Here is a 97,428-nt window from a genome sequence, read left to right on the forward strand (position 1 = left end):
CAGGGCGGCGCCCGCGGTCATGACCAGCACGATCACCACGAGGGTGAAGATGCTCTGGTCCTGGATGATGTTCAGGGTGCAGCCCTGCAGCAGGTTGCCGCTGGCGGCCATCGCGACGATGGAGGTGCCCTGCAGGACAGCCAGCGCGATCGCGAGATAACGCGTGTACTGCGTCATCTTGGCCTGACCGGACTGGCCTTCCTTCTGCAGCTGTTCGAAGCGCGGAATGACCACGACCAGCAGCTGCACGATGATGCTCGCGGTGATGTAGGGCATGACGCCGACCGCCAGCACCGACAGCTGCAGCAGCGCGCCGCCGGAGAACAGGTTGATCAGCGAGTAGACCTGCGCGGAATCACCACCGGCGACCTGCTCGATGCACTTCTGCACGTTCGGGTAGTTCACCCCGGGGGACGGCAGTGCAGCACCGGCCCGATACAGGATGACGACACCCAGCGTGAAGAGGATCTTGCGTCGCAGATCGGCCGTCCGCAGGGACGAGATAAAAGCCGAAAGCACTCTTCCTCCTGCGCAGCCGAGCTCGGGCCGCGGCGTGCTGATGGGGCTGGTCAGGTCCAGCGTCTGGTTAATTCCGTGCACGACCGGCAACAGGTACCCGACCTGCTGAGCCGCGCCGTCAAATCAGTCTCCGAGAATAACAGTTGCCGTCCCCGCGACCCGCATCTGCTCGGTGCCGAACCCTTCCTACCCAGCCCGGATCAGTCGATACGCGCCGTGACCCGGCGTTTCTGCCGAGTTCAGGAACGGCGCGTACAGTCGCCGACAGGTTGTTACATGAGCTAACTACCGACCCGCTCACCGGGTGACTCACGACAGGAACGACGCGATGGCACGTACTGACAACGACAGCTGGGACCTGGCCTCGAGTGTGGGAGCGACCGCGACGATGGTCGCCGCCGCGCGCGCCCTGGCCACCAACTCCGAAGACCCGATCATCGACGACCCGTTCGCCGCTCCCCTGGTCCGCGCGGTCGGGGTCGACTTCTTCACCAAACTGGTCGACGGGACCGCCGACTTCAACGCGCTCGACGAGACCGGCGCCGGAATGGCCCGGTTCGCGAACAGCATGGCCGCGCGTACCCGGTTCTTCGACGATTTCTTCTATGACGCCTGCCGTGCCGGTATCCGCCAGGCCGTCATCTTCGCCTCCGGGCTGGACTCCCGGGCGTACCGGCTCGCGTGGCCGGCCGGCACCGTGGTGTACGAGCTCGACCAACCCGAGGTCCTCGCATTCAAGGCTCAGGCGTTGACGGATCTGGACGCCGCACCGACCACCGACCGGCGCGTAGTCGCGATCGACCTGCGCGACGATTGGCCGGCCGCCCTGCAGGACGCCGGTTTCGCCACCACCCAGCCGACGGCCTGGATCGCCGAGGGGTTGTTCGGCTACCTGCCGCCGGAGGCGCAGGACCGCTTGCTGGACCAGGTGTCCGAGCTCAGCGCACCGGGCAGCCGGATGGGTGCCGAGGGCGTGCCCGCCCTACACGAGCGCGACCACGAAGCGGCACGCGAGCGGATGAAGGCGATGTCCGACCACTGGCAGGCGCAGGGGTTCGACCTCGACTTCACCGATCTGGTCTACCTGGGCGACCGGGCCGACGTGACCACTTATCTGCAGAGTCACGGCTGGCAGAGCACCGCCGTCACGTCCAACGAGCTGCTGGTCCGGAATGGACTGCCGCCGATCGAAGTTGACCCGAACAGCGACCAGGGCACCTTCGCCGAGGTCAACTACGTCACCGCGCTGCGCTGATCCCACTCCCCCGCACCGACAGGACTGAACCGATGACCCGCACCGACAGCGACACCTGGGATCTGGCCTCGAGCGTGGGCGCCACCGCGACCATGGTGGCCACCGCCCGCGCCCTGGCCACCAAGGAACCCGAACCCCTCATTCACGACCCGTATGCCGATCCGCTGGTGCGGGCCGTCGGTGTCGACTTCTTCATCAAGCTGCTGGACGGGCAGGTCGACCTCACGGGCGACGTCGGGACGGCCGCCGCCATGATGACGACGCTGATGGCGGTGCGGACCAAGTTCTTCGACGACTTCTTCGTCTCCGCCACCGGCGGTGGCGATTCGGCCGGGGCGACGGAGTCCGTTGAAATCCGGCAGGCCGTCATCCTGGCCGCCGGCCTCGACTCCCGCGCCTACCGATTGGACTGGCCCGCCGGCACCGTCGTCTACGAGATCGACCAGCCCGAGGTGATCGCCGCCAAGACCGGCGCCATGGCGCAGATCGGGGCCACACCGACGTGCGAGCGCCGCACCGTCGCGATCGATCTGCGTGAGGACTGGCCGGCCGCCCTGCGCGCCGCCGGTTTCGATCCCTCGGCGCCGACCGCCTGGATCGCCGAAGGGCTGCTGATCTACCTGCCACCGGAAGCGCAGGACAAGCTGTTCGACAGCATCACCGCCCTGTCGGCACCCGGCAGCCGGCTGGCCACAGAGTTCCACACCGACCACGGTGCCGGCATGCGCCAGCGTGGTGCGGCCATGAGCGAGCGGTGGCGCGGCGCCGGGCTGGACCTCAACCTGACCGACCTCTGGTACCAGGGCGACCGCACCTCGGTGGTCGAGCACCTGGACGCCAGCGGCTGGAATACCACCGCCCGTCCGCGCCTTGAAGTGTTCGCCGAGTACGGCCGCCCCCTCGCCGAGACCGAAGACACTGCGGCGCTGCGTAATTCACTGTCCGTGACGGCCATCAAGAACTAGGACTAGGAGCTGGACCCATATGACACGAACTGACGGAGATTCCTGGGACCTGGCCTCCAGCGTCGGGGCCACCGCCACCATGGTCGCCGGACAGCGCGCCCTCGCCCACCGGGAGCAGCTCATCGACGACCCGTACGCCGAGCCGCTGGTGCGGGCCGTCGGGCTGGACTTCTTCATCAAGGCGCTCGACGGCGACATCGATCTGAGCGACGTCAACCCGGCTTTCACCCCGCGGCGCGCGGCCGAGGGCATGACGGTACGTACCCGCTGGTTCGACCAGCTGTTCCTCGATGCGGCAGCTGCCGGCGTGCGACAGGCCGTGATCCTGGCCGCCGGTCTGGATGCGCGCGCCTACCGGCTGCCCTGGCCCGAGGGCACCGTCGTCTTCGAGGTGGACCAGCCCGAGGTCATCGAGTTCAAGTCGACGACGCTCGCCGGCCTCGGCGCAGAGCCGACGGCCGAGCGTCGCACCGTCGCCGTCGACCTGCGCGATGATTGGATGCAGGCCCTGCGGGACAACGGCTTTGATCCCGCGGCACCCACCGCGTGGATCGCCGAAGGGCTGCTGATCTACCTACCACCGGAGGCCCAGGATCGGCTGTTCGACAACATCACCGCGCTGTCCGCCCCCGGCAGCTTCGTGGCCGCCGAGCAGGTGGGCGATCTGAGCACCGCGTTCGACGACGAGCGCATCCAGCAGATGCGCGACCGGATGAAGGCGCTCGGTTCGAACATCGAGATGGCCGACCTGATCTACCAGGGTGACCGCAACCACGTCACCGACTACCTGACCGGTCTCGGCTGGGACGTCACCGCCCGGTCGGTGAAAGAAGCCCACGGCGACAACGGCTTCCAGTACCCGGACGACGAACTGTCTCGGGCCTGGACCCAGTTGAAGTACGTCCGCGCCGAGCTCGGCCAGAAGCGATAACCGCGATGGCACGCGAACACGGGGACAGCTGGGATCTGGCATCGAGCGTCGGCGCGACGGCCACGCTGGTGGCGACGGGGCGAGCGATCGCCAGCACCCACGACCACGGACTGATCGACGATCCGTTCGCGGCGCCGCTGGTGCGGGCCGTCGGGATCGAAGCCTTCACCAAGATGGTCGACGGTGAGCTGGACCTGGCCGCCCTCGAAGCCTTCGCCCCGGACGTGGCGGCGCGCGCCCGGGCCAATATCGATGAAATGGCCGTGCGCACCCGGTTTTTCGATGACTACTTCGCGGCGGCGACCGATGGCGGCATCCGCCAGGCCGTCATCCTGGCCTCCGGGCTGGACTCGCGCGGGTACCGGCTGCCGTGGCCCGACGGCACGGTGGCGTACGAGATCGACCAGCCCGAGGTCATCGAGTTCAAGACCCAGGCCCTGGCCGGCCTCGGCGCCACCCCGACTGCCGAACGCCGGACCGTGCCGATCGATCTGCGTGAGGACTGGCCAACAGCCTTGCGGGCGGCCGGTTTCGATCCCAGCCGGCCGACGGCGTGGTTGGCCGAGGGTCTGCTGATCTACCTGCCGCCCGAGGCGCAGGACACGCTGTTCGACAACATCCATGAACTCAGTGCGCCGGGTAGCGCCGTGGCCACCGAATTCGTGCCCGGGCTCAAGGATTTCGACCCGGACCGGGCTCGCGAAGCCGCGGCCGGGTTCCAACAGCTCGGTTTGAACATGGATATGCCGTCGCTGGTCTACCACGGCGAAAGGCATTCCGCCGCAGAGTATCTGGCCGCAAAGGGCTGGCAGACGACCGGCATCGGCCGGAAGGATCTGTACGCCCGGTACGGGCTGACGGCTGCGGACCTCGGCGACGACGACCCGATGCGCGAAATCATCTACATCAGCGGCAGTTTGGGCTGACGAACTATGGGCTCACAAGTGCGTGTTGGTAATCCAACTGCGGCGGCGCCGCGGGCGTACCGGGCGTCTCGGTGCCACTGATCGGGCAGCGCGCGGTTTCAGGCACCTTGATCAGAGCGAGCGCGCCGATGATGCACGCCACCATCATGTAATAGGCAGGCACCAGGCGGTCGCCGGTTACCCCGACCAGCCAGTCGTTCACCACGGGGGCGGTGCCACCGAACAGCGAAGTCGACAGGTTGTAAGCGATCGCGAAGCCCGCATAGCGGACCTGCGTGGGGAACATCGCCGGGAACGTCGCCGAGATCGTCGACAGCTGTGGGACGTACAGCAGGCCCAACACGGCAAATCCGATGACCGCACCCCATGTGCCGGTCGCCATCAGCAAGAACATCGGCACCGCGCCGAGAAACAGGCCTCCCAGCGAAAACCACCACATCGGTTTGCGGCCCAGGCGATCAGACAGACTGCCCGACAGCGGAAGAAATACCATCATCGACACCATGCCGATGATGGGAACGATCAGCGCCTGCCGGCTCGACAGACCGATGGTGCGCTGCAAGTAGGTCGGCATATAGCTCAGCAGCGTGTAGTTGACGACATTGAGCGCAACGACCAGGCCACCCAGCTGCAGAACCGGGACCCAGTGCCGGCCGACGAGATCCTTGAACCGGGCGAACGCACTCTCGTCGGTTCCCCCGGACCGCTCGAGGTCACGGAACACCGGGGTGTCCTCGAGCTTGGACCTCAGGTAGACACCGACCAGGCCCAACGGTGCCGCCACCAGGAACGGCAATCGCCAGCCCCACGAACTCATCTCGCCGTCAGTGAGCGCAACCGAGAAACCGAGCATCAACAATGCGCCGAGCGAAAACCCGGCCAGCGTACCGAATTCCAGAAAGCTACCCAGGAATCCACGCCGACGGGACGGCGCATACTCCGCCATGAACGTTGCGGCGCCGCCATATTCACCGCCAGTCGAGAAACCCTGGATCATCCGGAGTGCCACCATGATGGCGGGTGCCCACAGGCCGATCGCGGCGTAGGAGGGCACCAGACCGACACAGAATGTCGCGCCGGCCATCAGCACGATGGTCACCGCCAGCACATGTTTGCGTCCGACCCGGTCGCCCAACGGTCCCCAAACGAGTCCGCCGAGCGGGCGGACGAGGAATGACACCGCAAAAGTGGCGAGCGCCAACAACGTTGCCTCTGCAGTGTCACCGGGAAAGATGGCGTCGGATATGTAGCCCACACCGTAGGCGTAGATTCCGTAGTCGAACCATTCGGTGGCGTTGCCGATCGCCGATGCGGCGATCGCCCGCTTCAACGCCCCGGAGTCGGGCGGCTCCCCTGCGGGCTCGCCAGCGGTCGGCGGTTTGCCGCCGAATTCTCGTGTCGGGTGCTCTCGCGCGGGCACAGTTCCTCCAAGTGTCCGACGACACCCGTTCCTCCGTGCGCGCTATGGCTGATCTGCCGGATGTACATCCGCAGGACCAGGCCGTCGTCTCGTCAGCAATTCATCAGTTGCCAGGACCCGACGTTACCGTGCCTGTCCGCCGATGCGCTGCGCATCGCCGCAATGTGTTGCGGTCAGAATCGGCAATCCCCCAGCCACAGCGCGCTGACCCCGGTCATCGACCGCTCGGCCTGGCCGAGCGCACCGACCAGCGACCGGCCGAGCAGTGCCGCCACCGCTTCCGGCAACGACGCCGCGGCCGGCTGCGAGGAAGGCTTGGGCCGCATGCGGTCCAGCAGTGACGAGCCCGGGTAATCGACAGTTCGGACAGGAGCTTCAACATCGATACCGGCCAGCACCTTGGCTCGGCGCACGGCGGTCCGCAGCCCACCGAGTTCGTCGACCAGGCCGTGCTCCTTCGCGTCGGCACCGGTCCAGATGCGGCCGCGCGCCACCTGCTCGACGGCCTCGACCGGCAGGCTGCGGCCCTCGGCGACGCGTGCCACGAAGTCGGTGTAGAAGAGGTCCGCCTCGGCCACCACGTGCGCATGCTGGGCCTCGGTGAAGGGCTGATTAGCCGACCAGGCATCGGCATTCTCGTTGGTACGCACGGCATCCGACCCGACACCGAGCCGTTCCTTGAGCCCCTTGGTGACGAGCTTTCCGGTGACCACACCGATCGATCCGGTAATGGTGCCGGCGTTGGCGACGATGTGGTCGGCCGCCATCGACACGTAGTAACCGCCCGACGCGGCGACCGCACCCATCGACGCGACGACCGGCTTACCCGCCTCGCGCAGCCGCGCCACCTCGCGCCAGATGGTCTCCGAACCCGTGACCGCGCCACCCGGACTGTCCACACGCAGCACGACGGCTGCGACGTCGTCGTCCGCGGCGGCTTCCCGCAGGGCGGCGGCGATCGTGTCGCCGCCGACGCTCGACGGTCCGGGAGGGAAGGCGCTCGGGCCGCCCCGGCCACTGACGATGGGGCCCGCCATGGTGACCACGGCAATGGTCGGCTTGTGTTTGCGGCCCGGCAGCGGCGGCACCTCGGGCAGCGTGTGGCCGGCGGTGGCCTTGGCGTACCGGGACAGGAACAACCGCGGTGGCGCGTCCTCGCCGTCGGCTTCCGCTGCGCCACCGGTCAATTCGCCGACCCGGGCATAGGCCTCGTCACGGAACCCGATGCGGTCCACCAGTTTGGCGGCCAGTGCGTCGTCGCGCAGCAGCGGCGCCCGGTCGACCAGGGTGTCGAGCTCGTCGGCGTCGACGCCGCGGGATTCCGCGATGGCGGCCAGCACCTGGGCGTGCAGGCTCTCGATGAGGCGGCCGTCGGCCTCGCGGTGCGGCTCGGTGTAGCGGTCCTGCGTGAACATGTTGGCCGCCGACTTGTACTCACCGCGCGCCACGAACTGCGCCTCGATACCGGCCTTGTCGAACGCGTCGCGCAGGAACAGCGCATTGGTCGCGAAACCCACCAACCCGACGGTGCCCGACGGCTGCATCCACACTTCCCGGAACGCCGAGGCCAGGTAGTAGGACATGGTGCCGGGGTAGGTCTCGGCCCATGCGATCGACGGTTTGACGGCGCTGAACGCGGCGATGGCGTCACGCAGCTCCTGCACGGGACCGGCTGCAGCAGCGGGCAATTGAACCCGGGCGATCAGTCCGGCCACCCGCTTGTCGTCGGCTGCGCGGTGGATGGCGGCCACGGCGTCGCGCAGCACGAGCGGCCGCGCGTTGCCCATGACGAAGGCGATCGGGTCGAAGCCGGCGGTCTCCGGCGGCACGGCCTGCAGGTCGAGTTCCAGTACGCAGCCGTTGGGCACGCCGTGGTGACGCGCCGTGTCGACTTTGCGGACAAGGGCACGCAACTCGTCGGGGCCGGGGAGACCGGGCAGGCTTGGCCGGAAAGCAAACATGTTCCGAGCCTACCGATTCGCCGTCGCATGCCGAGCAGACGCAAAACTGTCCATTTCGTGCCCTGTTTCGACAGTTTTGCGTCTCCTCGCGGGTGATGATCGACGCCATGGTGCTCAAGGTCTCTGTCTCCCCTGATCTGGTCCACGGCGATGCCGACGACGGCTACGGCAAGGTCGCCGACGCGTTCCGGGCCAACTTCGCGGCCGGGGGCGAGGTCGGCGCGGCGCTGTGCGTCTACCGTGACGGCCGCAAGGTCGTCGACATGTGGGGCGGCTACCGCGACGGGATCAGCCGGGCGCCGTGGCAGGCCGACACCATGGTCAACATGTTCTCGTCAACGAAAGGTGTTGCAGCCCTAGCCGTTGCGCACGCGGTGTCGAAAGGGCTCTTCGATTACGACGAGCGGGTCAGCACGTACTGGCCCGAGTTCGCCGCGCAGGACAAGGGCGACGTCACCGTGCGTCAGCTGCTGGCGCACCAGGCGGGCCTGTGCGTCCTGACGCCCAACCCGCTGCTGTCCGACATCGCCGACCCGGTGCGACTCTCCGCCATCCTCGCCGCGCAGAAACCCGCATGGACGCCCGGCACCCGGCACGGGTATCACGCCATCACCATCGGCTGGTACGAGTCCGAGCTGATCCGTCGCACCGATGGCCGTACGCTCGGCCGCTATCTCGCCGAGGAGATCACCGGGCCGTCGGGCCTCGACCTGTACATCGGTCTGCCGGACTCGGTCGATCGGAACCGGCTCGCCACGTTGCACCATTGGCAGCGTTACGAGTCCTTGCGGCACCTCGACGTCATGCCGGCCGGGTTCCTGATCGGCAGCCTCAACCCGCGCGGGTTGCTGGCCAGGACCGCCGCCATCCCCGCCGACATCGACCCCTACGCCGGCGACTACAACACCGACAAGGTGCGCCGCGTCGAGATCCCGTCCGCCAACGGCACCGGCACGGCGCGCGCACTGGCCGGCCTCTACGGCGCCGCGGCGACCGGCGGGAGCGAAATAGGTTTCACCCCAGAGATTTTCGATGCATTGATCGCCCCGCCGCGCAATCCGTCGGGCGGCACGCGGGACATGGTGCTGCGGCTGGACGGCGCATACTCCCTCGGCTTCTGCAAGGAGTTCCCGCGGATGGTGTTCGGCTCGTCGGGAAAGGCGTTCGGCACGCCCGGCTTCGGTGGCTCGTTCGGCTTCGCCGACCCCGACACCGGCGTGGGCTTCGGCTACGTGATGAACCGACTGGGCTTCCATCTGGTCAGCGATCCCCGCGAGCTGGCCATCCGGCAGGCACTCTTCCACGACGTCCTCGGCGCCCGGTTGCAGAGCTAGCTGCAGGACCAGGCCACCGAAACTGAGCTTGTGTGCCAATTCCCCGACGAACTTGGCACACAAGCTCATTCTCGGCGGACACAAAAGGGAGCCCCGGCCGAAGGCCGAGACTCCCTTTTTGCGAAACAGTTACAGCTCGGTGGCGCTACCACCGGCAGCGGTGATCGCCTCGCGGGCGCTACCGCTGAACTTGTTGGCGGTGACGTCGACCTTGACGGCCAGCTTGCCGTCGCCGAGCACCTTGACCAGGGTGTTCTTGCGAACCAGGCCCGCGGCCACCAGCTCGTCCACACCGACGGTGCCGCCCTGCGGGAACGCCTTGGCGAGGTCGCCGACGTTCACCACCGCGTACTCCGTGCGGAAGCGGTTGCGGAAGCCCTTGAGCTTCGGCAGACGCATGTGGATCGGCATCTGGCCACCCTCGAACGTCACGGGGACGTTCTTGCGGGCCTTGGTGCCCTTGGTACCACGACCAGCGGTCTTACCCTTGGAGCCCTCACCACGACCGACGCGGGTCTTGGCCTTCTTGGACCCCGCGGCCGGCTTGAGGTCGTGCAGCTTGATGACGCTCATTTACGCCTCCTCAACCGTGACGAGGTGGTTGACCACCGCGAGCAGACCACGGGTCTGCGCGTTGTCCTCGCGAACGACGGACTGGCGGATCTTGCGCAGTCCCAGCGTCCGCAGGCTCTCGCGCTGCTTCCACCGGGCACCCACGGTGCCACGCACCTGGGTGATCTTCAGTTCAGCCATGATTATGCCGATCCTTCACGCGCTGCCGAGGCGGCGAGCGCTTCTGCCTCACGCCGGGCCCGCAGCATGCCGGCCGGCGCAACATCTTCGATGGGCAGGCCACGACGGGCCGCCACTTCCTCCGGACGCTGCAGCTGCTTCAGCGCGGCAACGGTGGCGTGCACCACGTTGATCGCGTTGTCGCTGCCCAGCGACTTGGCCAGGATGTCGTGCACGCCGGCGCATTCCAGCACCGCGCGAGCCGCACCACCGGCAATGACACCGGTACCCGGGCTGGCCGGACGCAGCATCACGACACCGGCAGCAGCCTCACCCTGAACCGGGTGCACGATCGTGCCACCGATCAGTGGGACGCGGAAGAAGCCCTTGCGAGCCTCCTCGACACCCTTGGCGATGGCGGCCGGAACTTCCTTGGCCTTGCCGTAGCCGACGCCCACCATGCCGTGGCCGTCACCGACGATCACCAGCGCGGTGAAGCTGAAGCGCCGACCACCCTTGACCACCTTCGAAACGCGGTTGATGGTGACAACGCGCTCGATGTAGTTGCTCTTCTCACCGCGGTCGTCGCCGCGACCACGGCCACCGCGGTCATCGCGGCGACCACGGCCGTCGCGGTCACCACGACCGCCACGGTTGTCCTGCGCCGAAGCGGCGCCAGCCTGCTCGGCCATCATGCAGTCCTTCCGGTCATCTTCAAGTAAGTCATTAGAACGTCAACCCGCCTTCACGAGCGGCGTCCGCGAGAGCGGCGATCCGGCCGCCGTAGCTGTAGCCACCGCGGTCGAAAACGACCTCGGAGATGCCGGCAGCCTTGGCGCGCTCGGCGATCAGCTGACCCACCCGGGTGCTGACGGCCTTCTTGTCACCGTCGACGGCACGCACGTCGGCCTCGATGGACGACGCGGCGGCCAGCGTGGTGCCGGTCAGATCGTCGATCACCTGGACGTGGATGTGCCGCGAGGAGCGGTTGACCATCAGGCGCGGACGCTCGGCGGTGCCGGCGACCTTCTTGCGCAGACGGGCGTGACGACGCAGACGCGCCACCCGACGGGTCTCAGAGATGTTCTGGCCCAACGGCTTACGCTTGTCAGTCTCAGTGTTGGCCATTGCTACTTACCTGTCTTTCCGACCTTGCGGCGGATCTGCTCACCCTCGTAGCGAATGCCCTTGCCCTTGTACGGGTCGGGGCGACGCAGGCGGCGGATGACTGCCGAGATCTGGCCGACTTTCTGCTTGTCGATGCCGGACACCGAGAACTTCGTCGGGGTCTCGACTGCGAACGTGATGCCCTCGGGGGCTTCGATCAGCACCGGGTGGCTGTAGCCGAGCGCGAACTCCAGGTTCGAGCCCTTGGCCTGCACGCGGTAACCGACGCCGAAGATTTCCATCTTGGTGGTGTAGCCCTGCGTCACACCGGTCACCAGGTTGGCGATCAGGGTGCGGGACAGTCCGTGCAGCGAGCGGTTACGACGCTCGTCGTTCGGACGGGTGACCACGACGGCACCTTCGTCGTTGCGCGACACCTCGATGGGCTCGGCGACATCGAGAGTCAGGGTGCCCTTGGGGCCCTTGACCGCGACGTTCTGGCCGTCGATGGTCACATCGACACCGGCCGGAATGACAACCGGCTGCTTTCCAATACGCGACATGTTTTCTGCCCCCTACCAGACGTAAGCGAGGACTTCGCCGCCCACGCCCTGTCGAGCTGCCTGGCGGTCGGTGAGCAGGCCGGAGGACGTGGAGATGATCGCCACGCCCAGGCCACCCAGAACCCGCGGCAGGTTGGTGGATTTCGCGTACACCCGCAGACCGGGCTTCGACACCCGGCGGAGGCCGGCGATGCTGCGCTCGCGGCTCGGGCCGTACTTGAGGGAAACAACGAGGCTCTTGCCCACACGGGCGTCCTCGGTGCGGTAGTCGGTGATGTAACCCTCCTTCTTGAGGATCTCGGCGATGTTCGCCTTGATCTTCGAGTGGGGCAGGGTCACCTCGTCGTGGTACGCCGAGTTGGCGTTGCGCAGACGTGTCAAGAAGTCTGCGATCGGATCCGTCATTGTCATGACAGCGTTGATCAACCTTTCTCGCTGCGGTTCCCATGCATCACGCCCGTGTCGGTCCCACCTTGCGGTGGCTCGGCACGTCACATCGTGGGCCTGCTACGAAGTGTTTTCCCTTATCTGACCGAGGTCGGTCAGGGGTCGTGCATCAGTAGTGCAATCCGGCTTCGGAAGGCACATGCCGATCGGCCATTGGACGAAAACGCCCATGGCAGCCTGCCCAGTGTAGACAATGCGCAGCTCAGGGCCAAATCCGTGCGAGGGAGGGGCTTCCAGTGGCGAATATGCGACCCGACCGGTGGATTGCCGCGCAGATTCTGGCGAATTCGCCGCTCATTGCGGCATTTTCGGCGGCGCCTCGCCCGCATGCACATCGCAGATCCGCGTGGCGAGTACCTGAGTTCAATCGTGCGGCAATGTGCCGGCGATTATTGCACTCAGGGACGTCCGACGGCTCGGAACCATCCCTGGCTTCAATCACCATGGCTGCCAGTGCCTCGTGATTGAAGCTACGCATCTTCCCGGGCCGGGCCGCTGCCTGCCCGGGCGCGCCATGCCCGTCGCAGATCCGACGCATGACGCTAGGTGGGTGCCCATGCGACGGACAGACGCAAAAGCCGCCCCGGTCACGAGGACCGGGGCGGCTTTCTACAGCGTCATGAGACGGGCAGAGTCACCAGCTGGACTTCTGCACGCCGGGCAGCTCGCCGGCGTGGGCCATCTCCCGCAGGCAGATTCGGCACAGGCCGAACTTGCGGAACACCGAGTGCGGGCGACCGCACTTGTTGCAGCGGGTGTAGCCACGCACTGCGAACTTCGGCTTCTTGTTGGCCTTGTTGACCAGAGCCTTCTTTGCCATTGTCAGTTCTCCTTGAACGGGAAGCCCAGGGCCCGCAGCAACGCACGGCCTTCGTCGTCAGTGGTGGCCGAGGTGACGACCGTGATGTCCATGCCGCGGGGGCGGTCGATCGAGTCGACGTCGATCTCGTGGAACATCGACTGCTCGTTGAGGCCGAAGGTGTAGTTGCCGCTGCCGTCGAACTGCTTGGCCGACAGACCGCGGAAGTCGCGGATACGGGGCAGAGCGATGGAGATCAGGCGGTCCAGGAACTCCCACATGCGGTCGCCACGCAGGGTGACGCGGCAGCCGATCGGCATGCCCTCACGCAGCTTGAACTGCGCGATGGACTTGCGGGCCTTGCGGATTTCCGGCTTCTGGCCGGTGATCAGCGTCAGGTCGTTGACCGCGCCGTTGATCAGCTTGGCGTCGCGGGCGGCGTCACCGACACCCATGTTGACGACAACCTTGACCACGCCGGGGATCTGCATGACGTTGGCGTAGTTGAATTCATTGTTGAGCGCGTCGCGGATCTCTTCGCGGTAACGCGTCTTCAGCCGGGGCTGAGTGTTTTCCACAGTGGTCATCTCAGATGTCCTTGCCATTGCGCTTGGAGATACGGACCTTCTTGCCGCTCTCCTCATCGACGCGGTAGCCGATGCGGGTCGCGTTGCCGTCGGAGTCGACCACCATCACGTTCGAAACGTGGATCGGCGCCTCCTGGGTGACGATGCCACCCGACGATGCACCGCGCTCGTTCTGCGACTGCGCGGTGTGCTTCTTGATCCGGTTGACGCCCTCAACGAGCACCTTGTTGCGGGTCGGGTAGGCCTCGATGACCTTGCCCTTGGCACCCTTGTCCTTGCCGGCGATGACCAGCACGGTGTCGCCCTTGTGCACCTTCATCACAAAACCTCCGGGGCCAGCGAGACGATCTTCATGAACTTCTTCTCGCGCAGTTCGCGACCGACCGGCCCGAAGATGCGGGTACCGCGGGGGTCATTGTCGTTCTTGATGATGACGGCGGCGTTCTCGTCGAACTTGATGTAGCTGCCGTCCGGCCGGCGGCGCTCCTTGACGGTGCGCACGACGACGGCCTTGACCACGTCACCACGCTTGACGTTGCCGCCCGGGATGGCGTCCTTGACGGTCGCCACGATGATGTCGCCGATGCCGGCGTAGCGCCGCGACGAGCCACCGAGCACGCGGATGCAAAGGATTTCCTTTGCGCCCGTGTTGTCGGCGACCTTGAGTCGCGATTCCTGCTGAATCACTCGATCTCCTGACCTGGGTTTTGTATGCACGCCAGATACCGACCTGGACGTGCGCGGTCTTGTTGTCCAAAGGCACGCGAGGTCACGTGATGACCGGGGTCTGCCCTGGGCAACCCTTACATAGTAGGCGAGCAGCCATAACGCTCCAAATCGCTGCTCAACCAGCCTCGAAAACAACGAAATGGTCGCTGCCGTTCGTCGGCAGCGACCATCGCGTCGTTCTGGAACAGCGGACGATCAGCCCCCGATGCCCCAGCCCAGGACCCGCGACGTCAGCAGCACTAGTGCCAATGACACGGTCGCCACCACGACGAGGCCGATCACCGCGACGACGAGCGGGCGCCAGCCGGTGCGCGCGATCTGCCGGAAGTCGGTGGACAGCCCCACCCCGGCGAAGGTCAGTAGGAAGGCCCACTTGGACACCGCGGCCAGGTTCGCGATCTGCCCCTTGCTCAACAGCCCCGCGGTGACGACGGCCGAGACCGCGAGGAAGCCGAGCACGAACTTCGGGAACTTCTGCCAGACGAACGCCGCCTTGGCGCGCACGCCGGAGGCGACGGCGTCGGCCTCTCCCCTGGCGGCCCAGTAGATGGCGAAGCCGAGGACGACGAAGCCGATCAGCGCGTTGCGCACCGACTTCACCAGCACGGCGGTCTTGCCGGCCTCGTCGGAGAACAGGTAGCCGGTGGCTGTGGTCTCGGCGGTGTTGTCCACCGCGAGGCCGGCCCACAATCCGAATTCGTGGTCGGTCAGCCCGATGGCGTGACCCAGTGGGGGCAGAATGAACAGCGCGACGGCGCCGAGCGCCAGGATGGAGGCGATCGCGTAGCTGACGTCGGAGTTGCGAGCGCGGATGGCGCCCTTGGCCGCGATGATCGCCGACACGCCGCAGATCGACGTCCCGATGGCCAGCAGTGAGCCGAGCTTGCCGGACAGGCCGAACCACCGGGCCGCGGCGAGAATGATCGCGCCCGCGACGGTCATGTCGATCAGGATCTGCACCAGGCTGGCGGCGCCGAGCTTGAGGACGTCGCCGAGGACGAACCGCGCCCCCAACAGGACGATGCCGACCTTGAGCCAGAATTCGTACGTGGCCACACCGGGACGGAAGATCCGGTGCAGGCCAACGGTGTTGGTGATGATCAACCCGAAAACGATGGCCCACAGCACGTATTCGATGTCGGGCACGTGCCAGTGCTGATGCTTGGCCAGCGCCAGCCAGCCGATCTGGGCATATTTTCCGGCCAGGCCCACCGCGATCAGCAGCAGCAGACCGGGCACGTAGTCGAGGAACCTGCGGGCGCCCGTGGCTTCGGTGTGATCGCCCGATTCGACGTGGTCGGCGGTGTCAGCCGCATCGACGGTCATCGCGTCACCAACCGATCTTCGGCAGCACGCCGGCCACGGCCAGTGCCGTCACGGCCAGCCCCAAAATCGTTGCCCACCAATCAGTCCCGACGCGGCTTATCCAGCCTTGCGTCGCGTCGCTCTCAGTCATCACGCCTCTCCCGTCACCGATGTTGGGCTCATGGTGGCGGGTGCCGCGCCGCGTGCACAGGGATCTGCTCGCGCTGAATCTGAACGGACCGGCGGGTCAGCCGAGAAGCGCGTGCGCCAGCCGCGTCAGCGCGCCGCTGATCTGCGGACCCTGCCGGTCGGCACCGCCTATGCGGTGTTCACCGGCTTCGGCGCCGTCGGGGCCATCGCCATCGGGGTTCTGGTCCACAAGGATCCACTGAATATCGGCCGGTCGGTGGCCTTGTCGATGATCGTCGGCGGAATCGTGTTGGCGCGCTTGACCAATCCTGAGTAGTGAGCGGCAGCCCCGCTCAGCCCATCCGGATACCGAAATCCCCCAGCAGCACCGGCTTTGCCGCATCGAGTCCCTTCGAACCGGCGGGCCCCTGCAACTGCAGCGCGATGAGGTAGTCCCCGTTGTTGGTCCACACATGCACGATGCGGTCGACGTAATCGCTGCCGGAGCCGGGCTTGTCGGCGAGCACACCCATCAGCTTCTGCCCGCTGTAACCGCACAATTCGTCGGGCAGGATGCTGACGCTGTTGAATTCGTGGCCCGCGGTGCGCGCGTCGGCGTATCCCTGGAACGCCGCGGCGGCATCCTGCGGCGTTGGAGTGATCTTCACGGTGCCGGTCAGGCCGTCGGGACCGGCCAGGTTCAGCGCGACATCCCCGGACGGCGGCGCCCCCGGACTGAATCCATCAGGGACCGCGACGACGACGGTCGGCGAGCCGGGCGCTCCCGTGGTCGCGGTCATCGTCTGCGCGGGCGGGCTCGGCGGGTCGCAGACCTGCTCCCCTGCCGTGACGGGGCGTTTGGTGGTTTCGACCACTCCGTACGTCGGCAGGTCGGGCATCTTCGACCCGGATGCCGCCGTGGTCGACGACGACGGGGCAGACGTACTGGTCGTGATCGTGGTGCCGTCGGATTTGGTTGTAGTGGCAGGCTTCTCGTCGGTCTTACCGCCGCAGGCTCCCAACAGCACCGCCGCCGACATCGCGGCGACGCACCGGATGATCGGTCCGCTCATCTCAGTCCCCTAGTCCTTGCAGAACGCCTTGGCCAGTTCCTGTTCGACGTCAAGATACGGCGTACCCGAGATGTCGACGACGACTTTGGCGATGGTGCCACCGACAAAGGGAAACGGGGCCCGGAAGCGGTTCGACACCGGCTGGCCCGCGTTGCGCCCGACGGCGACGCCACCCCCGGCGAGACCGAAGGTGCCCGGGTGGGCGCGGATATCCGGGCGGGTTGCCACCACCGCGTCGTCGATGCGCAGTTCGACGGTGCCGAGCGGCGTGTGACTGCCTTCCACGGTGCCGGTGCGGTCGTAGTGGACGCCGAACACGTGCCGCCCCAAGGGCAACGGATCGAGCGCGGACACCACCTGCTCGTCTTCGCCCATGAAGTTGTAGACGTACTGCAGCCGGCCGTCCTGGACGAACAGCACATGTCCGCCATGGCCGGCGCCCTGCTTGAAAAGCACCCCTTCGGCGGCCGCCGATTCGACGTCGACCTCCGCCAGCACCGAGAACGACTGTCCCCGTAGTTCGACGCCGGCGCCGATACCCACCTCGGCGGTGCCCGGGTAGTAGGTGAACGTCTGACGGTCGCGCATCAGGTAGGGGCGGTCGCGCAGCAGCGTCTCGAACACGTTGAGGTCCGCCAGCGGCAGGCCGTTGTACTTGGCCGCCTCGGCGAACCAGAGTTCCTGCATTTCAGCAAGTTTCGCGGGATTCTGTGTGGCGAGGTCATGGCATTGACTGCGGTCTGATGCGATGTGGAAGAGCTCCCAGCGGTCCTTGTCGAAGTGCGACCACCCCGACGGCGTGGCGGCGTGCACCGTGTTGGCGAACCAGCCGTCGTGCCAGATGCCCCGCGTGCCCAGCATCGCGTAGAACTGCGTCGTCTTGCCGGTGCCGGCCGCCGAATCTTCGAGGGCCGCTTTGAAACTCACGCCTTCGAGCGGCCGCTGCGGCACGCCGCGCACCTCGGTCGGTGGTTCGATGTCCAGCAGGTCGTAGACCGTCGGGGTGATGTCGGCGACGTTGACGTAGTTGTCGCGCACTTCGCCGTGTGCGGCGATTCCGTTGGGCCAGCTGATGATCGCGGTGTCGGCGATACCGCCTTCATGGGAGGCATAGCGCTTGAACAGTTTGTAGGGCGTGTTGAAGGCCATCGCCCAGCCGATCGGATAGTGGTTGTAGGTGTCCGGCGAACCCAGGGTGTCGAAGTACCGCATGCTCTCTTCGACGGTGTCGATGTAGCCGTTGAAGAATTTGTTCTCGTTGACCGAGCCGTTGGGGCCGCCTTCGCCGCTGGCCCCGTTGTCGGAGATGACGACGATGAGGGTGTTGTCCAGCTGCCCCGACTCCTCCAGGTAGTCGAGAATCCGCCCGATCTGCGCGTCGGTGTACGACAGGAAGCCGGCGAACACCTCGGCCATGCGGGCGAACAGCCGCTTCTCGTCGTCGCTCAGTCCGTCCCAGGGCCGCACCGTGTCCTGCAGCGGCCACGGCTCACCGTTCGGACCCTTGACGTCCAGATAGGAATTCATGGGCGAGAGCTCGGTGTCGGGCGGCACGATGCCCAGGCGCTTCTGGTTCTCGAGCACCAGGTCGCGGTAGGCCTCGTAGCCCATGTCGAATTTGCCGGCGTATTTGTCGGCCCAATCCTTGAAGACGTGGTGCGGCGCGTGACCCGCCCCCGGACAGACGTACGAGAACCAGGGCTTGTCCGGAGCGATGACCTTGGCGTCCCGGATGAACTCGATGGTCTTGTCCGCCAGGTCTTTTGACAGGTGATAGCCCTCTTCGGGAGTGGCCGGTGGCGCGACGGGATGGTTGTCGTAGACCAGCTCCGGGTACCACTGGTCGGTCTCGCCGCCCATGAATCCGTAGAAGCGTTCGAAGCCGCGCGACAGCGGCCAGTGCCGTTTGGTGGACGCGAGGTTCGACTCCTCCAGCGGCGTCAGGTGCCATTTGCCGACGCAGTAGGTGTTCCAGCCCCGCTCGGCCAACACCTCGGACAGCAGTGCGGTCTCAAAAGGGATGCGGCCGTGGCAGTTCGGGAAGCCGTCGGTGAATTCCTCGATGGTGGCCATGCCCACCGAGGTCGCGTTGCGTCCGGTGAGCAGCGAGGCCCGCGTCGGCGAACACAGGGCGGTGGTGTGGAACTGCGACAGCCGCACCCCCTTGTCGGCGATGCGGCGCATGGCCGGCATGTCGACGAGGCCGCCGAAGCAGTCCCAGGTCGCGATGCCGGTGTCGTCCCACACCAGATACAGCACATTGGGTGCGCCCGCCGGTGCGACCGGCGCCGCGTAGGGAGTCCAGTCGGGCTCCGAGTCGCGGATGTCGAGTTTGATCTTGCCCTGGAATTCAGTTGCCATGACGCCTCGTCCCGGTCAGTGCTCGCCGAATCCGGCGATCCGCCCGGAGATTACACCCGGGAGCTGGGCTGCGCCCGCGATATTGACGTTCACGACGAGCTACCGCCGGCTACGCCTATGGCAGCACCACCCGGCCGACCATGTCGCCCGGCAACGCATCCGTAGCGCGGCCCAACGGCTCAACCGTCACACCCAGCGCCGTGGCCCGCCCGATGTCCGGCACCATCACAGTGCGCAGGTCACGCGTGGCCGGCGCGGCGGCAATCGGGACCCCGTCCTTCATCAGCCACACCTGATAGGCCATGCCCTGTGGCGGCGCGGCAGCCCCGTCGAACATCACCATGCCGTCGCCGCGCTCCCGGGAGTACACGACGGTCGCCGTCCCGCCGGAGCGCAGGGCCGTGGACACGCTGCGGACGTCGGGCGCCGTCATCACCCGTTCGGCGACCGGCGGTGCGGGCGGCGGGCGCAGCATCCAACCCGCCGCGAACGCGCTGCCGCCGACGGCGAGCACCGCCGCTGCGACCAGAACCGCATTACGCCACCGACGTTCGCGAGCCTGACTCCGGTTGCCTTGCAGCACAGCAACTCTCAGCGCCGCTGGCGGCGGCACGGCCGTGGCGTCCGACAGGGTCACCAGCGTCTCGCGAGCCTCGGCCACCTGACTGCGGAACGCCTCCGCCACGGCGCCGGGCGCCGTGGTCAGCCGCCGCTCGATCTCGGCACGTTCCGAGTCGGAGACGGCATCGAGCGCATACGGCACGGCCAACTCCAGCAGATCGAATTCGGACGGATCGGTCATGGTGTCCCCAGACAATCACGGAGCTTGCGCAGCCCTTCGCGCATCCGCGATTTCACGGTGCCGAGACTCGTGGCCAGTCGCTCGGAGACCTGCGCGTAGGTCAGGCCGTCGTAATAGGCCAATTCGATTGCCGCACGCTGCGAATCTGTGAGAGCGTCGAGGCAGCCGACCACGCGCCGACTGTCGTCACCCCGCACCGCCGCCTCCGCCACCACATCGGACGGCCGATCGAGATGCGTTGTGCCGTAGTCCCATTCACGACGACGGCTCGCCGCTTCCGCGCGTACCCGATCGACCGCCCGGCGGTGCGCCAGCGTCAGCACCCAGGCAACCGCCGAACCCTCGACGGAGTCGTAACCGGCAGCCGCACGCCACACCTGTGCGTACACCTCCTGCGTCGTCTCCTCGCTGTAGCCCGGATCCCGCAGCACCCGCAGGATCAGGCCGAACACCCGGGCACATGTCGCGTCATAGAACGACGCGAAAGCGTCGGCATCCCCTTCGGCGACACGCTCCAGCAAGGCACCGAGATCGGGGGCGTGCTCAGACGATACGGCCATCGTCGAGCAGCCTAGCCTCACCCGTCAGTGCTTCGCCTGCGCCAGCAGCTCACGGATCATGCCCTCGGTGACGTCGTAGTCACCCTCACCGAACTTGAGGTGGCGGACGACGCCGGCGGCGTCGATCAGGTAGCTCGCCGGCCAGTACTGGTTCTGGTAGTTGTTCCAGGTGTCGTACGAGTTGTCCAGGGCAACCGGATACTTGATGTGCAGATCTGCCGCACCCTTGATGACGCCGTCGCGGTCGTGTTCGAACTGGTATTCCGGCGTGTGCACGCCGATCACGGTGAAGCCCTGGTCCTTGTAGCGGTCGTACCAACCGGTGATGTGCTCGATGGCACGCTGGCAGTTGATGCAGGTGTAGGTCCAGAAGTCGACGAGAACCACCTTGCCACGCAAGGCTTTCAGGTCCAGCGGGGCGTCACCCGGGGTGTTGAACCAGCTGTCGATGCCGACGATGTCCGGCGCGGTACCGCAATCCTGCAGGACGCTCGCGCCCTCCGCACAGCTCGACAGGCCGACGCCGGCCGGCGCGATGCGGGCCTGCAGTGTCGCGGTGTAGTCGGGAATCTTCCGTTGCACCGTGGCGGGCACATTCAGCGCCAGCGCCACCGCGGCGACCAGCATGACCACTCCAGCCGCAGCCCGGATCTGTCGCTGCCGCTGCTGAAATGCCTTGACCCGCTCGGCAACTCGCTGGCCACCCACCGCGAACAGCAGCAACGGCAGTGCGGTGCCGACTGCGAACGACGCGGTCAGTGCCACGGTATCGAGCCCGATCCGGCCGGTCGCGCCGGCCACCACGATCGCCGCCAGCACGGGTCCCGCGCATGGCGCGTAGAGCACACCCAACGCCAGGCCGAGCCCGAAACCCTTGCGGTTGCCGGCGATGTCACGTTGCGGCAGGCGTGCGAACGGCGCTTCCAGCAGGCGTTCGACGCGCGGGAAGATCAGGCCGACACCGATGGCCGTGAGCGCCACCAGACCGACCCAGCGGATGATTTCGGCCGGCACGTGCAATTGCTGCAGCACGACGGTACCGAGCAGGGTCACCACGCTGAAGCTCAGGACCAGCCCGGCGACCACCCGGTAGGGCGCGCGGCTGGTGCCGGAAAACAGGACCACGGGCAGGACCGGCAGGATGCACGGCGAGATACCGGTGATCAGCCCGCCGAGGAATCCGATGAGGACGAGTGTGTACATGCCCCGTATTCGGAGCCGACGCCGATCCGGATTGGATCGCGACGCACAAATTTCCCGCCGAACAGGCGCCGAACACAAAACTGCCCCTCTTCCGGAGAAGAGGGGCAGTTCCGATGTCTGTCGAAAGCCTTACTTGGCCTTCTCGAGCACCTCGACCAGACGCCAGCGCTTGGTGGCCGACAGCGGACGGGTCTCCATCAGCGAGACGCGGTCGCCGATACCGGCGTCGCCGTTCTCGTCGTGCGCCTTGACCTTGGTGGTGGTCCGGATGATCTTCCCGTAGAGCGGGTGGCTCTTACGGGACTCCAGCTCGACCACGATGGTCTTTTCCATCTTGTCCGACACCACGTAGCCGATGGCGGTCTTGCGGCTACCGCGCTCGGTCTCGGTGGCCGGCGTGTGCTTGGGGCCTTTAGTTTCTGCCATGACTAATCCTTACCAACCGGCCCGGACGCCAGGCCCAACTCGCGTTCACGCAGGACCGTGTAGACCCGCGCGATCTCCTGCCGCACGGTGCGCAGCCGGCGGTTGTTCGACAGCTGACCGGTGGCCATCTGGAAGCGAAGGTTGAACAGCTCTTCCTTCGACTCGCGCAGACGCGTGGTCAGCTCTTCCTCGGTGAGCTCACGCAGTTCACCAGGCGTAACTCCAACTGCCATCAGAACTGCTCCTCTCGAGTCACGATGCGTGCCTTGATCGGCAGCTTGTGGATGGCGCGGGTGAGCGCCTCCCGGGCGATCTTCTCGTCGGGGTAGCTGAGCTCGAAGAGCACGCGACCCGGCTTGACGTTGGCGACCCACCACTCCGGCGAACCCTTACCGGAACCCATGCGGGTTTCGGCAGGCTTCTTGGTCAGCGGGCGGTCCGGGAAGATGTTGATCCAGACCTTGCCGCCACGCTTGATGTGCCGGTTGATGGCGATACGAGCGGACTCGATCTGCCGGTTGGTGATGTAGGCGTGGCCCAGGGCCTGGATGCCGTAGTCACCGAAGCTGACCGAGGTGCCGCCGCTGGCGATACCGCGCTGCTCAGGGTGGTGCTGCTTGCGGTGCTTGACCTTGCGGGGAATCAGCATGCTTAGCTCTCCGTTGCTTCCGTCGGCGCATCGCCGGCGGGGGTCTCAACGGCAACATCCACTGCGCGGCCGGCCTCGGTGCTGGTCGCCGTGGTGCCCGACGAACCGCTGCGACGCGGACGGGTACCGGACGGACGATCCCGACGGGGACGGTCGGCGGCGGGAGCGGCAGCGGCGAGCTCACGCTTGCCACCGACGATATCGCCCTTGTAGATCCACACCTTCACGCCGATACGGCCGAATGTGGTCTTGGCCTCGTACAGGCCGTAATCGATGTCGGCGCGCAGCGTGTGAAGCGGCACGCGACCTTCGCGGTAGAACTCCGAGCGGCTCATCTCAGCACCGCCGAGGCGGCCCGAGCACTGCACCCGGATGCCCTTGACGTTGGGCTGACGCATGGCCGACTGGATGGCCTTGCGCATGGCACGACGGAACGCGACACGGTTGCTCAGCTGCTCGGCGACGCCCTGCGCCACCAGCTGCGCGACGCCCTCGGGGCTCTTGACCTCGAGGATGTTCAGCTGAACCTGCTTGCCGGTCAGCTTCTCCAGGTCGGCGCGGATGCGGTCGGCCTCGGTGCCACGGCGACCGATGACGATGCCCGGACGTGCGGTGTGGATGTCCACCCGGACGCGGTCACGCGTGCGCTCGATCTGCACGTCGGCGATGCCGGCGCGCTCCAGGCCGGTGGCCAGCAGCTTGCGGATGGCGACGTCTTCCTTGACGTAGTCCGCGTACTGCTTGTCGGCGTACCAACGGGACTTCCATTCGGTGGTGATACCGAGGCGGAAGCCGTGCGGGTTGATTTTCTGGCCCACTACTCCGAGCCTCCCTTCGTCTCGGTCTTGGCAGCCGCGGCCTTACTGCCCTGCGCACGACGAGCGCGGGCGGCACCGGCCGTTGCGCCCTTCGAGGCCTTGTCCTTGGCAGGACGGCTCTCGACGACCACGGTGATGTGGCTGGTGCGCTTGCGGATCCGGTACGCACGCCCCTGGGCGCGCGGCCGGATGCGCTTGGCGGTCGGGCCCTCGTCGGCGAAGACCGTGGCGACCACGAGGGTCGTCGGGTCCAGGCCCTCGTTGTTCTGCGCGTTGGCGGCAGCGCTGGCGATCACCTTGGCGACCGGCTCGCTGGCAGCCTGCGGTGCCCACCGCAGGATGTCGAGCGCCTCTTCGACGCTCTTGCCACGGACCAGGTCGATGACCCGGCGGGCCTTGCTCGCCGACACACGCACGAAGCGCGCCTTGGCGCTCGCGGACGGGTATTCAGTAACGGTAGTCATTAGCGGCGCTTGCTCTTCCGGTCGTCCTTGATGTGACCCTTGAAGGTCCGCGTCGGGGCGAACTCGCCGAGCTTGTGCCCGACCATCGCCTCACTGACGAACACCGGCACGTGCTTGCGACCGTCGTGGACGGCGAAGGTGTGACCGATGAAGTCGGGGATGATGGTCGACCGACGGGACCAGGTCTTGATGACCTGCTTGGTGTTCTTCTCGTTCTGCGCGTCGACCTTCTTCAACAGATGGTCGTCGACGAACGGACCCTTCTTGAGGCTACGAGGCATCGTCTATTCCTTTCCGGCCTAGCGCTTCTTGCCGGTGCGCCGGCGGCGGACGATGAGCTTGTCGCTCGGCTTGTTGGGCTTGCGGGTGCGGCCCTCGGGCTTGCCCCACGGGCTCACCGGGTGACGACCACCGGAGGTCTTACCCTCACCACCACCGTGCGGGTGGTCAACCGGGTTCATCACGACACCACGGACGGTCGGGCGCTTGCCCTTCCACCGCATACGGCCGGCCTTACCCCAGTTGATGTTCGCCTGCTCGGCGTTGCCGACCTCGCCGACGGTGGCGCGGCAGCGCACGTCGACGCGACGGATTTCACCCGACGGCATACGCAGCGTGGCGTACGCGCCTTCCTTACCGAGCAGCTGGATGCTGACACCGGCCGAGCGGGCCAGCTTGGCACCGCCGCCCGGACGCAGCTCCACGGCGTGGATGACGGTACCGGCCGGGATGTTGCGCATCGGCAGGTTGTTGCCCGGCTTGATGTCGGCGTTGGGGCCCGACTCGACAACGTCGCCCTGCTTGAGGTCCTTGGGGGCGATGATGTAGCGCTTCTCGCCGTCCACGAAGTGGAGCAGCGCGATGTTGGCGGTACGGTTCGGGTCGTACTCGATGTGCGCGACCTTGGCGTTGACGCCGTCCTTGTCATGGCGACGGAAGTCGATGACGCGGTAGGCACGCTTGTGACCGCCACCCTTGTGACGAGTCGTGATGCGGCCGTGCGCGTTACGACCACCAGTGCCGTGCAGCGGACGGATCAGCGACTTCTCCGGAGTCGAACGAGTGATCTCGGCGAAGTCGGAGACGCTCGAACCGCGACGACCCGGGGTCGTCGGCTTGTACTTGCGAATTCCCATTATCAGTTAATCCCTTAACTCCCGGCCGATCAGGCCGGAGCTCCGAACAGTTCGATCGGCTTGCTGCCGGCGGACAGGGTCACGATCGCGCGCTTGGTGCTCTTGCGCTGGCCGTAACCGGTGCGGGTGCGCTTGCGCTTGCCCTTCCGGTTCGCGGTGTTCACCGAGTCGACCTTCACGTCGAAGATCTTCTCGATAGCGATCTTGATCTGCGTCTTGTTGGACTCCGGCGCCACGATGAACGTGTACGTGTTGTCCTCGATGAGTCCGTAGGACTTCTCCGAGATGACCGGGGCCAGGATGATGTCGCGAGGATCAGTCACGGTAGCCATCAGGCCGACACCTCCTCTTTCGTGTTGGCGGTGATGTAGGCGTTGAGCGCCTCCACCGAGAACACCAGGTCGTCGGCGTTGAGCACGTCGTAGGTGTTCAGCTGATCCGGCGAGATCACGTGCACGCCAGGCAGGTTGCGGACGCTCTTGGCGCCGACCACATCGCTGCGGCCGATCACGACGAGCACCTTCTTGTTGTCGGTCAGCGACGACAGGAACGACTTGGCGCTCTTGGTCGACGGGTTCTGACCAGCCACCAGTTCGGTGATCGCGTGGATGCGCTCGTTGCGAGCCCGGTCCGACAGCGCGCTGCGCAGGGCGGCAGCGATCATCTTCTTCGGGGTCCGCTGGCTGTAGTCACGCGGCTGCGGGCCGTGGACGACGCCACCACCGGTGAACTGCGGGGCGCGGGTCGAACCCTGACGGGCGCGGCCGGTGCCCTTCTGGCGGTACGGCTTCTTGCCACCACCGGACACCATGGCCCGGGTCTTGGTGGCGTGCGTGCCCTGGCGGGCGGCGGCCAGCTGGGCCGTCACCACCTGGTGCATCAGCGCGATGTTGGGCTCCACGTCAAAGAGGGCAGCCGGAAGTTCTACCGAACCATCCTTCTTGCCGTCCGGGGTCTTGACGTCAATCTTGAGAGTCATTACTTCTCGCCTCGCTTAACTGCGGTGCGGACAACCACCAGTCCACCGTTGCGGCCCGGGATGGCGCCCTTGATGAGCAGCACACCGTTCTCGGCGTCGACCTTGTGAACCTTCAGGTTCTGGGTGGTGACGCGGTCGCTACCCATCCGGCCGGACATGCGGGTGCCCTTGAAGACACGGCCCGGGGTGGCGCAGCCACCGATCGAACCGGGACGACGGTGCACAGCCTGGGCACCGTGCGCGGCGCCCTGGCCCTTGAAGCCGTGACGCTTCATGGTGCCGGCGAAGCCCTTGCCCTTGCTGGTGCCGGTCACGTCGACGTATGCGCCGTCGGCGAAGATCTCGGCGGTCAGCTCCTGGCCGACCTCGTACTCAGCAGCGGCGGACTCGTCGTCGAGACGAAGCTCGGCCAGGTGCCGGCGCGGGTTGATGCCTGCAGCGGCGAACTGACCGGTGACCGGCTTGTTCACCTTGCGAGGGCTGATCTCGCCGTAGGCGAGCTGCACGGCGCTGTAGCCGTCGCGCTCGGTGGTACGGATGCGGGTCACCACGTTGGGGCCGGCCTTCACGACCGTGACCGGGACGACTTTGTTGTTCTCGTCGAACACCTGCGTCATGCCCAGCTTGGTGCCCAAAATGCCTTTGCGTGCCATTTTTCTGGGTCTCCTACTGGATGTTGACGTCGACGCTCGCCGGCAGATCGATGCGCATCAAGGCGTCAACGGTCTTCGGCGTGGGGTCGAGGATGTCGATAAGGCGCTTGTGGGTACGCATTTCGAAATGCTCCCGCGAGTCCTTGTACTTATGGGGAGACCGGATGACGCAGTACACGTTCTTCTCGGTCGGCAGCGGCACCGGGCCGACCACGCTTGCCCCCGTACGGGTGACCGTCTCAACGATCTTGCGCGCCGAGGCGTCAATCGCCTCGTGGTCGTAGGCCTTGAGCCTGATGCGGATCTTCTGTCCCGCCACGCTTCTCCTACCTAACTTTCACGGGCCCGTGCTCGGGCCTGGTCTTCAATACGCACGCATCGGGATACCCGATCGCGCGCGCTGGCTATGCCGCCGCTCTTTACGTTTCTGTGGTTCACCGACCCCCGCGCTCGGGCGTGTCGCCTTTGCGCACAGTCGTCCGCGTTGGAAATTCCATCGTGGGCGATGCTGGGACCGGATGCGCCCGAGATGGGCGCCGGTCGTATGCCCGCAGCGGGCGAACCCGGCGCAAGGCAACCCGAACAGTATGCCCCAGATCCGGGCTCGCTCCAAATCCGCTGCGGAGCCGTCCGGCGCGCCCGGGTTCTGCCGCCGGTCCTGCAGTGATTCTGCGGTGCGGGCGTGGTTGTTCGAGTAGATGCCGCCCAGTTCACAGAGTCAACGGATGCCGGGCCGCTCCTCCACTTGACCCTGTATTCACGGCGCAGAAGTGCGAGAACTGAGCACCCTAGGCACAGGGTCAACGCACGCCTGGGCGCTTCTCGCATTGACTCTGTACTCCTGGCGCAAAAGTGCGAGTGACGACCACCCAGGCCACAGAGCCAAACCGCGACGGCGGGTTGAGCCTGCGCGCACGGCGAGAAAGTGCGAGTACATAGCGCCCAGGCCGCAGAATCGGCGTCGGCACTGAACTTACTTTTGAGTAAGGTAGAGACATGTCGACACTGAGCCCCACGTACCGCGCCTGGAAGCAACGCGCCGGACGGCCCGGGGGCAGTCTGATGTTCTCCGCGGCCGCGATGGTGCGGGTGCCGTACTTCGCGTCGGTCCTACCCCGGGTGGTGACGATGGAGCCGGGCTACGCCGAGGTGGCGGTGCCGAAGTGGTTCTTCGTCTACAACCACCTGCACACCGTGCACGCCATCGCGTCGTGCAACGCCGCGGAGGCCGCCATGGGTATGGCGATGGAAGCGACGGTGCCGACCAGCCACCGCTGGATTCCCAAGGCCATGAACGTGCAGTACCTGGCCAAGGCCACCACATCACTGCGGGCGCACGCCCGGGTCGACGTCCCCGATTTCGAGACCCTGACCAGAGGCACCGACGTCGTCGTCTCGGTCTCGGTGGTCGACACCTCGGGCGAGGAGGTCGTGCACGCCGACATCACGACGTGGGTGACGCCGGCCTAGCCCGACGACGATCAAGCGGCGAGGCACGAGCCGCGATGAGGAGTCGGGCAGATCGGACCTCAGTCGAGGTACGTGCCGTGACCTTCGCGCACCAGGTCACCGTCGAAGATCAGCACCTCGTTGACCAGCTGCCCACGGTGGTTGCGGTAGTTGATGACGAGGGCCTGCGTCCCTATATAGGTGGCGACGATCTCGAAGTGCAGCTCGGGCACCGCGGCCAGCGCAGTGGTCCAGTACCGCCGCAGCGCGTCCTTGCCCCGCACCACTCCCCCGGACTCGGGCACGACACGGGCGGCGACCGGTGAGGTGAAGACGACGTCGTCGTGAAAATGCGCCAGGACGGCCTCGACATCGTGGGCGTTCCAGGCCTGGCACCAGTCCCGGGCGAATCCGTCGGCATCGCGAATCGTCATGCCGCCCCATCGAAGTCGACGCGAAGCCGAGTCGGCAAGTGATTATCCGCAGTCGAGAATCAGTGCGGCAGGCCCGCCCAGAAGGCGCACTGGTGCACCTGATCGAAATCGGTGACGACGCGGCTGCCATCAGGGCGCAGCGACATCCGGCTGTCATGCTCGTGGCCGGCCAGCTGCGGCCATTCCGGCGCACCCTCGGCGCTGGGCCGGCCATCGCGGACGAAGGAACTCCAGTAGTCGATCATCTGGTCCGACAGGGCGACTTGCGGCGGTGTCGGCGGCGGCGCTCCACCCATGTTGAAGATGTAGCGCAGGTCGAGCGAGTGGCTGGCGCCGACAGGGAAAGGCAAGTGGCGCAAAGGATCCGGCGTCGGTGGCGCCGGGTCGGCGAACTCGTAGCCATAGACCGGCGCGTCGGCGACCAACGCGTCGCCGATACGGTCGGCCACACAGGAGAAGGCCCCGTCGGTGACGGCCGTCGAATAGGCGACGGCGGCGCTGCCGTTGTAGCGGTTGAGGGGGTAATGCTCGGCTACCGCGGCGGCGTCGGCGCCGAAGGTGGACTGCAGCAGGTGCGGGTAGGCGTCGGCATGGAACCGCTTGCCGGCGCGCAGATACTGCAGCGCCACGAAGAGGGTGAATTCGTCGCGGGTGGTACCGATCATCACCGGCACCCGCGCGGCGTCGCCGGTACTGATGGCCCGCATCGGGTCGACCGGCAGCAGCGACGTTCCGGTAACCGGCCCGCTGAGCATGTTCTCGCCGATGCCGTAGTACCACACCGGTTTTCGCAGTTTGTCGACCGGCAGACGGCGCAGACAGTCCGCGGCGCCGGCCGGATCACCACACCCCGCGGCTTGCGCATAGGCGAGGCTCGCCCGCGAGGCTTCCGGTAGTGCACCCTGCGCCTGGCACGGCCCGCTGGCGATGATGGCGCCGCGGAAGAGACCGGCCGAGTCGGGAGCGACGAGGTGATCGCACACCGACATCCCGCCGGCGGATTCGCCGGCGATGGTCACCTTGCCAGGGTCGCCGCCGAACGCGGCGATGTTGTCGCGCACCCAGCGCAGCGCCGCCTGCTGGTCGGCCAGCCCGTAGTTGCCGACATCGGCGCCGTCACCGAGCGCGGGATGCGCCAGGAACCCCAGCGCGCCGAGTCGGTAGTTGACGGTCACCACCACGATGTCGCCGCGCGTGGTCAGCCGCGTCGAGTTGTAGATACTGCTGGAACCGTTGATGAACCCGCCGCCATGCAGCCACACCAGCACCGGTCGATGTTCGCCGGAGGCCCGCACCGGCGGCGTCCAGACATTGACGGTCAGGCAGTCCTCGCTGGTGTTGCGGCCCATCTCCAGATCGCCCTTGGGGTCCTGGATGCAGCGAGCCCCGGGTTTTGCGCCGTCCCGCGCGCCGTCCCACGCCGGCGCGGGAGCCGGCAGGCTGAAGCGCAGTGGCCCCAATGGCGGTGCGGCATAAGGGATTCCACCGAAGAAGCGCAGATCTGGATTCACCGTCCCGCGGACCGTCCCTGCAGTGGTGTGCACCAGTGCCGGGTCCGACGTCGCGGCGTCCGGGGCAACGGCGGTGGCGCCGTCGCTGTGGGAATCCAGACCGCATCCGGCTACCAACAGCACCGTCGCGGCCACTGCGGCGGCACGCTGCAGCAGTCGGCGGGGACGGGCGGATGACACGAGCACCCAGCGTACCGATCGCCCGCCGAATGCAGTTCGCAAATAGATCCCGCAACCCCCTCCCCATCGGCCATCGAACGACCTAGACTCCACTTGACAGCTGTCAAGTTTGCGCCTGCGTGAGGAGTTCAATGACTGCACCCGCCACCGATGAGGCCGCCAAGGTACTCGCCGATCCTGCCGCCTACGCCGACGACGACCGCCTGCACTCGGCGCTGACGCACCTACGGGCCACCAATCCTGTTGCCTGGGTGGACAATCCACCGTATCGGCCGTTCTGGGCCATCACCAAGCACGCCGACATCATGGCGATCGAGCGCGACAACAACCTCTTCATCAGCGAGCCCCGTCCGCTGCTCATGAAGGCCGACGCCGAAGATCTGCTCAAGGCGCAGGCCGACGCCGGCATGGGGCTGCGAACGCTGATTCACATGGACGACCCGCACCACCGCAAGATCCGCGCCATCGGCGCCGACTGGTTCCGCCCGAAGGCGATGCGCGATCTCAAGGTGCGGGTGGACGAGCTCGCGAAGCGCTACGTCGACCGGCTGCGCGATATCGGACCCGAGTGCGATTTCGTCGAGGAGATCGCGATCCAGTTCCCGCTCTACGTGATCATGTCGCTGCTCGGCCTCCCCGAGGAGGACTACGACCGCATGCACACCCTCACCCAGGAGATGTTCGGCGGTGACGACGACGAGTACAGCCGCGGCCAGACCCCCGAGGAACTGTTCAGCGTGCTGCTCGACTTCTTCGGGTACTTCGCGTCCCTCACCGCGTCGCGGCGGGCCAACCCCACCGAGGACCTGGCGTCGGCGATCGCCAACGGCCGCATCGACGGCGAACCACTCAGCGACATGGATACCGCGTCGTACTACGTGATCGTGGCCAGCGCGGGCCACGACACCACCAAGGACGCCATCTCCGGCGGCCTGCATGCGTTGATCCAGAATCCCGGCGAGCTGGCCCGCCTGAAGGCGAACCCAGACCTGATGCCCACCGCCGTCGAGGAGATGATCCGGTGGAGCACGCCGGTGAAAGAGTTCATGCGCACCGCCACCGCTGACACCGTCGTCCGCGGCGTGCCGATCGCCGAAGGCGAATCCGTCTATCTCGCTTACGTTTCCGGTAATCGCGACGAAGAAGTGTTCACCGATCCGTTCCGGTTCGACGTCGGCCGTGAGCCGAACAAGCACCTGGCGTTCGGGTACGGCGTGCACTTCTGCCTGGGTGCCGCGCTGGCCCGTATGGAGATGAACAGCCTGTTCACCGAACTGCTGACCCGGCTGGATTCGATCGAATTGGCCGGCACCCCCGAGCTGTCCGCGACGACGTTCGTCGGCGGCTTCAAGCACCTGCCGATCCGGTATTCGCTGCGCTGACGCGATGCGTCGCGAGGAATCCGTCGACGGCGGCGACGGCGATCTCGCGGTAATCGAAGTCGGGCAGGGTGCTGAGCTTGCCGAGCACGATGGGGCCCAATAACAACACCGCCGCACGGAGCCGGTCGACGTCACCCAACTCGGCGACGGCCTCGGGACTGGACAGCACCGCCTCGAACGGGACGGCGTACTGCTCGGCCACCCGGTCCCGAAGGTTGCGGACCTCGGCGCTCTCGGTCCCCGCCGCACCCCAGGGCAGGTGTTCGAGGTTGCCGCCGAGCGCCAGCCATGACATGGCCGCCAGGCTGACGGGCGCCTCGGCGATCAGTTCTGCCTGCGCGCGCACGAGTGCGATCAACCGCTCACGCAGGTCGCCGTCGGCGAGCGGTACCGGGGCCGGTGGAATGAGCGCGTGAAATGCCGCTGCCAGCAAGTCATTTCCGCTGGCATAGTGCCGATAGAGCGTCGCCCTGGCCACATTGGACGCCCGGATCACCGCGTCGACGGTCACGGCACTGGGTCCGCCGGAGCGCAGCAGGGCGGTCGCCGCCTCGAGAAGCCGCGCCCGCGAACGGGCCGGCCGGGGGTCACCATGTTCGCTGGACAACTCAATTCACCTTCCGGCCGACAAACAAGACTGTTAGTCTCGTTTGAAGATCATCGGTCTTGAAACTACCGGAAGGTGGCCGTATGGCCGACAAGGCGAGCGCGGTGAGCCCCCGGGCCGATACCACCCCGCCTACGGCCGTACCACCGGCCTCCCGGCACCGCACCTGGACGCTCCTGGTGGCGTGTTGCGGTGTGCTGGTGGTGATTTCGTCGATGGTCGCGCTCAACACCGCACTCGCCGACATCGCCATGGCGACCTCGGCGAACCAGACCCAGCTGACCTGGATCATCGACAGCTACACCTTGACGCTGGCCTGCCTGCTGCTGCCCGCCGGCGCCCTCGGCGACCGCTACGGCCGGCGCGGCGCTCTGCTGTTCGGCCTGGCCGTCTTCGCGGTGGCCTCGATCGTTCCGGCGCTGAGCACCCACCCCCTGCACATCATCGGCGCCCGAGCGGTGGCCGGCGTGGGCGCCGCGTTCATCATGCCTGCGACGCTGTCCCTGATCACCGCGTCCTACCCGGCGGACCAGCGCACCAAAGCGGTGGGCATCTGGGCCGGCATGGCCGGCTGCGGTGGCGTGTTCGGCATGCTGGGATCCGGTGTGCTGCTGCACTTCTGGCCCTGGCAGTCGATCTTCTGGGCCTTTGCCGCGGCCGGGCTGGTCCTCATTGCCATGACCACGACCACCGCGAGTTCGCGCGACACGGAAGCCCGAACATTGGATGTCGCCGGCGCGGTCGTCATCGCCGCGGCGGTCGCGGCACTGGTCTACGGCATCCTGGCGGCGCCCGACCGCGGCTGGACACATCCGGTCGTGCTGGGCGGCATCGCCGGCGGCCTGATCCTGGCCGGAGCGTTCGCGGTCATCGAGCTACGGGCCCGGTACCCGCTGCTGGATGTCCGGCTGTTTCTCGACCGTCGGTTCAGCACCGGAGCCGCAGCCATCACAGTGCTGTTCATGGTGATGTTCGGCTTCTTCTACCTGGCCATGCAATTCATGCAACTGGTCATGGGTTACAGCCCACTGGGAACCGCACTGGCCCTGTCCCCGCTGGCGGTGCCGATGCTCATCCTGTCCCCGCTGTCGTCGTGGTATCTGCCGAAACTGGGGCTGCGCGTCGTGGTGGTCGCCGGCCTGGGGCTCCTGTCGGTCGGCTTGCTGTCCCTGTGCCTGGTGCGCATCGACTCGTCGTACTGGGCCGTCGCCTGGCCACTGCTGGTGGTGAGTACCGGAGTCGGAATATTCACCGCGCCAACGACTTCGGCGATCATGACATCGGTGCCGGACGCCAAGCAGGGGGTGGCCTCGGCGGTCAACGACACCACCCGGGAAGTGGGCTCAGCCCTCGGGATCGCACTGACCGGCTCCCTCCTGGCAGCCGGATATACCAAGCACATCGGGCCCGCCGTCGCCGGTTTTCCGGCTCCGCTGCAAGACGCCGCGCGCGGCTCGCTGGCCGGCGCGGTCGCCGCCGCGCCCCATCTGGGCCCAGTCGGCGGTCAGCTCCTGACCGTGGCCCGGGTGGCGTTCCTGCACGCCATGCAGACCTCGCTCGTGGTGCTGGCGTCGATCACCGCGGTCGCCGGTCTGCTGATCGCGTTCTGGGCGCCCGGCCGCGAACGTATACCACCCAACGACTAGTCGACACAAGCATTTTCGCGATTCGCGTGCGCCAGGTGGCCACTCAGCGGCTAAGAGCGTGGGTCGGTATCACAATTGACTGTGCGTCTACGCAGTTCGGTACTCGAGCTTTTCCTGCGCCAGTGCACAGTCAACGCCCACAAGGCATTTGCTTGTCAAGTGCCCAGCCCCTAGCGGCCGAACCGTTACCGACCCACGCTCCTAGGACGCGATGAATTGCGCGGCCCGGTGCGCCAGCATGACGATGGTCGCGTGCGGGCCCCGGGCGGTGATGCCGGGCAGTGCGGCGCCGTCGGCCACCCATAACCCGTCGACGCCGCGCACGCGGCAGTGCGGGTCCAGGACGGCGCGTTCGTCGCCGTCAGCGCCCATCGGCGCGGTGGCCGACAGATGCTGCGCGGTGGACCACGCGGGCTCGCCGCCGGCGACGGCGTCGCCGAACAGGTCGCGACACAGTTCGTACCCGACCTGCAACGCCGCGGCGTCGGCCGGGTCGGCGTCGTAGCGGTGCTCGATGGCCGGGCGCACGTCGGGATCGTCCGACACCAGCAGGACCCGACCCTCGGCACGCGGCCGCATCAAGGAGATGCCGAGGTGCACCGGATCGGAACCGTCGGCGACACCGCCCGTCATGGCCGCGAAACCCCACGTGTACGGCCGGATCTCAAGCTCTTCGGTGGTGAGCAGCAACTCGAGCGGCGGGCGGCCGGGGGCCGCGGGCCAGGTCGTGGGCACCACCCATTCCGGGTGATCCGCGCAGGCGACACCCACCGGCAGGTCGGCCACCACCGACACGCCGACGCTCCGTAACTGTGCGGCCGGCCCGATGCCGGACAGCATCAACAGGTGCGCTGATTCAATTGCCCCGGCGCACAACACGATCCGGTCGGCATACCGGTCCGCCACCCCCTCGGGTCCGAGACACCTGACCCCCACCGCGCGGTCGCCGTCGAACAACACCCGCAGCGCACGCGTCCCCGCGAGCACCCGCAGGTTGTCCCGGCCACGCGCGGCCGTCAGGTAGACCTCGCCAGGACCGTGCCGGTGTCCGGTGTCGTCGATGTTCAGCGGCACCGCGCCGAGACCGGGCCGCACCCCGGCCTCGGCATTGAGGTCGTCGATCCACGAGTACCGGACGGCCGCCGCGTCGCGGAAAGCCTGTGAGGATGCTGCGAATTCGCTGATACGGCGCACCGGAACGGGGCCCGTCGAACCGTGCTCGGCACCGTCGAAGTCGTGGTCCGTTTCGATGGCGCAGTAATGCGGCACGACGTCGGACCAGGCCCAGCCCGGCACCGCCCAGGCGTCGAAATCCGACGGCCAGGCGCGGCAGAAATAGCCGCCGTTGATGGCTCCGGACCCGCCGAGCACCCGCCCCCGCACGATGTCCACGGACCGCGCCGGGTTCTGCGTCAACGTCGTGCGGTGCTGCCGCGCCACGGTGCTGTCGACGCCGACCGGCAACACCCAGCCCGGCTCCGGGCGGACGGTACCGCCGGTCTCCAGAAGAGTCACCCGGCAGGCGGGATCGGCCGAAAGACGCTCGGCCAGAACACAGCCGGCACTGCCGGCCCCGACGATCAGGACGTCATCGCGGCGCGGGCTCAAGTCCGGATCTGCGGCTTGAGCGCGCCCAGATGCCGCTCCCGCACCACGCCACCCCACAGTCCCAGGCCGTAGGCGATGTCGTCGAGACGCTTGAGCAGCAGATAGGCCAGCAGGCCGACGCGTTGGGTGTTGTCGTCGACCGTGTGGTGGCGGCGCGCCCAGTCGACGACGCCGTCGACGATCGCGGCGATCAGCACCACCTGCCGCCAGCGCCGGAAACACACCGCCAACACCAGGGCCACCGGCCAGTAGTGCCGACACAGCGCCGCAGCGAGTTGCAGCGCGGCCGCCCACAGTCCCTGCGCAGCCACCGCGGCGACTTCCCGCGGTTCGGTGTCGATGGAGCGCAGGGAGTTGGCGATGCGCCGGCCCGTGATCGCGGCGGCGATGGTCGAGGCCAGGTAGCCCACACCGGAACCCATGGCCAGCAGCACCCACACCACCAACGTCCAGCCGGAGATCACCAGCGGCGCCGTCTTACCCGGGTGCCGCACCGACAGCGGGGCGGCCGAGGAACCGTAAAAGGCCTTGCGGGCGAACCACTCTCCCAATGCGGTGCGGTGATCGTGCCCGACCAGCGCAATCGGCTCGTACCGCAGCCGGGCGCCGGCCTCGATGAACCGCCAGCACAGGTCCACGTCCTCGCCGGACTGCAGCGACTCGTCGAAGCCGCCCACCTGGTCCAGCGCCGCGCGCCGGCAGATGATGGCCGCGCTCGGCACGTAGGCCACCATGCCGTACGGCACCACCGGGGCCTCGCGCATGCCGAGGTCCAGCGACGAGCGCACGGCCTCGTAGCGCGCGATCAGATTGTCGGGCTCGTGCAGGCCGACGATGCGCGGCGCGACCAGCGCGACGGCCGGGTCGCAAAAGTGCCCCAGCAGCGCTTCCAGCCACCCGCGACGTGGGACCACGTCCGAGTCCAGGAACGCCACGAAGTCGGTCTCACACGCGGCCAGCCCCGTGTTGCGGGCCGCGGCCGGTCCCCGGCTCACGTCATGCCGGAGCACCCGGACATCGCAGTGCCCGGCCAAGTCACAGAAATCGGCCGCCTGCAGCGGCATCACAGAACCGTCGTCGACCACCACCACGCGCATGCCGCGCAGGGACCGCACCAGCCGGGCGACGCCAACTGCGTTGTCCCGTACCGGAACAACGACGGTGACGTCCAGGTGCGACGGCCCCGTCGCCGGCCGCGGGTGGGCCACCGTGGCATCGAGCAGGGTGCGGGCGAGCTGGGCACTCTGGGCGTCGTGGACCTCCAGCCGGCCGCGGTCGAGCATGGTCTGCGCCGCCGGAGCCAGGCGCAGCAACCGCGTCGGAGACCCGCCGAGCAGCGCGGCGCCCTCACCCAGCACCTTCACCCGGCGATCCACTTGGACGGCAAAGCCGTCGGGCAGCCTCGGCCCCGTCACTGTCCCACCCCCGTCATGCGAGCATTCCCCCCGGGCCGGGCCGCCATGTGCCGATCCTGCGCACACAGCCGCCGACCATTTCTGCAAAGATACGGGCCCCCTCCGAGGCGGTGGCCGTGGTGGCGTCCCCCAGTACCCCGACCGGGCTCACTGCCGCCACCCCGCCGCGGCGCAACGCCGGCAGCAGCTCCGGCAAAGGCGCGGTGTTGCCGACGACGCTCTCGTCGACCCAGACGTCGGCCGGTGAAAGATGCAGCAGTACAGACGTTTCGGTATGGCCGGCGTGGGCGTCCGCACCCGCGGCCGTACACGCACACCAGGCCACGTCGCGCCCCTCGGCACGCAACAGCTCCGTCGCCGCCCTCAGCGCCGCCACATTGCCGCCGTGACCGTTGACGAACACGACGCGGCCGGCCCAGTTACAGACCGACCGGCCGAACTCCACCAGCAGAAGTTCCAGCGCCGCCAGCCCGATCGAGATGGTGCCGGGGAAACTCTCGTGCTCACCGCTGGCGCCGTAGCTGATGGCAGCCGCGACCAGCCACGCGGGCTGATCGCCGCCGTGGATCGTCTGCGCGCGCAGTTCCTCCGCGACGGACCGCGACACCGCCTCTGCGATCCGGGTGTCGGTGTCCAGCGGCAAGTGCGGCCCATGCTGCTCGGTGGCACCAAGTGGGACGATCAACGAAGGCCGCAAGGACTGCAACTGCCTAGACGTCGAGTTCCCGAGCTCGCTGGGAAAAGGCACCCGCCGATGGTAAGCCGAATTTGCCCGCTGTGCGCCAATTGTTGCCGTATACGCAACAATTCGTATCGAATGGTCAAATTTGCACGGATGTCAAGACCCTGGTGACCATCACGTCAGCCACGCGAGCACCGCACGTATCAGCGGACCCGTCGAATCAGGCGGCCCGGCCGAGCGGCGTTAGCCGCCCAAACGCCGGGTGAAGCCTTCCGGCACCAGGATGTCGTCCGGTCCCAGGTCGTGAATCGAGCCCTTGCCCAAGCCCCGCAGCGCCGAGTCGATGCCCCCGTGCATGATGTCGAGCACGTTCTCGACACCGGCCTGACCCTCAGCCGCCAGACCCCACAGGTACGCCCGGCCGAGCATCACCGCACGGGCGCCCAGCGCCAGCGCCTTGACCACGTCACTGCCGCGGCGGATGCCGCCGTCCAGCAAAACCTCGACCTGGTCGCCGACAGCCTCGGCGATGGCCGGCAACGCCCGGATGGACGCCGGCGTGCTGTCCAGGTTGTTGCCACCGTGGTTGGACACCGAGATCGCCGAAACACCCGCATCCACAGCACGTTTGGCGTCGTCGATGCGCATGACGCCCTTGAGCATGAACGGCCCGCCCCACAGCTCGCGCAGCCAGGCGATGTCCTCCCAGGTCGGCGCCGGCGTACCCATCCATTCGCCGTAGGCGTGGAAGAACGGCGGCGCGGCCTGGCCGCCCGTGGCCTGGTTCGGCACGCACAGCTCCGGCGGACGCAGGGTCTTGCCCCACGTCCACATGTAGCGCGGCTTGGTGATGACCTCGGGGCTCATCTTGATGATGGTCTTGATGTCCATCTTTTCCGGAATCTTGGGGCTGCCCCAGTCCCGGCCGTGACTGAAGCTCCAGTCGGTGGTGACGATCAGGCCCTTCGCGCCGGCCGCGCGGGCCCGCTCCGCCCGGGCCGCGATGTCGTCGCGGCTGCCGAGCCAGTAAATCTGGAAGAACGTCTTGGGGTTGGCCGCGATGACCTCTTCCATCGGCTTGCTCGCGAACGACGACAGCCCCATCGCGGTGCCGCGAGCCGCGGCGGCGCGGGCGACGGCGACCTCCCCGTCGGGGTGAATCGCCTGCACGCCGGTCGGAGAAATAATCACGGGTAGCGAAATCTCTTGACCCATAACGGTCGTCGCCATCTCGCGCTTGTCGAGCGCGCCGATGACGTGCGGCGCGAAGCCGAGCTCACCGAACGCGGCGACGTTGTCGGCGACGGTCAGCCCCTTCTCGCTCGCCGAGATCAGCGACGAGTAGGCGGACTTGGGGAGCCGCTTTTTCGCGCGCTCCTGCGCGATGGCGACAGTTTCGAACCAGGTATCACGGGCCATGATCTAGACAGGACTTTCGTTACAGAATTTTTGCGGAGCCTTGGCCGGCATGGCCAGGAGCTTGAGCGGGACGGGTCCTTTGCGGCCCCCGCTGCGCGAGTGGTCGAGGTGCGACTTGGGCTTCTCCCGATCGAGCGCCAGGGCAGGCTCGCCGTAGCCCTGCACGCACTCGGGGTCCGGTCCGTCCAGCGGCAGACCGGTGAAGAACTTGGCCGCCATGCAGCCGCCGCGGCAGCTGTCATAGTGCCCGCAGCTGCCGCAGGCGCCGGCCGACTGCGGTTCCCGAAGCTCGCGGAACAGCGGCGCGTTCTGCCAGACGTTCTGGAATCCGTTGTCGCTGAGGATGTTTCCAGCCAGGAAGCGCTCGTGGATGGCGAACGGGCAGGCGTAGACGTCACCCACGGGGTCGATGAGGCACACGACACGACCGGCGCCACACAGGTTCAGGCCGGCCAGCGCGCCGGGCTCACCGAGGCCGGACAGGTGGAAGAACGAGTCGCCGGTGAGCACCCGCTCGCCCTTGGCGACCAGCCAGTTGTACAGCTGCACCTGCTGCTCGGCAGTGGGGTGCAGGTCGTCCCACACGTCGGCGCCGCGGCCCGACGGACGCAGCCGCGTGATGCGCAGGGTGGCGCCGTAGTTGTCGGCCAGGGCCTTGAAATCGTCGAGTTGGTCGACATTGTGGCGGGTCACCACGACCGAGATCTTGGCGTCCTTGAAACCGGCGTTCTTCAAGTTCTCCAGGGCCCGGATCGCCATGGCGAACGAACCCGGTCCGCGGACCGCGTCGTTGATCTCCGCGGTGGCGCCGTCGAGCGAAATCTGAACGTCCACATAGTCACTCGCGGCCAGCTTGGCCGCGACCGCCTCGTCGATGCGCACCCCGTTGGTGGAGAACTTGACGCCGACGTGGTGCTCGGTGGCGTAGTCGACGAGCTCCCAGAAGTCAGACCGCACCGTCGGCTCGCCGCCGCCGATGTTCACGTAGAACACCTGCATGCGCTCGAGCTCGTCGATGATGTCCTTGCACTGCTGGGTGGTCAGCTCGCGCGGGTCGCGCTTGCCCGACGACGACAGGCAGTGCACGCAGGACAGGTTGCAGGCGTAGGTCAGTTCCCACGTGAGGCAGATGGGCGCGTCGAGGCCATGCTCGAACTGCTCGATCAGCCGGGGCACGGGTGCCGTAGCGGTCATGAAGCGGTGGATCCTTCTGGGCTGTTCTGGTCTGCCGGGATCAGCATCTTGGACTGGACCAGCACGCCGAACGCGTGCAGATACGGCCCCTGCTGGTCATCGTCGATACCCGCGGCGCGGCAGGCGCTGCGCACGTCCGGGTGGTCGGCCAGCGAGTTGACGATCTCGACGATGATGCGGTTCTTCAGGAACGAAAGTTTGCGCGTACCAAAGTGATACAGCAGCGCGCCGAACGGTTCGGGCCGGACGGCGACCTGGTGGTGCAGCCGCCAGCCGCGGTCAGGATCGAAGGCCACCTCCGGCCCGGTCCGGGCCGCGGCTGGTGCAGACACGGTCAGTAGACCCCGCACATACCGTCGATCGAGACCTCTTCGACCAGAGTCTCGGTGACCAGTTCTGCGTCGGAATTAGCCTGCTGATTCGAGTCCATGGATCGCCCCTTTCGCTACCGTGGCAGTTGTCGGGACTCGACAACTGTGATCCAAGTCGCAAGAATATGGCATCGAGTGCCGAAACGGAAGGGCAGGTCTGATGCGGACCGAAACGGTGCGTCCCGAGCACGACGCCGGGACCGCCCCACAGCACGGCCGCGTGGGCCGTCGCCGCTCCACCACGCGCGACCACATCACCGATGTCGCGCTCGAACTGTTTGCAACCCGCGGCTTCGACGACGTCAGCGTCGACGACGTCGCCCAGGCCGCCGGCATCTCGCGGCGCACTCTGTTCCGGTACTTCTCGTCAAAGAATGCCATCCCGTGGGCCGACTTCGACGCGAGTTTGACCGATCTGCGGAACCTGTTGAATGCCGTCCCCCACGACATGCCACTAGATGCGGCATTGCGGTCAGCTCTGTTGGAATTCAACAGCTTTGACGCATCCGAGACACCCCGGCACCGGCGCCGCATGCAGGTGATCCTGCAGACCGACGCGCTGCAGGCCTACTCGATGACCATGTACGCCGGCTGGCGGGGCGTGATCGCGGCCTTCGTCGCCCGGCGCCTGGACGCCAAGCCGGCCGACCTGGTGCCGCAGACCGTGGCGTGGACTGTGCTCGGGGTGGCCCTGACCGCCTACGAACAGTGGCTCGCCGACGAGACCGTCTCCCTGCCCGACGCCCTGGGCGAGGCCTTCGACGTCGTCCGCGACGGGCTGCGCTCGGTGTGATTTGTGCACGGTTTTCCGCGGTCAGCGCGGAAAACCGTGCACAAGTCACAAGAAGTTCCGGTCGGGGCGTCGGAGAATGACCGCCCGACGCGACGATAAAGGTGTGAGCGGCGAATCAGACGGTGATGCTCCGCAGACGCTGCTGGCGCTGTACGACTCGGCGCTACCGGTGATCTACGGGTACTTCGTACGGCGCTGCGGTGACCGGGGCACCGCAGAGGACCTGACGTCGGAGACGTTCCTGGCGGCGATGGACGCCGCCCGGCGCGATGAGCCACCAGCCATCTCGGTGCCGTGGCTCATCGGCGTGGCCCGCCACAAATTGGCCGATCACTACCGCCGCCGACACGACCGCTTCACCGTGCCGGTAGCTGAAACACCCGAGCCCGCAGAACCTTTCGACGACTGGGATGCCGAGCTGGATCGGCTGGTCGCCGAGGCGACGCTGGCCCGGTTACCCGAACCGCACCGCATGGTGCTGACGCTGCGATATCTGGACGACCGCCCCGTGCCCGAATGCGCCGAGTTGATCGGACGCACCGTGCACGCCACCGAGGCACTGCTGGTGCGGGCCAAGCGGGCATTCCGAAACGAATACCAGGACACCGAACACCAGGACGGAGGTGCGTCATGACCATGCACAACAGTCACGACCCACTGACCGTGCTGGCCGGCGGCGAACTTCCGGTCCAGCCGGACCCGGCCTTCGCGGCCCGGCTGCGAGCCCGGCTGGAAGCCGCCGTCACCCTGCCGAAAGGAGTAGTCATGAGTGGAACCGACACCGCCATCGCCGACCTGAACGCACCTGCCGCCGCGTCGGTCGACGTGCCCCGACCGGCCGCCCTGCCCTACCTCGCCGTCTCCGACGCGCGGGCGGCACTCGCCTGGTACGTCGACGCGCTGGGCGCCGCCGTCGTCGACGAACCGATCGTCATGGGCGACGGCCGGATCGGCCACGCCGAGCTGACGCTGGCCGGCGGCACGCTGTACCTGGCCGACGAATTCCCGGACCTGGGCCTCAAAGCGCCGGCACCGCAAGCTGTTTCGGTGAGCCTCATGCTCGCGGTACCTGACACCGACATCGCTCTCGAACGGGCGCGGCAACACGGCGCACAGGTGCAGCGCGAACCCTACGACGCCCACGGCTCGCGGACCGCGGTGGTGATCGACCCGTTCGGCCACCGCTGGATGCTGACGGGTCCGCTCCCCGGCGTCACCGCGCCGATCCAGCACGGCGACATCGGTTACGTCTCGGTGCAGACGCCCGACGCCGAGCGGGCCGCCGCGTTCTACGGGCACGTGCTCGGCTGGGACTATGACCCCGGCACCCGCAAGGTGACGGGCAACCGGATGCACACCGGCATCTTCGAGACCACCGGCCCGCAGACTGTGTTCTGCTGCTACGCGGTGCGCGACCTCGACGCGGCGCGGCAGGCGATCCTGGCCGCGGGCGGTCAGGTGGGCACGCCCGAGCAGCACGAGTGGGGCGCGACGCTCGACGCCACGGACGCGCTCGGCACCGACTTCGCGGTGTTTCAGCCAGTGCCGGGCATTCCGCGACCCGAGTTGAACGGCGCAGGGCCAGGCGAACTTTCGTACCTCACTTACGAAGTGACCGACTCGGCCGCGTTCAAGGAGTTCTACGGTGCCGTGCTGGGCTGGACATTCGAGCCCGGTCGGATCGAGGACGGTTGGGCGGTGCAGGACTGCCACCCGATGTCCGGGGTGGCCGGCGGCTCCGCTCAGACCGTCGCCGTCCCGATGTGGACCGTGACGGACATCGACGCCGCGGTGGCGCGGGTCCGCGAAGCCGGCGGCTCGGTCATCGAAGAGCCGTCACGCCAGCCGTACGGGATGATGGCGCACTGCGCCGACGACCAGGGCGCCCGGTTCTACCTCGGCGCCTTCTGAGCCCAGGGATTTGTGCACGATTTTCCGCGCCCCGCGCGGAAAATCGTGCACAACTCCCTAGAGGACGTCGGCGATCGGGACGGCGGCCGCGACCTTGGCGCGGTTTTTCATCACCTTGCCCGGCATGCCGCCGCCGACCACGCCGCTGACGGCGCCGTCGCGCTCGTAGAACGCCAGGAACTTGCGGCCGTCGTCCTCGATGATGTGCACGGTGTCGCCGGCCTTGGGCTCACCGAGGCACTGGATCTTGACGTCGTACTGGTCGCTCCAGAAGTACGGCACGACGACCGCGGCGGTGGCGTCCTGGCCCAGCATCGCGGGCACGATCACCCGCGCCTGCTCGGCAACGTTGCTCCAATGTTCCACGCGCACTTGGTGTCCCGCAGCATCGCGCCACGAGGCGACGTCACCGATGGCCCACACGTTGGGCGCGCTGGTGCGGCCGGCAGCGTCGCACACGACGCCGTTGTCGACGGCGATACCGCTGCCTTCGAGCCAGTCCGTCGACGGGCGCGAACCGATCCCGACGACGACGACGTCGGCGTCCAGCTCGGAGCCGTCGGCCAGCTGGACCTTCTCGACGTGGCCGGTGCCGGTCACGCCGGTAACGCCGACGCCGCAGCGCACGTCGACACCCTCGGCGCGGTGCAACCGCGCCACCAGTTCGCCGATCTCGGTGCCCAGCACCGAGGCCAGCGGCGTCGGCTGCGGCTCGACGATGGTCACCTCGACACCCAGCTTGCGCAGGCTGGCAGCCACCTCGCAGCCGATGAACCCGGCGCCGATCACCACCGCGCGCTTGGCCGCACCGGCGTGCTCGCGCAGCGCCAGCGACTCGTCGTAGGTGCGCAGCACCCGGATGCCCTCGAGAGCCGGCAACGACGGGATGGTGCGGGGCACCAGGCCCGTGGCGATGACCAGCTCGTCATAGGCGACGACCTCACCATTGGCCAGGGTCACCGTCTGCGCGTCGGTGTCCAACTTGGCCGCGCCCGAACCGAGCAGCAGCGTGATGTTGTTCTCGTCGTAGAACTCGGCGGGCTTGAGCGTCGTGTCGTCGGTCTCGGCGCGCAACACATCCTTGGACAGCGGTGGCCGGTCATACGGCAGATGGACCTCATCGCTGATCAGGGTGATCGGCCCGGCGTACTCGGCCTTGCGCAGTTGCTCGGCGGTGCGCGCGGCGGCCAGACCGCCACCGACGATGACGATGCCTCCGTTTGTAGTCACGGGGCTTTCTTACACGATGCACCGAATACCAGGTAGCCCACCCACGGCCTACAGTCCTCGCACCCTGCGCTCCACGATGTTCGACAGCACCACGATGCTTTCGCTGCGTTCGATCGCCGCACTGCCCCGGATGCGCTCGAGCACGGACTCCAGGTGCCTCATGTCCCGGGTCATGAGATGCAGGATCGCGTCGGACGTTCCCGTCACCGTGGCGGCCGAGACCACTTCGGGAATACCCTCCCAGGCCTCCCGCAACTGGGCCGGGGTGATGGTGCCGTGACAGTAGACCTGAACGTAAGCCTCTGTCCCCCAACCGATCACGTTGCGGTCGACGACCGTGGTGAAGCCGCGGATGATGCCGGTCGCGAGCAGCCGGTCGACGCGCCGCTTGACCGCGGGCGCCGACAGATTCACCCGCTCACCGATCTCGGCGAACGTGGCGCGCGCGTTGTCGGCCAATTCGACCAGGATGCGCTCGTCGGTCTCGTCGATACTTTCCACCGGTCGCACGCCTCCGTCACGCAATAGATTGTCGAATCGCGAGTCTTCACACAATAGATCTGTTACATATGCGCAACAAGCATCGATTGCTTGCGCGCAATTGTGCTCCTACCATCGAATTATGACGATTACTGATGTCGTCAAGATGGCGACACCGAACGCAGGTTGGCCACCCGAACGGGAAGCCCGCCCCCGGCACTATGTGATGACCCGGCCGACGCATTTCGCCGTCGAATATGCGATCAACCCCTGGATGGACACCTCCGCCACCGTCGATGCGGCGCTGGCGGTGCGGCAGTGGGAGCACCTGGTCAAGACGTACCGGAGCCTCGGCCACATCGTCCAACTGGTCGACCCGATCCCCGGGCTGCCCGACATGGTGTTCGCGGCCAACGGCGGACTGGTGCTCGATGACGGGTTCGAGAAGGTCGCCATCATCGCCCGGTTCACCTATCCCCAGCGGACCGGTGAATCGGTGGCATACGCCGGCTGGCTGCTGGACCACGGCTACTGCCCGCTGTACACCGAGCACACCAACGAGGGCCAGGGCGATCTGCTGATCGTCGGATCGAACATCTTGGCCGGCTACGGATTCCGGACCGACCGCCAGTCGCACGACGAAGTCGCCAAGCTGTCCGGGCTGCCGGTGATCAGTCTGCAGCTGGTCAACCCGCGCTTCTATCACCTCGACACCGCGCTGGCCGTCCTCGACGACCAGACCATCGCCTTCTATCCCCCAGCCTTCGGCGCCACGTCGGTGGCATTGCTGCGCAAGATGTTTCCGGGTGCCATCGAGGTCGCGGACGCCGATGCCCACGTGCTCGGGTTGAACGCGGTGTCCGACGGACTGAACGTCGTGTATCCGGCCGCGGCCACCGGCTTCGCCGCGCAACTCGCCGCCGCCGGTTTCCGCCCGGTCGGTGTCGACATGTCCGAGTTGCTCAAGGGCGGCGGCTCGGTGAAGTGCTGCACCCTGGAGGTGTACCCGACGTCATGCTGAAAGCCGTTGCGGGAACACCGGAAATCTCGGCAAGCACGGCTGCGCTGATCGACCTCGACGACCGCTACGCCGCGCAGAACTACGCGCCGCTGCCGGTGGTCGCCGCGTCCGCCGACGGGGTATGGATCACCGACCCCGAGGGCCGCCGCTACCTGGACTGTCTGGCGGCGTATTCGGCGGTCAACTTCGGGCACCGCAATCCCGAGATCGTCGCTACCGCCCACGCCCAGCTGGACACCGTCACCCTGGTCAGCCGGGCGTTCCACTCCGACCGCCTGGGCCCGTTCTGCGCCGCCCTCGCCCAGCTGTGCGGCAAGGACCTGGTGCTGCCGATGAACAGCGGCGCCGAAGCCGTCGAGAGCGCGATCAAGGTGGCACGCAAGTGGAGTCGGGATGTCAAGGGGTTGACGGATCCGAACATCATCGTGGCGCGGGGCAACTTCCACGGCCGCACGACGACCATCATCAGCTTCTCCGACGACGAGACGGCCCGGCAGGGCTTCGGCCCGTACACCCCCGGTTTCCGGGCGGTGCCGTTCGGGGATGCCGACGCGCTCGTGGCGGCCATCGACGACGACACCGCCGCAGTGCTGATCGAACCGATCCAGGGTGAGGCCGGAATCATCGTGCCGCCCGGCGATTACCTGCCCCGGGTCCGCGCGGCCTGCACCGAGCGAGGCGTGCTGATGATCGCCGACGAGATCCAGTCCGGCCTGGCCCGCACCGGGCGGACGTTCGCCTGCGACCACTGGGGTGTGGTGCCCGACGTCTACCTGCTGGGCAAGGCGCTGGGTGGCGGCATCGTGCCGCTGTCGGCAGTCGTCGCCGATCGCGACGTGCTCGGCGTGCTGCATCCCGGCGAGCACGGATCGACGTTCGGCGGCAACCCGCTGGCGGCGGCCATCGGCACCACGGTGGTCGGCATGCTGCAGCGCGGCGAATTCCAGTCCCGGTCAACCGAACTCGGCCGACACCTGCACGGCCGGCTGACGGCGATGATCGGGCACGGCGTGACCGCGGTGCGCGGGCTGGGCCTGTGGGCCGGTGTCGACCTCGACCCGGCGATCGGCACCGGACGGGAGGTCAGCCTGCGGCTGGCCGAGCGCGGCGTGCTGACCAAGGACACCCATGGCCCGACGCTGCGGTTCGCCCCGCCGCTGGTGATCACCCGGGCCGAAATCGATTGGGCGATGGACCGATTCGCCGAGGTACTCGCCACACCGGCGACGGCGCGGTGGTAAACCCATAGGATGCGCTTCAATCCGCCACCCAACTGGCCGCCGTTTCCACCGGACTGGCAGCCCGGGCCGGACTGGCAACCGGATCCGTCCTGGCCACCGCTGCCACCGGGATGGGCGCTCTGGGTCGACGACCAACCCCGTTACGGCCCAACAGAACCGGGGCCACCGCACCGGTCCTCCGCGCGGAAGTGGTGGATCATGGGCGGCGCGGTGCTGGCCGTGGTCGCCCTGGTGGCAGGCGGCACGGTCGTCGCCACGCAGTTCGCACACCGCGACGAGGCAGCACCAGGGGCAACGACGACAACCCCGTTCAACGGCTTGACCATCGTGCCGACCCACCCGCCCGAGCCGACGGACTTCACCTCTTGGAACCGCACCGGCGGCATCGACGCCACGTTCACCAACAACGGCCGGGCAGTACGCCTGTACACCCAAGACACCGCCGCCGCCCCGAAGCGTCTGATCCAACCCGGTGACCCGGTGTGCTCACTGCGCTTCACCGGACGCGTCCGTGCCGTGGCGGGCGGCTACGGTATCGGGCTCACCACCGCCGGCAGCCCGGCCGACGCGGATCCGGGACCCATCCCAACGCCGCTCGACAACGATTGGCACACAATCGATGTCACGATCACCACGACCGGTGAGGTCTCGGTCGACCTCGACGGCGCCGCCGCGCTGCGGCGCACACTGGCACCCGGCTGCGGCCGGCCTGCGATCAGAGTGTGGGACGGCGCAACGGAATTCGCCGACGTACTGGTCGGGCAGGTCGCCCCGTAACTCAGTACTTCAGGACACCGCGGTCGACGGCGATCTGCATACCGGAGATGGTCGCCGACCCCGGGCCCGCAAGCCATGCCACGACGTCGGAAACCTCGTCCGGCACCATGAATTCCGCGAGGCCCTGCTTGCCCTCGTGCGCGACGGGCTTGTACGGCATGGGCGCGAAGCTGTGCAGGTACGACGGGAACTTGCCGAAAATCTCGCCCATGGCCGTCGATTCGATCATCGGCGTCATGACCGAGTACGGGTGGATCGAGTTGACCCGGATGCCGAACTCCCCCACCTCGAGCGACAGCGAGTTCGTCAGGCCGACCAGGCCGAACTTGGACGCCGAGTAGTGGCCGTTGGCCGGTGTGGCCTTCAGGCCCGCCGACGAGCTGACGATGATGATCGATCCGCCGTTACCGGCCTCGATCATGGCCGGAACGACGGCCCGGATGGTGCGCCAGGTACCCGACAGGTTGACGTCGACGACGCTGTCCCACTGCTCTTCTGAGATCTCGAACAGCCGGCCCCAGCTCAGCACGCCGGCATTGGCGACCAGGATGTCCAGCCGGCCGAACTGCTCGACACCATCGGCCACCAACTGCTGCTGCGCGGCCAGGTCGCGGACGTCGACCTCGCGGGCCAGAACCTTGCGGCCCTCGGCTTCGACCAGACGCACCGTCTCGGCCAGGTCTTCCGACGTCGCCGGGCGGTACGAGATGGTGTCGGACACCGGGGCGCAGATGTCACTGGCGATGATGTCGGCACCCTCGCGCGCCAACCGGATGGCATGCGCCCGGCCCTGCCCGCGGGCAGCCCCGGTAATGAACGCCACCTTGCCTTCGAGTGCTCCGCCTGCCGCCATTGCCAGTCCCTTCATGACATCTCGCCGGAATCCGTGCCGGCATCCACCGCCACGCTAGCAGCCAAACTGGAACGTGTTCTAGTGGCTCCCTGAGGCGGGCCCTACGGCTACAACTCGGCGATGATCTGGGCCCGCTTTGCGGCGTACTCGTCCTCGCTGATGGTGCCCATCGCACGCAGCGTCTCGATCTCCTGCAGCCGCTGAGCTGTCGATGGCGCCGGCGGTGCCACGATGGGCGGCGCCGCCGGCGCCTGTGCCGGTGCCGGCTCCCGCTCGGCGGCCGTGGCCTGACGGACCACGGCCATCACCTGTTGCCGCACCGCCGGGTTGGACCGCAGGTCCGCGATGCTCTCGAGCGCTACGCCATTGGTCTTGAGAATCTGCAGGATGGCCATGATCGGACCCGAGCGTCCGGTCAGATCGTAGGTCCGGCCGTCCTGCTCCGACGTCAGCCGGACCGGCATCATGCCTGACACCAAAGCGCTTCTCTGCCAATCGATGTGGAACTTGTTGGTCGTCGGATCGACCAGCACCACGAGCTTGCGGGACGTGATCATCGGCAGCCGGCTCACCGAGGCGAGCACCTTGTCCTGTGCCTGGAAGGGCGCCAGACCCGGCCCCGAGATTTGCAGGTTGAGCTTCACCAGCGGCTGGTCGTTGACCCGGGTTCCGGTTTCACCGATCCCGGTCACCTCTGCCAGCGCCAGGACTCCGTGGGCCTCCATCTCCAGCCGATCCGCCTGGGCCTTCGCCCCGAAACTCGCCAGCCCCAGCGCGACCAGTACGTCGATGGCCGTGACCAGCAGACCGGTCCAGAACATCCACTTCAACAGTTCGTCCTGGCCGGTGTAGAAATACACCGCCAGGAAGATGGGGCCCACGAGTCCGCCGCACAGCAGGACCATGACCTGAGCCTTGAGGTAACGCACCAACATTCCAGCCACGCTCCTTGATCAGCCGAATCGCTGCGGCGAACTCTAGTGTGGCGTCAGTCGGTCAACACGTCCAACAGGACGAACGAGAAGTTGTCGGCGGCGCCGTTGGCCCGCGCCGTGCCGATGATGATGGCCGAACCGTCGCCCCGGTCGTTGCACGCGGTGGCGGCCTGCAGATCGTGATGGTCCATCTGGCCATGCACGCCGTCCGAGCACATCAGGTAACTACCCGACTGCAGGGGCGTCGCGGTCAGGTGCGGCACGATGGGCACGCCCTGCCCCAGCGACTGGGTGATGATGTTGGTGGGCCGCCCCGAGGCGTCGAGTACGGCGTCGTCGACCGACACCTGCGTCAGCGCCTCGCCTGCGACCGAATACACCCGGCTGTCCCCCACGTTGAAGACAATCACCTCGTCGGCGGTCAGGCACACCCCAGCGACGGTGGTGCCCATCCCGGCCAGCTCGGTGTCCCTGCCCATGTCGTAGAGCCAGTCACTGACATACGACAGCGACGACGTGATGTCGTCGCCGCCCGTCCATCCGGGCGACATGGTCGCGATCATGCTCAGCGCCGTCCGGCTCGCGACGTCGCCGCCGACGTGGCCACCCATGCCGTCACAGACCGCGCAGACGAACGGCGACCCGGGCTGCATGCGCATGTCCACCAGGACACCGTTGTGTGTCTGGCTGACCCAGCCGCCGACCATCACGGCGTCTTCATTGCGCTTCCGCCGCAGACCGGTATCGGTGAATGCGCGCACGTTCACCCGCACGACAGGCCATCCCTCATCGTGTTCCCCTCCATCGCGAACGATCCTGCCATCCTGCCGGTGAAAGCACTGCGCCGACACCTCTTTCTCACCGTTGAGCCTGCGTTGACGGCACCCGCTACTCGCACTTCTGCGCCGTAGCCGCGGAGTCAACGGCAATTGCATGTGCCGCACAACAAAGCGCCGCCCACCCTTTCGGGTGAGCGGCGCTCCGCTGGGAAAAACTAGATCACTTGATGATCTTGGTGACGCGACCCGCGCCGACGGTACGACCGCCCTCACGGATGGCGAAACGCAGACCCTCGTCCATGGCGACCGGCTGGATCAGCACGACGGAGATGTCGGTGTTGTCACCGGGCATGACCATCTCGGTGCCCTCGGGCAGGGTAACCACGCCGGTCACGTCCGTGGTACGGAAGTAGAACTGCGGGCGGTAGTTGTTGAAGAACGGCGTGTGGCGGCCGCCCTCGTCCTTGGACAGGATGTAGACGCTGCCCTCGAACTCGGTGTGCGGGGTGGTGGTGCCGGGCTTCACGACGACCTGGCCACGCTCGACCTCTTCGCGCTTGATACCACGAACCAGCAGACCGACGTTGTCGCCGGCCTGGCCCTGGTCGAGCAGCTTGCGGAACATCTCGACACCGGTGACGGTGGTCTTGGTCGTGGTCGGGCGGATGCCGACGATCTCGACCTCTTCGTTGACGTTGATCACGCCACGCTCGACACGGCCGGTCACCACGGTGCCACGACCGGTGATGGTGAAGACGTCCTCAACGGGCATCAGGAACGGCTTGTCGGTCTCGCGAACCGGGTCCGGGATGGACTCGTCGACGGCCTCCATGAGCTCCTCGACGGACTTGACCCAGGTCGGGTCGCCCTCGAGCGCCTTCAGCGCCGAGACGCGGACCACGGGGGCCTCCTCGTCGAAGTCCTGAGCCGACAGCAGCTCGCGGACCTCCATCTCGACGAGCTCCAGGAGCTCCTCGTCCTCAACCATGTCGGACTTGTTCAGCGCGACGAGGATGTAGGGCACGCCGACCTGGCGGGCGAGCAGCACGTGCTCACGGGTCTGCGGCATCGGGCCGTCGGTGGCGGCGACCACGAGGATTGCGCCGTCCATCTGGGCGGCACCGGTGATCATGTTCTTGATGTAGTCCGCGTGACCGGGGGCGTCCACGTGGGCGTAGTGGCGCTTGTCGGTCTGGTACTCAACATGCGAGATGTTGATGGTGATACCGCGCTGACGCTCCTCGGGCGCGTTGTCGATCTGGTCGAATGCGCGCGATTCGTTCAAATCGGGGTACTTGTCGTGCAGAACCTTGGTGATTGCTGCAGTCAGCGTGGTCTTGCCGTGGTCAACGTGACCGATGGTCCCGATGTTGACGTGCGGCTTCGTCCGCTCGAACTTCGCCTTCGCCACTTCTGTGTCCTCCTGGACTTGTTGGTGCTTTGGTTAAGCAGTGTTGATGTGTTCAGTTATGTGGTCTGCCGCAGCAGAACGGGTCAGAGACTACTGGCCCGTCGCCTTGGCGATGATCTCCTTCGACACGTTCGCAGGAACTTCTGCGTACGAGTCGAACACCATGGAGTAGTTCGCCCGGCCCTGGGTCTTCGACCGAAGGTCGCCGACGTAGCCGAACATTTCGGACAGCGGAACCTGTGCCTTGACGACACGCGCACCGCTGCGCTCCTCCATGGCCTGGATCTGGCCACGGCGGGAGTTCAGGTCGCCGATCACGTCGCCCATGTAATCCTCGGGCGTGGTGACCTCGACGGCCATGATCGGTTCCAGGATGACCGGCTGCGCACCCTGCGCAGCCTTCTTCAGTGCCTGCGAACCAGCGACCTTGAAGGCCATTTCCGACGAGTCGACGTCGTGGTAGGCGCCGTCGAGCAGCGTCACCTTCAGGTTCACCAGCGGGTAGCCGGCCAGGATGCCGTACTGCATGGCGTCCTGCGCACCGGCATCCACCGACGGGATGTACTCACGCGGGATGCGGCCACCGGTGACCTTGTTCTCGAACTCGTAGGTCGCGCCATCTTCGCCGACGAACGGGTCGAGGTTGATGATGACCTTGGCGAACTGGCCCGAACCACCGGTCTGCTTCTTGTGGGTGTACTCCACGTTCTGCACCGACTTGCGGATGGTCTCACGGTAGGCCACCTGCGGCTTACCGACGTTGGCCTCGACCTTGAACTCACGACGCATGCGGTCCACCAGGATGTCCAGGTGGAGCTCGCCCATACCGCCGATGACGGTCTGGCCGGTCTCCTGGTCCAGGTGCACCTTGAAGGTCGGGTCTTCTTCGGCGAGCTTCTGGATCGCCGTACCCAGCTTCTCCTGGTCGCTCTTGGTCTTGGGCTCGATGGCCACCTCGATAACCGGGTCCGGGAAGGTCATGGACTCCAGCACGATCTGGTTGGCCGGGTCGCACAGGGTGTCACCGGTGGTGGTGTCCTTGAGGCCGATGACCGCGTAGATGTGGCCGGCAGCGGCCGACTCGACCGGGTTCTCCTTGTTGGAGTGCATCTGGAACAGCTTGCCCAGACGCTCCTTCTTGCCCTTGGTCGAGTTGATGACCTGAGCACCGGAGTCGACCTTGCCCGAGTAGACGCGGACGTAGGTCAGCTTGCCGAAGAACGGGTGCGTGGCGACCTTGAACGCCAGACCCGAGAACGGCTCGTCGGCCGACGGCTTGCGCGAGATGATCTCGTCTTCCTTGCCCGGGACGTGGCCTTCGGCGGCCGCGACGTCCAGCGGGGTCGGCAGGTAGTCGATGACCGCGTCGAGCATGGGCTGCACGCCCTTGTTCTTGAACGCGGAACCACACAGCACCGGGTAGGCGGCGCTGGTGACGGTCAGCTTGCGCAGGCCGGCCTTGATCTCATCGATGGTCAGCTCTTCGCCGCCCAGGTACTTCTCCATGAGCTCGTCGTCGGTCTCGGCGACGGCCTCGATCATGGCGGTGCGGTACTCCTCGGCCTTCTCCTGAAGGTCGGCCGGGATGTCGACGACGTCGTACTTCTCACCGAGCTTGGTCTCGCCGCGCCACACCTTGGCCTTCATCTCGACCAGGTCGACGACGCCCTCGAAGTCACCTTCGGAGCCGATCGGGAGCTGGATCGGGATGACGTTCGCGCCCAGGCGGTCCTTCATGGTCTGGACCGAGAAGTAGAAGTCGGCGCCCAGCTTGTCCATCTTGTTGACGAAGCAGATGCGCGGCACGTCGTACTTGTCGGCCTGGCGCCACACCTGCTCGGACTGCGGCTCCACACCTTCTTTGCCGTCGAACACGGCGACGGCACCGTCGAGCACGCGCAGCGAACGCTCCACCTCGACGGTGAAGTCGACGTGGCCCGGGGTGTCGATGATGTTGATCTGGTTGTCGTTCCAGAAACAGGTGGTGGCAGCGGAGGTGATGGTGATACCACGCTCCTGCTCCTGCTCCATCCAGTCCATGGTGGCCGCGCCGTCATGGACCTCACCGATCTTGTACGAGATACCGGTGTAGAAGAGGATGCGCTCGGTCGTCGTCGTCTTGCCGGCGTCGATGTGCGCCATGATGCCGATGTTGCGGACCTTGTTCAGGTCGGTCAGCACGTCCTGTGCCACGGCTAGATTCCCACTCTTTCAGTTGCTTTGGTGTGTCCGCGTCGCCCAGACAGGGCGGTCAGTTGTGAATCAGATGCGCCGGCCGCCGACATTGGCGGCCGGCGATTGAGTCACCAGCGGTAGTGCGCGAAGGCCCGGTTCGCCTCGGCCATCTTGTGGGTGTCCTCGCGTCGCTTGACGGCGGCACCCAGGCCATTGCTGGCATCCAGGATTTCGTTGGCCAGGCGCTCGACCATGGTCTTCTCGCGGCGAGCCTTCGAGAAGCTGACCAGCCAGCGCAGCGCCAGCGTGGTCGAGCGGTCCGGACGAACCTCGACCGGCACCTGGTAGGTCGCGCCACCGACACGGCGGCTGCGGACCTCGAGGGACGGCTTGACGTTGTCCATGGCGCGCTTCAGCGTCACGACCGGGTCGGTGCCGGTCTTCTCGCGAGCCTGCTCCAGGGCGCCGTAGACGATGCGCTCAGCCAGCGACTTCTTGCCGTCCAGCAGCACCTTGTTGACCAGCTGGGTGACCAGCTGAGAACCGTAGACCGGGTCGTTGACCAGCGGCCGCTTCGGCGCGGGGCCCTTGCGTGGCATTAGCTCTTCTCCTTCTTGGCGCCGTAACGGCTGCGTGCCTGCTTGCGGTTCTTGACACCCTGGGTGTCCAGCGAGCCGCGGATGATCTTGTAGCGCACACCGGGGAGGTCCTTCACACGACCACCACGCACGAGCACCATCGAGTGCTCCTGGAGGTTGTGGCCTTCACCCGGGATGTAGGCCGTGACCTCAACCTGGCTCGTCAGCTTCACGCGGGCGACCTTGCGCAGCGCCGAGTTCGGCTTCTTGGGGGTGGTGGTGTACACGCGGGTGCACACACCACGACGCTGCGGGCTGCCCTTGAGTGCCGCGGTCTTGACCTTGGCGGTCTTGTCGTGGCGACCCTTGCGGACCAGCTGGTTGATGGTTGGCATCTATCGGCTTTCTGTGTTGCGTGTCGTACTGCGGTTTAAGTCTCTGTACTGCGGTTTTCGTCCGATCGCATACCCCGCGTCCGGGCGTGTCGCACGAGGCCAGGCACAGACCTTGCGGTGCACCACGGACATGCGAATTGGCCCGGCGTGCAGGCTTGCCTACAAACACAATGAATGCAAGCGCCCAGTCGGCCAGGCACGAACCACCACGATACCAGTACGGACCGCCACGATCCAAACCCGCCCAGAGGACTCAAACCGCAGGTCAGAGCCGTGGAGCCAGGACCGTGACGAACACCTTACAGATGGCGGGACGCCCGTCGACCCATCAGAACCACTCCGAGGATGACCGCGAAGATCACCACCAGACCGCCACCGACAACCGCAATCCGCGGCACCGACCAGAACGACGGCGCGATCTGTTTCGTCTGCACCGATTCCACGGATACCGGCAGCGGAAGGGGCCCGCCGGCCACCACCGCGGCGAACGACTTGGCCGAATCAGCGGTGAACTGCCCATGGATCTGGGTGCGGCCGGTCGTGATGGGTTCCAGCAGCGCCGGCGCGCTGACCACCTGCGTGTCGACGACGAAAGCAGTCCGGGTGCCGATGTTGGCCGCCGTGAACGTCGACCAGATGTCAGCGGCCTTGTCGTCGAACGTCACGAAGACGACGTAGTCGCCGCGCTGCCCGCCCTGCCGGGCCGACGCATCCTTGATCTGGTCGCCGCCGATGATCGACTTGTCCAGTAGGTAGACCTGTTTGCGGTCGTCGGAGCACGTCACCAGCGGCAGGTTCGGGTCGTCCTGGTCGGCCAGCAGGTCCGGCTGATCGCAGCGGGTGGCCTGGAACTGCAGCGCCAGCAGTTGAATCTGCGGCTGCTTACTCTGCCGGAGTTCTTTCTCGTCGGCGATGCGCTGACTGTCGGCAACCTGCGGGGTCCGGGGCGCCGTCGTCGCATCGGGCTTGGCCGCGATCGTGTGGATCACCGGCCTTATATAGAGGCGGCCGACGGTGGCCACCCCCCGCAGCTGGGCCTCGGTCACGTCGGTGGCTGTGACCTTGAGGGTGGTGCCGTCGAGCCGGACCGCCACGCCATGACCGCCGAGGTGGCGGACCCGCGATTCGAGGGCCTTGCGCGTTCCTTCGAGCGCGTCGGGCGTCGTGGCCGAGCCCCGCTCGGGCTGCACCGCGAACGTGGCGTCGACAACCGGTCGAGGTGGGGCGGCCCGCCAAATGTCCTTGGTGACGAAGACGACCACGCCATAGCTCAGGACCAGCACCGCCAAGACGATGCCGACGAGCCACCGCGGCACCCCTGGCCGGTTCACGGGAACTGTCGCCTGCGGTTGCCATTGCGGCACCTGCGGTTGCCACGGCGGCTGCGCACCGTGCGGCATTGCTGGCGGCGGCATGCCGGGCGCCGACTGCCACGCGTTCGGGTCGTCCGACATCAATCTCCCCACATCCGTCGTCACGCGACATGAAACACGCAGGCCAACCGGCACGTCATCCGTTCGTCTGAATCATCCGAAACCGGCTCAAGATCGCCGGGAACGAGGCCAACGACCTGATAACTTCCAGCGAACCTACAGGCCGGAACTGACGACCACGTCCGCAGCGGAAGGCACGGCATGGGAACAGAACTGCCGCCGAGCAAGTTCGGCGCGGGATACACCTACGGTGGCACGGCGGAACCGGAGCCGTCGTCGTTCGCACCGGCGACCACGCCGCCCGGCTTCTACACACCACCGGCAGCGCGACCCGCTCCGGCCGACTACGCGCCGCCCACGTCCTCGTCCCCCGGCCCGGTGGCCACTTCGCAAGGCTTCTACACGCCGGCCGCCGCACAGCCGCCCGTCAGCGGATTTCCGCAGCCAGCCTCCTCGCCTGCCACCGGCTACCCGGTCGGATATCCGGTGAAGCAGCAGTACGCCGGCCCCGGTGGCACCGCGATCACCGCGGCAGTGCTGAGCTTTATCGGGGTGGTCTACAACGGAACGTACGCCGTTATCGGCGCAGCGTCCCTGGCCGGGTTGATCTTGATGGCCACCTCATCACCCCAGCCGATCGGCGATGACGGCACAATCGCGCTGACGGCGGCACTCGGCGTGGTGTCGACCATCGGCCCAATCTTGTTGTTGATCGGCGGGATCAAGCTGCTGCGGCACCGACTCCGCGGCCGCCAGATGATCGTGGCCGGCTGCCTGCTTACCATTGCGGTGCAATTGTTTTGGACTCTCGGAATCTATGGCTTCATGCGCATCGGATCTGGCTTCATCGGATCGTTGGGCACGGAAGAAGCCTCATCGGCGTCGCACACTCTCAACAGCTACGCGGCGATGACCATGTTGTTCAACTTGCTTCCTGCCATCGGAGCGGTAGTCACCATGGCATTCGCCCTCGCCCCGGCGACCAGACGGTGGTGCGAACCGGTTCAGCGAATGCCCACACCAAGCGGCGCCTGGGGTCCTGCGGCGTAGTCGGTGCTGGGCGTTTTCATCCGAACGGCGGACAAATTTTCGCGGAAACTGGGCCGTCAGCAATCTAATATCTGCGTCAGCAGCTAACCGGCGGCGATGTTGACGGCAGATTCCAGCGCAAGGACCCAGCATGAGCGATCATCCCGATGCCGACAATGAAAAGCCATGGGGCGCACCAACAGTAACTCCACAAGCGGCTCGAACCAACGCTCTACCCGCCAGCCGGTTCCGCGCCGGGACGACCTACAGCGGCACCACTTCACCTCGTATCGCGACGCCGAACACTCCCCCACAGCAAGCGTCGAAGCCGGTGCAGCCACCGACGCCTGTACCGCCACCTGTACCGCCACCGAACCGGGCCGCACCCGCTGCGCCCGCCGCACCGATCCCGCCGATCACGCAGCCGACCGTCAACCCCGTCACCAACCCGATCCCGGCGACCGGATATGCCGGCGCAGCTCCCCTCGTCGGCGGCCGGCCGCTGATCTTCGACCTGAAGCCCCACCACGCCATGTGGGGGTTGGCCGGATTCGCAGCCTTGGCGTCGCTGGTGTCCGGTCTCGGGTGGATCCTCGCGGTGGGCGGGTGCGCGTACGGCGCGTGGTACCTGCAGGCCCGCGGCACCCAGTGGCCGCCCGACATCGCCGACGTGTTGGCCCGGTACCGGCTCGCACCCCCTGCACCTGGACAACCATCGACAGGCGGTGCCGCCGGACGGCCCGCTCCCGTGCCGTACATGCCGTTCCGCTCAATGACATTCACAGAGATGTTTCGCAGCGCCTGGGCGGTGTTGTCGCGAAACTGGCCCACCCTGGTCGGGGTGCCGGCCGTCATCCTGACTGCATTCGCGGTGGTTTTCGGCATCGTCCTCACGCTCGGAACGACGGTGCTGATGCAGGCGATGGATACGACGTTCAGCTCGACTGGGTCCATCGGCACCGTGGTGGTGGTGATGTTCGTCGGACTCACGCTGCTGACGTACGCCGTCGCGCTGCCGGCCGACGCCCTGCTGATCGCGCTGTCCGTCATCGTCACGCACAAGGCAGTGTCCGGAGAGCAGATTCGACTCGCCACCGTGCTGCCGTTGGCCCGGCAGCGGATGTTCGCCGTCGTGCGGCTGACCCTGGCGTTCTACACGATCTTTTTCCTCACCGACGCGATCTTCTACTTCGGAATCGTCGCCACGCTGTTCACCGCACCGGCCGCGGTGGTCCCGGTGATGATCCTGCTGTTCGCCTTCAACTTCGCGGTGGGCATCATGCTCAGCCTGTCGCCCATCGTCGTGGTGATGGAAGGCCGCGGGGTCGTCGACTCGTTCCGGCGCTCCTTCGAACTGGTCAAGCTCGACTGGACCCGGATCCTCGGCATCCATGCGATGTGGGCGATCTGCGTCATCCCCCTGCTGCTGTTGTCGTCGTTTTTCGTCTCGATTGCACTGGGCGGCATCGGCATCGGCGTGTTCTTCATCGTGGCGCTCTCATTGCTCATCGCCTACACGCGCACCCTGCAGATGGTGGCGTACATGGACCTGCGCATGCGGCACGAGAATTTCGATCGCGAACTGTTCGATGCGTGGACACGCAACGCCCGGGTCTGACGACCGCCTCGAAAAACGTGGAGCCCCAACGTGACTGATCCCTACGCTCAACCCGCACCAGCGCGGCCTCCGACCGACGTCACTCAAGGCTTGAAGGTCGCCGGAATCGCCATGGCCGCCGCCGTCGGGCTGCATATCATCAAATGGTTCCTGGTGTCGGCGTTCGGCACTGCCGGCTGGGTGCTGATACTGCTGATCCCGACCGGCGGCGGCGCATACCTGGTCTACCGCGGGCGCAATCCGCAACGGGCCCACGGCCTGGAAGCCCAATTTCAGAACGCCGCCCGCACGGCCATGCAACAGATGACGACGCCGCGGCCGGCCGCACCCGTGGCACCCGTTACGCCGGTTGCGCCGCCCGCACCCGGCATGCCGACGGCACCGCAGGCGTACGGCCATCCCGGCTATCCCACACCCACGTACCCCGCCGCTGCCGCCAGGCCGGCTACCGGCACCAGCGCACTGCCCAGCATCCTCATGCTCGTGCCCAGCCTGCTGGCGTACGTCGCGGTCTACAACTCGACCAGCTTCAGCTCGGTCTGGCAGCCGTGGTGGATTCTCAACGGCCTCAATGCCTTCTTCTTGATCTGCGCGGCAGCCCGTGCAATCACTCCGGCGCGCCGGGTGCCGACCGTACTTGTCGCGTTGTGCGGCGTCGTCCTGCACGGTCTGGCCACCAGCCCGTCCGGTGACGTCAACCTCATCAAGCTGTTGTCCACCAAGAAGTACTACGAGGGCGTCAGCTACTCGGTGCCGCCGACGGACCTGATGCCCTTGCTGGTGAATGCGGCGACGATCTCGGCATTCGTGTTCGTCCTGGCATGGGGTATTTCACGACGGCAGGGCGCCTGGGCTGTCGGACTGATTCCGACGGCGCTGTTGATCTGGTGGTCGGTCTGGTACCAGCAACACGAAGGCATCGGCCAGCCCGTGTGGTTCGGCTTCTGGCTGGCCAACATCGGCGTTTTCATCGGGGGCTGCCTGGCGTGCTGGGCCGTTGATGCGATGAGTAAGCCGCGGAGTGTCGTTCCGCCGCAACAGTATCCGAACCATGCCTGAGCAAGCATCAATCCAACGCGGCCATGGGCCGAGCGGAGGGCATCAGCCCGATGACCGAGCTAGCCGGGAAGTGACGAATCCCGGCTCAGTCGCGCTGAGCCATCCCTCGCGCCAATCGGAGCAACATCTCGGTGAACACCACGTCGGTGTCGACGCCGTCCATCACGCCTGTCATCTCCAGCAGCACGAAACCGTGCAACGCCGACCAGAACTCCAGCGCCGCGTAGAACGCGTTCTCGCCGTCCAAGCCGTACGAGGCCAGCACCTCGATGATCGGTCCCGCTGCCGCGTGCGTCGCCGCCGTGTACTCGGGGTCGTCGCCGCCCAGCGGCATCCGGGTGAACGCCGAGTACCGGCCCGGATGGTGATGGGCATAGCTGCGGTAGGCGCTGGCCATCGACATCACCGCGTCGTCCCGGCTGCGCCCCTCACCCACGGTGTTGAGCATGCCGATGATGTCGTCGATGACGCGCATCCGAACCGTTCGGCGCAGGTCATCAAGGCTTTGCACATGGTTGTACAACGACGGGCCCTTGGTGCCCAGCTGGTTGGCCAGCGCGTTGATGGTCAGTGCGTCCCAGCCCTCGCGGTCCAGGAACGTCAGGGCCGCGTTGACGATCGAGTCCCGGCTGAGCTTGGTGGTCCGCGCCGTCGCCCGCGACCGCGCCGGCGCAGCCGGTCGGGTTTCCCCAACCGCTTGCGACTCTGGCCGTGGTGCCATCTGCCCGTTCCTCCGGTGTTCGGTTCTCGGTTCCACCGGCCGCGGCGCGGCCAGCTAACTAATGACTCTAACCTCTAGACGCTGCGGATACGTCGCCATTTGGGCGCAACCTGTAACCGCGTCTCATGGCGAGTCCCACAGAACGGGCGAACCGCCTCCGCAGCACCTACCTCGCAACGTAGGCTCCCAGATACCGAACAACGGTGCACAACATTGCCAGACCAGAACGAAGGGGACCATCGTGAGTCGTAGAGCATGGGGAACCGCATTGGTTGCCGGACTGCTGACGGTCCCGCTCACGGTCGGCGCACCGAACGCCGCTGCGGTCAACGACGACACCCACATCACCGGGCAGGGCATCACCCAGACCCTCGACTGCCACAACGGCACCTTGTTCGTCAACGGAACCGGCAACATCATCACCGCCTTCGGCACCTGCTGGGCGGTGACCGTCCAGGGCTCGCACAACACCGTCATCGCCGACACGGTCGTCAACGACGTCACCGTCTACGGCTTCGATCAGAACGTGATGTTCCACAATGGGGATCCGGCACTGATCGACATCGGACGCCAACTGGGTCTGGGCAACCGGCTGAACAAGATTCCCTGACCGCGTCCGCACCAGGTGCCAGTAACGCCGACACGGAGGGACACCGCATGACCGCCAACCGAATCGCGATCGCGGCGGGCATCGTCGCCACTGCCGCCCTGGTGCTGACCGGCTGCGGATCGCAGGACAGCAAGACCGGTGGCGCGAGTTCGAGCGCTGCAGGCACCGGCGGCACGTCCGCGGCCCCCACCACGGCACAGGTCGAGGTCGGCAACACCATCAACTACAGCGCAGTGGGGACAACGCGCGAAATCGATTGCGCCAACGGCAAATCACTGACTGTCGGCGGTGCCAACAACACACTGACGGTCAAGGGCACCTGCGCGAAGGCCAACATCGGCGGTACCGACAACAAAGTGACCTTCGACAAGGTCGACCAGGAGCTCGACGTCGTCGGCATGCACGCCACCGTCACCTACAAGGACGGGTCGCCGAAGGTCACCAACACCGGGACCGGCAACACCGTCACCAAGGGCTAGCTTTCACGCCTGAGCGCCGTGCCGGCCCGCTCCGCCGGCGAACCGCTGCGCGCCGGCGATCGACTCCTCGGCCACCTGCACCAGACTGGCAAATTCGAATTCCATTGCGGATTCCTCGGATTCACCCCACTGGCGGAGCGCGGACATCCGGTCGGCCCGCAGGCACAACTGCGGCAGCGCGGCCAACTGGTGGGCCAGTTCTTCGGCCTTCTCGCGGGCCTGCCCGTGCGGCACCACCCGATTGGCCAAGCCGATCTGCAGCGCTTCGGCGGCGTCGACGGCGCGGCCGGTGAGGATCAGGTCCATCGCGCGACTGTGCCCGATCAGCCGCGGCAACCGGACCGTGCCGCCGTCGATGAGCGGGACGCCCCAACGCCGGCAGAACACCCCGAACGTCGCATCCTCCTCGACGACCCGCAGGTCGCACCACACCGCGAGCTCCAGTCCCCCGGCGACGGCGTAGCCGCTGACCGCGGCGATGACGGGCTTGGACAACATCATCCGGCTCGGCCCCATGGGCCCGGGCCCCGTCCGGTGCGTCTGGTTCATCTCCGGGGTGCCGAACGCCTTGAGATCGGCTCCGGCGCAGAAGGTTCCGTGATCTCCCCACAGCACCGCGACGGATGCGGAGTCGTCACGGTCGAATTCGTCGAACGCCTGGTAGAGCGCCGCTGCCGTCGGTCCGTTGACGGCGTTGCGGGCTGCGGGCCGGTCGATGATGACGGTCGTCACCGGTCCGTTCTTCTCGACACGCACGGGCTCGGTCATGATGCCTCCATCGGTTCATCGCGCCGCCCGGTCAGTTCGGCGGCGAAGTCTGCGTAGGCCTGCCGCAGCTGCTGTCCGGGCCAGTCGGCCGGGAGCAGTTCTGCGGGCAGGACCGGGTCGGCCAACAGGTGCCGCACGATTGCGGCCGCGGCGACGAAGCGGCCGGGAATGTCTGTCGCCGAGGCGATCTCGTCGAGCAGTTGCTGTGCGGTGGCGATCCAGGAGGGCAGGTCCCACAAGAGCGCGACCAGCCCCGCGGGGTCGTCGTCGCGGCTGGTCAGTACCCGGGCATTCGCCGTGATCTCCTCGGGGAGATCGGTGGCCAGATTGGCCGGGCGCAGCCACAGGCCCTCGCGGAGTTCTCCGAACCGGTTCTGCAGCAGATCGTTTCGCAGGTCGGCCCGCGTGCGCGCATCAGCGCCGATGGTGGTGATGACGACCGTCGTCCAGTCACCATGCCACGGGCGGGTTTTCGGGTCGATGGCGGCATCCTGCCGGCGTTGCCGCGCCAGCAGGCGGTCGGCGAGCCGGTAGCCGTCGGCCGAGCGCACCAGGTCGCCGGCGCTGACCATCCTGGTCAGCGCCACCCGCAGCGTCTGCTCCTTGATGTCGAAATCCGAAGTGAGCCGCACCAACTCGGCCGCGGAAGCCCACGCCGGGTGAGCACCCAGCAGGACGCTCAGCACCACCGACCGCGCGGTCATCCGCTTCAGATCAGCCATGGCCGTCAGACCCCGGAGGCAACCCGGCCCGCATCCCCGAACGGATCATCACGGTGCCGCACCGCCTGCCGGAACCCGTGCTCGACGGCGTCGGCGACGAACGCGTGGCCCTCGGGCGTGTGCCGGGCGATGCCGTCGAACACCGTGCTGACCATCCGGCTGGTCGCGATCCCCTGCTGCAGCAGCGACGTGTTGCACGCGAGCTTCGCCATGATCAGCTGGTTGACGGGCATCGCCGCGATCCGGGCGACAAGCCGCTCGGTGCGCTCCTCCAGGTCCTCGGGCTCCGGGGCCTCGACCGCCAAACCCCACTCGGCGGCCTGCGCCCCGGTGATGCAATCCCCCGTGAACAGCAGGCGTTTCGCGCGCTGGTCACCGAGGCGATGCGCCCACAGCCCGGCGGCGGGCACGCCCCACACCCGCATCGGCGGATAGCCGATCTTGGCGTCGGAGGCCGCGATCACCTGGTCGGCGTGCAGCGCGATGTCCGTGCCGCCGGCCACGCAGTAGCCGTGAATCTTGACCACTGTCGGCTTGTCGCAGTGCATCAGGCTCGAGAAGCCGCGGACGAAGCGACTCATCATCTGATAGTCGATCATCGGGTCCCAGGGCTGGTTCGGCAGGTGGTTGACGGCCTGGGTCTTGCCGTCGAGCACCGTGCCCTGGTGCTCCGCGCCGCCGGCGGCTCCGGTGCCGTCGGCGTACGCGCTCAAATCGAAACCGGCGCAAAAGCCTTCGCCCCGGCCGGACACCAGGATCACGTGCACGTTCGGATCGAGGTCGGCCCGCTCGACGCACGCGGCCAGCTCCAGCGGGGTGTCCGCCACGATCGAGTTGCCCTTTTCCGGACGGTTGAACGTGATCCGGGCGACGCGATCGGTGACCTCGTAGGTCATGGTCTTCAGGCTGTCGAAATCCACAAACTCACCTTTCCGAGAGCTGGGGGCACCCCAGTTCGGCAGTAGAAATCAGCCCTTGACCAGGGCGCGTTCGATGATGGGTGCGAGGTCGAGGCCCGTCGGCAGCGTGCCGAATGCGCCACCCCACTGGCGGTCGAGGCGGCTGACCAGGAACGCCTCGGCCACCGCGGGGTGGCCATGGCGAACCAGCAGCGCGCCCTGCAGGGCCAGCGAGATGTCCTCTGCCACTTTGCGTCCGCGGTATTCGAGCGTCTGCGGATCGGTGAGCTGCGCCTTGAGCGCGTTTACGTGGGCGTCCAGGCGGAGGTCCTGCGCCTGCGCCAATTCGTCGAACAGCACCTCGATGCACTCGGGCTTGGTGGCCATGGCACGCAGCGTGTCGAGCGCGCTGACGTTGCCCGAGCCTTCCCAGATGCCCATCAGCGGCGCCTCGCGGTACAGTCGCGGCATGCCCGATTCCTCGGCATAACCGTTGCCGCCGAAGCACTCCATGGCCTCCGCGGCGTGCGGCGTCGCGCGCTTGCACACCCAGTACTTCGCCGCGGCCAAACCGATTCGGCGGAAGAGGCTTTCGCGCTCGTCACCGCGCACGGCGCGGTCGGTGGCGCCGGCCATGCGCATCGCCAGCATGGTGGCCGCCTCGGCCTCGACGGCCATGTCGGCCAGCACATTGCGCATCAGTGGCTGATCGATCAGGTACGCGCCGAAGGCCTTCCGGTGCTGGGCGTGGTGCACGGCCTGCGTCAGACCGGTGCGCATGCTGGTGGCGCTGCCCAGCGTGCAGTCCAGGCGGGTCAGGTTGACCATCTCGATGATGGTCGGCACGCCGCGGCCTTCTTCACCGACCAGCCAGACCGTCGCACCGTCGTACTCGATCTCGCTGGAGGCGTTGGCGTGATTGCCGAGCTTGTCCTTGAGCCGCTGGATGAACATGCGGTTGCGGGTGCCGTCGGGCAGCACGCGGGGCAGGAAGAAGCACGACAGTCCCCCGGGCGCCTGGGCGAGGACGAGGAACATGTCGCCCATCGGTGCCGACGTAAACCACTTGTGGCCGCGCAGCGAGTAGCTGCCGTCGCCGTTGGGCGTGGCCTGAGTGGTGCCGGCGCGGACGTCGGAGCCGCCCTGCTTCTCGGTCATCGACATGCCGGCGGTGATACCTGCTTTGGTGGCAGGCACTTTCAGGTCGGGGTCGTACACCCGGCTGGTCAGCAGCGGTTCGTAGATCTTCGACAGTTCGGGGTTGAACCGCAGCGCCGGCACGACGGCGTAGGTCATCGAGATCGGGCAGACGTGTCCCGGCTCCGGGGTCCAGGCCGACATCTTCGCCGCGCGGACGACGTGCGCGCCCGGACGGTCGTCGGCCCAGGGTGCGCCGTGCAGGCCGTGCGTCACCGCGGCGTTCATCAGATGGTGGTAGGCGGGGTCGTACTCGACCTCGTCGACGCGGTGCCCGTAGCGGTCGTGCGTGTGCAGGATCGGGACGTTGCGGTCCGCGAGTTCACCCCAGCGCTGCGCTTTGCGACTGCCGCCGAGTTCGCCGACGGCGTGCACCTCGTCGACGCCCCACTCCCCGCCCTCGCGGATCAGCGCCTCGGCGAGCGCCGGGAAGGTCGCGGGGTTGTAGTTCTCGAGCGGCGGAACCTGATTGGTGACGACATGCGTGTCCGCGGACGCGAGGAGCAATGGGCGATCGGTCATGCCTTCAATGTTACATATTTACGACAGTCGCACAAGAACTGTATATAGCCGCTAGTGGCGCGTTACGACCTCGGTGGCGCGATCACCGCGGTGCACGAAGTACCCCAGCGTCACGATGACGAACCAGATGGCACCCACCAGGATCGCGGTCCGTCCGTCGTCGGTGAGGAACAGCAGCACGACCACCAGCGCCAGGAAGCCGAGCGCCAGGAACGTCGTGACAGGCGCCCCGGGCAGTCGGTAATCCGATGCCGGCAACACGCCCTCGGCGACCCGCCGGCGATAGATCAGGTGCGACACCAGGATCGAGCCCCACACGAAGATGATGCCGATGGTCGACACCGAGGTGATGTACGCGAACGCCTTGTCCGGCGACAGGTAATTCACCAGGACGCCGACGCCCATGGTCAGGACCGAGAAGCAGATGGCGAGCATCGGCACGTGCCGGCTGCTCAGCGCCTGCAGGCCGGCGGGTGCATCACCGCGCTGGGCCAGGCTGCGCACCATGCGGCCCGTCGAATAGATCCCCGAGTTGCATGACGACAGCGCCGCCGTCAGCAGGATGAAGTTCACGATGCCCGCGGCCGCCGGAATGTTGAGGTACTGGAACACCGCGACGAACGGGCTCTGCCCGGCGTGGTAATTCCGCCAGCCCTGCACCGACAGGATCACGATCAGCGCGCCGACGTAGAACAGGCCGATGCGGAAGGGCAGCGTGTTGATGGCCTTGCGCAGCGTCACCTTCGGGTTCTCGGCCTCACCCGCGGTGACACCGACCAGCTCGACACCGACGTAGGCGAACACCACGATCTGCAGGCTCAGCAACGCCGAGCTGAAGCCCGTCGGGAAGAAGCCGCCGTCGTTCCACAGGTTCGTCACGCTCGGACCGGTGGCCGGGCCGAATCCGGCGATCGGCAACAGGACCCCGATGCCGATGAGGATCATGCCGATGATCGCGGTGACCTTGATCATCGAGAACCAGAACTCGGCCTCACCGAAGATCTTCACCGAGATCAGGTTCGCCACGAACAGCACCAACAGGACGACCAGCGCCGTCACCCACTGCGGGATGTCGTGCCCCCACGGCCAGTACTGCACGTACTTACCGGCGACGGTGATCTCGGCCATGCAGGTCGTCGCCCACACCGCCCAGTACGTCCAGCCGTTCGCGAACCCGGCGAACCGGCCCATGAACTCCTCGGCGTACTCCGAGATGCTGCCCGACACCGGGCGGTACACCAGCAACTCACCGAGCGCCCGCATGATGACGAACACCGCGAGACCGGCCAGCAGGTAGGCCAGGATCAGCGCCGGGCCGGCCTTCTCGATGGCCCCGCCCGCGCCGTAGAACAGGCCGGTTCCGATGGCCCCGCCGATCGCGATCATCTGCACGGTGCGCGCAGACAGGCCACGTTCATATCCGGCGTCGGGGGTCTCTGCTACCTCAGTGTTGGCGTCTTGCACCCGAAGGGTCTACCACAATTGACTGTGCGGACTAAACGTTCTCGCGGAGGAACGCGATGTCGTCTTTGCGTCCGTCCTCGGACGTCTCGCAGATGACCGGGGCGTCCGCAGCGCGCACCACGGCAGCCAGCAACTGCGGGTCGATTTGCCCCATGCCGAAGTTGGCGTGCCGGTCGGCCCCGGAGCCGGCGGCATCACGGGAGTCGTTGCAGTGCACCAGATCAATGCGGCCCGTGATGGTCTTGATGCGCTCGACGGCGTCGACCAGCGCCTCCCCCGCCGCCCAGGCGTGGCACGTGTCCAGGCAGAACCCGATGCCCTTGTCCCCGATGCGGTCCCACAGCCGGGCGATGGTGTCGAAGTGCCGAGCCATGGCGTGATCGCCGCCCGCGGTGTTCTCCAGGTAGACGGGCACGTCGGTCTTGAGCGCGTCGAGCGCCTTCACCCACCGCTCGAAGCCGGCGTCCATGTCGTTGTCATCGGCGTGCCCGCCGTGCACGATCACGGCCGTCGCGCCGATCGCGCTCGCGGCGTCGCAGGTGTCCTGCAAAATCTTGCGCGACGGGATGCGCACCTTGTTGTTGGCCGACGCGACATTGATCAGGTACGGCGCGTGCACATAGAGAGGTACAGCGGACGCACGTAGCGTCTCGGCGTCCTCGCGGGGCGCGGGCTTCTTCCAGCTCTGCGGGTTGCCCAGGAAGAACTGCACCACATCGGCGCCGTCGGCAGCGGCCGCGGCCAGAGGATCGGTGTTGTCGACGTGCGAACCAATCAGCATGTGTCCCAGCCTACTTCGGTCAGCGTGGAAGCTTGGCGACCATTGCGTTCAGGATCGTCGCATCTTCACCGCTGAGGCTCGGCGCGCAGACGACGTTGTCGAAGACGACGTTGTTCCTGGCGGCCAGGGTTCGTACGCACTGGTAGTTGCCCCCGATGGTGATGGGCAAGGTCAGCGTGTCGGCGGTGGCCTGCAGCGCGTTGTTGTGCTGGGCCGCGGTGCCATCGACCGTCTTGATCGTGACGTCCGAGTTGGCGCATTGCTGCCACACCGGCAGCTGGGCGGCGATCAGGGCACGCGCCGCGGCCGGATCCGGAAAGGTCACCGCACCCGGATAGACCTGGACCAGCGGCTGCTCCGTACTCATGTAATTCGGGTACAGCACACCGGTTGGACTGCTGCCGCCGAACATGACCTGCAGGCTGTTACTGGCGACGACACCGCACTGCGGCGGTGTGAACGTGATGCCCAGTCCAACACCCAGATGCCGCCACGTGGCGATCTTCACCAGCGACGGCGCCTTCGTGATGTTCCGGAGCTCCTCGATCGGCAGCATGACGCGCGGCAGGTCCGCGGGCAGCAGCGTGCCCGGGGCCTGCGCCGGAGCGGTAGCGGTGGCGGCCGGCGCGCTACCCGACGCCACCGGAGCAGCGACGGGACTGCCGTTGACGGACGAGTCGCACCCGGCCAGCAGAGCGGCCGTTGCGGTGATCGCAAAAAACATTGGTGCGCAGCGCTTTTCAGCGCGGGAGGGCATTGGGGCGGTCATGCCGGCACCTTCGCCGCGATCTGGCCCAGTGCCGCCTGCGTGCCCGCGCCTACCGCTGCGGGGTCTTTGCCGCACACCGTCAGGTCGATCACCACGTTGTTGCGTGACGTGATGCCCCGGCCGCAGGAAAAATCGGGCGGGGCGGTCCGGGTGTCGATCAGCGTGTGGAGATCACCGGTCGCGGCTGCGGTGCCGATGGTGAACGTCGAGGGTGCCGGCATGGTCTTCACCTGGACGGATTTGCCGGCGCACGCCTGCCACCCGGCCACCGTCGCGGCGACCATGTCGCGGGCATCCTGCACGGTCTCGTAGAGGATCGCCGACGTGATGACCGTGGCACTGTTCGATCCGTCGCCCGGCGCGTAGTCCTGGGTGCGGACCTTGACGACAGGGCTGTCCGAGTAGGGCTGGATCGCGGCGTCGGCGATGGCGCCCACACAGGACATGTCCGAGACGTAGTCGTCGGGCAGCAGGCTCAACGTGTCGTGGGACTCGGTGGCGCTGAGGTTCGGGATGTTGACGGCGGCACCGGCCTCTGCGGCACTGGGCAGCAATCCTGTCAGCTGTTCCATCTGCACCAACGGCCCGGCCGGCGGCGGTGGAGCCGACGACGTCGGCGGCGGCGGTGTCCCAGTGGTCGTCGGCGCGGCAGTCGATGAGCTGGATGATCCGGCCGGCGCTGGGCTGCCAGAGTCGGACTGGCAGCCGGCACTCGGCACGACGATGACGGCGGCGACCCCGCACGCCAAAATGACCCGTGTTCGCATGAACATTCCCCTCCCCCGGACTCATCCTGGCACAAGCCGTTCCGGGTTCGGCCCAGTTCCGTGACCCACGAAAGGTGAACCCGCGCGGTCTGGATCTCGTGATCTGGGTATAGGAGGGATGATGAGCGTAATCGCAAGTGTCCGTAGCGAACTGCCGCCCCACCGCCACACGCAGGAGCAAATCACCGATGCGCTGCTGGAGCTTCCCGGCTACGCCGAGCACGCGGACGCGATCCGCAAACTGCATCGCAGCGCCAGGGTCGAAACCCGGCACACCGTCCTGCCGCTCGCGGACTATCCGGACCTGACGGACTTCGGCCACGCCAACGATGTCTTCATCGAACACGCCGTGGCCCTCGGCTGCGCCGCGATCCAAGGTGCCCTCGACGACGCCGGCCTGAAACCCGCCGACGTCGACATCATCTACACCACCACCGTCACCGGCGTGGCGGTGCCGACGCTCGACGCCCGGATCGCTGGTCTGATCGGCCTACGCCCCGATGTCCGGCGGGTGCCGCTGTTCGGGCTGGGCTGCGTCGCCGGCGCCGCCGGGTCGGGCGCACCGCGCAGGCCGAGCCGTCGATTGCGACCGTCGTCGGCTCCAGCCTGTTCGGTGACGGAGCCGGTGCCGTCGTCATGGTCGGAGACCGGCGTGCCGCGACCGTCGCCGCCCCTGGTCCGGAGGTGCTCGATTCCCGCAGCCACCTCTACCCCGACTCGGAACGGACGATGGGCTGGGACATCGACTCGGGTGGCTTCCACCTGGTGCTCTCCCCTGACGTACCCAAGGTCATCGAGACCTACCTCGGTGACGACGTCACCAATTTCCTTGCCGCACATGGCCTCGAGACCAGCGACATCACCACGTGGGTCAGCCATCCCGGCGGGCCCAAGGTGATCGAGGCGATCACCGCGACACTCGGCCTGCCCGACGACGCCCTCGAGCTGACGTGGCGGTCCCTTGCCGAGGTCGGCAACCTGTCGTCGGCCTCGGTGCTGCACGTCCTGCACGACACCATCGCCAAGCGTCCACCTCCGGGGAGTCTCGGGCTGATGATGGCGATGGGCCCGGGCTTCTGCTCCGAACTGGTCCTACTGCGGTGGCGCTGAACCCGTGGGCTGGTACCTGGCGCTGATCGCGGCCGTCGCCCTCGAACGGCTCGTCGAGCTCGTCGTGTCCAAGCGCAACCTGGCCTGGTCGCTGGCGCGCGGCGGCACCGAACACGGCTTCGGCCACTACCCGTTCATGGTGGTGCTGCACGTCGGACTGCTGGTGGGGTGCGTGCTCGAACCGCTGCTGCTCGACCGGCCGTTCCTCCCCGCGCTGGGCTGGCCGATGCTGGCGGTGGTCCTGGCGACGCAGGCCCTGCGGTGGTGGTGCATCGTCACGCTCGGGCCGCAGTGGAATACCCGCGTCATCGTCGTCCCGGGAGCCACGCGGGTGGTCGCGGGTCCGTACCGGTGGCTGTCGCATCCCAATTACGTGGCCGTGGTGATCGAGGGATTCGCGCTGCCCCTGGTGCACACCGCGTGGCTGACGGCGGCGCTGTTCACGGTGCTCAACGCGGTGCTCCTGCGCACGCGCCTGCGGGTCGAGAACGCCGCGCTGGCGAGTCTGTCGTGATCGACCTGCTCGTGATCGGCGGCGGTCCGGCGGGGCTCGCCACGTCGCTGTATGCGGCGCATGCCGGCCTGGAAGCGGTCGTCGTCGAGCGACGTACGGGCACGCTCGACAAGGCCTGCGGCGAGGGCCTGATGCCGCATTCCCTCGCCCAGCTCGACCGGCTGGGTGTGGAGGCGCCCGGCCGGACGCTGCGCGGAATCAGCTATCACGCGGGGGCGACACGGGTCGAGGCCGCGTTTCGGAACGGGGTCGGCCGCGGGATCCGCCGGACGACGCTGCACGCCGCGATGAGCAACGCGGCGCGCGCGGCCGGGGTGAAGATCGTCCAGGGTGCGGCCGGTGAGATCAGCCAGGACGCGACCGGCGTGCGGTGCGCCGGGCTGCGGGCCCGCTACCTGGTGGCGGCCGACGGCCTGCACTCGACGATCCGTCGCGACCTCGGGTTGGCGCGGCCCGCCGCGGGCCCGCGCCGCTGGGGTATCCGCCGGCATGTACAGCTGGCGCCGTGGACCGACAACGTCGAGGTGCACTGGAGCCGCGAGGCCGAGGCGTACGTGACGCCCGTGGCTGACGACTGCGTCGGTATCGCGATCCTGTCGGCCGGCCGCGGGGGTTTCGAGGCGAAATTCGCGGCGTTCGACGAGCTGCGGCAGCGCGTCGCGGGACATGACTTCGGGCCCGACCTGGCAGCCGGGCCGCTACGGCAGCAGGCGCGGACCCGGGTAGCGGGCCGGGTGCTGCTGGTCGGCGACGCTGCCGGCTACGTCGACGCATTGACCGGCGAGGGTCTGGGGTTGGCGTTCAGCGCCGCCGAGGCCTTGGTCGACTGCATCGTCCACGCCCGGGTCGAGGACTACGACCGCAGGTGGCGCACGTTGACCCGTCGCTACCGGCTGCTGACCGAGGTTCTGGTCCGAGCCGGGGCCGTCCCCGCCATCAGGTCCCGCATCGTCCCGGCCGCCGCAGCCTTGCCGCGCCAGTTCTCCGCGGCGGTGAACCTGCTGGCCAATTGATGCCGAGCAGGCGCACGGCAACAAAAAAGCCCCCGCCGAAGCGGGGGCTTTCTTGTGACCAGCTAGCGGTAGTCGCTGTAGCCGTAGTCATCCAGCGGCACGGCAGCACCGGTGGCCTGACCGAAGTCCGGGCTGTAGTACTGATCCTCGTAGGACGGGATCGTGTACGCCGCAGCGCGGGCTTCCTCGGTCGGCTGAACCTGGATGTTGCGGTACCGGTTGATACCCGTACCAGCCGGGATCAACTTACCGATGATCACGTTCTCCTTCAGACCCTGCAGCTTGTCGCTACGGCAGTTGATGGCCGCATCGGTCAGCACGCGAGTGGTCTCCTGGAACGACGCCGCCGACAGCCACGAGTCCGTGGCCAGCGATGCCTTCGTGATACCCATCAGCACCGGACGTCCGGCCGCGGGCTCGCCGCCCTCGGCCACGACGCGACGGTTCTCGGTCTCGAACTCGCTGCGCTCGGTCAGCGAACCGGGCAGGAACTCCGTCGAGCCCGAGTCGATGATGGTCACGCGACGCAGCATCTGCCGGACGATGACCTCGATGTGCTTGTCGTGGATCGACACACCCTGAGCGCGGTAGACCTCCTGGACCTCCTTGACGAGGTGAATCTGCACCTCGCGGGGGCCCTGGACGCGGAGCACCTCGTGGGGGTTCGCCGAACCCTCCATGAGCTGCTGGCCGACCTCGACGTGGTCACCATCGGCCAACAGGCGCTCGGTGCCGTCGTCGTGCTTGAAGACGCGCAGGCGACGGTTACGACGCGGCAGCTTGTCGTAGACGACTTCCTCGCCACCATCGTCGGGAACGATGGTGATCTTGTAGAACTTGTCGTCCTCTTCCAGCTGCACCCGGCCGGCCACGTCGGCGATCGGAGCGACGTTGCGGGGCACGCGGGCCTCGAACAGCTCCTGAACCCGCGGCAGACCACCGACGATGTCGGCGCCACCGGTAACACCACCCTGGTGGAAGGTACGCATCGTCAGCTGAGTACCGGGCTCACCGATGGACTGGGCGGCGACGATGCCGACGGCCTCGCCGATGTCGACCAGCTTGCCGGTGGCCATGCTGCGGCCGTAGCACTTGGCGCAGACGCCGGTGCCGGTGGCACAGGTCAGCACCGAGCGCACCTTGACCGTCGCGATACCCGCGGCCAGCAGTGCCTCGATCGCCGGGTCACCGAGATCGTGGCCGCGCTCGACGACGACGTTGCCGTTCGCATCGACCGCGTCCGTGGCGAGGGTCCGCGCGTACGCGGAGGTCTCGACATGGGCGTCGCGCACCAGCGAACCGTCGGCCTGGACCTCGGCCAGGGTGACGATGACGCCGCGCTCCGTCTCACAGTCGGTCTCGCGGACGATGACGTCCTGCGACACGTCGACCAGACGACGGGTCAGGTAGCCCGAGTCGGCGGTACGCAGAGCGGTATCGGCCAGACCCTTACGAGCACCGTGGGTGTTGATGAAGTACTCCAACACCGTCAGGCCCTCGCGGAAGGACGACTTGATGGGCCGCGGGATGAACTCACCCTTCGGGTTCGTCACCAGACCCTTCATGCCGGCCAGGGTGCGGGTCTGCGTGAGGTTACCCGTGGCGCCCGACTTCACGATCGTGATGATCGGGTTGTCCGCCGGGTAGTAGTCCTCCAGCGCCTTACCGACCTCTTCCGTGGCCTGCTGCCAGATCTTGACCAGCGACTCGTTGCGCTCGTCGTGGTTCAGACCGCCGCGCTGGTACTTCTTCTCGATCGCGTCGGCCTGGCCCTCGTAGCGCTCCAGGATCTCCTGCTTCTGCGGCGGCACCAGAACGTCGGCCATGGAGACCGTCACGCCCGAGCGGGTGGCCCAGTGGAAGCCGGCGTCCTTCAGCTTGTCGACGGTCTGCGCCACGACGATCATCGGGTAGCGCTCGGCGAGATCGTTGATGATCGCCGCCTGGACCTTCTTGTGCATCTGCTTGTCGACGAACGGGTAGCCCTTCGGCAGCAGCTCGTTGAAGAGCACGCGGCCCAGGGTGGTCTCCGCGGTCCACGCGTCGCCCGGCTTCCAGCCGTTCTCGAACAGCTGGGCCTCGATCTCGGCCGGCGGGCGCAGGTGCGTCAACCGGACCTTGATCTTCGCGCGCACCGACAGCGCACCGCGGTCCATGGCCATGATGGCCTCGGCCGGGCTGCTGTAGACGCCCTGCTCGGCGCTGTCCTTGGTGGCCGCCACGAATTCGCCGGTGTCACCGTCGATCTGGGTGGTCAGGAAGAACAGACCGGTCACCATGTCCAGACGCGGCATGGCGAGCGGACGGCCCGAGGCCGGCGACAGGATGTTGTTCGACGACAGCATCAGGATGCGCGCCTCAGCCTGCGCCTCCGCGGACAGCGGGAGGTGCACGGCCATCTGGTCACCGTCGAAGTCGGCGTTGAACGCCTCACACACCAGCGGGTGCAGCTGGATGGCCTTGCCTTCCACCAGCTGCGGCTCGAAGGCCTGGATACCCAGGCGGTGCAGCGTAGGTGCACGGTTCAGCAGCACCGGGTGCTCGGCGATGACCTCTTCGAGGACATCCCACACCTGGGGACGCTGACGCTCGACCATGCGCTTGGCGCTCTTGATGTTCTGCGCGTGGTTCAGGTCGACCAGACGCTTCATCACGAACGGCTTGAACAGCTCGAGGGCCATGAGCTTCGGCAGACCACACTGGTGCAGCTTGAGCTGCGGGCCGACCACGATGACCGAACGGCCCGAGTAGTCGACGCGCTTACCCAGCAGGTTCTGACGGAAGCGGCCCTGCTTGCCCTTGAGCAGGTCGGACAGCGACTTGAGCGGACGGTTGCCCGGACCGGTGACCGGCCGGCCACGACGGCCGTTGTCGAACAGCGCGTCCACAGACTCCTGCAGCATGCGCTTCTCGTTGTTGACGATGATCTCGGGCGCACCGAGGTCGATCAGTCGCTTCAACCGGTTGTTGCGGTTGATGACGCGGCGGTACAGGTCGTTCAGGTCGGAGGTCGCGAAGCGGCCACCGTCCAGCTGAACCATCGGGCGCAGCTCCGGCGGGATCACCGGAACGGCGTCGAGCACCATGCCCATGGGCGAGTTGCCGGACTGCTGGAACGCCGCGACGACCTTCAGACGCTTGAGGGCGCGCAGCTTCTTCTGGCCCTTGCCGTTCTTGATGGTGTCGCGCAGCGACTCGGCCTCGGCGTCGATGTCGAAGGTCTCGATGAGCTTCTTGATCGACTCGGCACCCATGGCGCCGGTGAAGTACTCGCCGTAGCGGTCCTGCAGCTCGCGGTACAGCACCTCGTCGACGATGAGCTGCTTCGGGGCCAGCTTGGTGAAGGTGGTCCAGATCTCGTCGAGCCGGTCCAGCTCACGCTGGGCCCGGTCGCGGAGCTGACGCATCTCGCGCTCGCCACCGTCGCGCACCTTGCGGCGGACGTCGGACTTGGCGCCTTCCTTCTCCAGCTCGGCCAGGTCCTGCTCGAGCTTCTGCGCGCGCTCGGCCAGGTCCAGATCACGCTGGTCTTCGACAGCCTTCTTCTCGACGACCATCTCGGCCTCGAGCGTGGACAGCTCGTTGTGCCGCATCTCGGTGTCGACCGAGGTGATGACGTACGCCGCGAAGTAGATGATCTTTTCCAGATCCTTCGGGGCCAGGTCCAGCAGGTAGCCCAAGCGCGACGGAACGCCCTTGAAGTACCAGATGTGGGTGACCGGAGCGGCCAGCTCGATGTGGCCCATGCGCTCACGACGCACCTTGGCGCGAGTCACCTCGACGCCACAGCGCTCGCAGACGATGCCCTTGAAGCGGACGCGCTTGTACTTACCGCAGTAGCACTCCCAGTCGCGAGTCGGTCCGAAGATCTTCTCGCAGAACAGGCCGTCCTTTTCGGGCTTGAGCGTGCGGTAGTTGATGGTCTCAGGCTTCTTGACCTCGCCGAAAGACCAGTTACGGATGTCCTCCGCGGTGGCCAGGCCGATGCGGAGTTCATCGAAGAAGTTGACGTCTAGCACGTAACTCCCTTTCCCCTTGCGGGTGTATGAATCAGAAAAAGCTGACTACTTGCGGATGGACTTAGGCGAGGTCTTCGACCGACGCGGACTCGTTGCGCGACAGGTTGATACCCAGGTTCGCGGCGGTGCGCTCCAGGTCCTCGTCGTCGCTGTCGCGCATCTCGATCGCGGCGCCGTCGGAAGACAGCACCTCGACGTTGAGGCACAGCGACTGGAGTTCCTTGAGCAGAACCTTGAACGACTCCGGGATACCCGGCTCGGGAATGTTCTCGCCCTTGACGATCGCCTCGTAGACCTTCACGCGACCGACGGTGTCGTCGGACTTGATGGTCAGCAGCTCCTGCAGCGTGTACGCCGCACCGTAGGCCTGCATGGCCCAGCACTCCATCTCACCGAACCGCTGGCCACCGAACTGCGCCTTACCACCGAGCGGCTGCTGGGTGATCATCGAGTACGGGCCGGTCGAACGCGCGTGAATCTTGTCGTCGACCAAGTGGTGCAGCTTCAGGATGTACATGTAGCCGACCGTGACCGGGTACGGGAACGGCTCGCCCGAACGACCGTCGAACAGCGTGGCCTTGCCGTCGGCGTCGACCATGACGTCGCCGTCGCGGTTCGGCAGCGTCGAGCCCAGCAGGCCCTGCAGCTCGTTCTCGCGGGCACCGTCGAACACCGGGGTGGCGACGATGCTGTCGCGCGGCGCGCTGTGCATGCCTTCGGGCAGGTTCGCTGCCCACTCCGGCTCGCCCTCGATGTTCCAGCCGGCCTTGGCGACCCACCCGAGGTGGGTTTCCAGGATCTGGCCGATGTTCATACGACGCGGCACACCGTGCGTGTTCAGGATGATGTCCACCGGGGTGCCATCAGGCATGAACGGCATGTCCTCGATCGGCAGGATCTTGCCGATGACGCCCTTGTTGCCGTGGCGGCCGGCGAGCTTGTCACCGTCGGAGATCTTGCGCTTCTGGGCCACGTAGACGCGGACCAGCTCGTTGACACCGGCGGGCAGATCGTCGTCGTCCTCGCGCGAGAACACGCGGACGCCGATGACCTTGCCGGACTCACCGTGCGGCACCTTCAGCGAGGTGTCGCGGACCTCACGGGCCTTCTCACCGAAGATGGCACGCAGCAGGCGCTCTTCCGGGGTCAGCTCGGTCTCACCCTTCGGGGTGACCTTGCCGACCAGGATGTCGCCGTCGCGGACCTCGGCGCCGATGCGGACGATGCCGCGCTCGTCGAGGTCAGCCAGCACCTCATCGGAGACGTTCGGGATGTCCCGGGTGATCTCCTCGGCGCCCAGCTTGGTGTCACGGGCATCGATCTCGTGCTCCTCGATGTGGATGGACGTCAGCACGTCCTGCTCCACCAGGCGCTGCGAGAGGATGATGGCGTCCTCGTAGTTGTGGCCTTCCCACGGCATGACCGCCACGAGCAGGTTCTTACCGAGGGCCATCTCACCGTTCTCGGTGCAGGGGCCGTCGGCGATGACCTGGCCGGCCTCGACACGCTGACCCGAGTCCACGATCGGGCGCTGGTTGGCGCAGGTGCCGTGGTTCGAGCGGTTGAACTTGCGCATCCGGTAGGTGTGCCGCGAGCCGTCGTCAGCCATGACGGTGACGTAGTCGGCGGAGACCTCTTCGATGACACCCGACTTGTCGGCGACGACGACGTCACCGGCGTCGATGGCGGCACGCAGCTCCATGCCGGTACCGACCAGCGGGGCCTCGCTGCGCACCAGCGGAACCGCCTGACGCTGCATGTTCGCACCCATGAGGGCGCGGTTGGCGTCGTCGTGCTCCAGGAACGGGATCATCGCGGTCGCGACCGACACCATCTGGCGCGGCGAGACGTCCATGTAGTCGACGTCGTTCGCCGAGACGAACTCGACCTCGCCGCCCTTACGACGGACGAGGATCTTCTCCTCGGTGAAGTGACCGTTCTCGTCCAGCGGCGAGTTGGCCTGCGCCACGACGTGGCGGTCCTCCTCGTCGGCGGTCAGGTAGTCGATCTGATCGGTGACGATGCCGTCGACGACCTTGCGGTACGGGGTCTCGATGAAGCCGAACGGGTTCACCCGCGCGTACACCGACAGCGAGCCGATCAGACCGATGTTCGGGCCTTCAGGGGTCTCGATGGGGCACATACGGCCGTAGTGCGACGAGTGGACGTCGCGGACCTCGAGGCCGGCGCGCTCACGGGACAGACCACCGGGGCCCAGCGCCGACAGACGACGCTTGTGGGTCAGACCCGACAGCGGGTTGTTCTGGTCCATGAACTGCGACAGCTGGCTGGTGCCGAAGAACTCCTTGATCGCCGCCACGACGGGACGGATGTTGATCAGGGTCTGCGGGGTGATCGCCTCGACGTCCTGCGTGGTCATGCGCTCGCGGACGACGCGCTCCATGCGCGACAGGCCGACCCGGATCTGGTTCTGGATCAGCTCGCCCACGGTACGCAGACGACGGTTGCCGAAGTGGTCGATGTCGTCGACCTCGACGGGCACCTCGACACCGCCGGGGGCGGTCATCTTGGTGTCACCGTCGTGCAGGCGCACCAGGTACTCGATGGTGGCGACGATGTCCTCTTCGGTCAGCGTCGTCGCGGTCACCTGAGCCGGGTTGCCGTCGTGCAGACCCAGCTTCTTGTTGACCTTGTACCGGCCCACCCGGGCCAGGTCGTAACGCTTCTCCTTGAAGAACAAGTTCTCCAGCAGGGTCTGCGCCGACTCCTTGGTCGGGGGCTCGCCCGGGCGCAGCTTCCGGTAGATGTCCAGCAGCGCCTCGTCGGGACCGGCGGTCGGGTCCTTCTCGAGGGTGCCCATCATGATCTCGGAGAAGCCGAAGCGCTCGCGGATCTGCTCGTTGGTCCAGCCGAGCGCCTTCAGCAGCACGGTGACAGGCTGGCGACGCTTGCGGTCGATGCGGACACCGACGGTGTCGCGCTTGTCGACGTCGAACTCCAGCCACGCACCGCGGCCCGGGATGACCTTGACGCTGTGCAGCGTCTTCTCGGTGGCCTTGTCGATGGACTCGTCGAAGTACACACCGGGCGAACGGACGAGCTGCGACACGACGACGCGCTCGGTGCCGTTGATGATGAAGGTGCCCTTTTCGGTCATCATCGGGAAGTCACCCATGAAGACCGTCTGGCTCTTGATCTCGCCGGTGGTGTTGTTGATGAACTCAGCCGTGACGAACAGCGGGGCCGCGTACGTCTGGTCCTTTTCCTTGCACTCGTCGACCGGAGCCTTGACCTCGTCGAAACGCGGGTCGGAGAAGCTCAGCGACAGGGTGCCGGCGAAGTCCTCGATCGGCGACAGCTCGGCGAGGACCTCTTCGAGGCCTCCGACCGGGTTGATGTCGCCGCGATCGACTGCCTTCGAGCGCCAGCGGTCCGAGCCGATCAGCCACTCGAAGGAATCCGTCTGAACGTCGAGGAGGCCCGGAACCTCAAGCGGTTCGCGCAGCTTGGCGAACGAGACTCGGTTCGGCGCTCCTGGGACGGAGTTGTTGGAATCTACTGACTTGCTCTCGCGAGAGACTGCCAAGATGCGTCCTTCCAGCACCTGATGCGACCATTTCGGTGCCGGTCGAAACCGGTCCGAATTGCCGCGCTATCTGCGTGGGTCCGGCTGGCGTTCTCACAGTCCGGGCCTTACAAGACACAGGGCACGCGTCTAGATCACTGAGCAACGCTCAGGCTAGAAGGTGTCAGGTGCGGGTGAGGTGGGCAGGATGCAGCCAGCGCAACGTCCAACATTAGCGTAGGACGGCGTATTCCTCAACCACGGCATGCGGAATCAAGGGTTTGATCGGTTGACGCTGGCTGGCGTCCGTCACCCTCGAATACATGCTGCCCAACAGATTGGCCCGTTTGCGGGCGTCAGTCAAGGGTTGCCACGGTGTTTGGTGTGGAGTTTTACCGGCAAATCGCGAACCGGGGCGCTCTCATCGTGACGCAGCAGGCCGCGCGGCGCCACCCGCACGCCGTCGCCGACGGACGCGCCGTGACCAAGATCACCGGCCGCCCGCCCTTTCGCAACGCCTCCACGGCGCACTCAGCACCCGCTGAGCGCAGATTTCGCAGTCCGTGTGCATGCCCCCGCCGAAACAAATCGCGCCCGGGCTGACTCAGCCCGGGCGCGATTCTCGACGTTCTGCGGATCAGGCCCGCGGAATCTGTGCGGTCACCGGGTCGTCGGCGTTGCCGTTCTTGTTGAGGTCCTCGAGGATGGCGGCCTGCGCGGCGGGCGGCAGGGTGTGCAGGATCGACCGCACCCGAGCCTGACGACGAGCCACCGCCTGGCGCACGGGCATACCCGGGGTGACGGCGATCTGCGGCGGCACACCCTCGATCTCCTCGACACCACCATCGGAGTGACCGGCGTCGATCGCGGCCTGCTCGGCGGCAGCGGTCGCGGCGTCCTTCTCCTCGGACATACCGATGGGGCCGATACGACGACCGTTGAGGAACTGCTTGACCGCCGGCTCCTCACTGGTCAACAGCACCTCACGGGGGCCGAACATGACCAGGTGCTTGCGGTAGAGCATGCCGATGTTGTCCGGCACCGTACGCACGATGTTGATGTTGTGGGTAACGATCAGCACCGTCGCGTCGATCTGGGCGTTGATGTCGATCAACAACTGCGACAGGTAGGCCGTACGCACGGGGTCCAGACCCGAGTCCGGCTCATCGACCAGGATGATCTTCGGGTCCAACACCAATGCCCGCGCCAGGCCGGCACGCTTGCGCATACCACCAGAGATCTCGCCCGGGAACTTATGCCCGTCATTGGGCATACCCACAATGTCGAGCTTCTCCATCACGATCTTGCGGATCTCCGACTCGGACTTCTTGGTGTGCTCACGCAGCGGGAACGCCGTGTTGTCGTAGATATTCATCGAACCGAACAGCGCGCCGTCCTGGAACAGCACACCGAACAGGGTCCGGATCTCGTACAGCTCCTTGGCCGAGCACTCGATGATGTTAGTGCCGTCGATGACGATCGACCCCCGCTCAGGACGCAGCAAACCGATCAGCGACTTCAGGAACACCGACTTACCGGTACCGGACGGGCCCAGCATGACGCTGACCTCGCCGGCGGGGATGGTCAAAGTGACGTCTTCCCAGATCTTCGACGACCCGAAGGACTTGCTCAGTCCTGTTACGTCGATTTGGACGCCCATGTGAGATCCCTTCCGCCAGCGCTCGCGCGCCATCTGCTGCCCTGCCTGTGGCTTGAGTCACTGTAGCGCATCGTTCGCGAGCTGATGCACCTTGTTCCAACTATCGGACCGCCCGCCGAAAAGTCACTCTGATGGATGCGGAGCCAACTACCCCATCGTCCCCCAAATGGTCAGAGATGCCCCGATTTATACCCCTGAAAAGCGAAATCCCCCGGAGTCCGCAAGGGACTCCGGGGGAAAACGTCAGTTCTGGCGAACTTACTTGACGGACACCGAAGCGCCGGCGGCCTCGAGCTTGGCCTTGGCGTCGTCGGCGGCCTCCTTCGAGACCTTCTCCAGCAGCGGCTTGGGGGCGCCGTCGACCAGGTCCTTGGCTTCCTTCAGGCCCAGGCCGGAAACGATCTCGCGGACGACCTTGATGACGCCGATCTTCTTGTCGCCGGCACCCTCGAGGATGACGTCGAACTCGGACTGCTCTTCGCCGGCCTCAGCGGCGGCGGGAGCGGCACCGACGGCGGCAACGGCGACCGGAGCGGCGGCGGTGACGTCGAAGGTCTCCTCGAACTGCTTCACGAACTCCGAGAGCTCCAGCAGGGTCATTTCCTTGAACGCGTCGAGCAGTTCTTCGGTGGACAGCTTGGCCATGTGAATGGTCCTTCCTTAGTTCTTTTTTGGTGGTTGTGGGGTGGGTCAGGCAGCCGAGTCTTCGGCGGCCTTCTTGTCCTGCAGAGCGGCCGCCAGGCGGGCAATCTGAGACGCGGGCGCAACGAACAGCGCCGCGGTCTGGGACTGCTTGGCCTTCATGGCGCCGGCCAGCTTGGACAGCAGCACCTCGCGCGACTCGAGGTCGGCGATCTTCTCGACCTGGGCCACGGACAGCGCAGCGCCGTCCATGTAGCCGCCCTTGATGACGAGCTGCTTGTGATCCTTCGCGAACTTCTTGAGTGCCTTCGCGGCATCGACCGGCTCGCCGGTGATGAACGCGATGGCGGTCGGACCTGCGAACAGGTCGTCGAGGCCTTCGATCCCGGCCTCCGAGGCAGCGCGCTTGACCAGGGTGTTCTTGGCGACGGTGTAGGTCGCGGAAGCACCAAGGGAGCGACGCAGCTCGGCGAGATTGGCAACCGTCAGACCGCGGTACTCGGTCACGACAGTGGCCGTCGAGGCCTTGAACTGTTCGGCGATGTCAGCGACCGCAGTGGCTTTATCAGCCGTGGCCATACATGCCTCCTTGTGGTGTATTCATCGGCCCACTGGAGACTGCCGGAGATTCGGCTTCGATCGAGGTCGGAAATGCAAAGCGCCCCGACACAGAAAGGTCGGGGCGCGCAGAAACAAAATCTCTGAAAACCTCGTCCTCCTGCGTGGGCCGCCCGGAAAATCCGGAACCTTCAACCGATTGCCGAGCTACTTACTCTTCGCGCAAGCGGCTCATCGGTGACCGACGGTCTTCGGTGGAACTGGATCAGAGTAGCCGATGGCCTGCCGATCAGCCAAAACGGCTCGAAACGCCGGTGCCGCGGGCTAGGGCTGCCCGCGGCGAACCTCGTCCGGGGTCGGCAGCTGCCACTGCCGGCCCTGCTCGAGGTCGAAGCTCATCGGCTGGTACCGCAGCATGCCGGTACCGGGGTAGGGCGTGTACTCACCGAACCACACGTCGCCGTCGACGGCGTAGAGGTCGATGCGGATGAAATCCCAGTCGGCGCCCAGGATGCTCGCGATCTCCAGCATCTTGTCCAGCTCGACGGGCCGTTCCTCGGGCGCGACCGGGTGAATGCGCCAGCGCACCGGCAGCTGACGCCAGTCGGCGTCCAGAAAGGTGGTGGTCTGCTTGTTTCCGAACCGGCCGCGGTTCACCTGGATCAGCTCGACGCGGCCGTCGAAGACGAAGAATTTGTAGTCGACGGGCGCTTCGCCGTCCGGGGTCGGGATGCGTTCCTCGAGCAGCAGCAACGGACGGGCTTCGCTGTAGCCCCACTCCCCGAGTTCCAGCGGCGTCCGCTCGAACCAGCGCGCGGTCCGCTTGCGGAGGGTCTGCAGGCCGGTCTGCGGATCCGGCCCGAACAGCGCGTGCCCGCTGCTGTGATTCGGTTTGAGGACCCACGGCGGCAGCGTCGTGAGATCAGGGGCGTCCCGCAGGTCGGTGCCCGACCAGTAGGTGGCGGGGATGCGCAGGTTCGCGCCCGGGTAGGCCGCCCGGGCCATCTCCTTCATCCACATCTTGTCGCAGGCCTTGACGATCCGGTCCCGCCGATCGTTGAAGATCCGCCAGTTGACCTTCTCGTTGAAGGTGGTCGGCGCGGCGAAGTTGCCCCACCGCCGGATCATGAAGAGGTAGAGCACCTTCCTCATCATCAGCAGCGGCATCAACGCGACCAGGCGGCGACGCACCGTCGCCGCCGCCCACGTGCTCGGCGACATCACATCGCTCCGGCGAGTTCGGCCTCACCGGTCAGGTAGCCGCCACGGCGGAAGAACACGTCGCCCGCGTGTTCGGTGCCGTCGGCCGCGCGGACCCGGGTGATCACGAGCGCACGGTTCTGGCCGCGGTGCGCACTGGGTCCGCACACGACCGCGCCGCCGCCCTCCTGCGCGATCACGCGGCCCGGCGACCCGCCGTAACGGATTTCGGAGACCTTGGACTCCAGCACTTCGATCCGCTCCCCGCGATAGAAGGTGAACGCGGGTGGGTAGGGCACCGACAGTGCACGGACCAGGCGCTCCAGGTCCTCGGCGGGCCAGCTCCAGTCGATCAGGCTGTCGCGCTCGGAGCGCTTGTGGAAGTAGGTCCGCTCGGACTTCGCCTGCGGCCGCCATTGCGCGGTGCCGGTTTCCAGCGCGGTGAGTGCCTCGTCGAGGGCGCTCGGGATCAGGCCGATGCCGCGCATCACCAGCTCGGTGCCGGTGTCGGCCGGGCCGATGGCCAGCGAGCGCTGGACCAGGATGTCGCCGGCGTCGAGTTCGGCGTTCATGCGGTGGATGGTCAGGCCGATCTCCGGTTCACCGCTGATCAGCGACCACAGCACCGGGGAGAAACCGGTGTTCTTCGGCAGCAGGGAGTCGTGCATGTTCAGTGTGCCGAACGGCGGCAGGTCGTACAGCTCGTCCGTCATCCGCGTGTACCAGCTGTTGACGACGATGACGTCGGGCTCGGAGCGCTTGACCAGATCGATGGTCTCGTGGTCGGCCCGCATGGTCAGGTGGACCGGGATGTCGTGCGCCTGGGCGAGTTCCTCGACCAAGTCCGAAAAGATCGCCTTGTACGAATCCGTGCTGGTCGGATGCGTGACCACCATGGGTACCTCGTGCCCCAGGTCGATCAGCGCCTGCAGCGTCTTGACCCCCCACGTCTGGAAACCGAAGAAGACGACGCGCATGCCTGTACCTCACTAAGTCCGATCCTGCAGTCGATCGGCACGATGTTCGCCAACCGTTCATCAAGATCAACTTAGCTAAGTCTTGCCTAACTTGGGGGTCTACGTTCCCGACCGACGGCCCATCGCGGTCACCTCGGCAGTGCGACCAGGACGAACGCCGCAAGCAGCACCGTGACCCGCAGCCAGTGCAACCGATCCCAGCGCTGGGCCAGCGCGCGATTCGTCGGCACCTCGTCGGGACCGGCACCCGCCCACGCCGCGACCCGGTGGTTGATCGGGACCAGCGTGGTCAGCGTCAGGACCATCACCACCCCCATGAGCGCGACGGCGGCGACAGATAGGAACGACGGAGCGAGGACGGCATCGGCGATCAGCAGCGCGGCTGCGGCGGCGTACCAGAACGGCATCACCGTCCCGAGGATTCGACTGCCGGTCGCGCGGGCCTGGCGGTAGGCGGCGTCGGGCAGCTGTTCCAGGATCGGATTGGTGAACGCGGCGACGCCGAACTCGACTCCGACGAGTGTGCCGACGACGATCACGGTGACAATCTGGGCAATGGGCTCCATGGCATCGAGCCTGGTCACTAAACTGACAAATAACAAGGTACTGACAAATTAGTCAGTAGCGACCCGAGGAGCGCGATCATGGCGGTGTCGAAGAAAGAGATCGGCGAGTGCCCCATCGACGCCGCGCTGTCCGTCATCGACGGCCGCTGGAAGGGCACCATCCTGTGGCGGCTCGCGGACGGGCCGATGCGCACCGCCGAGCTCCGGCGCAGCATCCCGGACATGACCGAGCGCATGCTCATCCGGCACCTGCACGAGTTGGTCGACGACGGCATCATCGAGCGTCACGACGCGGGCACCGTGCCGCCGTGCGTGCACTATTCGATCTCCGACTACGGCAAGACGCTGGGACCGGTGCTCGGCGCGTTGTGCGACTGGGGCCGCAAGGACATGGCGCGTCGCGCCGCTCAGGCCCGCCACAATGCGGCCGCGCCGACAAGCCCGGCGTCACCGCCGAGTTCGGCGGGCACCACCCGCAGGCCGCGCAGGAAGGCGAGCCCGGCGTAGCGGTCCAGGGCCGCGCGTAACGGCCCGAACAGCACCTCCCCCGCTTTCGCCACTCCACCGCCCAGCACCACCAAATCCAGGTCGCACACCGCCGCCGTCGACGCGATGGCCGCGGCGATCGCGTCGGCACCGCGGGCGAACGCCTGGATCGCCACCACGTCGCCACGGCCGGCGGCCTCGGCGAGGGCCTTCGCGTCGGCCTCGGCGGGAGCGTCCCACCCGTGGTCGTGCGCCCACCGCGCCAGATGCGGACCCGACGCCACCGTCTCGACGCAGCCGTGGCCACCGCAGGCGCACGGCGCGCCGTCGGGTTCCACCACGACGTGCCCGACATGGCCTGCGTTGCCGGTGCGGCCGTGGTACGGCGCACCGTCCAGCACCAGCCCGCCGCCGATACCCGTCGACACCACCATGCCGAGCATGAAGTCGGCGCCGCGCCCGGCACCGCACCACCACTCGCCCATGGCCATGCACAAGCCGTCACCGCCGAGGCGCACCGGCAGGCCGCTTCGGTCAGCCACCCGCTGGACGATCGGAAACCGTTGCCAGCAGGCGATATTGATCGGGCTGATGGTCCCGCCCGGCAGATCGATGGGCCCAGCCGACCCGACACCGACGCCGCACACCCGGCGCCCGGCCGCGGCGGCGAGGGCGTTGCCGACCAACACCTCGACCGTCGCCCACACCTCTTCGGCATCGGCGTGCGGTGTCGGCAGCTGCTCGCGGTGCACCAGCGTGCCGTCCGCGTCGACGAGCGCGCCGGCGATCTTGGTGCCGCCGATGTCGAGGGCGAGCGTCAGGTCGGACATCACGGCCTCAGTGCCGGTGGACGTGGTCGGGCTGGCGCGGGTCGCCGGGGTGTTCGTATCCGTGCGCCAGCTGCACGGACTCCGCGCGCCGGGCGTCGAGCCAATGCCGGAAGGCGCGGCGGCACGCCGACGCCAGCAGGTGCGCGGTGATCTGCGGCCGGACCTGTTCCAGCGCCGGGGCGACTGCCGGCGCGCTGGACCAGCCGTCGGCTCCGGGTACGGGCGGAGCGAACCGCAGAGGGTTGCGGGCGTGGTAGGCCTCGACGTCGACACCCGAGATCTGAACGTCCGCGGTCACGCGGATAAACAGCGCTCGCGCCAGGGGCTTTTCGAGGGCGGCCGCGGCGATGCTGCCGAGTTCCATGCGGGCGGCGGCGTCGGGCAGCAGGTCGGCTTCGGTCGGCGCGTCCGTTTCGGCGACCCCCAGTTCATCGGCGGCCACCCGCACCACCTCGTCGGCGACGAGCAGCTGCGTCAGCCAGCGCCGCAACTGCCGGCCCTCACTGGTCCCGGCCGGCGGCAACGATGGGGCCAATGTGCTTGCCCGCAAACATGATTCACGGTCGTCGAGGGCGGTGACGGGAATCCGCCTGCCGGAGACCGTGGCGACGTACGCGACCCCGGTCATCGGACCCGCACCGATACCGCCGGGGTGTAGAGCACCCGGCCGGCGGCCGCGATCCGAACCAGCGCCCACCACTGCCCCGGCCCGACCCACGGCGGCGGCGCCACGTCGAAGTCGAACGCGACGGTGCCGCCCGCCGGGACGTCGGCCCCGAGCACACCCGGCCCCAACCATTCCCACGTCCCCCACGGACTGATCAGGTGCGCTTCCAGGCTCAGTGGCGCCCCCGCGGCGGAGCCGACGATGACGCTCAGGTCGGCATGTGCACCGGCGACGACGTCGACCGGTTGAGGCTCCTCGACCAGCCGCAGCAGCGGGGCGTCGCCGGGCTCGCCGACGGTGACGACGCAGACGTCCTCGACCATCTGACGCCATGCGGCCGGAATCTGGTGATGCTTGTCGCCACCGGTGACCGCCAGCTCGACGCGCACCGGATACCGGCCGGCGGCGACGTCGGCCGGAAGGTCCAGCTGCACTTCGGTTTCCAGGTAGCCGCCCGGAGGCAGGACGAAGGGCAGCTCGTCCGGGGTGGCCGACCAGCCGTCGGGGCACAGCACCCGGACCCGGCCGTGCAAGGCGGCGTCGGTGCAGTCGCTGGCGGCGGTGACGCGCAGTTGTACGGACGCACCCGGTGCGCCGGTTGTTTCGGTGGGGTGCACGTGGGCTACCGCGGGCAGTCCGCCCAGCGGCGCCGGGCCGCGGTTGTGCAGCCAGTACCGGGCGTAAACCGGTTGGGCGACTTCGGCATCCGGCGCCAGGGTGACGTGGTCGCCGTTGAGAACGTGCGGCAGGTCGAGCCGGGCCCGCACGGTGGCGATCTCGAAACCGTGCAGCCGCAGGTCTTTTCCGCCGGCAATCGGTTGTTCGAGGAGGTCCAGCCGTTCGACGTCGTCGAGGTGCCGGAGTCCCGAGGTGACGTTGACCTCGGTCGGCCGTCCCGAGGTCTGCACCAGACGCAGCGTGATGCCCGACCGCGGGTCGACCGGCACGCTGCGGCCCGCGGCGATCGGGTTCCCCGTGGCTTTCAGTGCCGCCAGCGTCACGTCGGACGCCGGTTCGACACCCAATAGTGAACCGGTGCAGGGCAACCCGCCCGCCACCGCGGGATGGTCGGTGTGCACCGCGAGCAGCGGCTGCGAGTACTCGGCGCTGCGGCCCGGGATGCCCGCGGCGCGCCAGTCACCGTCACCGGCCACGAGGGCGTAGTCGAAGGTGTGGGTCCAGTGCTGGAGTTGGAAGTTCGAGCCGTCGGGTGCGGTCCGGCGTGGCGGGTCGATCCAGGTGCCCGACGGCCAGCCGGTGCACGACCGCATCAGCGAGGTATGCAGGACACCATCCGGTTCGACGGCGAAACCCGGTACGCCCCGGTTCAATACGGCCACGGTCCGGGCATCGAACGGTCCGATACCGGCCGCGGCGTCCTGCTCGACGCCGACCTCGGCACCGGCGAGGGCGGCGATGAGATCCCCGGTGGCGCCGGGCCCGGCGACGATCAGCACCGGCAGCGCCCGCACGCCCGTCAGGTCTGCGCCGGGAACCCAGCGCCGCACCAGATCGGCATCGGCGGGCACCCAGAGCCGGACGGCGCCGACGGCCAGCCGGCGCTGCAGTTCCGCGGCGTAGCACGGGTCGGCGGCAGCCAAAACGGCTGCGGTGAAGGCGTTCTCGTCGGGCCCGCCGAGCGCGATGCGCGCGTCGGGCAGGTTGGAGTCGACGGCGAGGTCGCCATAGCGCGGTTTGTCGGCACTGCTGCAGGTGGCCGTCACCCCGGCGCGGACCAGCGCGACCATCAGCTCGCGGGTCGGCACGTCCGGGTCAGCAGCATGCGGCGCCACCACTTCGGCGACCGATACCGCACGCACGTGTTCCCCGTTCGCGTCGTGCACCCGGACCTGCACCGCCGATGACAGCCCGAACCATCCGTAGGCGGGGTTGTCCAAGGTGTACGGGTGGTCCGCGGTGTCGACCGCATCGTGCGAATCCCGTTGGTGCAGCAGCCCGAAACCTCGGCCGATCACCGCGTCGCCGACCTCGCTGACCGGCATGGCACCCGGCACCGGACACGGCCAGCGCAACCGGAGCAGCTTGTCGGCTCCGGTGAATTCGTCGATCACGGTGCGGCAGTCCACCCGGTCCACGCCCTGCCACAGCGTGACGGTCTGGGTGTAGCGCAGCACGTCACCGATGCGGCCGGTGACCACCAACCGCTCCCCCAGCGCGCTGCGGTAGGCCTGCACCGACTCGGCCGGTTGTTCGGCAGAGCCCACCACCGGCCCCTTGGGCAGAAGGTGCCAGGGCCCCTCATGTTCGGTGGGGTGTGCGGAATGTTCGTCGTAGACGGCGATCTCGTTGCCGACCTGGCCCGCGCCGATCAATTCGACGCCCTCGCGGAACAGCGACGACACCGCGCCGCCGCGGTCGGGGTCGACGGTGGCGCCGTAGCGGTCGCTGCTGATGGTGGTGCCGGGTATCGGTGCCCACGATGAGCCGGCCGGCTCTCCGTCGAGCCGGTACCCGCGCCATCCCAACGACGGCACGTCCTGCGCGAGCCAGGTGACGGTGCGGCCATCGTCCTCGATCAGGACCGGCACCGGGGTGCCGTCGGTGTCGACCACCGAACCCCGCACCGGCTCATCGAGGTGCACCGTGACAACGTCGGTTCGGCTGTGCGCCAAGGGGTTCCAGACCACGATGTCACCGTCGACGGCACGGGACAGCAGCGCCACGGCGGTGTCCCGGGCAGTCCGGCCGAGCTCCCAGGCGTCACGCCAGCCGGTGAGCAGGTCGAGGTACACCTGATCGGATTCCGATCCGGTGATGGCGTCGTGGTGGGCACCGTAGGCCAGTTGCACCCAGGCTTTGGCCAGGGCCGCTTGCGGATAGGTGGCGCCGGCGAGCAGTCCGGCGAACACCGCGAACCGTTCGGCCTCCAGCACCGCGTGCTCCGCGGCACGGTTGGCCTGTTTCGTGTCGATGTACGACACGTCCTTGCCCGTGTAGATCGGGTTCATGTCCCGTGTCTGCGGGGACGGCTGGCTGCCGCCGGCGTCGAGTTCGGCACGCACCGCGGCGAAGAACTCGCGCGGCAGTGCGCAGACGAAGCGCGGCCACGTGTAGCGCACCGCCCAGTCGCGATGGATCTCGGTCACCCATTTGTTGGGCGGGGTGTAGTCGGTGCCCACCGGCAGGAGCACATTGCGGGTCAGCGCAACCTTTTTCAGTTTCGCGAACGTCGCGTATGTCGCGTCCTCGGCCTCCCGCAGCGACGCCGACGAATCCATCCACCAGCCGGCCGCGTAGTGCGCCGGCATGTAGTGGGTCAGCAGGCCCCGGCCCGACGGTGCGATCCAGTCGAATTCACTGGCGAACTGCATGCGCTCGGGGTCACCGTCACGGTGCATCGGGCCCCACTGGTGATGCGGGCCGCGGGCCCACGAGCTGGAGGTCAGGCCGGCGTCGGCAGCCATGCCCGGGAACTGCGGATCGTGCCCGAAGACGTCGAGCTGCCAGGCCGTCGCCGGGGCGGCGCCCATGATGTCACGTTGAAAACCGATGCCGTGCACGAAGTTCCGGATCGCGGTCTCGGGACTGGTCAGGTTGGTGTTCGGCTCGTTGTAGGTGCCGCCCATGATCTCGACGCGGCCCTCGGCCAGCAGCGCGCGCAGTTGGGCCCGCTGTTCCGGATGCGTGTCCCAGTAGGGTTTGAGGTAGTCGACCTCGGCCAGCACGAATTTGTATTCCGGCTCCCGCCTTGCCATTTCGAGGTGTGCAGTGACCAGGTCGAAGCCGTTGGTCTGCCGGCACCGCCCGGGCGGGTCCTCGGTCCAGACGCTGGTGTAGGCGGCCTGGGTGTTCCACCACACCGGGTCGTAGTGGAAGTGGCTGATCATGTGCATGGTCCAGCCCGGCTCGGCGACGACGAACTCGAACGGGGTGTCGCCCACGCGGGCAGCCCGGTGTTCACCGGGTACGGGCGCATCGACGGCGACCGGAATCTCGAGCGTGCCGTCCCCGGGTTGTGCCATCGCTGCACCGCTCAGCCCGTCACCGGCTACCTCGACCTGAGTCGGTTCGACGCAGTCGATGTAGTCCACCCGCACGATCTGCAGCGGTTCATCGGCCGGCCCGACGAACAACTCGGTGGAAACTACCGCCGTCACCTGCAGGAGTCGTCCCGTCGACACCCCTGCACCATACGGCGCAATTGCCCTCAGCCGGGCGGCATTGCCGCACGCAACCGGTCGGCCACCACGCCGGCCGCGGCGATCACCTCGGGCGGCTCGAGCACCTCGAACCGGTACCCCGGCATCGCCAGGTACAGCGCGATGCGCTCCGGGTCGTCTCCCCCGGCGGTCACGATGCAGCGGTCCGGACCGTCCGCCTCGATCTGCGCCGACGACGCGGAAAACATCTGCGCCAGTTGACTTTCGGCTGCCTCATACCGGACCCGCGCGACGTAGCGGTACGGCGACGCCGTGATGGCCTGGCGCACGAACTCCGCCGGATCGGGCGCCGGGCGCGGCGCGAACGTCGTCCCCGCGGCCTTGACGTCGACCATCCGGTCCAGCCGCAGCGTCCGCCAGTCCTGCTTGTCGCGGTCGTACGCCAGCAGGTACCAGCGGCGCCCGGTGGTGACGAGTTGATAGGGCTCCAGCCGACGCTCCGTGCGGTTGCCGCGGATATCGGTGTAGCCGAGCCGGATGTGCTCGTGGTCGCGGCAGGCACGGGCCAGCGCCATCAGGTCGTCGGGCGATACCGCCTCGACCGAGCCGCCGCCGGTCAGCGTCACCGTCGCGTCGTGCACGGCGGACACCTGCGACCGGAGGCGCGCCGGCATCACCTGGTCGAGTTTGGACAGGGCGCGCAGCGCCGACTCCCCGACACCCGCGACGCTGCCGCCGGCCGCCAGCCGCAGACACACCGCCATCGCGACGGCCTCTTCGGGATCGAGCAGCAGCGGCGGCAGCGCGGCACCGGCACCCAATTGATAGCCGCCGTCGCGACCCTTGCTGGCGTGCACCGGATAGCCGAGGTCGCGCAGCCGCTCGATGTCGCGGCGCACGCTGCGCCCGGTGACGCCGAGCCGGTCGGCCAGCTCCTGCCCCGTCCACACCCGGCGCGCCTGCAGCAGGCCCAGCAGTTGCAGCACGCGGCTCGTCGTTTCGGACATGACAACACTCTGCCGCATTCATAGGACAGAAACAGTCCTAATTGAATGTCAGGCTCTTCATGTGACCGAAGAACGGACCGAAGAACTGGCCGACCAACTCGACTGGCACTGGCAACACCAGCTGCGCCCCCGGCTCGAGGGACTGACCGACGACGAATACTTCTGGGAGCCGGTGCCCGGCTGCTGGACCCTGCACCCCGACGGATCCATCGACTTCAGTTATCCGCCACCGCAACCCGAGCCGTTCACGACCATCGCCTGGCGGCTGGCGCACGTCATCGTCGGCGTCCTGGCCATGCGGAACCACTCGCATTTCGGCGGACCGCCGGCCGACTACCAGTCGTGGCCCTACGCCCGCGACGCCCGCACCGCCCTGGAGCAGCTCGACGCCGCCTACGCGAACTGGATCACCGGAGTCCGCGGCCTCGACGCCTCCGCCCTGGCCCGGCCGTGCGGACCCGCCGAGGGTCCCTACGCTGACTACTCAATGGCCGCCCTGGTGCTGCACATCAATCGCGAAGTCATCCACCACGGAGCGGAAATCGCCTGCATCCGTGACCTTTACACCCACACCGAGAAGGAGAACTAGCCATGGCCGGACTGCCCGCACCCGCAGGCGACGAGCGTCAGACCCTGATCAACGTCATCGCGTTCCAGCAGGACGCCTTCGCGGCCGTCGCCCACGGCCTGACCGATGAACAGGCCCGCTCGACGCCGTCGGTGAGCGCCCTGTCGGTCGGCGGCCTCATCAAGCACGTCACCGCCGTTCAAGCCGGCTGGGTCGCACGCGCAGAAGCCGCACCCGACTTCCCGCCGCGCGACACGCGACCGATGGCCGAGCAGATGGCCGAGCATGAGGACCAGCTCACCATGCGCGAGGACGAGAAGCTCGGCGACCTGTTGGACGCCCTGCGCGCGCAGAACGCCAAGACGCTGCAGGCCTTCGCCCAGCTCGACCTGGACGCCCTGGTGCCGATCCCGCATGAGGTGCCGTGGTTCCCCACCGACATCGACCACTGGACGGTGCGCTGGGTCGGGATGCACATCATCGAGGAGCTGTCCCGGCACGCCGGGCACGCCGACATCATCCGCGAATCGATCGACCGCGCGACCATGTACGAACTGCTGGCCGCCGAGGAGGAGTGGCCGGAGACGGAGTTCATCAAGCGCTGGCGTCCCGCCGCCCAGTAACGCTCTCGAGAGCGGCGGAATGGCTGCTCGCGGACAGCCCGGGTAGCCATTTCGCCGTGCTCAGCGCAGCACCAGCGCCAGCGCCGCGTCGACCACCGCGTCCAGATCCGTGCCCAGCGAACCGGACAGCCACTGCTGGGCCAGTTCGGCCATCGCGCCGGTGTACATCGCCGCACCGACGCGCGCGGCGACGGGATCCGATCCGGGGTGCAGGCGGCCACCCTCGGCCAGTACCGCATCAAGCAGCAGGTCCTGCGTGACGGCCCGACGGGCGGCCAGCACGGGGTTGGCGCGCGCTTCGGTGAACAACACCCGCCCACGCCGTGGATCGGCCGACCCGAAGCCAAGCACCGCGGCGATGCCGGCGCGGGTCCGTGCCCGCACCGAGTCGCCCGCGATGGTGATCGCGGCGTCGACCACCGCGGCCAGTTCAACGCTCACCTTGTCGTAGACGGCGCCCAGCAGGTCGTCGATGCCGTCGAAGCTCTCGTAGAAGTACCGGGTGTTGAGCCCGCACTCGCGGCACACCGAACGGACCGACAACGCGGTCTCGCCGCCGGAGCCGAACAATTCGAAGGCCGCGTCGACCAGCAGCCCGCGCCGCTCGGCGCGACGGTCGTCGAGCGGAATCCCCGCCCACCTGGTCGGTGTCGACATCCCTACAGCCTAGGTCTGGTCACACCTGTCACCAAATACTATTCTGGTTACAGCCGTGACCAGAAGGGGTTTGACGTGTACCTGCCGCACCAGCTCATCGAGCAGCAGCTTCAGCACCGGTTCGACCAGACCATCCGGCGGAACTACTTCCGCGGCATGGAATTCGCCGGCCCCGCCGGGGATCCCGGCTGGTTCGGGCCCGGCAGCGCCGTCTGGCACGTGCACTCCCACACCGAGGCCCTGGTCTTCGGCCTGCAGTGCGCCGCGTTCATCGAGCGCCTCGACCCGTCCATCTACTGGATGGGCATGCACCACTCGCGCCTGGTCAAGCGCGACGAGAACGGCGACGCCATTCCGGTCGTCGACCCCAAGGGCGCGGCAGTCCGGTTGGGCCATTCCATCGCGTTCTTCATCGGCACCGCCTACGGCAACACCGAGACCGCAGAGAACCTGGCCCGGACGGTGCGCGCCATCCACCACACCATCAAAGGCGTGCGCCCCGACGGCGCCGCCTACGACGCCGACGACCCGGACTGGCTGCGCTGGAACTACGCCACCGTGGTCTGGGGCCTGGCCACGGCGCACGAGCTCTATCACCCGAACCCGTTGCGCGGCAAGAAACTTGACCGCTATTACGGCGAGTTCGTCCGCGTCGGGCACGCCCTCGGCGGCACCGACCTGCCCACCACCAAGGCCGAAACCCTGGACTGCCTGAAGTCCTACCTCCCCAGGCTGGCGCTGACGCACGGCGCCGCCATGGCCACCGGGCCGAACCTGCCGATGCCCCAGAGCGCCGTCGACTGGGCGGTCCGCGACACCATGCCGAAGTGGGCCAAGCAGCTGCTCGGCCACACCGACCCCAACCCCATCGAGCGCGCCGCCCGCCGCGCCGTCGTGTGGTCGATCATCAACGGCCTGCACACCGCCGCCGGACCGTTCCCGGAATTCCGTCAGGCCAAAGCCCGCGTCAAAGGCGGCGTCGACCCGGAGCTGGCGCCGCACACCGTCCCGGCGTACGTGCCCGGCAACGATCCGGTCCGCAGCCGCGCCGATATCGAGAGCGTCTTCGTCTGACAGGCCACCGCCGCAGAGTGACCCACGGCACACCTTTTTGGCAGTACCCGCGGTTTTGAGACACTTCACCCATGGGTTCGAAGACACCGCACCGTGAGGGTGCCCGGCTGGACCGGGTGCCGCTGCCCGTCGAAGCCGCCCGCATCGGGGCCACCGGGTGGCAAATCGCCCGCACCGGCGTCCGCGTCGTCGGCAGCGCCTTCTCCAAGGGCAGCCTGCAGCAGAAGGTGATCAAGCAGGTTCCGCAGGCCTTCTCCGACCTGGGCCCGACGTATGTCAAGCTGGGCCAGATCATCGCGTCCAGCCCCGGTGCCTTCGGCGAGCCCCTGAGCCGGGAATTCCGCAGCCTGCTGGACCGGGTCCCGCCCGCCGACAGGGACGAGGTCCACAAGCTCCTGCGTGAGGAGCTCGGCGGCGACCCGGCCGACCTCTTCGCCAGCTTCGACGATGAGCCGTTCGCATCCGCCTCGATCGCGCAGGTGCACTATGCGACGCTGCATTCGGGCGAAGAGGTCGTCGTCAAGATCCAGCGGCCCGGCATCCGCCGACGCGTCGCCGCCGATCTGCAGATCCTCAAGCGCGGCGCGCAGATCGCCGAGCTGGCCAAGCTGGGCCAGCGCCTGTCCGCGCAGGACGTGGTCGCCGACTTCGCCGACAACCTCGCCGAGGAACTCGACTTCCGGCTCGAGGCGCAGTCGATGGACGCCTGGGTGGCGCACATGCACGCCTCGCCGCTGGGCCAGAACATCCGCGTCGCCCAGGTGTACTGGGACCTGACCAGCGAACGCGTGCTGACCATGGAACGCATCGAGGGCATCCGCATCGACGACGCCGCCGCCATCCGCAAGGCCGGGTTCGACGGCGAGGAACTGGTCAAGGCGCTGCTGTTCAGTGTCTTCGAGGGCGGGCTCAAGCACGGCCTGTTCCACGGCGACCTGCACGCCGGCAACCTGCACGTCGACAAGGACGGCAAGATCGTCTTCTTCGACTTCGGCATCATGGGCCGCATCGACCCGCGGACCCGGTGGCTGCTGCGCGAGCTCGTCTACGCCCTGCTGGTCTCGAAGGATCACGCCGCGGCCGGCCGCATCGTGGTGATGATGGGTGCCGTGGGCACCGTCAAGCCGGAAGGCCAGGCCGCCAAGGATCTGGAGGCCTTCGCCACGCCGCTCACCATGAAGTCGCTGGGCGACCTGTCGTACGCCGAGATCGGCAAGCAGCTGTCGGCCCTCGCGGACGCGTACGACGTCAAGCTGCCTCGCGAGCTGGTCCTGATCGGCAAGCAGTTCCTCTACGTCGAGCGGTACATGAAGCTGCTGGCGCCGCGGTGGCAGATGATGAGCGACCCCCAGCTGAAGGGCTACTTCGCCAACTTCATGGTGGACATCAGCCGCGACCACAAGAACGCCGCAGAGGAGTAGGCCGGAGGCCGAATCCGACCATGAACCACGAGGAGTAGGCC

General features: G+C 67.2%; 98 protein-coding genes and 3 pseudogenes (1 of these 101 running past the window's edge). 28 read left to right on the forward strand and 73 right to left on the reverse strand.

The genetic code is table 11. The features are described 5' to 3' along the window. On the reverse strand, nt 1–519 hold the start of the coding sequence (gene secY / locus EB75_RS19740) for a preprotein translocase subunit SecY (RefSeq protein WP_073697064.1). Its footprint begins 804 nt before the window's first position; only the first 519 of its 1,323 coding nucleotides appear in the window; it begins with the start codon at nt 517–519; its stop codon lies off the left edge, out of view. A 328-nt stretch (nt 520–847) separates the two neighbouring features. Between secY and EB75_RS19745 the strand changes: the two genes are divergently transcribed. From EB75_RS19745 to EB75_RS19760, 4 genes are read left to right on the forward strand one after another with little or no spacing between them, the layout of a single operon-like run. Further along, nucleotides 848–1,774, forward strand: coding sequence for a class I SAM-dependent methyltransferase (locus EB75_RS19745; protein WP_073696989.1), 927 nt, complete (start codon nt 848–850; stop codon nt 1,772–1,774). 32 nt (nt 1,775–1,806) lie between these two features. Further along, a complete protein-coding gene (locus tag EB75_RS19750) occupies nt 1,807–2,739 on the forward strand; it encodes a class I SAM-dependent methyltransferase (RefSeq protein ID WP_073696990.1) in 933 nt (310 codons plus the stop codon). Nucleotides 2,740–2,758: 19 nt separating this feature from the next. Further along, nucleotides 2,759–3,670, forward strand: coding sequence for a class I SAM-dependent methyltransferase (locus EB75_RS19755; RefSeq protein WP_073696991.1), 912 nt, complete (start codon nt 2,759–2,761; stop codon nt 3,668–3,670). Nucleotides 3,671–3,675: 5 nt separating this feature from the next. Next, the gene (locus EB75_RS19760; protein ID WP_073696992.1) at nt 3,676–4,596 is read left to right on the forward strand and encodes a class I SAM-dependent methyltransferase; all 921 of its coding nucleotides are present in this window, start codon (nt 3,676–3,678) and stop codon (nt 4,594–4,596) included. A gap of 4 nt (nt 4,597–4,600) precedes the next feature. On the opposite strand, the gene EB75_RS19765 is transcribed toward EB75_RS19760, so the two are convergent. Further along, complete coding sequence (locus EB75_RS19765) at nt 4,601–5,926, reverse strand: MFS transporter (protein ID WP_234785451.1); 1,326 nt, start codon at nt 5,924–5,926, stop codon at nt 4,601–4,603. 263 nt (nt 5,927–6,189) lie between these two features. Then, nucleotides 6,190–7,977, reverse strand: a complete 1,788-nt coding sequence (gene sppA / locus EB75_RS19770) for a signal peptide peptidase SppA (protein WP_061001793.1) — start codon at nt 7,975–7,977, stop codon at nt 6,190–6,192. A gap of 107 nt (nt 7,978–8,084) precedes the next feature. Here sppA and EB75_RS19775 point away from each other — a divergent pair, with 107 nt between their 5' ends. Further along, nucleotides 8,085–9,311: a serine hydrolase domain-containing protein gene (locus EB75_RS19775; protein WP_061001800.1), complete on the forward strand. Its 1,227-nt coding sequence runs from the start codon at nt 8,085–8,087 to the stop codon at nt 9,309–9,311. A gap of 129 nt (nt 9,312–9,440) precedes the next feature. On the opposite strand, the gene rplO is transcribed toward EB75_RS19775, so the two are convergent. The 12 genes from rplO to EB75_RS30025 all read right to left on the reverse strand — a co-directional run bounded on the left by rplO (nt 9,441) and on the right by EB75_RS30025 (nt 15,731). Further along, nucleotides 9,441–9,884, reverse strand: a complete 444-nt coding sequence (rplO, locus tag EB75_RS19780) for a 50S ribosomal protein L15 (protein WP_020101429.1) — start codon at nt 9,882–9,884, stop codon at nt 9,441–9,443. After that, a complete protein-coding gene (gene rpmD / locus EB75_RS19785; protein ID WP_020101428.1) occupies nt 9,885–10,064 on the reverse strand; it encodes a 50S ribosomal protein L30 in 180 nt (59 codons plus the stop codon). It lies immediately after the preceding gene. A 2-nt stretch (nt 10,065–10,066) separates the two neighbouring features. After that, complete coding sequence (gene rpsE / locus EB75_RS19790) at nt 10,067–10,735, reverse strand: 30S ribosomal protein S5 (protein WP_064858380.1); 669 nt, start codon at nt 10,733–10,735, stop codon at nt 10,067–10,069. 34 nt (nt 10,736–10,769) lie between these two features. Further along, nucleotides 10,770–11,171: a 50S ribosomal protein L18 gene (gene rplR, locus EB75_RS19795; RefSeq protein WP_061001795.1), complete on the reverse strand. Its 402-nt coding sequence runs from the start codon at nt 11,169–11,171 to the stop codon at nt 10,770–10,772. A 2-nt stretch (nt 11,172–11,173) separates the two neighbouring features. Then, complete coding sequence (gene rplF / locus EB75_RS19800; protein ID WP_061001796.1) at nt 11,174–11,713, reverse strand: 50S ribosomal protein L6; 540 nt, start codon at nt 11,711–11,713, stop codon at nt 11,174–11,176. A 12-nt stretch (nt 11,714–11,725) separates the two neighbouring features. Continuing rightward, nucleotides 11,726–12,124, reverse strand: a complete 399-nt coding sequence (gene rpsH / locus EB75_RS19805; protein WP_020101424.1) for a 30S ribosomal protein S8 — start codon at nt 12,122–12,124, stop codon at nt 11,726–11,728. A 670-nt stretch (nt 12,125–12,794) separates the two neighbouring features. Next, a complete protein-coding gene (locus tag EB75_RS19810; protein WP_005197641.1) occupies nt 12,795–12,980 on the reverse strand; it encodes a type Z 30S ribosomal protein S14 in 186 nt (61 codons plus the stop codon). A 2-nt stretch (nt 12,981–12,982) separates the two neighbouring features. Next, nucleotides 12,983–13,546: a 50S ribosomal protein L5 gene (rplE, locus tag EB75_RS19815; RefSeq protein ID WP_020101422.1), complete on the reverse strand. Its 564-nt coding sequence runs from the start codon at nt 13,544–13,546 to the stop codon at nt 12,983–12,985. Between the two features lies 1 nt (nt 13,547). After that, complete coding sequence (rplX, locus tag EB75_RS19820) at nt 13,548–13,865, reverse strand: 50S ribosomal protein L24 (RefSeq protein WP_020101421.1); 318 nt, start codon at nt 13,863–13,865, stop codon at nt 13,548–13,550. Beyond that, nucleotides 13,865–14,233: a 50S ribosomal protein L14 gene (gene rplN, locus EB75_RS19825; RefSeq protein ID WP_020101420.1), complete on the reverse strand. Its 369-nt coding sequence runs from the start codon at nt 14,231–14,233 to the stop codon at nt 13,865–13,867. The genes rplX and rplN overlap by 1 nt, the downstream gene beginning before the upstream one ends. Before the next feature lie 237 nt (nt 14,234–14,470). Continuing rightward, complete coding sequence (locus EB75_RS19830; RefSeq protein WP_061001797.1) at nt 14,471–15,601, reverse strand: YeiH family protein; 1,131 nt, start codon at nt 15,599–15,601, stop codon at nt 14,471–14,473. 4 nt (nt 15,602–15,605) lie between these two features. After that, nucleotides 15,606–15,731 (reverse strand): hypothetical protein, encoded by a 126-nt coding sequence (locus EB75_RS30025; RefSeq protein ID WP_256370143.1) that lies wholly within the window; start codon nt 15,729–15,731, stop codon nt 15,606–15,608. 111 nt (nt 15,732–15,842) lie between these two features. On the opposite strand from EB75_RS30025, the gene EB75_RS19835 reads away from it, so the two are divergent. Further along, complete coding sequence (locus tag EB75_RS19835; RefSeq protein ID WP_237162729.1) at nt 15,843–16,046, forward strand: DMT family transporter; 204 nt, start codon at nt 15,843–15,845, stop codon at nt 16,044–16,046. Between the two features lie 16 nt (nt 16,047–16,062). Here the strand turns inward: EB75_RS19835 and EB75_RS30030 are convergent, their stop codons facing one another. From EB75_RS30030 to rpsJ, 16 genes and pseudogenes are all read right to left on the reverse strand, one after another. Beyond that, the gene (locus EB75_RS30030) at nt 16,063–16,782 is read right to left on the reverse strand and encodes a hypothetical protein (RefSeq protein WP_286150257.1); all 720 of its coding nucleotides are present in this window, start codon (nt 16,780–16,782) and stop codon (nt 16,063–16,065) included. Nucleotides 16,783–16,791: 9 nt separating this feature from the next. Further along, nucleotides 16,792–19,143: an arylsulfatase gene (locus EB75_RS19850; protein WP_073696995.1), complete on the reverse strand. Its 2,352-nt coding sequence runs from the start codon at nt 19,141–19,143 to the stop codon at nt 16,792–16,794. 115 nt (nt 19,144–19,258) lie between these two features. Further along, nucleotides 19,259–19,945 (reverse strand): anti-sigma factor, encoded by a 687-nt coding sequence (locus EB75_RS19855; protein WP_073696996.1) that lies wholly within the window; start codon nt 19,943–19,945, stop codon nt 19,259–19,261. Then, complete coding sequence (sigK, locus tag EB75_RS19860) at nt 19,942–20,505, reverse strand: ECF RNA polymerase sigma factor SigK (protein WP_073696997.1); 564 nt, start codon at nt 20,503–20,505, stop codon at nt 19,942–19,944. The genes EB75_RS19855 and sigK overlap by 4 nt, the downstream gene beginning before the upstream one ends. Nucleotides 20,506–20,535: 30 nt before the next feature. Next, nucleotides 20,536–21,708: pseudogene (locus tag EB75_RS19865) on the reverse strand (cytochrome c biogenesis protein/redoxin); the annotation flags it as partial. 129 nt (nt 21,709–21,837) lie between these two features. Continuing rightward, complete coding sequence (gene rpsQ, locus EB75_RS19870) at nt 21,838–22,134, reverse strand: 30S ribosomal protein S17 (RefSeq protein ID WP_020101408.1); 297 nt, start codon at nt 22,132–22,134, stop codon at nt 21,838–21,840. Nucleotides 22,135–22,136: 2 nt separating this feature from the next. Beyond that, entirely contained in the window at nt 22,137–22,367 is a 231-nt protein-coding gene (rpmC, locus tag EB75_RS19875) for a 50S ribosomal protein L29 (RefSeq protein ID WP_020101407.1), read from the reverse strand. Further along, entirely contained in the window at nt 22,367–22,783 is a 417-nt protein-coding gene (gene rplP, locus EB75_RS19880) for a 50S ribosomal protein L16 (RefSeq protein WP_020101406.1), read from the reverse strand. Before rplP ends, rpmC begins: the two co-directional genes overlap by 1 nt. A 2-nt stretch (nt 22,784–22,785) precedes the next feature. Next, complete coding sequence (gene rpsC / locus EB75_RS19885) at nt 22,786–23,601, reverse strand: 30S ribosomal protein S3 (RefSeq protein ID WP_020101405.1); 816 nt, start codon at nt 23,599–23,601, stop codon at nt 22,786–22,788. Nucleotides 23,602–23,702: 101 nt separating this feature from the next. Next, nucleotides 23,703–24,065, reverse strand: a pseudogene (rplV, locus tag EB75_RS19890) (50S ribosomal protein L22); the annotation flags it as partial. Continuing rightward, nucleotides 24,065–24,346, reverse strand: coding sequence for a 30S ribosomal protein S19 (gene rpsS, locus EB75_RS19895; protein WP_020101403.1), 282 nt, complete (start codon nt 24,344–24,346; stop codon nt 24,065–24,067). The gene rpsS and the pseudogene rplV, both read right to left, overlap by 1 nt. Nucleotides 24,347–24,364: 18 nt before the next feature. Next, nucleotides 24,365–25,201 carry a 50S ribosomal protein L2 gene (rplB, locus tag EB75_RS19900; protein ID WP_061002785.1) on the reverse strand — a complete coding sequence of 279 codons (837 nt, stop codon included), beginning with the start codon at nt 25,199–25,201 and terminating at the stop codon, nt 24,365–24,367. A gap of 29 nt (nt 25,202–25,230) precedes the next feature. Continuing rightward, entirely contained in the window at nt 25,231–25,533 is a 303-nt protein-coding gene (gene rplW, locus EB75_RS19905; protein ID WP_029119743.1) for a 50S ribosomal protein L23, read from the reverse strand. After that, nucleotides 25,533–26,180 carry a 50S ribosomal protein L4 gene (gene rplD, locus EB75_RS19910; protein WP_061002787.1) on the reverse strand — a complete coding sequence of 216 codons (648 nt, stop codon included), beginning with the start codon at nt 26,178–26,180 and terminating at the stop codon, nt 25,533–25,535. The genes rplW and rplD overlap by 1 nt, the downstream gene beginning before the upstream one ends. Then, entirely contained in the window at nt 26,180–26,833 is a 654-nt protein-coding gene (rplC, locus tag EB75_RS19915) for a 50S ribosomal protein L3 (RefSeq protein WP_073696999.1), read from the reverse strand. The genes rplD and rplC overlap by 1 nt, the downstream gene beginning before the upstream one ends. 13 nt (nt 26,834–26,846) lie before the next feature. Further along, nucleotides 26,847–27,152, reverse strand: a complete 306-nt coding sequence (gene rpsJ / locus EB75_RS19920) for a 30S ribosomal protein S10 (RefSeq protein ID WP_003883485.1) — start codon at nt 27,150–27,152, stop codon at nt 26,847–26,849. 677 nt (nt 27,153–27,829) lie between these two features. Here rpsJ and EB75_RS19925 point away from each other — a divergent pair. Next, nucleotides 27,830–28,303 carry a hotdog fold domain-containing protein gene (locus EB75_RS19925; protein ID WP_073697000.1) on the forward strand — a complete coding sequence of 158 codons (474 nt, stop codon included), beginning with the start codon at nt 27,830–27,832 and terminating at the stop codon, nt 28,301–28,303. Nucleotides 28,304–28,362: 59 nt separating this feature from the next. Here EB75_RS19925 and EB75_RS19930 read toward each other — a convergent pair whose 3' ends face one another. Continuing rightward, nucleotides 28,363–28,716, reverse strand: coding sequence for a nuclear transport factor 2 family protein (locus EB75_RS19930; protein ID WP_073697001.1), 354 nt, complete (start codon nt 28,714–28,716; stop codon nt 28,363–28,365). A gap of 59 nt (nt 28,717–28,775) precedes the next feature. After that, nucleotides 28,776–30,413 (reverse strand): carboxylesterase/lipase family protein, encoded by a 1,638-nt coding sequence (locus EB75_RS19935; protein ID WP_073697002.1) that lies wholly within the window; start codon nt 30,411–30,413, stop codon nt 28,776–28,778. 125 nt (nt 30,414–30,538) lie between these two features. Here EB75_RS19935 and EB75_RS19940 point away from each other — a divergent pair, with 125 nt between their 5' ends. Continuing rightward, nucleotides 30,539–31,789: a cytochrome P450 gene (locus EB75_RS19940; protein WP_073697003.1), complete on the forward strand. Its 1,251-nt coding sequence runs from the start codon at nt 30,539–30,541 to the stop codon at nt 31,787–31,789. Here EB75_RS19940 and EB75_RS19945 read toward each other — a convergent pair. Continuing rightward, a complete protein-coding gene (locus tag EB75_RS19945; protein ID WP_073697004.1) occupies nt 31,755–32,396 on the reverse strand; it encodes a TetR/AcrR family transcriptional regulator in 642 nt (213 codons plus the stop codon). The genes EB75_RS19940 and EB75_RS19945 overlap by 35 nt on opposite strands. 83 nt (nt 32,397–32,479) lie before the next feature. Between EB75_RS19945 and EB75_RS19950 the strand changes: the two genes are divergently transcribed. Then, nucleotides 32,480–34,042 (forward strand): MFS transporter, encoded by a 1,563-nt coding sequence (locus tag EB75_RS19950; protein WP_083612432.1) that lies wholly within the window; start codon nt 32,480–32,482, stop codon nt 34,040–34,042. 201 nt (nt 34,043–34,243) lie between these two features. Here the strand turns inward: EB75_RS19950 and mftG are convergent, their stop codons facing one another. From mftG to mftA, 7 genes are all read right to left on the reverse strand, one after another. Further along, on the reverse strand, nt 34,244–35,650 hold the full coding sequence (gene mftG, locus EB75_RS19955) for a mycofactocin dehydrogenase MftG (protein ID WP_073697005.1): 1,407 nt from the start codon (nt 35,648–35,650) through the stop codon (nt 34,244–34,246). Further along, entirely contained in the window at nt 35,647–37,065 is a 1,419-nt protein-coding gene (gene mftF, locus EB75_RS19960; RefSeq protein ID WP_073697006.1) for a mycofactocin biosynthesis glycosyltransferase MftF, read from the reverse strand. Before mftF ends, mftG begins: the two co-directional genes overlap by 4 nt. A 13-nt stretch (nt 37,066–37,078) precedes the next feature. Next, complete coding sequence (gene mftE, locus EB75_RS19965) at nt 37,079–37,852, reverse strand: mycofactocin biosynthesis peptidyl-dipeptidase MftE (protein ID WP_073697007.1); 774 nt, start codon at nt 37,850–37,852, stop codon at nt 37,079–37,081. A gap of 138 nt (nt 37,853–37,990) precedes the next feature. After that, nucleotides 37,991–39,166, reverse strand: a complete 1,176-nt coding sequence (gene mftD / locus EB75_RS19970; RefSeq protein ID WP_073697008.1) for a pre-mycofactocin synthase MftD — start codon at nt 39,164–39,166, stop codon at nt 37,991–37,993. 3 nt (nt 39,167–39,169) lie between these two features. Then, entirely contained in the window at nt 39,170–40,360 is a 1,191-nt protein-coding gene (gene mftC, locus EB75_RS19975; RefSeq protein ID WP_073697009.1) for a mycofactocin radical SAM maturase, read from the reverse strand. Further along, the gene (gene mftB, locus EB75_RS19980; RefSeq protein ID WP_083612434.1) at nt 40,357–40,692 is read right to left on the reverse strand and encodes a mycofactocin biosynthesis chaperone MftB; all 336 of its coding nucleotides are present in this window, start codon (nt 40,690–40,692) and stop codon (nt 40,357–40,359) included. The genes mftC and mftB overlap by 4 nt, the downstream gene beginning before the upstream one ends. Before the next feature lie 2 nt (nt 40,693–40,694). Continuing rightward, nucleotides 40,695–40,790, reverse strand: a complete 96-nt coding sequence (gene mftA, locus EB75_RS19985) for a mycofactocin precursor MftA (RefSeq protein WP_073697011.1) — start codon at nt 40,788–40,790, stop codon at nt 40,695–40,697. Between the two features lie 101 nt (nt 40,791–40,891). Here mftA and mftR point away from each other — a divergent pair, with 101 nt between their 5' ends. From mftR to EB75_RS20000, 3 genes are all read left to right on the forward strand, one after another. Then, a complete protein-coding gene (gene mftR / locus EB75_RS19990; protein ID WP_073697012.1) occupies nt 40,892–41,524 on the forward strand; it encodes a mycofactocin system transcriptional regulator MftR in 633 nt (210 codons plus the stop codon). Between the two features lie 76 nt (nt 41,525–41,600). Then, the gene (locus tag EB75_RS19995; protein WP_472435863.1) at nt 41,601–42,158 is read left to right on the forward strand and encodes an RNA polymerase sigma factor; all 558 of its coding nucleotides are present in this window, start codon (nt 41,601–41,603) and stop codon (nt 42,156–42,158) included. Nucleotides 42,159–42,160: 2 nt separating this feature from the next. Beyond that, nucleotides 42,161–43,435, forward strand: a complete 1,275-nt coding sequence (locus tag EB75_RS20000; RefSeq protein WP_073697066.1) for a VOC family protein — start codon at nt 42,161–42,163, stop codon at nt 43,433–43,435. A gap of 57 nt (nt 43,436–43,492) precedes the next feature. On the opposite strand, the gene EB75_RS20005 is transcribed toward EB75_RS20000, so the two are convergent. Together EB75_RS20005 and EB75_RS20010 are read right to left on the reverse strand one after the other, a co-directional pair. Beyond that, nucleotides 43,493–44,665 carry an NAD(P)/FAD-dependent oxidoreductase gene (locus EB75_RS20005; RefSeq protein ID WP_073697014.1) on the reverse strand — a complete coding sequence of 391 codons (1,173 nt, stop codon included), beginning with the start codon at nt 44,663–44,665 and terminating at the stop codon, nt 43,493–43,495. A 48-nt stretch (nt 44,666–44,713) separates the two neighbouring features. Beyond that, nucleotides 44,714–45,166: an Rv2324 family transcriptional regulator gene (locus EB75_RS20010; protein WP_073697015.1), complete on the reverse strand. Its 453-nt coding sequence runs from the start codon at nt 45,164–45,166 to the stop codon at nt 44,714–44,716. A gap of 121 nt (nt 45,167–45,287) precedes the next feature. On the opposite strand from EB75_RS20010, the gene ddaH reads away from it, so the two are divergent. The 3 genes from ddaH to EB75_RS20025 are packed head-to-tail and all read left to right on the forward strand — an operon-like array spanning nt 45,288 to nt 48,184. Further along, entirely contained in the window at nt 45,288–46,166 is an 879-nt protein-coding gene (gene ddaH / locus EB75_RS20015; RefSeq protein WP_073697016.1) for a dimethylargininase, read from the forward strand. After that, nucleotides 46,160–47,407 carry an ornithine--oxo-acid transaminase gene (rocD, locus tag EB75_RS20020; protein ID WP_073697017.1) on the forward strand — a complete coding sequence of 416 codons (1,248 nt, stop codon included), beginning with the start codon at nt 46,160–46,162 and terminating at the stop codon, nt 47,405–47,407. The genes ddaH and rocD overlap by 7 nt, the downstream gene beginning before the upstream one ends. 9 nt (nt 47,408–47,416) lie before the next feature. After that, nucleotides 47,417–48,184 carry a hypothetical protein gene (locus tag EB75_RS20025; protein ID WP_083612436.1) on the forward strand — a complete coding sequence of 256 codons (768 nt, stop codon included), beginning with the start codon at nt 47,417–47,419 and terminating at the stop codon, nt 48,182–48,184. 1 nt (nt 48,185) lies between these two features. On the opposite strand, the gene EB75_RS20030 is transcribed toward EB75_RS20025, so the two are convergent. The 8 genes from EB75_RS20030 to EB75_RS20065 form a co-directional block, all read right to left on the reverse strand. Next, nucleotides 48,186–49,052 (reverse strand): mycofactocin-coupled SDR family oxidoreductase, encoded by an 867-nt coding sequence (locus EB75_RS20030; protein WP_073697019.1) that lies wholly within the window; start codon nt 49,050–49,052, stop codon nt 48,186–48,188. Nucleotides 49,053–49,144: 92 nt separating this feature from the next. Continuing rightward, nucleotides 49,145–49,972, reverse strand: a complete 828-nt coding sequence (locus EB75_RS20035; RefSeq protein ID WP_073697020.1) for an SHOCT domain-containing protein — start codon at nt 49,970–49,972, stop codon at nt 49,145–49,147. Nucleotides 49,973–50,025: 53 nt separating this feature from the next. Beyond that, nucleotides 50,026–50,745 carry a PP2C family protein-serine/threonine phosphatase gene (locus tag EB75_RS20040; RefSeq protein WP_073697021.1) on the reverse strand — a complete coding sequence of 240 codons (720 nt, stop codon included), beginning with the start codon at nt 50,743–50,745 and terminating at the stop codon, nt 50,026–50,028. A 226-nt stretch (nt 50,746–50,971) separates the two neighbouring features. Further along, nucleotides 50,972–52,162 (reverse strand): elongation factor Tu, encoded by a 1,191-nt coding sequence (gene tuf, locus EB75_RS20045; protein WP_061001884.1) that lies wholly within the window; start codon nt 52,160–52,162, stop codon nt 50,972–50,974. Between the two features lie 90 nt (nt 52,163–52,252). Further along, complete coding sequence (gene fusA, locus EB75_RS20050; protein WP_073697022.1) at nt 52,253–54,355, reverse strand: elongation factor G; 2,103 nt, start codon at nt 54,353–54,355, stop codon at nt 52,253–52,255. A 110-nt stretch (nt 54,356–54,465) separates the two neighbouring features. After that, entirely contained in the window at nt 54,466–54,936 is a 471-nt protein-coding gene (rpsG, locus tag EB75_RS20055; RefSeq protein WP_020101372.1) for a 30S ribosomal protein S7, read from the reverse strand. Beyond that, the gene (gene rpsL / locus EB75_RS20060) at nt 54,936–55,310 is read right to left on the reverse strand and encodes a 30S ribosomal protein S12 (protein ID WP_020101371.1); all 375 of its coding nucleotides are present in this window, start codon (nt 55,308–55,310) and stop codon (nt 54,936–54,938) included. Before rpsL ends, rpsG begins: the two co-directional genes overlap by 1 nt. Before the next feature lie 299 nt (nt 55,311–55,609). Next, nucleotides 55,610–56,764, reverse strand: coding sequence for a SecDF P1 head subdomain-containing protein (locus tag EB75_RS20065; protein WP_073697023.1), 1,155 nt, complete (start codon nt 56,762–56,764; stop codon nt 55,610–55,612). Nucleotides 56,765–56,944: 180 nt separating this feature from the next. Here EB75_RS20065 and EB75_RS20070 point away from each other — a divergent pair, with 180 nt between their 5' ends. The 3 genes from EB75_RS20070 to EB75_RS20080 all read left to right on the forward strand — a co-directional run bounded on the left by EB75_RS20070 (nt 56,945) and on the right by EB75_RS20080 (nt 60,449). Continuing rightward, complete coding sequence (locus tag EB75_RS20070; protein WP_073697024.1) at nt 56,945–57,793, forward strand: hypothetical protein; 849 nt, start codon at nt 56,945–56,947, stop codon at nt 57,791–57,793. 130 nt (nt 57,794–57,923) lie between these two features. Beyond that, nucleotides 57,924–59,390: a hypothetical protein gene (locus EB75_RS20075; RefSeq protein ID WP_142239720.1), complete on the forward strand. Its 1,467-nt coding sequence runs from the start codon at nt 57,924–57,926 to the stop codon at nt 59,388–59,390. A 30-nt stretch (nt 59,391–59,420) separates the two neighbouring features. Then, complete coding sequence (locus tag EB75_RS20080) at nt 59,421–60,449, forward strand: hypothetical protein (RefSeq protein ID WP_142239721.1); 1,029 nt, start codon at nt 59,421–59,423, stop codon at nt 60,447–60,449. Between the two features lie 85 nt (nt 60,450–60,534). On the opposite strand, the gene EB75_RS20085 is transcribed toward EB75_RS20080, so the two are convergent. After that, nucleotides 60,535–61,170: a TetR/AcrR family transcriptional regulator gene (locus EB75_RS20085; protein ID WP_073697027.1), complete on the reverse strand. Its 636-nt coding sequence runs from the start codon at nt 61,168–61,170 to the stop codon at nt 60,535–60,537. A gap of 241 nt (nt 61,171–61,411) precedes the next feature. Here EB75_RS20085 and EB75_RS20090 point away from each other — a divergent pair, with 241 nt between their 5' ends. Both EB75_RS20090 and EB75_RS20095 read left to right on the forward strand, forming a co-directional pair. After that, nucleotides 61,412–61,780, forward strand: coding sequence for a DUF3060 domain-containing protein (locus tag EB75_RS20090; RefSeq protein ID WP_073697028.1), 369 nt, complete (start codon nt 61,412–61,414; stop codon nt 61,778–61,780). 47 nt (nt 61,781–61,827) lie between these two features. Continuing rightward, nucleotides 61,828–62,259, forward strand: a complete 432-nt coding sequence (locus EB75_RS20095; RefSeq protein ID WP_073697029.1) for a DUF3060 domain-containing protein — start codon at nt 61,828–61,830, stop codon at nt 62,257–62,259. Nucleotides 62,260–62,262: 3 nt separating this feature from the next. On the opposite strand, the gene EB75_RS20100 is transcribed toward EB75_RS20095, so the two are convergent. From EB75_RS20100 to EB75_RS20135, 8 genes are read right to left on the reverse strand one after another with little or no spacing between them, the layout of a single operon-like run. Continuing rightward, the gene (locus tag EB75_RS20100) at nt 62,263–63,027 is read right to left on the reverse strand and encodes a crotonase/enoyl-CoA hydratase family protein (protein WP_073697030.1); all 765 of its coding nucleotides are present in this window, start codon (nt 63,025–63,027) and stop codon (nt 62,263–62,265) included. Beyond that, nucleotides 63,024–63,749 carry a PaaX family transcriptional regulator C-terminal domain-containing protein gene (locus tag EB75_RS20105; protein WP_073697031.1) on the reverse strand — a complete coding sequence of 242 codons (726 nt, stop codon included), beginning with the start codon at nt 63,747–63,749 and terminating at the stop codon, nt 63,024–63,026. Before EB75_RS20105 ends, EB75_RS20100 begins: the two co-directional genes overlap by 4 nt. A 5-nt stretch (nt 63,750–63,754) precedes the next feature. Beyond that, the gene (locus EB75_RS20110; RefSeq protein ID WP_073697032.1) at nt 63,755–64,669 is read right to left on the reverse strand and encodes a crotonase/enoyl-CoA hydratase family protein; all 915 of its coding nucleotides are present in this window, start codon (nt 64,667–64,669) and stop codon (nt 63,755–63,757) included. 48 nt (nt 64,670–64,717) lie between these two features. Further along, on the reverse strand, nt 64,718–66,367 hold the full coding sequence (locus tag EB75_RS20115) for an acyl-CoA dehydrogenase family protein (RefSeq protein ID WP_073697033.1): 1,650 nt from the start codon (nt 66,365–66,367) through the stop codon (nt 64,718–64,720). A gap of 51 nt (nt 66,368–66,418) precedes the next feature. Beyond that, complete coding sequence (locus tag EB75_RS20120) at nt 66,419–67,831, reverse strand: amino acid permease (RefSeq protein ID WP_073697034.1); 1,413 nt, start codon at nt 67,829–67,831, stop codon at nt 66,419–66,421. Nucleotides 67,832–67,862: 31 nt separating this feature from the next. Next, nucleotides 67,863–68,612, reverse strand: coding sequence for a deoxyribonuclease IV (locus EB75_RS20125; protein ID WP_073697035.1), 750 nt, complete (start codon nt 68,610–68,612; stop codon nt 67,863–67,865). Between the two features lie 19 nt (nt 68,613–68,631). After that, complete coding sequence (locus EB75_RS20130) at nt 68,632–69,381, reverse strand: sensor domain-containing protein (RefSeq protein ID WP_083612439.1); 750 nt, start codon at nt 69,379–69,381, stop codon at nt 68,632–68,634. Next, entirely contained in the window at nt 69,378–70,148 is a 771-nt protein-coding gene (locus tag EB75_RS20135) for a sensor domain-containing protein (RefSeq protein WP_168176076.1), read from the reverse strand. Before EB75_RS20135 ends, EB75_RS20130 begins: the two co-directional genes overlap by 4 nt. Nucleotides 70,149–70,269: 121 nt before the next feature. Between EB75_RS20135 and EB75_RS20140 the strand changes: the two are divergent. The 3 genes and pseudogenes from EB75_RS20140 (at nt 70,270) to EB75_RS20150 (ending at nt 72,785) form a co-directional block, all read left to right on the forward strand. Beyond that, nucleotides 70,270–71,258 (forward strand): annotated as a pseudogene (locus EB75_RS20140) (type III polyketide synthase). A 4-nt stretch (nt 71,259–71,262) separates the two neighbouring features. Continuing rightward, nucleotides 71,263–71,772, forward strand: a complete 510-nt coding sequence (locus EB75_RS20145) for an isoprenylcysteine carboxyl methyltransferase family protein (RefSeq protein ID WP_073697038.1) — start codon at nt 71,263–71,265, stop codon at nt 71,770–71,772. Then, a complete protein-coding gene (locus tag EB75_RS20150) occupies nt 71,769–72,785 on the forward strand; it encodes an NAD(P)/FAD-dependent oxidoreductase (protein ID WP_073697039.1) in 1,017 nt (338 codons plus the stop codon). The genes EB75_RS20145 and EB75_RS20150 overlap by 4 nt, the downstream gene beginning before the upstream one ends. 62 nt (nt 72,786–72,847) lie before the next feature. On the opposite strand, the gene EB75_RS20155 is transcribed toward EB75_RS20150, so the two are convergent. The 8 genes from EB75_RS20155 to EB75_RS20190 all read right to left on the reverse strand — a co-directional run bounded on the left by EB75_RS20155 (nt 72,848) and on the right by EB75_RS20190 (nt 85,933). Further along, entirely contained in the window at nt 72,848–76,804 is a 3,957-nt protein-coding gene (locus EB75_RS20155) for a DNA-directed RNA polymerase subunit beta' (RefSeq protein ID WP_073697040.1), read from the reverse strand. Nucleotides 76,805–76,865: 61 nt separating this feature from the next. Beyond that, nucleotides 76,866–80,351: a DNA-directed RNA polymerase subunit beta gene (gene rpoB / locus EB75_RS20160; protein WP_168176077.1), complete on the reverse strand. Its 3,486-nt coding sequence runs from the start codon at nt 80,349–80,351 to the stop codon at nt 76,866–76,868. 616 nt (nt 80,352–80,967) lie between these two features. Beyond that, on the reverse strand, nt 80,968–81,990 hold the full coding sequence (locus EB75_RS20165; RefSeq protein WP_073697067.1) for an ABC transporter ATP-binding protein: 1,023 nt from the start codon (nt 81,988–81,990) through the stop codon (nt 80,968–80,970). Nucleotides 81,991–82,248: 258 nt separating this feature from the next. Next, entirely contained in the window at nt 82,249–82,635 is a 387-nt protein-coding gene (gene rplL, locus EB75_RS20170) for a 50S ribosomal protein L7/L12 (RefSeq protein WP_073697042.1), read from the reverse strand. Between the two features lie 45 nt (nt 82,636–82,680). Then, nucleotides 82,681–83,211 carry a 50S ribosomal protein L10 gene (gene rplJ, locus EB75_RS20175; protein ID WP_073697043.1) on the reverse strand — a complete coding sequence of 177 codons (531 nt, stop codon included), beginning with the start codon at nt 83,209–83,211 and terminating at the stop codon, nt 82,681–82,683. Nucleotides 83,212–83,514: 303 nt separating this feature from the next. After that, complete coding sequence (locus EB75_RS20180; protein WP_073697044.1) at nt 83,515–84,411, reverse strand: ATP-grasp fold amidoligase family protein; 897 nt, start codon at nt 84,409–84,411, stop codon at nt 83,515–83,517. After that, nucleotides 84,411–85,367 carry a methionyl-tRNA formyltransferase gene (locus EB75_RS20185; RefSeq protein ID WP_073697045.1) on the reverse strand — a complete coding sequence of 319 codons (957 nt, stop codon included), beginning with the start codon at nt 85,365–85,367 and terminating at the stop codon, nt 84,411–84,413. Before EB75_RS20185 ends, EB75_RS20180 begins: the two co-directional genes overlap by 1 nt. A 128-nt stretch (nt 85,368–85,495) precedes the next feature. After that, complete coding sequence (locus EB75_RS20190; RefSeq protein WP_073697068.1) at nt 85,496–85,933, reverse strand: anthrone oxygenase family protein; 438 nt, start codon at nt 85,931–85,933, stop codon at nt 85,496–85,498. Between the two features lie 78 nt (nt 85,934–86,011). Here EB75_RS20190 and EB75_RS20195 point away from each other — a divergent pair, with 78 nt between their 5' ends. Next, entirely contained in the window at nt 86,012–86,440 is a 429-nt protein-coding gene (locus tag EB75_RS20195) for a winged helix-turn-helix transcriptional regulator (RefSeq protein ID WP_073697046.1), read from the forward strand. Here the strand turns inward: EB75_RS20195 and EB75_RS20200 are convergent. Genes EB75_RS20200 through EB75_RS20215 form a run of 4 tightly spaced genes read right to left on the reverse strand, consistent with a single transcriptional unit; the run spans nt 86,341 to nt 93,044 of the window. Further along, the gene (locus EB75_RS20200) at nt 86,341–87,249 is read right to left on the reverse strand and encodes an ROK family protein (RefSeq protein WP_073697047.1); all 909 of its coding nucleotides are present in this window, start codon (nt 87,247–87,249) and stop codon (nt 86,341–86,343) included. The genes EB75_RS20195 and EB75_RS20200 overlap by 100 nt on opposite strands. 7 nt (nt 87,250–87,256) lie before the next feature. Continuing rightward, nucleotides 87,257–87,877, reverse strand: a complete 621-nt coding sequence (locus EB75_RS20205; RefSeq protein ID WP_073697070.1) for a DUF7158 domain-containing protein — start codon at nt 87,875–87,877, stop codon at nt 87,257–87,259. Next, the gene (locus EB75_RS20210) at nt 87,874–92,040 is read right to left on the reverse strand and encodes a glycoside hydrolase family 38 N-terminal domain-containing protein (protein ID WP_073697069.1); all 4,167 of its coding nucleotides are present in this window, start codon (nt 92,038–92,040) and stop codon (nt 87,874–87,876) included. Before EB75_RS20210 ends, EB75_RS20205 begins: the two co-directional genes overlap by 4 nt. A gap of 44 nt (nt 92,041–92,084) precedes the next feature. After that, entirely contained in the window at nt 92,085–93,044 is a 960-nt protein-coding gene (locus EB75_RS20215; protein WP_073697048.1) for a helix-turn-helix transcriptional regulator, read from the reverse strand. 61 nt (nt 93,045–93,105) lie between these two features. Between EB75_RS20215 and EB75_RS20220 the strand changes: the two genes are divergently transcribed. Both EB75_RS20220 and EB75_RS20225 read left to right on the forward strand, forming a co-directional pair. Further along, nucleotides 93,106–93,633: a DinB family protein gene (locus EB75_RS20220; RefSeq protein ID WP_073697049.1), complete on the forward strand. Its 528-nt coding sequence runs from the start codon at nt 93,106–93,108 to the stop codon at nt 93,631–93,633. 2 nt (nt 93,634–93,635) lie between these two features. Further along, entirely contained in the window at nt 93,636–94,235 is a 600-nt protein-coding gene (locus EB75_RS20225; RefSeq protein WP_073697050.1) for a DinB family protein, read from the forward strand. Nucleotides 94,236–94,295: 60 nt separating this feature from the next. Here the strand turns inward: EB75_RS20225 and EB75_RS20230 are convergent, their stop codons facing one another. After that, a complete protein-coding gene (locus EB75_RS20230; protein WP_073697051.1) occupies nt 94,296–94,892 on the reverse strand; it encodes a TetR/AcrR family transcriptional regulator in 597 nt (198 codons plus the stop codon). A gap of 75 nt (nt 94,893–94,967) precedes the next feature. Here EB75_RS20230 and EB75_RS20235 point away from each other — a divergent pair, with 75 nt between their 5' ends. Both EB75_RS20235 and EB75_RS20240 read left to right on the forward strand, forming a co-directional pair. Beyond that, nucleotides 94,968–95,966 carry an oxygenase MpaB family protein gene (locus EB75_RS20235; RefSeq protein ID WP_073697052.1) on the forward strand — a complete coding sequence of 333 codons (999 nt, stop codon included), beginning with the start codon at nt 94,968–94,970 and terminating at the stop codon, nt 95,964–95,966. A 71-nt stretch (nt 95,967–96,037) separates the two neighbouring features. After that, nucleotides 96,038–97,387: an ABC1 kinase family protein gene (locus EB75_RS20240; RefSeq protein WP_073697053.1), complete on the forward strand. Its 1,350-nt coding sequence runs from the start codon at nt 96,038–96,040 to the stop codon at nt 97,385–97,387. The last annotated feature ends 41 nt before the right edge of the window (nt 97,388–97,428 follow it).

It is taken from the genome of Mycobacterium sp. ST-F2 (assembly GCF_001905655.1).
In the GTDB taxonomy this organism is placed as follows: Bacteria; Actinomycetota; Actinomycetes; order Mycobacteriales; family Mycobacteriaceae; genus Mycobacterium.

Excerpts from the sequence above, each read along its gene's own strand:
- EB75_RS19745 (WP_073696989.1), top strand. The coding sequence starts at position 848 with ATGGCACGTACTGACAACGACAGCTGGGACCTGGCCTCGAGTGTGGGA.
- EB75_RS19750 (WP_073696990.1), top strand. The coding sequence starts at position 1,807 with ATGACCCGCACCGACAGCGACACCTGGGATCTGGCCTCGAGCGTGGGC.
- EB75_RS19755 (WP_073696991.1), top strand. The coding sequence starts at position 2,759 with ATGACACGAACTGACGGAGATTCCTGGGACCTGGCCTCCAGCGTCGGG.
- EB75_RS19760 (WP_073696992.1), top strand. The coding sequence starts at position 3,676 with ATGGCACGCGAACACGGGGACAGCTGGGATCTGGCATCGAGCGTCGGC.
- sppA (WP_061001793.1), bottom strand. The coding sequence starts at position 7,977 with ATGTTTGCTTTCCGGCCAAGCCTGCCCGGTCTCCCCGGCCCCGACGAG.
- EB75_RS19775 (WP_061001800.1), top strand. The coding sequence starts at position 8,085 with ATGGTGCTCAAGGTCTCTGTCTCCCCTGATCTGGTCCACGGCGATGCC.
- rplO (WP_020101429.1), bottom strand. The coding sequence starts at position 9,884 with ATGAGCGTCATCAAGCTGCACGACCTCAAGCCGGCCGCGGGGTCCAAG.
- rpmD (WP_020101428.1), bottom strand. The coding sequence starts at position 10,064 with ATGGCTGAACTGAAGATCACCCAGGTGCGTGGCACCGTGGGTGCCCGG.
- rpsE (WP_064858380.1), bottom strand. The coding sequence starts at position 10,735 with ATGGCCGAGCAGGCTGGCGCCGCTTCGGCGCAGGACAACCGTGGCGGT.
- rplR (WP_061001795.1), bottom strand. The coding sequence starts at position 11,171 with ATGGCCAACACTGAGACTGACAAGCGTAAGCCGTTGGGCCAGAACATC.
- rplF (WP_061001796.1), bottom strand. The coding sequence starts at position 11,713 with ATGTCGCGTATTGGAAAGCAGCCGGTTGTCATTCCGGCCGGTGTCGAT.
- rpsH (WP_020101424.1), bottom strand. The coding sequence starts at position 12,124 with ATGACAATGACGGATCCGATCGCAGACTTCTTGACACGTCTGCGCAAC.
- EB75_RS19810 (WP_005197641.1), bottom strand. The coding sequence starts at position 12,980 with ATGGCAAAGAAGGCTCTGGTCAACAAGGCCAACAAGAAGCCGAAGTTC.
- rplE (WP_020101422.1), bottom strand. The coding sequence starts at position 13,546 with ATGACCACTGTGGAAAACACTCAGCCCCGGCTGAAGACGCGTTACCGC.
- rplX (WP_020101421.1), bottom strand. The coding sequence starts at position 13,865 with ATGAAGGTGCACAAGGGCGACACCGTGCTGGTCATCGCCGGCAAGGAC.
- EB75_RS19830 (WP_061001797.1), bottom strand. The coding sequence starts at position 15,601 with ATGACCGTCGATGCGGCTGACACCGCCGACCACGTCGAATCGGGCGAT.
- EB75_RS30025 (WP_256370143.1), bottom strand. The coding sequence starts at position 15,731 with ATGACTGAGAGCGACGCGACGCAAGGCTGGATAAGCCGCGTCGGGACT.
- EB75_RS30030 (WP_286150257.1), bottom strand. The coding sequence starts at position 16,782 with ATGAGCGGACCGATCATCCGGTGCGTCGCCGCGATGTCGGCGGCGGTG.
- EB75_RS19850 (WP_073696995.1), bottom strand. The coding sequence starts at position 19,143 with ATGGCAACTGAATTCCAGGGCAAGATCAAACTCGACATCCGCGACTCG.
- EB75_RS19855 (WP_073696996.1), bottom strand. The coding sequence starts at position 19,945 with ATGACCGATCCGTCCGAATTCGATCTGCTGGAGTTGGCCGTGCCGTAT.
- sigK (WP_073696997.1), bottom strand. The coding sequence starts at position 20,505 with ATGGCCGTATCGTCTGAGCACGCCCCCGATCTCGGTGCCTTGCTGGAG.
- rpsQ (WP_020101408.1), bottom strand. The coding sequence starts at position 22,134 with ATGGCAGAAACTAAAGGCCCCAAGCACACGCCGGCCACCGAGACCGAG.
- rpmC (WP_020101407.1), bottom strand. The coding sequence starts at position 22,367 with ATGGCAGTTGGAGTTACGCCTGGTGAACTGCGTGAGCTCACCGAGGAA.
- rplP (WP_020101406.1), bottom strand. The coding sequence starts at position 22,783 with ATGCTGATTCCCCGCAAGGTCAAGCACCGCAAGCAGCACCACCCTGAG.
- rpsS (WP_020101403.1), bottom strand. The coding sequence starts at position 24,346 with ATGCCTCGTAGCCTCAAGAAGGGTCCGTTCGTCGACGACCATCTGTTG.
- rplB (WP_061002785.1), bottom strand. The coding sequence starts at position 25,201 with ATGGGAATTCGCAAGTACAAGCCGACGACCCCGGGTCGTCGCGGTTCG.
- rplW (WP_029119743.1), bottom strand. The coding sequence starts at position 25,533 with ATGGCTACCGTGACTGATCCTCGCGACATCATCCTGGCCCCGGTCATC.
- rplD (WP_061002787.1), bottom strand. The coding sequence starts at position 26,180 with ATGACTCTCAAGATTGACGTCAAGACCCCGGACGGCAAGAAGGATGGT.
- rplC (WP_073696999.1), bottom strand. The coding sequence starts at position 26,833 with ATGGCACGCAAAGGCATTTTGGGCACCAAGCTGGGCATGACGCAGGTG.
- EB75_RS19925 (WP_073697000.1), top strand. The coding sequence starts at position 27,830 with ATGTCGACACTGAGCCCCACGTACCGCGCCTGGAAGCAACGCGCCGGA.
- EB75_RS19930 (WP_073697001.1), bottom strand. The coding sequence starts at position 28,716 with ATGACGATTCGCGATGCCGACGGATTCGCCCGGGACTGGTGCCAGGCC.
- EB75_RS19940 (WP_073697003.1), top strand. The coding sequence starts at position 30,539 with ATGACTGCACCCGCCACCGATGAGGCCGCCAAGGTACTCGCCGATCCT.
- EB75_RS19950 (WP_083612432.1), top strand. The coding sequence starts at position 32,480 with ATGGCCGACAAGGCGAGCGCGGTGAGCCCCCGGGCCGATACCACCCCG.
- mftD (WP_073697008.1), bottom strand. The coding sequence starts at position 39,166 with ATGGCCCGTGATACCTGGTTCGAAACTGTCGCCATCGCGCAGGAGCGC.
- mftC (WP_073697009.1), bottom strand. The coding sequence starts at position 40,360 with ATGACCGCTACGGCACCCGTGCCCCGGCTGATCGAGCAGTTCGAGCAT.
- mftA (WP_073697011.1), bottom strand. The coding sequence starts at position 40,790 with ATGGACTCGAATCAGCAGGCTAATTCCGACGCAGAACTGGTCACCGAG.
- mftR (WP_073697012.1), top strand. The coding sequence starts at position 40,892 with ATGCGGACCGAAACGGTGCGTCCCGAGCACGACGCCGGGACCGCCCCA.
- EB75_RS19995 (WP_472435863.1), top strand. The coding sequence starts at position 41,601 with ATGACCGCCCGACGCGACGATAAAGGTGTGAGCGGCGAATCAGACGGT.
- EB75_RS20000 (WP_073697066.1), top strand. The coding sequence starts at position 42,161 with ATGCACAACAGTCACGACCCACTGACCGTGCTGGCCGGCGGCGAACTT.
- ddaH (WP_073697016.1), top strand. The coding sequence starts at position 45,288 with ATGACGATTACTGATGTCGTCAAGATGGCGACACCGAACGCAGGTTGG.
- rocD (WP_073697017.1), top strand. The coding sequence starts at position 46,160 with ATGCTGAAAGCCGTTGCGGGAACACCGGAAATCTCGGCAAGCACGGCT.
- EB75_RS20025 (WP_083612436.1), top strand. The coding sequence starts at position 47,417 with ATGCGCTTCAATCCGCCACCCAACTGGCCGCCGTTTCCACCGGACTGG.
- EB75_RS20030 (WP_073697019.1), bottom strand. The coding sequence starts at position 49,052 with ATGAAGGGACTGGCAATGGCGGCAGGCGGAGCACTCGAAGGCAAGGTG.
- EB75_RS20035 (WP_073697020.1), bottom strand. The coding sequence starts at position 49,972 with ATGTTGGTGCGTTACCTCAAGGCTCAGGTCATGGTCCTGCTGTGCGGC.
- rpsG (WP_020101372.1), bottom strand. The coding sequence starts at position 54,936 with ATGCCACGCAAGGGCCCCGCGCCGAAGCGGCCGCTGGTCAACGACCCG.
- rpsL (WP_020101371.1), bottom strand. The coding sequence starts at position 55,310 with ATGCCAACCATCAACCAGCTGGTCCGCAAGGGTCGCCACGACAAGACC.
- EB75_RS20065 (WP_073697023.1), bottom strand. The coding sequence starts at position 56,764 with ATGTCGGACGACCCGAACGCGTGGCAGTCGGCGCCCGGCATGCCGCCG.
- EB75_RS20070 (WP_073697024.1), top strand. The coding sequence starts at position 56,945 with ATGGGAACAGAACTGCCGCCGAGCAAGTTCGGCGCGGGATACACCTAC.
- EB75_RS20075 (WP_142239720.1), top strand. The coding sequence starts at position 57,924 with ATGAGCGATCATCCCGATGCCGACAATGAAAAGCCATGGGGCGCACCA.
- EB75_RS20085 (WP_073697027.1), bottom strand. The coding sequence starts at position 61,170 with ATGGCACCACGGCCAGAGTCGCAAGCGGTTGGGGAAACCCGACCGGCT.
- EB75_RS20095 (WP_073697029.1), top strand. The coding sequence starts at position 61,828 with ATGACCGCCAACCGAATCGCGATCGCGGCGGGCATCGTCGCCACTGCC.
- EB75_RS20100 (WP_073697030.1), bottom strand. The coding sequence starts at position 63,027 with ATGACCGAGCCCGTGCGTGTCGAGAAGAACGGACCGGTGACGACCGTC.
- EB75_RS20105 (WP_073697031.1), bottom strand. The coding sequence starts at position 63,749 with ATGGCTGATCTGAAGCGGATGACCGCGCGGTCGGTGGTGCTGAGCGTC.
- EB75_RS20115 (WP_073697033.1), bottom strand. The coding sequence starts at position 66,367 with ATGACCGATCGCCCATTGCTCCTCGCGTCCGCGGACACGCATGTCGTC.
- EB75_RS20125 (WP_073697035.1), bottom strand. The coding sequence starts at position 68,612 with ATGCTGATTGGTTCGCACGTCGACAACACCGATCCTCTGGCCGCGGCC.
- EB75_RS20130 (WP_083612439.1), bottom strand. The coding sequence starts at position 69,381 with ATGACCGCCCCAATGCCCTCCCGCGCTGAAAAGCGCTGCGCACCAATG.
- EB75_RS20135 (WP_168176076.1), bottom strand. The coding sequence starts at position 70,148 with ATGCGAACACGGGTCATTTTGGCGTGCGGGGTCGCCGCCGTCATCGTC.
- EB75_RS20165 (WP_073697067.1), bottom strand. The coding sequence starts at position 81,990 with ATGGGCGTCCAAATCGACGTAACAGGACTGAGCAAGTCCTTCGGGTCG.
- rplL (WP_073697042.1), bottom strand. The coding sequence starts at position 82,635 with ATGGCCAAGCTGTCCACCGAAGAACTGCTCGACGCGTTCAAGGAAATG.
- rplJ (WP_073697043.1), bottom strand. The coding sequence starts at position 83,211 with ATGGCCACGGCTGATAAAGCCACTGCGGTCGCTGACATCGCCGAACAG.
- EB75_RS20180 (WP_073697044.1), bottom strand. The coding sequence starts at position 84,411 with ATGTCGCCGAGCACGTGGGCGGCGGCGACGGTGCGTCGCCGCCTGGTC.
- EB75_RS20185 (WP_073697045.1), bottom strand. The coding sequence starts at position 85,367 with ATGCGCGTCGTCTTCTTCGGTTTCCAGACGTGGGGGGTCAAGACGCTG.
- EB75_RS20190 (WP_073697068.1), bottom strand. The coding sequence starts at position 85,933 with ATGGAGCCCATTGCCCAGATTGTCACCGTGATCGTCGTCGGCACACTC.
- EB75_RS20195 (WP_073697046.1), top strand. The coding sequence starts at position 86,012 with ATGGCGGTGTCGAAGAAAGAGATCGGCGAGTGCCCCATCGACGCCGCG.
- EB75_RS20200 (WP_073697047.1), bottom strand. The coding sequence starts at position 87,249 with ATGTCCGACCTGACGCTCGCCCTCGACATCGGCGGCACCAAGATCGCC.
- EB75_RS20205 (WP_073697070.1), bottom strand. The coding sequence starts at position 87,877 with ATGACCGGGGTCGCGTACGTCGCCACGGTCTCCGGCAGGCGGATTCCC.
- EB75_RS20215 (WP_073697048.1), bottom strand. The coding sequence starts at position 93,044 with ATGTCCGAAACGACGAGCCGCGTGCTGCAACTGCTGGGCCTGCTGCAG.
- EB75_RS20225 (WP_073697050.1), top strand. The coding sequence starts at position 93,636 with ATGGCCGGACTGCCCGCACCCGCAGGCGACGAGCGTCAGACCCTGATC.
- EB75_RS20230 (WP_073697051.1), bottom strand. The coding sequence starts at position 94,892 with ATGTCGACACCGACCAGGTGGGCGGGGATTCCGCTCGACGACCGTCGC.
- EB75_RS20240 (WP_073697053.1), top strand. The coding sequence starts at position 96,038 with ATGGGTTCGAAGACACCGCACCGTGAGGGTGCCCGGCTGGACCGGGTG.